This is a genomic window from Streptomyces sp. NBC_01445 (assembly GCF_035918235.1).
In the GTDB taxonomy this organism is placed as follows: Bacteria; Actinomycetota; Actinomycetes; order Streptomycetales; family Streptomycetaceae; genus Streptomyces.
In genome coordinates, this window is sequence record NZ_CP109485.1 from 5,383,783 (window position 1) to 5,498,006 (window position 114,224).

103 protein-coding genes, 5 tRNA genes, 1 other RNA gene and 1 pseudogene (2 of these 110 only partly in view) are annotated in these 114,224 nt (G+C 70.6%); 53 read left to right on the forward strand and 57 right to left on the reverse strand.

Features of this window, described 5'->3' with window-relative positions; translation table 11 throughout:
• The 3 genes in view from OG574_RS24555 to OG574_RS24565 are tightly spaced (at most 9 nt apart) and all read right to left on the reverse strand, a layout consistent with a single transcriptional unit that may run on beyond the window.
• On the reverse strand, positions 1-851 hold the 5' portion of the coding sequence (locus tag OG574_RS24555; RefSeq protein WP_326774970.1) for a cystathionine gamma-lyase. The gene continues 286 nt to the left of window position 1, outside the view; the window shows 851 of its 1,137 coding nt (coding positions 1-851); it begins with the start codon at positions 849-851; its stop codon lies beyond the left edge, outside the window.
• Positions 848-1,339, reverse strand: a complete 492-nt coding sequence (locus OG574_RS24560) for a low molecular weight protein-tyrosine-phosphatase (protein WP_326774971.1) — start codon at positions 1,337-1,339, stop codon at positions 848-850. Before OG574_RS24560 ends, OG574_RS24555 begins: the two co-directional genes overlap by 4 nt.
• A 9-nt stretch (positions 1,340-1,348) precedes the next feature.
• Positions 1,349-1,729: a phage holin family protein gene (locus OG574_RS24565; protein ID WP_100597188.1), complete on the reverse strand. Its 381-nt coding sequence runs from the start codon at positions 1,727-1,729 to the stop codon at positions 1,349-1,351.
• A gap of 81 nt (positions 1,730-1,810) precedes the next feature.
• Between OG574_RS24565 and OG574_RS24570 the strand changes: the two genes are divergently transcribed.
• The 4 genes from OG574_RS24570 to OG574_RS24585 all read left to right on the forward strand — a co-directional run bounded on the left by OG574_RS24570 (position 1,811) and on the right by OG574_RS24585 (position 4,117).
• Entirely contained in the window at positions 1,811-2,128 is a 318-nt protein-coding gene (locus OG574_RS24570; protein WP_326774972.1) for a cupin domain-containing protein, read from the forward strand.
• A 144-nt stretch (positions 2,129-2,272) separates the two neighbouring features.
• Positions 2,273-2,485, forward strand: a complete 213-nt coding sequence (locus OG574_RS24575; RefSeq protein ID WP_100597186.1) for a DUF5326 family protein — start codon at positions 2,273-2,275, stop codon at positions 2,483-2,485.
• Positions 2,486-2,724: 239 nt separating this feature from the next.
• A complete protein-coding gene (locus OG574_RS24580; protein ID WP_326774973.1) occupies positions 2,725-3,555 on the forward strand; it encodes an IclR family transcriptional regulator in 831 nt (276 codons plus the stop codon).
• Between the two features lie 100 nt (positions 3,556-3,655).
• Positions 3,656-4,117: an SsgA family sporulation/cell division regulator gene (locus tag OG574_RS24585; RefSeq protein WP_100597185.1), complete on the forward strand. Its 462-nt coding sequence runs from the start codon at positions 3,656-3,658 to the stop codon at positions 4,115-4,117.
• Between the two features lie 79 nt (positions 4,118-4,196).
• On the opposite strand, the gene OG574_RS24590 is transcribed toward OG574_RS24585, so the two are convergent.
• Complete coding sequence (locus OG574_RS24590) at positions 4,197-5,549, reverse strand: YibE/F family protein (RefSeq protein WP_326774974.1); 1,353 nt, start codon at positions 5,547-5,549, stop codon at positions 4,197-4,199.
• Positions 5,550-5,770: 221 nt separating this feature from the next.
• Here OG574_RS24590 and thiC point away from each other — a divergent pair, with 221 nt between their 5' ends.
• Entirely contained in the window at positions 5,771-7,555 is a 1,785-nt protein-coding gene (thiC, locus tag OG574_RS24595) for a phosphomethylpyrimidine synthase ThiC (RefSeq protein ID WP_326774975.1), read from the forward strand.
• Positions 7,556-7,647: 92 nt separating this feature from the next.
• Here thiC and OG574_RS24600 read toward each other — a convergent pair whose 3' ends face one another.
• From OG574_RS24600 to OG574_RS24610, 3 genes are all read right to left on the reverse strand, one after another.
• Complete coding sequence (locus tag OG574_RS24600) at positions 7,648-8,520, reverse strand: hypothetical protein (RefSeq protein WP_326774976.1); 873 nt, start codon at positions 8,518-8,520, stop codon at positions 7,648-7,650.
• Positions 8,521-8,703: 183 nt separating this feature from the next.
• On the reverse strand, positions 8,704-9,885 hold the full coding sequence (locus OG574_RS24605; protein ID WP_326774977.1) for a metallophosphoesterase family protein: 1,182 nt from the start codon (positions 9,883-9,885) through the stop codon (positions 8,704-8,706).
• Positions 9,886-10,103: 218 nt separating this feature from the next.
• Entirely contained in the window at positions 10,104-11,216 is a 1,113-nt protein-coding gene (locus tag OG574_RS24610) for a LacI family DNA-binding transcriptional regulator (RefSeq protein ID WP_326774978.1), read from the reverse strand.
• 412 nt (positions 11,217-11,628) lie between these two features.
• Here OG574_RS24610 and hisC point away from each other — a divergent pair, with 412 nt between their 5' ends.
• From hisC to OG574_RS24635, 5 genes are all read left to right on the forward strand, one after another.
• Positions 11,629-12,708, forward strand: coding sequence for a histidinol-phosphate transaminase (hisC, locus tag OG574_RS24615; protein WP_100597179.1), 1,080 nt, complete (start codon positions 11,629-11,631; stop codon positions 12,706-12,708).
• 215 nt (positions 12,709-12,923) lie between these two features.
• The gene (locus tag OG574_RS24620; RefSeq protein WP_326778599.1) at positions 12,924-14,456 is read left to right on the forward strand and encodes a cytochrome ubiquinol oxidase subunit I; all 1,533 of its coding nucleotides are present in this window, start codon (positions 12,924-12,926) and stop codon (positions 14,454-14,456) included.
• 20 nt (positions 14,457-14,476) lie between these two features.
• On the forward strand, positions 14,477-15,481 hold the full coding sequence (gene cydB, locus OG574_RS24625; RefSeq protein WP_326774979.1) for a cytochrome d ubiquinol oxidase subunit II: 1,005 nt from the start codon (positions 14,477-14,479) through the stop codon (positions 15,479-15,481).
• Positions 15,482-15,508: 27 nt separating this feature from the next.
• Positions 15,509-19,003, forward strand: coding sequence for a thiol reductant ABC exporter subunit CydD (gene cydD, locus OG574_RS24630; protein WP_326774980.1), 3,495 nt, complete (start codon positions 15,509-15,511; stop codon positions 19,001-19,003).
• A 73-nt stretch (positions 19,004-19,076) separates the two neighbouring features.
• The gene (locus tag OG574_RS24635) at positions 19,077-20,822 is read left to right on the forward strand and encodes a GAF domain-containing sensor histidine kinase (protein ID WP_326774981.1); all 1,746 of its coding nucleotides are present in this window, start codon (positions 19,077-19,079) and stop codon (positions 20,820-20,822) included.
• Positions 20,823-20,963: 141 nt separating this feature from the next.
• Here the strand turns inward: OG574_RS24635 and OG574_RS24640 are convergent, their stop codons facing one another.
• From OG574_RS24640 to OG574_RS24670, 7 genes are all read right to left on the reverse strand, one after another.
• Entirely contained in the window at positions 20,964-21,884 is a 921-nt protein-coding gene (locus OG574_RS24640) for a Cof-type HAD-IIB family hydrolase (protein ID WP_326774982.1), read from the reverse strand.
• An 88-nt stretch (positions 21,885-21,972) separates the two neighbouring features.
• Positions 21,973-22,911: an LLM class flavin-dependent oxidoreductase gene (locus OG574_RS24645; RefSeq protein WP_326774983.1), complete on the reverse strand. Its 939-nt coding sequence runs from the start codon at positions 22,909-22,911 to the stop codon at positions 21,973-21,975.
• An 85-nt stretch (positions 22,912-22,996) separates the two neighbouring features.
• Positions 22,997-23,539 (reverse strand): RNA 2'-phosphotransferase, encoded by a 543-nt coding sequence (locus OG574_RS24650; RefSeq protein ID WP_326774984.1) that lies wholly within the window; start codon positions 23,537-23,539, stop codon positions 22,997-22,999.
• 115 nt (positions 23,540-23,654) lie between these two features.
• Positions 23,655-24,605 carry a MerR family transcriptional regulator gene (locus OG574_RS24655; protein ID WP_326774985.1) on the reverse strand — a complete coding sequence of 317 codons (951 nt, stop codon included), beginning with the start codon at positions 24,603-24,605 and terminating at the stop codon, positions 23,655-23,657.
• A 91-nt stretch (positions 24,606-24,696) separates the two neighbouring features.
• Positions 24,697-25,581 (reverse strand): metal-dependent hydrolase, encoded by an 885-nt coding sequence (locus OG574_RS24660; protein ID WP_326778600.1) that lies wholly within the window; start codon positions 25,579-25,581, stop codon positions 24,697-24,699.
• 65 nt (positions 25,582-25,646) lie between these two features.
• A complete protein-coding gene (locus OG574_RS24665) occupies positions 25,647-27,428 on the reverse strand; it encodes an SDR family oxidoreductase (RefSeq protein WP_326774986.1) in 1,782 nt (593 codons plus the stop codon).
• Entirely contained in the window at positions 27,428-28,270 is an 843-nt protein-coding gene (locus OG574_RS24670) for a M24 family metallopeptidase (protein ID WP_326774987.1), read from the reverse strand. The genes OG574_RS24665 and OG574_RS24670 overlap by 1 nt, the downstream gene beginning before the upstream one ends.
• A 243-nt stretch (positions 28,271-28,513) precedes the next feature.
• Here OG574_RS24670 and OG574_RS24675 point away from each other — a divergent pair, with 243 nt between their 5' ends.
• The 5 genes from OG574_RS24675 (at position 28,514) to OG574_RS24695 (ending at position 32,368) form a co-directional block, all read left to right on the forward strand.
• On the forward strand, positions 28,514-29,479 hold the full coding sequence (locus tag OG574_RS24675) for an ABC transporter ATP-binding protein (protein ID WP_100597170.1): 966 nt from the start codon (positions 28,514-28,516) through the stop codon (positions 29,477-29,479).
• A complete protein-coding gene (locus OG574_RS24680; RefSeq protein ID WP_326774988.1) occupies positions 29,469-30,374 on the forward strand; it encodes an ABC transporter permease in 906 nt (301 codons plus the stop codon). The genes OG574_RS24675 and OG574_RS24680 overlap by 11 nt, the downstream gene beginning before the upstream one ends.
• A complete protein-coding gene (locus OG574_RS24685; protein WP_100597168.1) occupies positions 30,371-31,282 on the forward strand; it encodes an ABC transporter ATP-binding protein in 912 nt (303 codons plus the stop codon). The genes OG574_RS24680 and OG574_RS24685 overlap by 4 nt, the downstream gene beginning before the upstream one ends.
• Before the next feature lie 9 nt (positions 31,283-31,291).
• Positions 31,292-32,011 carry an ABC transporter permease gene (locus tag OG574_RS24690; protein WP_100597167.1) on the forward strand — a complete coding sequence of 240 codons (720 nt, stop codon included), beginning with the start codon at positions 31,292-31,294 and terminating at the stop codon, positions 32,009-32,011.
• Positions 32,012-32,143: 132 nt separating this feature from the next.
• Positions 32,144-32,368, forward strand: a complete 225-nt coding sequence (locus tag OG574_RS24695; RefSeq protein ID WP_100597166.1) for an SGM_3592 family protein — start codon at positions 32,144-32,146, stop codon at positions 32,366-32,368.
• Positions 32,369-32,721: 353 nt separating this feature from the next.
• On the opposite strand, the gene OG574_RS24700 is transcribed toward OG574_RS24695, so the two are convergent.
• The 9 genes from OG574_RS24700 to OG574_RS24740 all read right to left on the reverse strand — a co-directional run bounded on the left by OG574_RS24700 (position 32,722) and on the right by OG574_RS24740 (position 42,855).
• On the reverse strand, positions 32,722-33,546 hold the full coding sequence (locus OG574_RS24700; RefSeq protein WP_100597165.1) for an HAD family hydrolase: 825 nt from the start codon (positions 33,544-33,546) through the stop codon (positions 32,722-32,724).
• Positions 33,543-34,820, reverse strand: a complete 1,278-nt coding sequence (serS, locus tag OG574_RS24705; RefSeq protein ID WP_326774989.1) for a serine--tRNA ligase — start codon at positions 34,818-34,820, stop codon at positions 33,543-33,545. The genes OG574_RS24700 and serS overlap by 4 nt, the downstream gene beginning before the upstream one ends.
• 733 nt (positions 34,821-35,553) lie before the next feature.
• Entirely contained in the window at positions 35,554-36,489 is a 936-nt protein-coding gene (gene pheA / locus OG574_RS24710) for a prephenate dehydratase (protein WP_326774990.1), read from the reverse strand.
• 10 nt (positions 36,490-36,499) lie between these two features.
• Positions 36,500-37,753, reverse strand: a complete 1,254-nt coding sequence (gene efeB / locus OG574_RS24715) for an iron uptake transporter deferrochelatase/peroxidase subunit (protein ID WP_326774991.1) — start codon at positions 37,751-37,753, stop codon at positions 36,500-36,502.
• Between the two features lie 9 nt (positions 37,754-37,762).
• Entirely contained in the window at positions 37,763-39,751 is a 1,989-nt protein-coding gene (locus OG574_RS24720) for a copper resistance CopC/CopD family protein (RefSeq protein WP_326774992.1), read from the reverse strand.
• Between the two features lie 14 nt (positions 39,752-39,765).
• Positions 39,766-40,344 (reverse strand): copper chaperone PCu(A)C, encoded by a 579-nt coding sequence (locus OG574_RS24725; protein WP_326774993.1) that lies wholly within the window; start codon positions 40,342-40,344, stop codon positions 39,766-39,768.
• Complete coding sequence (locus tag OG574_RS24730; protein WP_326774994.1) at positions 40,341-41,039, reverse strand: SCO family protein; 699 nt, start codon at positions 41,037-41,039, stop codon at positions 40,341-40,343. The genes OG574_RS24725 and OG574_RS24730 overlap by 4 nt, the downstream gene beginning before the upstream one ends.
• A gap of 103 nt (positions 41,040-41,142) precedes the next feature.
• Positions 41,143-41,901, reverse strand: coding sequence for a YcnI family copper-binding membrane protein (locus OG574_RS24735; protein WP_326774995.1), 759 nt, complete (start codon positions 41,899-41,901; stop codon positions 41,143-41,145).
• A 147-nt stretch (positions 41,902-42,048) separates the two neighbouring features.
• Positions 42,049-42,855 carry a hypothetical protein gene (locus OG574_RS24740; protein ID WP_326774996.1) on the reverse strand — a complete coding sequence of 269 codons (807 nt, stop codon included), beginning with the start codon at positions 42,853-42,855 and terminating at the stop codon, positions 42,049-42,051.
• A gap of 238 nt (positions 42,856-43,093) precedes the next feature.
• Between OG574_RS24740 and OG574_RS24745 the strand changes: the two genes are divergently transcribed.
• Entirely contained in the window at positions 43,094-43,555 is a 462-nt protein-coding gene (locus OG574_RS24745) for an ATP-binding protein (RefSeq protein WP_326774997.1), read from the forward strand.
• A 128-nt stretch (positions 43,556-43,683) separates the two neighbouring features.
• On the opposite strand, the gene OG574_RS24750 is transcribed toward OG574_RS24745, so the two are convergent.
• Both OG574_RS24750 and OG574_RS24755 read right to left on the reverse strand, forming a co-directional pair.
• Positions 43,684-45,153, reverse strand: coding sequence for an aminopeptidase P family protein (locus tag OG574_RS24750; RefSeq protein ID WP_326774998.1), 1,470 nt, complete (start codon positions 45,151-45,153; stop codon positions 43,684-43,686).
• 152 nt (positions 45,154-45,305) lie between these two features.
• Positions 45,306-46,847 carry a PP2C family protein-serine/threonine phosphatase gene (locus OG574_RS24755; RefSeq protein WP_326774999.1) on the reverse strand — a complete coding sequence of 514 codons (1,542 nt, stop codon included), beginning with the start codon at positions 46,845-46,847 and terminating at the stop codon, positions 45,306-45,308.
• 459 nt (positions 46,848-47,306) lie between these two features.
• Here OG574_RS24755 and OG574_RS24760 point away from each other — a divergent pair, with 459 nt between their 5' ends.
• Together OG574_RS24760 and OG574_RS24765 are read left to right on the forward strand one after the other, a co-directional pair.
• Positions 47,307-48,002 (forward strand): bifunctional DNA primase/polymerase, encoded by a 696-nt coding sequence (locus tag OG574_RS24760; protein WP_326775000.1) that lies wholly within the window; start codon positions 47,307-47,309, stop codon positions 48,000-48,002.
• Between the two features lie 55 nt (positions 48,003-48,057).
• Positions 48,058-48,741 (forward strand): hypothetical protein, encoded by a 684-nt coding sequence (locus OG574_RS24765; protein WP_326775001.1) that lies wholly within the window; start codon positions 48,058-48,060, stop codon positions 48,739-48,741.
• 229 nt (positions 48,742-48,970) lie between these two features.
• On the opposite strand, the gene OG574_RS24770 is transcribed toward OG574_RS24765, so the two are convergent.
• From OG574_RS24770 to OG574_RS24780, 3 genes are all read right to left on the reverse strand, one after another.
• The gene (locus OG574_RS24770) at positions 48,971-49,933 is read right to left on the reverse strand and encodes a DUF5926 family protein (RefSeq protein WP_326775002.1); all 963 of its coding nucleotides are present in this window, start codon (positions 49,931-49,933) and stop codon (positions 48,971-48,973) included.
• Between the two features lie 104 nt (positions 49,934-50,037).
• Positions 50,038-50,589 (reverse strand): ATP-binding protein, encoded by a 552-nt coding sequence (locus OG574_RS24775; RefSeq protein ID WP_442816845.1) that lies wholly within the window; start codon positions 50,587-50,589, stop codon positions 50,038-50,040.
• Between the two features lie 149 nt (positions 50,590-50,738).
• Positions 50,739-51,554, reverse strand: a complete 816-nt coding sequence (locus tag OG574_RS24780) for a glycerophosphodiester phosphodiesterase (protein WP_326775003.1) — start codon at positions 51,552-51,554, stop codon at positions 50,739-50,741.
• Positions 51,555-51,744: 190 nt separating this feature from the next.
• Between OG574_RS24780 and OG574_RS24785 the strand changes: the two genes are divergently transcribed.
• The 3 genes from OG574_RS24785 (at position 51,745) to OG574_RS24795 (ending at position 54,826) form a co-directional block, all read left to right on the forward strand.
• Positions 51,745-53,220, forward strand: a complete 1,476-nt coding sequence (locus tag OG574_RS24785; protein WP_326775004.1) for a S1C family serine protease — start codon at positions 51,745-51,747, stop codon at positions 53,218-53,220.
• A 61-nt stretch (positions 53,221-53,281) separates the two neighbouring features.
• A tRNA-Ser gene (locus tag OG574_RS24790) sits at positions 53,282-53,366 on the forward strand.
• A 461-nt stretch (positions 53,367-53,827) separates the two neighbouring features.
• Positions 53,828-54,826: a helix-turn-helix domain-containing protein gene (locus OG574_RS24795; protein ID WP_326775005.1), complete on the forward strand. Its 999-nt coding sequence runs from the start codon at positions 53,828-53,830 to the stop codon at positions 54,824-54,826.
• An 86-nt stretch (positions 54,827-54,912) separates the two neighbouring features.
• Here OG574_RS24795 and OG574_RS24800 read toward each other — a convergent pair whose 3' ends face one another.
• Complete coding sequence (locus OG574_RS24800) at positions 54,913-58,302, reverse strand: S8 family peptidase (protein ID WP_326775006.1); 3,390 nt, start codon at positions 58,300-58,302, stop codon at positions 54,913-54,915.
• Between the two features lie 555 nt (positions 58,303-58,857).
• A complete protein-coding gene (locus OG574_RS24805) occupies positions 58,858-59,742 on the reverse strand; it encodes a bifunctional DNA primase/polymerase (protein WP_326775007.1) in 885 nt (294 codons plus the stop codon).
• A gap of 331 nt (positions 59,743-60,073) precedes the next feature.
• On the opposite strand from OG574_RS24805, the gene OG574_RS24810 reads away from it, so the two are divergent.
• The 9 genes from OG574_RS24810 to OG574_RS24850 all read left to right on the forward strand — a co-directional run bounded on the left by OG574_RS24810 (position 60,074) and on the right by OG574_RS24850 (position 69,380).
• Positions 60,074-60,385: a hypothetical protein gene (locus tag OG574_RS24810; protein WP_326775008.1), complete on the forward strand. Its 312-nt coding sequence runs from the start codon at positions 60,074-60,076 to the stop codon at positions 60,383-60,385.
• Positions 60,386-60,631: 246 nt separating this feature from the next.
• The gene (locus tag OG574_RS24815; protein ID WP_326775009.1) at positions 60,632-61,870 is read left to right on the forward strand and encodes an acyl-CoA dehydrogenase family protein; all 1,239 of its coding nucleotides are present in this window, start codon (positions 60,632-60,634) and stop codon (positions 61,868-61,870) included.
• A gap of 8 nt (positions 61,871-61,878) precedes the next feature.
• A complete protein-coding gene (locus OG574_RS24820) occupies positions 61,879-62,814 on the forward strand; it encodes a bifunctional MaoC family dehydratase N-terminal/OB-fold nucleic acid binding domain-containing protein (protein WP_326778602.1) in 936 nt (311 codons plus the stop codon).
• 1 nt (position 62,815) lies between these two features.
• Positions 62,816-63,922 carry an acyl-CoA dehydrogenase family protein gene (locus OG574_RS24825; RefSeq protein ID WP_326775010.1) on the forward strand — a complete coding sequence of 369 codons (1,107 nt, stop codon included), beginning with the start codon at positions 62,816-62,818 and terminating at the stop codon, positions 63,920-63,922.
• 44 nt (positions 63,923-63,966) lie between these two features.
• A complete protein-coding gene (locus OG574_RS24830; protein ID WP_442816846.1) occupies positions 63,967-64,473 on the forward strand; it encodes a MaoC family dehydratase in 507 nt (168 codons plus the stop codon).
• A complete protein-coding gene (locus OG574_RS24835; protein WP_326775011.1) occupies positions 64,470-65,636 on the forward strand; it encodes a lipid-transfer protein in 1,167 nt (388 codons plus the stop codon). The genes OG574_RS24830 and OG574_RS24835 overlap by 4 nt, the downstream gene beginning before the upstream one ends.
• Positions 65,637-65,745: 109 nt before the next feature.
• On the forward strand, positions 65,746-66,783 hold the full coding sequence (locus tag OG574_RS24840) for a glycoside hydrolase domain-containing protein (RefSeq protein ID WP_326775012.1): 1,038 nt from the start codon (positions 65,746-65,748) through the stop codon (positions 66,781-66,783).
• A 196-nt stretch (positions 66,784-66,979) separates the two neighbouring features.
• Entirely contained in the window at positions 66,980-67,621 is a 642-nt protein-coding gene (locus tag OG574_RS24845) for a SigE family RNA polymerase sigma factor (RefSeq protein WP_326775013.1), read from the forward strand.
• A 109-nt stretch (positions 67,622-67,730) separates the two neighbouring features.
• The gene (locus tag OG574_RS24850) at positions 67,731-69,380 is read left to right on the forward strand and encodes a long-chain fatty acid--CoA ligase (RefSeq protein WP_326775014.1); all 1,650 of its coding nucleotides are present in this window, start codon (positions 67,731-67,733) and stop codon (positions 69,378-69,380) included.
• Between the two features lie 92 nt (positions 69,381-69,472).
• Here the strand turns inward: OG574_RS24850 and OG574_RS24855 are convergent, their stop codons facing one another.
• Both OG574_RS24855 and OG574_RS24860 read right to left on the reverse strand, forming a co-directional pair.
• Positions 69,473-73,693, reverse strand: coding sequence for a PAS domain-containing hybrid sensor histidine kinase/response regulator (locus OG574_RS24855; protein WP_326775015.1), 4,221 nt, complete (start codon positions 73,691-73,693; stop codon positions 69,473-69,475).
• A 287-nt stretch (positions 73,694-73,980) separates the two neighbouring features.
• Positions 73,981-74,427 (reverse strand): SSI family serine proteinase inhibitor, encoded by a 447-nt coding sequence (locus OG574_RS24860; RefSeq protein ID WP_326778604.1) that lies wholly within the window; start codon positions 74,425-74,427, stop codon positions 73,981-73,983.
• A gap of 242 nt (positions 74,428-74,669) precedes the next feature.
• On the opposite strand from OG574_RS24860, the gene OG574_RS24865 reads away from it, so the two are divergent.
• Positions 74,670-74,760 (forward strand) — tRNA-Ser (locus OG574_RS24865).
• A gap of 186 nt (positions 74,761-74,946) precedes the next feature.
• Positions 74,947-75,019, forward strand: a tRNA-Arg gene (locus OG574_RS24870).
• A 42-nt stretch (positions 75,020-75,061) separates the two neighbouring features.
• Here OG574_RS24870 and OG574_RS24875 read toward each other — a convergent pair.
• Positions 75,062-75,934 carry a GNAT family N-acetyltransferase gene (locus OG574_RS24875; RefSeq protein ID WP_326775016.1) on the reverse strand — a complete coding sequence of 291 codons (873 nt, stop codon included), beginning with the start codon at positions 75,932-75,934 and terminating at the stop codon, positions 75,062-75,064.
• Positions 75,935-76,149: 215 nt separating this feature from the next.
• Between OG574_RS24875 and OG574_RS24880 the strand changes: the two genes are divergently transcribed.
• The 7 genes from OG574_RS24880 to OG574_RS24910 all read left to right on the forward strand — a co-directional run bounded on the left by OG574_RS24880 (position 76,150) and on the right by OG574_RS24910 (position 84,501).
• Positions 76,150-77,127, forward strand: a complete 978-nt coding sequence (locus tag OG574_RS24880; protein ID WP_326775017.1) for a DUF2797 domain-containing protein — start codon at positions 76,150-76,152, stop codon at positions 77,125-77,127.
• A gap of 199 nt (positions 77,128-77,326) precedes the next feature.
• Entirely contained in the window at positions 77,327-77,650 is a 324-nt protein-coding gene (locus OG574_RS24885) for an antibiotic biosynthesis monooxygenase family protein (RefSeq protein WP_324907644.1), read from the forward strand.
• Entirely contained in the window at positions 77,634-78,605 is a 972-nt protein-coding gene (locus tag OG574_RS24890; RefSeq protein ID WP_442816847.1) for an amidohydrolase family protein, read from the forward strand. Before OG574_RS24885 ends, OG574_RS24890 begins: the two co-directional genes overlap by 17 nt.
• Before the next feature lie 100 nt (positions 78,606-78,705).
• Positions 78,706-79,455 carry a response regulator transcription factor gene (locus tag OG574_RS24895; RefSeq protein ID WP_234374846.1) on the forward strand — a complete coding sequence of 250 codons (750 nt, stop codon included), beginning with the start codon at positions 78,706-78,708 and terminating at the stop codon, positions 79,453-79,455.
• Positions 79,452-80,933 (forward strand): sensor histidine kinase, encoded by a 1,482-nt coding sequence (locus tag OG574_RS24900; protein ID WP_326775018.1) that lies wholly within the window; start codon positions 79,452-79,454, stop codon positions 80,931-80,933. The genes OG574_RS24895 and OG574_RS24900 overlap by 4 nt, the downstream gene beginning before the upstream one ends.
• A gap of 26 nt (positions 80,934-80,959) precedes the next feature.
• Positions 80,960-82,297 (forward strand): bifunctional glycosyltransferase family 2/GtrA family protein, encoded by a 1,338-nt coding sequence (locus OG574_RS24905; protein WP_326775019.1) that lies wholly within the window; start codon positions 80,960-80,962, stop codon positions 82,295-82,297.
• Positions 82,294-84,501, forward strand: coding sequence for an ArnT family glycosyltransferase (locus tag OG574_RS24910; protein WP_326775020.1), 2,208 nt, complete (start codon positions 82,294-82,296; stop codon positions 84,499-84,501). The genes OG574_RS24905 and OG574_RS24910 overlap by 4 nt, the downstream gene beginning before the upstream one ends.
• Here OG574_RS24910 and OG574_RS24915 read toward each other — a convergent pair.
• A complete protein-coding gene (locus tag OG574_RS24915) occupies positions 84,498-85,358 on the reverse strand; it encodes an endonuclease/exonuclease/phosphatase family protein (protein WP_326775021.1) in 861 nt (286 codons plus the stop codon). The genes OG574_RS24910 and OG574_RS24915 overlap by 4 nt on opposite strands.
• 137 nt (positions 85,359-85,495) lie before the next feature.
• Between OG574_RS24915 and OG574_RS24920 the strand changes: the two genes are divergently transcribed.
• Both OG574_RS24920 and OG574_RS24925 read left to right on the forward strand, forming a co-directional pair.
• Positions 85,496-87,004, forward strand: coding sequence for an MFS transporter (locus tag OG574_RS24920; protein ID WP_326775022.1), 1,509 nt, complete (start codon positions 85,496-85,498; stop codon positions 87,002-87,004).
• Positions 87,005-87,092: 88 nt separating this feature from the next.
• On the forward strand, positions 87,093-87,878 hold the full coding sequence (locus OG574_RS24925; protein ID WP_326775023.1) for a TetR/AcrR family transcriptional regulator: 786 nt from the start codon (positions 87,093-87,095) through the stop codon (positions 87,876-87,878).
• 4 nt (positions 87,879-87,882) lie between these two features.
• Here OG574_RS24925 and OG574_RS24930 read toward each other — a convergent pair.
• The 5 genes and pseudogenes from OG574_RS24930 to OG574_RS24950 all read right to left on the reverse strand — a co-directional run.
• Positions 87,883-87,981: pseudogene (locus OG574_RS24930) on the reverse strand (PPOX class F420-dependent oxidoreductase); the annotation flags it as partial.
• Positions 87,982-88,055: 74 nt separating this feature from the next.
• Positions 88,056-88,526 carry a PPOX class F420-dependent oxidoreductase gene (locus OG574_RS24935; protein WP_326775024.1) on the reverse strand — a complete coding sequence of 157 codons (471 nt, stop codon included), beginning with the start codon at positions 88,524-88,526 and terminating at the stop codon, positions 88,056-88,058.
• Between the two features lie 37 nt (positions 88,527-88,563).
• Entirely contained in the window at positions 88,564-89,382 is an 819-nt protein-coding gene (locus tag OG574_RS24940; protein ID WP_326775025.1) for a YceI family protein, read from the reverse strand.
• 234 nt (positions 89,383-89,616) lie between these two features.
• Positions 89,617-92,154 carry an MFS transporter gene (locus OG574_RS24945; RefSeq protein WP_326775026.1) on the reverse strand — a complete coding sequence of 846 codons (2,538 nt, stop codon included), beginning with the start codon at positions 92,152-92,154 and terminating at the stop codon, positions 89,617-89,619.
• A gap of 13 nt (positions 92,155-92,167) precedes the next feature.
• Positions 92,168-92,662, reverse strand: coding sequence for a MarR family winged helix-turn-helix transcriptional regulator (locus OG574_RS24950; RefSeq protein WP_326775027.1), 495 nt, complete (start codon positions 92,660-92,662; stop codon positions 92,168-92,170).
• A 174-nt stretch (positions 92,663-92,836) separates the two neighbouring features.
• On the opposite strand from OG574_RS24950, the gene OG574_RS24955 reads away from it, so the two are divergent.
• Positions 92,837-93,046 (forward strand): hypothetical protein, encoded by a 210-nt coding sequence (locus OG574_RS24955; protein WP_100599127.1) that lies wholly within the window; start codon positions 92,837-92,839, stop codon positions 93,044-93,046.
• A gap of 28 nt (positions 93,047-93,074) precedes the next feature.
• On the opposite strand, the gene OG574_RS24960 is transcribed toward OG574_RS24955, so the two are convergent.
• The 9 genes from OG574_RS24960 to OG574_RS25000 all read right to left on the reverse strand — a co-directional run bounded on the left by OG574_RS24960 (position 93,075) and on the right by OG574_RS25000 (position 98,376).
• Positions 93,075-93,866, reverse strand: a complete 792-nt coding sequence (locus tag OG574_RS24960; RefSeq protein WP_326775028.1) for a hypothetical protein — start codon at positions 93,864-93,866, stop codon at positions 93,075-93,077.
• Positions 93,867-93,935: 69 nt separating this feature from the next.
• Positions 93,936-94,796 carry an RNA polymerase sigma factor SigF gene (locus OG574_RS24965; protein ID WP_326775029.1) on the reverse strand — a complete coding sequence of 287 codons (861 nt, stop codon included), beginning with the start codon at positions 94,794-94,796 and terminating at the stop codon, positions 93,936-93,938.
• A gap of 246 nt (positions 94,797-95,042) precedes the next feature.
• Positions 95,043-95,882 (reverse strand): RNA polymerase sigma factor SigF, encoded by an 840-nt coding sequence (locus OG574_RS24970; protein WP_199842119.1) that lies wholly within the window; start codon positions 95,880-95,882, stop codon positions 95,043-95,045.
• Between the two features lie 153 nt (positions 95,883-96,035).
• Complete coding sequence (locus OG574_RS24975; protein WP_100599123.1) at positions 96,036-96,329, reverse strand: Dabb family protein; 294 nt, start codon at positions 96,327-96,329, stop codon at positions 96,036-96,038.
• A 31-nt stretch (positions 96,330-96,360) separates the two neighbouring features.
• On the reverse strand, positions 96,361-96,537 hold the full coding sequence (locus OG574_RS24980; RefSeq protein ID WP_100599122.1) for a hypothetical protein: 177 nt from the start codon (positions 96,535-96,537) through the stop codon (positions 96,361-96,363).
• Positions 96,538-96,748: 211 nt separating this feature from the next.
• Positions 96,749-96,833 (reverse strand) — tRNA-Ser (locus OG574_RS24985).
• Between the two features lie 83 nt (positions 96,834-96,916).
• A complete protein-coding gene (gene tadA, locus OG574_RS24990; protein ID WP_326778606.1) occupies positions 96,917-97,348 on the reverse strand; it encodes a tRNA adenosine(34) deaminase TadA in 432 nt (143 codons plus the stop codon).
• 128 nt (positions 97,349-97,476) lie between these two features.
• On the reverse strand, positions 97,477-98,028 hold the full coding sequence (locus OG574_RS24995; RefSeq protein ID WP_326775030.1) for a tRNA adenosine deaminase-associated protein: 552 nt from the start codon (positions 98,026-98,028) through the stop codon (positions 97,477-97,479).
• A gap of 153 nt (positions 98,029-98,181) precedes the next feature.
• Positions 98,182-98,376, reverse strand: coding sequence for a hypothetical protein (locus tag OG574_RS25000; RefSeq protein ID WP_100599119.1), 195 nt, complete (start codon positions 98,374-98,376; stop codon positions 98,182-98,184).
• 96 nt (positions 98,377-98,472) lie between these two features.
• On the opposite strand from OG574_RS25000, the gene upp reads away from it, so the two are divergent.
• On the forward strand, positions 98,473-99,108 hold the full coding sequence (gene upp, locus OG574_RS25005) for a uracil phosphoribosyltransferase (RefSeq protein ID WP_100599118.1): 636 nt from the start codon (positions 98,473-98,475) through the stop codon (positions 99,106-99,108).
• Between the two features lie 35 nt (positions 99,109-99,143).
• Here the strand turns inward: upp and OG574_RS25010 are convergent, their stop codons facing one another.
• Both OG574_RS25010 and OG574_RS25015 read right to left on the reverse strand, forming a co-directional pair.
• Positions 99,144-99,788: a LytR C-terminal domain-containing protein gene (locus OG574_RS25010; RefSeq protein ID WP_234374845.1), complete on the reverse strand. Its 645-nt coding sequence runs from the start codon at positions 99,786-99,788 to the stop codon at positions 99,144-99,146.
• Between the two features lie 101 nt (positions 99,789-99,889).
• Positions 99,890-100,186, reverse strand: coding sequence for a type II toxin-antitoxin system VapB family antitoxin (locus OG574_RS25015; RefSeq protein WP_003955420.1), 297 nt, complete (start codon positions 100,184-100,186; stop codon positions 99,890-99,892).
• 121 nt (positions 100,187-100,307) lie between these two features.
• Between OG574_RS25015 and OG574_RS25020 the strand changes: the two genes are divergently transcribed.
• The gene (locus OG574_RS25020) at positions 100,308-102,044 is read left to right on the forward strand and encodes a helicase HerA-like domain-containing protein (protein WP_326775031.1); all 1,737 of its coding nucleotides are present in this window, start codon (positions 100,308-100,310) and stop codon (positions 102,042-102,044) included.
• A gap of 62 nt (positions 102,045-102,106) precedes the next feature.
• Here OG574_RS25020 and OG574_RS25025 read toward each other — a convergent pair whose 3' ends face one another.
• The 3 genes from OG574_RS25025 to OG574_RS25035 all read right to left on the reverse strand — a co-directional run bounded on the left by OG574_RS25025 (position 102,107) and on the right by OG574_RS25035 (position 103,404).
• Positions 102,107-102,259, reverse strand: a complete 153-nt coding sequence (locus tag OG574_RS25025) for a hypothetical protein (RefSeq protein WP_326775032.1) — start codon at positions 102,257-102,259, stop codon at positions 102,107-102,109.
• A gap of 69 nt (positions 102,260-102,328) precedes the next feature.
• The gene (locus OG574_RS25030) at positions 102,329-102,685 is read right to left on the reverse strand and encodes a hypothetical protein (protein ID WP_326775033.1); all 357 of its coding nucleotides are present in this window, start codon (positions 102,683-102,685) and stop codon (positions 102,329-102,331) included.
• A 125-nt stretch (positions 102,686-102,810) separates the two neighbouring features.
• The gene (locus tag OG574_RS25035) at positions 102,811-103,404 is read right to left on the reverse strand and encodes an HhH-GPD-type base excision DNA repair protein (protein WP_326775034.1); all 594 of its coding nucleotides are present in this window, start codon (positions 103,402-103,404) and stop codon (positions 102,811-102,813) included.
• 99 nt (positions 103,405-103,503) lie between these two features.
• Here OG574_RS25035 and OG574_RS25040 point away from each other — a divergent pair, with 99 nt between their 5' ends.
• Positions 103,504-106,128 (forward strand): GNAT family N-acetyltransferase, encoded by a 2,625-nt coding sequence (locus OG574_RS25040; RefSeq protein WP_326775035.1) that lies wholly within the window; start codon positions 103,504-103,506, stop codon positions 106,126-106,128.
• 12 nt (positions 106,129-106,140) lie between these two features.
• Here the strand turns inward: OG574_RS25040 and OG574_RS25045 are convergent, their stop codons facing one another.
• The gene (locus OG574_RS25045) at positions 106,141-106,902 is read right to left on the reverse strand and encodes a sulfite exporter TauE/SafE family protein (RefSeq protein ID WP_326778607.1); all 762 of its coding nucleotides are present in this window, start codon (positions 106,900-106,902) and stop codon (positions 106,141-106,143) included.
• Between the two features lie 102 nt (positions 106,903-107,004).
• Between OG574_RS25045 and OG574_RS25050 the strand changes: the two genes are divergently transcribed.
• The 5 genes from OG574_RS25050 to OG574_RS25070 all read left to right on the forward strand — a co-directional run bounded on the left by OG574_RS25050 (position 107,005) and on the right by OG574_RS25070 (position 111,242).
• Positions 107,005-107,901 carry a LysR family transcriptional regulator gene (locus OG574_RS25050; protein WP_326775036.1) on the forward strand — a complete coding sequence of 299 codons (897 nt, stop codon included), beginning with the start codon at positions 107,005-107,007 and terminating at the stop codon, positions 107,899-107,901.
• Positions 107,902-107,989: 88 nt separating this feature from the next.
• Positions 107,990-108,316 carry a cupin gene (locus tag OG574_RS25055; RefSeq protein WP_100599112.1) on the forward strand — a complete coding sequence of 109 codons (327 nt, stop codon included), beginning with the start codon at positions 107,990-107,992 and terminating at the stop codon, positions 108,314-108,316.
• 221 nt (positions 108,317-108,537) lie between these two features.
• Positions 108,538-109,362: an isocitrate lyase/PEP mutase family protein gene (locus OG574_RS25060; protein ID WP_442816935.1), complete on the forward strand. Its 825-nt coding sequence runs from the start codon at positions 108,538-108,540 to the stop codon at positions 109,360-109,362.
• A gap of 33 nt (positions 109,363-109,395) precedes the next feature.
• A complete protein-coding gene (locus tag OG574_RS25065) occupies positions 109,396-110,229 on the forward strand; it encodes a PP2C family protein-serine/threonine phosphatase (protein WP_326775037.1) in 834 nt (277 codons plus the stop codon).
• 62 nt (positions 110,230-110,291) lie between these two features.
• Entirely contained in the window at positions 110,292-111,242 is a 951-nt protein-coding gene (locus OG574_RS25070) for an MASE1 domain-containing protein (protein WP_326775038.1), read from the forward strand.
• 19 nt (positions 111,243-111,261) lie between these two features.
• On the opposite strand, the gene OG574_RS25075 is transcribed toward OG574_RS25070, so the two are convergent.
• Positions 111,262-111,462, reverse strand: coding sequence for a hypothetical protein (locus OG574_RS25075; protein ID WP_326775039.1), 201 nt, complete (start codon positions 111,460-111,462; stop codon positions 111,262-111,264).
• Between the two features lie 196 nt (positions 111,463-111,658).
• Here OG574_RS25075 and OG574_RS25080 point away from each other — a divergent pair, with 196 nt between their 5' ends.
• Positions 111,659-112,132, forward strand: a complete 474-nt coding sequence (locus OG574_RS25080; RefSeq protein WP_326775040.1) for a DUF5994 family protein — start codon at positions 111,659-111,661, stop codon at positions 112,130-112,132.
• A 26-nt stretch (positions 112,133-112,158) separates the two neighbouring features.
• Here OG574_RS25080 and OG574_RS25085 read toward each other — a convergent pair whose 3' ends face one another.
• The gene (locus OG574_RS25085; RefSeq protein WP_326775041.1) at positions 112,159-112,545 is read right to left on the reverse strand and encodes a VOC family protein; all 387 of its coding nucleotides are present in this window, start codon (positions 112,543-112,545) and stop codon (positions 112,159-112,161) included.
• 102 nt (positions 112,546-112,647) lie between these two features.
• Positions 112,648-112,735: transfer RNA gene (locus tag OG574_RS25090), tRNA-Ser, on the reverse strand.
• Positions 112,736-112,845: 110 nt separating this feature from the next.
• Between OG574_RS25090 and ffs the strand changes: the two genes are divergently transcribed.
• An RNA gene (ffs, locus tag OG574_RS25095) (signal recognition particle sRNA small type) lies at positions 112,846-112,940 on the forward strand.
• A gap of 101 nt (positions 112,941-113,041) precedes the next feature.
• Positions 113,042-114,224 carry the 5' portion of a DNA polymerase III subunit gamma and tau gene (locus OG574_RS25100; protein WP_326775042.1) on the forward strand. It continues 1,088 nt past the right edge of the window, so the window shows 1,183 of its 2,271 coding nt (coding positions 1-1,183); its start codon is at positions 113,042-113,044; its stop codon lies beyond the right edge, outside the window.

Genomic DNA, 114,224 nt, shown 5'->3' on the forward strand with positions numbered 1-114,224 from the left:
AGACCCGGGTAACGCAGGCTCTCGATGTCGTCGCGGTCGCGCAGGGCGAGAGCGAGCGCGAGAGCGTTGGCGTTCTGCCGCTCCGCCCTCAACTGGAGCGTGGCGAGGGAGCGATGGGCGAGCCAGGCCTCCATCGGGCCGGGAATCGCGCCGACGATCTTGCGCCAGCCCCGCACCGACGCGGTCAGCTCGGCGTCGCGGCAGGTCACGTAGCCGAGCAGGATGTCGCCATGGCCGGTGAGCTGCTTGGTGCCACTGGCCACGGAGAAGTCGGCGCCGAGCTCCAGGGGGCGCTGGCCGAGCGGCGTGGCGAGCGTGTTGTCGACTGCCACCAGGGCGCCACGCGCGTGTGCCGCCTCGGCGAGCCGCCGCACGTCGCACACGTCGAGGCCGGGGTTCGACGGCGTCTCGATCCACAGCAGCTTCGCGCCGTCCAGGACGTCGAGCTGAGCGTCGCCGCCGGTGGGGGCGGTGCGGACCTCGATGCCGAACGCCGTGAGCTGCTCGCGGACGAGCGGGAACACCTGGTAGCCGTCGCTCGGCAGAACGACCACGTCGCCGGCCTTGAGCTGCGAGAACAGCACCGCCGAGATGGCGGCCATCCCGGACGCGAAGACGAGGGTGTCGACATCCTCTTGGCCGGGCGCCTCGAGCTCGCCGATGGCCCGCTCCAGGTGGGTCCACGTCGGGTTGTCGTCCCGGCCGTACGTATAGGGCCCCGAGACATCGCCCGGCAGGTGGAAGTGTGCGGCGAAGACAGGCCCTGGGAGCGTTGGATCGTTCTTCGAGGCCTCGGGCAGCCCCGCCCGCACTGCCCTTGTGCCGTCCCCGATCTGCGTCGATTGCGTCATGCCGCCCGCCCTTCCAGTGCCGCGCGTACCGCGTCGAGCAGACCGTCGCTCGCCGCCTCCACCATTCTCAGGCACTCCTCGAAGTCGTCGATGCCGCCGTAGTACGGGTCCGGTACATCCAGGTCTGTCCCCGCCGAGGGGTCGTAAGAGCGCAGCAGGCGGACCTTCTCGGCGTCCTGTGGGGTCGGTGCCACCCGGCGCAGGGTGCGCAGATGCCCGGCGTCCAGGGCGATCACCAGGTCGAGCCGGGAGAACCACGAGGCGCTGAACTGCCGGGCCGTATGGCCGCTTTCATAGCCGCCGGCCGCCAGCACGGAGACGGTGCGCCGGTCTGCACCGTCCCCCTCGTGCCAGCCGTCGGTACCCGCGCTGTCCACCTCCACGAGGCCGGCGAGACCGGCCTCGTGGACGCGCGTGCGGAAGACCGACTCGGCCATGGGCGAGCGGCAGATGTTGCCGGTGCAGACGAAGCACACACGGAAGGACATGGGGCGGGGTCAGTCCTTGTCGTCGGGCAGGACGACGTTCAGCGCCCAGGAGACGACCGAAATGATCAGGCCACCGAGGACGGCGGTCCAGAACCCCTCGACATGGAAGCTCTGGTTGAACTGGTCGGCCAGCCACGAGGTCAGCAGCAGCATCAGGGCATTGACCACGAGCGTGATCAGGCCGAGCGTCAGGATGAAGAGCGGGAAGGTGAGGAGCTTCACTATGGGCTTGACCAGGAGATTCACCAGGCCGAACAGCAGCGCCACGATGATCAGCGTGCCGACCTTCTTGCCGGTGCTGTCACCTGTCAGCGTGATCTTGTCGAGCAGCCACACCGCGACAGCAAGGGCCCCCGCGTTGGCGATCGTCTTGACTACGAAATTCTTCATGTGTCTGATCGTGGCAGACGAGACCGGATCATGAGAGTGGCCCTGCGAGGCCGCTCACGGGCAAGAGGGCGGACAAGTGGGATGAAGGCATTCCGGCTGGACGAACTGGAAGCGGAACGTGCCGCGAACGACGGCGCGTATCTGCAGTTCCTGCGGGAGCGGAACATGTCGGTCGGGCTCTACGCCCTCGACGCGGGGGACCACGACCCGCAGCAGCCCCACCAGCAGGACGAGGTGTATCTCGTTGTCAGCGGTCGCGGTTCGATCACCGTCGGTATGGAGACGACCCAGGTGGCGCGCGGCAGCGTCGTGTACGTGCCGGCCGGGGTGGCCCACAAGTTCCATCACATCAGCGAGGACCTGCGGGTTCTGGTGGTGTTCTCTCCGCCTGAGAGCTGACGGCGGATCTCGGGGTTCCCTAGGGGGTCGCTCAGGGGACGACAAGGGGTCCGCGGCCCCCACAGGGCGCCTGGGCATGCCAGCATCGAATGCAGAAGCCGTATCGAAGCGGTACGGCGCGGGAGAGAGGTAAGGACGATGGCAGTGCGAGAGATCTTCGCGGGCATGCCGTGGTGGGTTAAGTGGGTCGCGGTGCCGGTCATCGCACTGGTCGTCTTCGGCGGACTGATAGCCAGCGTCGTGGGCTTCGTGATCGGTCTGCTCTTCAAGGTGCTGGTCTTCGTGGCCCTGGTCGGTGGACTCATCTACGTCGTACGGAAGTTCATAACGGGCTCGTCCTCGCGCAGCGACTGGTAGCTCTGGGCAACGGTTCGCTCGCGCGGGGGAAGTTTCCCCGCGCGGCCCTCTTGAAGTGGTGGCCAGGGCTAGAGTCCACAACTCGACGGCCGCACCCCCGTGATTCCCGAGAAGCGGGGGGACCCCACGCGCTTCGGGAGTGAACCTTGGCCACGGCTGAACCGCTTTCCGCCGCCCCTTTGTCCGCTGACATCACGTCCCCCGACACCATGTCTGCCGACGCCACGTCCCCACACGCGATGCCCCCACCCCTCGGCTGTCGCACGCACAGCTACGACGACGTTCAGGCCGAGGCCCACCCCGAGGGCGGCCCGACCGGCGCCCCGCCCACCCTCATCGGTTCGGTCCAGCGCGCGATGCGCCTCCTCGAGGCCGTCGCGTCGCACGAAGAGGGAGCGCCGGCCAAGCAGCTCGCCCGGGAGGCCGGCCTCGCGCTTCCCACGGCGTACCACCTGCTGCGCACGCTCGCCCACGAGGGCTATCTCCGCAAGGAGAAGGGCGTGTTCGTCCTGGGTGCGGCGGCCGAGCGGCTGGGTGGCAGCGCAACGCAGCAGAATCGTCGCGGCATGATCACCGACGCCCTGCAGCACTGGCGCGACGCCATCGGTGTACCGGTGTACTTCTCGGTCTACCGCGAGGGCGAGATCGAAGTCGTGGCCGTCGCCGACACGCCCGGGAATCCGGCGGTCGTGGAATGGGCCGACTTCCGCGAGACGGGGCACGCGCACGCGATCGGCCAGTGCCTCCTCGCCCAGCTCGACGACGAGAGCCGACGCGACCATCTCGACCGCTATCCCGCGTATTCGATCACCCCGTACACGGTGCGCGACGACCGCTCGCTGCTACGACGCCTCAACGAGCTGGGACGCATGCAACCGGTCGTGGAGCGCCAGGAGTACGCGTTGGGCACGGTCTGCGCGGCGTTTCCCATCACGGTCGGGTCCACCGCGGCCACGATGGCGGTTTCTCTCCCGTCCCATCAGGCCGGTCGTCTGCTGCCCGCGGCACGACAGCTGCAGAACGAAGTCGGAAAACTCGTCAGGACACTCGCCTTCTCTATCAGCATCTGAAAACTCACTCCTTGTGATCCCGCATGTACGTTAAGCAAGATGCGAAGGGTGCCGGGAAGGTTATTCCTGGCCAATCGACGGCAAATTGACGGGGTAGGCGATGCGCGAGTCGGTACAGGCAGTACAAGCAGAGGTCATGATGAGCTTCCTCGTCTCCGAGGAACTCTCGTTCCGCATCCCGGTGGAGCTGCGGTACGCCGCTGCTGATCCCTACGCCGTGCGGCTGACCTTCCACCTCCCTGGGGACGCCCCGGTGACCTGGGCCTTCGGCCGAGAGCTCCTGGTGGACGGGGTGGCCGGTCCCTGCGGCGACGGCGATGTACGCATCGAGCCGGTGGAACTGGCCGGCAGACCGGGCGAGATGCCGGGCGAGGTGCACATCAGGCTCCAAGTGGGCGGTGACCAGGCGCTGTTCCGGGCGGGCGTCGCTCCCCTCGTCGCCTTCCTCGACCGCACCGACAAGCTCGTACCGCTCGGCCAGGAGCGGGCGCTCGCCGACTTCGAGGCGCATCTCGACGAGGCACTCGACCGGATCCTCGCCGAGGAGCAGAGCGCCGGCTGACGGGCTCCAGGAGTCCGCGGATCATCAACTGACGTAACGCTTCAGCAGACCGGTGCCCTCGGGGTGCCCTCGCAGGGGTTCAGCGCTTCCGTCGCCGACCTCTTCCTCCGCGTGCCGGACCGGCCGCGGCAGCGGACGGGGATCCCGGCCGGTCGGCCGAGACCACCAGGGCCGCGAGCGCGGTCGTCACCGGTACCGAGGCGACCAGCCCGATAGAGCCCACCAGAGTCCGCACGATCTCCACGGCCACCAGCTCACTGTTGGCCACGGTGCCCACACTGCTCTGCGCGATCGAGAAGAGCAGCAACAGCGGCAGCGCCGCGCCCGCGTACGCAAGGACGAGCGTGTTGACCACGGACGCGATGTGGTCGCGGCCGATCCGGATGCCCGCGCGGTACAGGCCGCGCCAGCCCATCGTCGGGTCCGCCTGATGCAGCTCCCACACCGCCGACGTCTGCGTGACCGTCACATCGTCGAGCACACCGAGCGAACCGATGATGACGCCGGCGAGCAGCAGACCACTCATGTCGATGGACGGGTAAAGACCGTGGATCAGGCCCGTGTTGTCGTCCGTGTTGCCGGTCAGCGCCGCCCAGCCGATGAACAGCGAGCCGAGCAGACCGATCAGGACCAGCGACACGAGCGTGCCGAGCACCGCGACCGATGTCCGGGCCGTCAGACCGTGACACAGGTAGAGCGCGATCAGCATGATGGCGCTCGCCCCGATCACCGCCACCACCAGCGGATTCGAGCCCTGCAGGATCGCGGGCAGGATGAAGAAGGTCAGCACCATGAAGCTGATCGCCAGCGCGACGAGCGCCATGACACCCCGCAGCCGGCCCACGACGACCACCGCCAGCGCGAAGATCCCGGCGAGCAGCGCCATCGGGAGCCTGCGGTCCACATCGGTGACGGAGTACTGAAGTTCTTTGGGCGCGTCGGGCGCGTAGGCCACGATCACCTTCTGGCCCTCGTGCAACTGCCGTGGTGAGTCCGGCTGCACGATCTCCGTGAACGTACGGCCGGTGTCCTTGCCGGTGTCGACGCGGACCGTGGCCTTCTCGCATGTGCCCTTCGCCTGTTGCTCGGCGGTCTGGCCCTCGGCGGTCGACGTATCGCCGGTGGGGGTGTCGCCGGAGGCGTTGACGGACTTGCAGTCGACCTTGTCGACCTTTGTGACGGTGCCCTGTTGGGTCTGCCGGTCGAAGCCGACGCCGGTACGGGCGTGGGACGGGGCGCCGCCGGGCCAGAGCACCACGAGGCCGACCACGACCGCCACGGAGAACGGGATCAGTACCGCGGCGATGACCTTGCGCAAGTGCTTGGAAACGGGCGCGGCGGGGCCGTGGCTGTGGGAGTGCCCGTGTTCGGCGCTCCCCTGGCCATGGGGCGGATGCGGCGGCGTGGACGGAGGCTGCGGCGTGCTGGTCACCGCCCGATCATCGCAAGAACGGCAGGGGCCCTCTGTTCAGCACGCCAGAAATGACGCTAGCGTGGGGGGCACCTTTGCACACGCGGGAGCTCGGAGCACCGGGCTGAGAGGGCGCTGACCTCCGCTTCGGCGATGTTTCACATGAAACATCGCCCGACGGAAGCCGCTGCGTCGACCGCCGAACCTGTTACCGGGTAATGCCGGCGTAGGGAGTAGGTCTCATGACCACATCGGACGCACGCACGCCTGCCTCCAACCTGTCCGCAGAGACGGGCGAGGCCGGGAAGTCCATCGGCTGGCACAAGGGGTACGTCACGGGCTCACGCCCCGACCTCCAGGTGCCGGTCCGCCAGGTGCACCTCACCAACGGCACGGCGGTCACGCTCTACGACACGTCCGGGCCGTACACCGATCCGAGTGTCGACACCGACGTCCGCAGGGGCCTTGCCCCGCTGCGGGAGAACTGGATCGTCGGCCGCGGTGACACCGAGGAGTACTCGGGCCGCCCGGTCCGCCCCGAGGACGACGGCATCAAGCACACCTCTCCGCGCGGCGGCCTGCGCAACCTCGACGCGGTCTTCCCCGGCCGCCCCCGCCAGCCTCGTCGCGGGCGGGACGGCCGGGCGGTGACCCAACTCGCGTACGCCAGGCGCGGGGAGGTGACGCCCGAGATGGAGTACGTGGCCATCCGGGAGAACGTGGAGCCCGAGGTCGTCCGTGAGGAGATCGCCGCGGGCCGCGCGGTCCTGCCGGCCAACGTCAACCACCCGGAGATCGAGCCGATGATCATCGGCAAGCGGTTCCTGGTGAAGGTCAACGCCAACATCGGCAATTCCGCGGTCACTTCGTCGATCGAGGAGGAGGTGGAGAAGATGACATGGGCGACCCGCTGGGGCGCCGACACCGTCATGGACCTCTCCACCGGCCGCAACATCCACACCACGCGCGAATGGGTCCTGCGCAACTCCCCCGTCCCGATCGGCACGGTGCCGCTCTACCAGGCGCTGGAGAAGGTCGACGGCCGCGCCGAGGAGCTGACCTGGGAGATCTACAAGGACACGGTCATCGAGCAGGCCGAGCAGGGCGTGGACTACATGACGGTCCACGCCGGTGTGCGGCTGCCGTACGTCCCGCTCACCGCGAACCGCAAGACGGGCATCGTCTCGCGCGGCGGTTCGATCATGGCTGCCTGGTGCCTGGCGCACCACAAGGAGAGCTTCCTCTACGAGAACTTCGCGGAGCTCTGCGAGATCCTCGCGGCGTACGACGTCACGTACTCGCTGGGTGACGGCCTGCGGCCCGGCTCGATCGCGGACGCCAACGACGAGGCGCAGTTCGCCGAGCTGAAGACGCTCGGCGAGCTCAACACGATCGCGAAGAGCTTCAACGTCCAGACGATGATCGAGGGCCCCGGGCACGTCCCGATGCACAAGATCAAGGAGAACATCGACCTTCAGCAGGAGGTGTGCGAGGAGGCGCCCTTCTACACACTCGGCCCGCTGACGACCGACATCGCTCCCGCGTACGACCACATCACCTCCGGCATCGGAGCCGCGATGATCGCGTGGTGGGGGACGGCCATGCTCTGCTACGTCACGCCCAAGGAGCACCTGGGCCTGCCGAACAGGGACGACGTCAAGACCGGCGTCATCACCTACAAGATCGCGGCCCACGCTGCGGACCTCGCCAAGGGACACCCGGGCGCCCAGGACTGGGACGACGCGCTCTCCGACGCGCGGTTCGAGTTCCGCTGGGAGGACCAGTTCAATCTGGCCCTCGACCCGGACACGGCACGGGAGTTCCACGACGAGACGCTCCCGGCCGAACCGGCGAAGACGGCCCACTTCTGCTCGATGTGCGGGCCGAAGTTCTGCTCGATGAAGATCTCCCAGGACATCCGCCGGCAGCACGGCGGGACGAAGAGTGAGATCGAGGAGGGCATGGCGGAGAAGTCCAAGGAGTTCGCCGCCGCGGGCAACCGGGTCTATCTGCCGATCGCGGACTGACCTCGCCCACGCCCGTGCGGGCGCCGCGCGCTGTCCACCGGTCGCCTTTCGCGGCCGGTGGACAGGGTGTTCCGGGACCAACGCCTGTCGGCCTAGTCCGGCTTGTGGTCCGGCCCTCCGAAGTCGGGGCTTGTGAAGTCCGGGCTCGAGTACGTCGGGCGCGGGCCCGCAGGGGAGCTGCCGTCGGTGCCCGGGCTGCTGAACCCGGGCCTGTTGTACCCGAGGTGCGGCATGCGGCCCGCTGCTCCGGGGCCGCCCCCGCGATTGGCGGGGGCCGGCGGTGGTTCCGCGAGCGCCTCCCGGAGGAACGGCAGGATGCCGCGCTCCAGGAGCACGAGGCACCAGGTTTCCCTGGCCCGGTCCACCTCCTCGTTCGACTCGGTGTGCGCGCCGGCCTGCAAGGACGTCGAACCGTTGCGCAGAGCGGTGAGCAGCAGGCCCACTGCGGCGACGAGGATGCCCGCCACCGTGAGCGCGCCGAACACCCAGCCGGCCGTCAACAGGGTCTGGGCGAACGCCGGTTCAGGATCGAGCATCTTCAGGATGTAGCCGACGAGCAGGAAGATCGCGGCGGCCGTCCCGGCGAGCACGGGGGCGAGCACCGCGACGACGGCTATGACGCCGGCGCCGGTGGTCTCCGCCACCTCGCCCACGGTGGCGGCCAGGCCGATCGCTCCGCCGCCGGATTCCGCCGCGCTCTCTCCTTCTCGCAGCGGACGCACGGGCCGGGGCGAGGCGCGCAGGTCGGCGCGGACCTTCACGTAGTTCTGGTACTCGGTCGCGGCGGCGGCCGTGATCAGTGCGGTGGCGTTGAGCGCCATGGTGCGCAGTTGTTCGGGGTTGAGCCGCTGACCCACTTCGGCGAGATCAGGGCGGTCCGGTGCGGTACGCAGCGCATCATCGAGGATCCGCTCGAACTCGGGGCGGTCCTCGTTCAGCAGGTGCGGAGCGCTGTTCATGTGCATCCCCCGATGCTCCGTAGGGCTTGGGGGCTCGCATGGGTACGAGCCGTCGGGCAGAACCGGAGGGGAGCCTGCTACGGATAAGCCGATGGTAGAGCGGTGACGGCACGCGGTGACAGGGGGTTTCCCGAATTCGGCCCGGTGGCCGGACTGAGCCCCCGTTCGGTGCGCCTGCCCGGGGAACGCCTAGCTATCCATGGGGAGTTGCTGGACCAGCAGCTTTCCGGCCATGGTCACTCCGCCGTCCATCGCGATCGCGCGCCCGCCCGCGTACACATGCGGGCCCTCGATCTGCGGGCGGCTGTCCTCGGACCCGTCCGCCGCGTCCTCGGTGCCTACCTCGCCGAGGAGGTACGGGATGGGGCTGTGGCCGTGGACGACGCGCGCGCCGCCGTAGGTGTCGAGGAGCTCACGCACGGCTTCGGGTCCGGATTCGTCGCGGAACGCGAAGCGCTTGGTGAATTTGCGGAAGAGGTCCCAGCACTCGTCCGCGTCGTTACGCGTGAGGGTCTCGCGGACCGTGTCGTTGACCGCCTCGATCGAGTCGCCGTAGTCGAGGTACGAGGTCGTGTCGGAGTGCATCAGGAGGTGGTCGTCCTCCAGCTCGATCGCGTCGAGCCGGGACATCCACTGGAGATGGACGTCCTGGAGGCGGTCCATATCCGACTTCTGCCCGCCGTTGAGCAGCCAGGCCGCCTGGAAAGTGGCGGTGCCGGCGCCCGAGTTGACCGGGGTGTCGCCGAAGCGCTTGGCGCCGAGCAGGAGCAGTTCGTGGTTGCCCATGAGGGCCTTGCAGTAGCCGCCGGCGGCCGCGGCCTCCGCGGACAGGCGCATCACGAGGTCGATGACACCGATGCCGTCGGGCCCGCGGTCGGTGAAGTCGCCGAGGAACCAGAGTCGGGCGGTGCCGGCCGACCAGCTGCTCTCGGCGTCGATGAGGCCCTGCTCGTACAGGGCCGCGATCAGCTCGTCGAGGTAGCCGTGCACGTCGCCGACGACGTACAGCGGGCCGAGCCCCTCGGCGGGACGGGGCGCGGGCTCGGTGTCGATCTGCACCTGGACCGTGTCACCGCGGTTGATGACCGGCAGGTCGCGCTGGGTGGGCGTGTACCCGTCGGGCTGGTCGAACGCGGGGTCCTGAGGGGAGGGCTCCGCGTAAGCGGGCTCCGGGTGTGACGCCGATGGGTACGACGGCTCCTGGTGAGCGGGATCCGGCTCCGCCTGCGCGCGCGCGGCAGGGGCGGGCGGAGCGGGGTCGTGGCCGGGCTCCTGGACGTACTCCGGTACGTCATGGACGTACGCCGGAACGCGGAAGTCGCGCAGCGTCGCCGTGCGCACCTCGGGTCCCTGACCGGCCCCCTGAGTCATCGACCCCTCCACCACCATTGCGCCGCCTCTGCACCCGATCGGACTGCCTGGTCGCAGCCGCCCGCGGTGTCGTGCGCCCATCATAGGAATGCGGCTCGCGCTGTGTGATGCACCAGGGGTGGTGAATCGGATCCGGGCGGCTGTTCACCGTGCTTTTCTCCCGAATTGGTACGGGCTTTTCCGGGTGGTCTTCGGGGTGACCACCCGGAAGCCGTCGTTCAGCCGTGTCCCGGGGAGCGGGGCGGGCTGACTGTCGTGCGGGGCGGACGGCGCTGGGACGAGGTCCGGACGATGAGTTCCGTCGGTATCACCTGCTCGACCGGCTGGTCCGATTCAACCCCTTCGATGGCGTCGATCAGTAGTTGGACGACCGCGGTGCCGATGCGCCGGGGCTTGAGCGAGAGGGTCGTGATGGGCGGTTCCGTGGTGGCGTAGACGGTCGATTCGCTGCAGCAGACGAGCAGCAGGTCCTCGGGGACGCGCAGGCCGTACCGGCGGGCGGCGGCGAGCAGGTCCGTGCCGTTGGGGTCGAAGAGTCCGTACACGGCGTCGGGCCGGTCGGGGCGGGCCAGGAGCCGGTCGGCGGCGACGGCCCCCGCGCACGGGTCGTGCGCGGGATAGGACTCGTACACGGGTTCCTGCCCGATCCGCTCGCACCAGTGCAGGTACGCGGAGGTGGACAGATGGGTGTACGTGTCCGTGGTCGTGCCGGTGAGCAGTCCGATGCGGCGGGCCCCCGCGGCGGCGAGGTGGTCGAGGATGCCGAGGACGGCAGCCTCGTGGTCGTTGTCGACCCAGGCGGTGACGGGGAGCGTGCCGGCGGGGCGTCCGTCGGAGACGACGGGCAGGCCCTGGCGAACCAGCTCGGTGACCACCGGGTCGTGGTCGGAGGGGTCGATGACGACGGTGCCGTCGAGAGCGACGTTCGACCAGACGTCATGGCGTGAGGTGGCGGGCAGGATGACTAAGGCGTACCCGCGGGCGAGCGCCGCCGAGGTGGCGGCTCTCGCCATTTCCGCGAAGTACGCGAATTCGGTGAAGGTGAAAGGTTCATCCCCGTAGGTCGTGACGGTCAGGCCGATCAGGCCCGACTTTCCGGTACGGAGCGTTCGGGCCGCCGCGGAGGGGCGATAGCCCAACCGGTCGGCGACCTCGCGGACATGGCGTCGGGTGGCGTCCGGGAGCCGGCCCTTACCGTTGAGCGCATCGGAGACAGTCGTGATGGAGACCCCGGCGGCGGCGGCAACGTCTCTGATGCCCGCCCGCACCTGCCGGGTGCCCCGGCGGGTGGTCTCTGCCCGGCTCACCTGGTGCTTCCCTGCTGCTGTCATGGCGAGCCGATAGTAGGGCTCATGTGGCGGGGCGGCGTGAGTGCATATGCACGCGTTGACAGGCACGTTTCTGCATGGCCAGAGTGGGTCAATGACCTTGGAAATCAAGGGAGTTGAGCGCATCGACGCCAGGACGTCACTTGTCGGCGCGCGTGGGCCTGCCAAGTCGGTGATGTTGCGAGTAGGTCTCAACTCACCTTCACGGGGGATGCGCGCCACGGCGCGAGCTACCGGCGCGCACTGAGAAGGGGAGCGCTCCCCCTCCTCCGTACGCCTCTGGGAGGTCCGCGGCAGTCGTCATGGGTGGTGTCGGACGACCACCCGGCAGGTCGAGGGCCCCGAGCCATTGGGGTCTGCCGCGAATCCTCTTAAGGTGAGCAGTATTGAAATGGTGGTCGCGAGGAGGACTGCGGTGAGCGAGACGAGCCCCAAGCTGCGTGCCGAGCTGGAGGGTATTCCCACCTACAAGCCGGGCAAGGCTGCCGCGGCCGGGGGGCCGGTGGCGTACAAGCTGTCCTCGAACGAGAACCCCTATCCGCCGCTTCCCGGCGTGATGGAGAGTGCCGTCGCGGCGGCCGGTTCCTTCAACCGCTACCCGGACATGGCCTGCACCGGGCTGATGAACGAGCTGGCGGAACGATTCGCGGTGCCGGTCACGCACCTGGCCACGGGCACCGGCTCGGTCGGGGTCGCGCAGCAGCTGCTCCAGGCGACCAGCGGTCCCGGCGACGAGGTCATCTACGCCTGGCGGTCCTTCGAGGCGTACCCGATCATCACGCAGATCAGCGGTGCCAAGGCGGTGGAGGTGCCGCTGACGTCCGGTGAGGTCCACGACCTCGACGCGATGGCCGACGCGATCACCGACCGCACGCGCCTGATCTTCGTGTGCAACCCGAACAACCCGACCGGCACGGTGGTGCGCCGGGCCGAGCTCGAGCGGTTCCTGGACCGGGTCCCGAGCGACGTCCTGGTCGTGCTCGACGAGGCGTACCGCGAGTTCATCCGTGACGCCGAGGTGCCGGACGGCGTCCAGATCTACCGGGACCGTCCGAATGTCGCTGTGCTGCGGACGTTCTCCAAGGCGTACGGGCTCGCGGGCCTGCGGGTCGGCTTCGCCATCGCCCATGAGCCGGTGGCGGCCGCGCTGCGCAAGACGGCGGTGCCGTTCGGCGTGAGCCAGCTCGCGCAGGACGCGGCGGTCGCCTCGCTGCGGGCCGAGGACGAGCTGCTCGGCCGGGTGGGCTCGCTGGTGTGCGAGCGCAATCGCGTGGTCGAGGCGCTGCGGGGGCAGGGCTGGACCGTGCCCGAGACGCACGCGAACTTCGTGTGGCTGCGTCTGGGGGAGCGCACGGCGGACTTCGCCGCGGCGTGCGAGCAGGCCGGTGTGGTCGTGCGGCCGTTCGCCGGCGAGGGGATGCGGGCCACGATCGCGGAGACCGAGGCCAACGACGTCTTCCTGAACACGGCGGCGGCGTTCCGCAAGGAGCTGTAGACCGGGCGGCTGCGGCCGCTCCGTAGCGCGGTGGGGGTTCCCCGGAGTAAGGGGGGACCCCCCTTCTGCTGTCCGGAGCCGGTAGTACATAATGCTTGTGAATGTGAACGCTTTCACAAGCGTGCCCGGTTGATCCGGAGAGCAGTGGGATTAAAGGGGCAAATTTCCACTGGACCACGGCGACTTAAGGAGATGACGCAGTGGACCCGACGTTGATGGCTCTGGCGCCGGAAACTCTGGCGCGATGGCAGTTCGGCATCACGACCGTCTATCACTTCCTTTTTGTCCCCCTGACCATCTCGCTCGCCGCGCTGACGGCGATCCTCGAGACGGCCTGGGTGCGGACGGGCAAGGAGCACTACCTCCGGGCGACCAAGTTCTGGGGAAAGCTCTTCCTGATCAACATCGCCATGGGTGTCGTGACCGGCATCGTGCAGGAATTCCAGTTCGGCATGAACTGGTCGGACTACTCGCGCTTCGTCGGCGACATCTTCGGCGCTCCGCTCGCCTTCGAGGCGCTGATCGCCTTCTTCTTCGAGTCGACCTTCATCGGTCTGTGGATCTTCGGCTGGGACAAGCTCCCGAAGAAGCTGCACTGCGCCACGATCTGGCTGGTGTCCATCGGCACGATCCTGTCGGCGTACTTCATCATGGCCGCCAACTCGTTTATGCAGCATCCGGTCGGCTACCGGATCGTGGAGCGGGACGGCACCAAGCGCGCCGAGCTGACCGACTTCGCCGCCGTGCTCTTCCAGGAGACGGTGCTCGTCAACTTCTGGCATGTGATCAGCGCGTCCATCCTGGTCGGCGGCGCGTTCATGACGGGCATAGCGATCTTCCACCTGCGCAAGAAGCAGCACATCCGCACCATGCGGATGTCGCTGCGCCTCGGCCTGGTGACGGCCATGGTCGGCACGCTCCTCACCGTCGTCAGCGCGGACACGCTCGGCAAGGTGATGTACGAGCAGCAGCCGATGAAGATGTCGGCCGCGGAGGCGCTGTGGGACACGGAGAAGCCGGCGCCGTTCTCGATCTTCGCGTACGGCGATGTCTCCAAGGGCCACAACACGGTCGCCGTCGAAGTCCCGGGCGTGCTGTCCTTCCTGGCCAAGAACGACTTCAACGCCGAGATCCCCGGGATCAACGACATCAACAAGGCGGAGCAGAAGAAGTTCGGGCCCGGTGACTACCGCCCCAACATCCCCACCGCCTACTGGTCGTACCGCTGGATGATCGGCTTCGGCGGGGTCTCGATGGCCCTGTGCGCGGCGGGCCTGTGGCTCACCCGGCGCAGGTTCTGGCTGGCGCCGGAGCACCGCACCGGCGAGGACGAAGTGCCCAAGCTGATGCTCACCAAGAACAAGGAACTGATGCCGAAGCTGGGCATCTGGTGGTGGCGCCTGTCCCAGTGGACGCTGATCTTCCCGATCATCGGCATCTCCTGGGGCTGGATCTTCACCGAGACAGGGCGTCAGCCGTGGGTGGTCTACGGCGTGCTCAGGACCAAGGACGCGGTCTCCCCCGGCGTCTCGCAGGGCGAGGTCCTCACCTCCCTGATCGTGTTCGCGCTGGTCTACGCCGCACTCGCCGTCATCGAGGTGAGGCTGATGGTCAAGTACGTCAAGCAGGGGCCGCCCGAGCTCACCGAGGCCGACCTCAACCCGCCCACCAAGATCGGCGGCCCCGGATCCGGAGCGGATTCCGGCGACGCTTCCGATGCCGACCGGCCCATGGCCTTCTCGTACTGAGACTGAGGAGCTGCTGAGGCATGGAACTTCACGACGTCTGGTTCGTACTCATCGCGGTCCTGTGGATCGGCTACTTCTTCCTGGAGGGATTCGACTTCGGGATCGGGGTCCTGACCAAGGTGCTCGCCCGCGGCCGCACCGAGCGGCGCGTCCTGATCAACACCATCGGACCCGTCTGGGACGGCAACGAGGTGTGGCTGCTCACTGCCGGCGGCGCGACCTTCGCCGCTTTCCCCGAGTGGTACGCGACACTCTTCTCGGGCTTCTATCTGCCGCTCCTGATGATCCTGGTCTGCCTGATCGTGCGCGGTGTCGCCTTCGAGTACCGGGCGAAGCGGCCCGAGGAGAAGTGGCAGACCAACTGGGAGCACGCGATCTTCTGGACCTCTCTGATACCGGCGGTTCTGTGGGGCGTGGCCTTCGGGAACATCGTGCGCGGCGTGAAGATCGACGTGCACAAGGAGTTCGTGGGCAGCTTCTGGGACCTGCTCAACCCGTACGCGCTCCTCGGTGGTCTGGTGACGCTGACGCTGTTCACCTTCCACGGCGCGGTGTTCGCCTCGCTCAAGACGGTGGGCGACATCCGGGTGCGGGCGCGGAAGACGGCGCTGGGGCTCGGTCCCGTCGCCGCGGCCCTCGCGCTCGCCTTCCTGATCTGGACCCAGGCCGACAAGGGCGACGGCTCGTCGCTGATCGCGATGATCGTCACGGTGGTCGCCCTCGTCGGGGCCATCATCGCCATCAGGGCGGGGCGTGAGGGCTGGTCGTTCGCGCTGTCCGGCATCACGATCGCGGCAGCCTTCGCGATGCTCTTCCTGACGCTGTTCCCGAACGTCATGCCGTCGTCGCTCGACCCGGACTGGAGCCTCACGGTCACCAACGCCTCGTCGAGCCCCTACACCCTGAAGATCATGACCTGGTGCGCGGCGGTGGCGACGCCCATCGTGCTGCTCTACCAGTCGTGGACGTACTGGGTGTTCCGCAAGCGGATCGGCACCCAGCACATCGCCGACGCCGCACACTGAGCCCCTGATGACGAGGGTGTGTTTCACGTGAAACCGATCGACCAGCGGCTGCTCCGGTACGCCAGGGCCACTCGCCTCTTCCTGATCGCGGTGGTGGTCCTCGGCGTGGCCGGGGCGGGCCTGGTCATCGCTCAGGCGATGCTCATCGCCGAGGTGGTGGTGGGGACTTTCGAGCACGGTCTTGATGTCTTCGCCCTGCGCACACCGCTCTTGCTGCTTGCGCTGGTGGCGGCCGGACGCGGTCTGGTCTCCTGGCTGACCGAACTGGCCGCTCACCGGGCCAGCGCGGCGGTCAAGTCGGAGCTGCGCGGACGGCTCCTGGAGCGCGCCTCCCAGCTGGGTCCGGGGTGGCTCAGCGGGCAGCGGACCGGATCCCTGGTGGCGCTCGCGACGCGGGGTGTGGACGCGCTCGACGACTACTTCTCGCGATATCTGCCGCAGTTGGGCCTCGCGGTGGTGGTGCCCGTCGCGGTGCTCGCGCGCATCGTCACCGAGGACTGGGTGTCCGCGGCGATCATCGTGTGCACACTGCCTCTGATCCCCGTCTTCATGATCCTCATCGGCTGGGCCACCCAGTCCCACATGGACCGTCAGTGGCGGCTCCTGTCCCGGCTCTCGGGGCACTTCCTGGACGTGGTCGCCGGACTTCCGACGCTGAAGGTGTTCGGCCGGGCCAAGGCGCAGGCCGAGTCGGTCCGCCGGATCACCGGCGAGTACCGGCAGGCGACGATGCGGACCTTGCGCATCGCTTTCCTGTCGTCGTTCGCCCTCGAACTGCTCTCGACACTGTCGGTCGCCCTGGTGGCCGTGACCATCGGCATGCGGCTCGTGCACGGTGACATGGACCTCTACGTGGGACTGGTCATTCTCGTCCTCGCGCCCGAGGCCTATCTGCCACTGCGTCAGGTCGGCGCGCAGTACCACGCGGCGGCCGAGGGGCTCGCCGCCGCGGAGGAGATCTTCGCCGTTCTGGAGACCCCGGTGCCGCCGTCCGGCGCCGGAGCGGTGCCCGCGGCCACCGGTATCGCCTTCGACGGAGTGACCGTCCGCTATCCCGGCCGGTCCACGGACGCCGTCTCGGAGGCCGACTTCGAGGTCGCGCCCGGGGAGACGGTGGCACTCGTCGGCCCGAGCGGCGTGGGCAAGTCGACGCTGCTGAGCGCGGCGCTCGGATTCGTCCGTCCCGACGCGGGGCGGGTCCTCGTCGGGGGCGCCGATCTGGCCGGTCTCGACCAGGAGGCGTGGCACGCGCGCGTGGCCTGGGTGCCGCAGCGACCGCAGCTGTACGCCGGGTCGGTCGCGGACAACGTGAGGCTCGCGCGGCCCGACGCGTCCTCCGCGGAGGTCGAGGAGGCGCTGCGCGAGGCAGGGGCCCAGGACTTCGTCCGTGCGCTGCCCGACGGCGCGGACACTCTGCTCGGCGACGACGGGGCCGGGCTCTCCGCCGGGCAGCGGCAACGCCTCGCCCTGGCACGGGCGTTCCTCGCCGACCGGCCCGTGGTGCTGCTGGACGAGCCGACGGCCGCCCTCGACGGGGAGACAGAGGCGGGGATCGTCGAGGCGGTCCGCAGGCTTGCCGCCGGCCGTACCGTCCTTCTGGTGGTGCACCGTCCCGCGCTGCTGGCCGTCGCCGACCGGGTGGTGCGTCTCGACGTGCCGCGTTCCCCTGCGGTGGCGGGGGAGCCTGCGGTACGACCCGTGCCGTCGGCCGAGGCGGCCGAAGTGCCCGGCTACGTAGAGGACCGTCACGTATCCGATCACTCCGGAGAGAGCCGGGGCAGTGTGCTCGCGCGTGTGCGGGGTGCCGCGCGGGCGCGGCGGGGGCGCCTTGCCCTCGCGCTGCTGCTCGGAGCGCTCGCCCTCGGCAGCGCCGTCGGGCTGATGGCGACCTCCGGGTGGCTCATCTCGCGGGCCTCGCAACAGCCGCCCGTGATGTACCTGATGGTCGCCGTCACGGCGACCCGCGCCTTCGGGATCGGCCGCGCCTGCTTCCGGTACGCCGAGCGGGTCGTGTCGCACGACGCCGTGCTGCGGATGCTGGCCGACACCAGAGTCGCCGTCTACCGGCGCCTTGAGCGGCTCGCCCCCGCGGGCCTGCGCGCGACGCGCCGCGGCGATCTGCTCTCCCGGCTCGTCGCCGATGTGGACGCCCTCCAGGACTACTGGCTGCGCTGGCTGCTGCCCGCGTCGGCCGCCGCGGTGGTCGGTGCCGCCTCCGTCGTGTTCACCGCATGGATGCTGCCCTCCGCCGGTGCCGTGCTCGCCGCCGGCCTGCTGCTCGCGGGGGTCGGTGTGCCGCTGCTCTCCGGAGCCGTCGCCCGTCGCGCCGAGCGCCGGCTGGCCCCCGCGCGCGGGACGCTGGCCACCCGCGTGGCCGAACTCCTCACCGGCACCGCCGAACTGACCGTCTCCGGAGCGCTTTCCGCGCGCACCGCGCAGGCGAAGGCCGCCGACTCCGTGCTGACGCGGATCGCGTCCCGCGCCGCCACCGCCACCGCGCTGGGCGACGGACTGACCGCGCTGATCACCGGCCTCACTGTGGCCGGTGCGGCACTCGCCGGGGTGCAGGGTGTGCGCGAGGGCCGCCTCGACGGGGTCCAGCTCGCGGTCGTCGTCCTGACGCCGCTGGCCGCGTTCGAGGCCGTCATGGGCCTGCCACTCGCCGTGCAGTACCGCCAGCGGGTCAAGAAGAGCGCCGAACGCGTTCACGAGGTCCTGGACGCGACGGTCCCCGTACGCGAGCCGGAGGCGCCCGCGCAGGCGCCCCAGGATCCCTTCCCTCTGGTCGTGCGCGGTCTCGCCGCGCGCCACGACGGGCAGGGCCGGGACGCGCTCCACGGGGTCGACCTCACGCTGGAGCGGGGCCGCAGGGTCGCCGTCGTCGGCTCGTCCGGGTCCGGCAAGACGACGCTCGCGCAGGTCCTGCTGCGGTTCCTGGACGCGGGTGAGGGGTCGTACACCCTGGCCGGGCAGGACGCGTACGGGCTCGAAGGCGATGCGGTGCGGCGGCTCGTCGGGCTGTGCGCGCAGGACGCGCACCTCTTCGACAGCTCGGTGCGCGAGAACCTGCTCCTCGCGAAGAAGGGCGCCACCGACGACGGACTGCGCGAAGTCCTGGCCGCCGCGCGCCTCCTGGAGTGGGCGGATTCGCTGCCCGACGGGCTCGGCACCCTCGTCGGCGAACACGGCGCGCGCCTGTCCGGAGGCCAGCGGCAACGGCTCGCCCTGGCCCGCGCCCTGCTCGCCGACTTCCCCGTCCTCGTGCTCGACGAGCCCGCCGAGCACCTCGACCTGCCGACGGCGGACGCGCTGACGGCGGACCTCCTGTCCGCGACCGAGGGCCGGACAACGTTGCTGATCACGCACCGGATGGCCGGCCTCGACGCCGTGGACGAGGTCATCGTCCTCGACGAGGGAAGTGTCGTGCAGCGCGGCAGGTACGAGGATCTGGTCGCGGTCGAGGGGCCCTTGCGCGCGCTGTGGGAACGCGAGCGGGATGCGGAGCTCCTGGTGGGTGCGTAGTCGTGCGGACCGGGTGGCCGGGCAGGGCTCGTCCCGACTTTCCTCTCCAAATGGGACTAACTAGTCTCAAGGCATGTCAGCTGCTCCGGTGCCCGGCGCCACCCCACCGTCCGACGGCGAGCGGGACTCCTCCGACGCGCTGGAGGCGGCGACGCAGGCGACGCGCGGGCTCCAGGGACTGTCCGCCGAGTTGACCGCGCGGGTGCCGCAGCTGCTCGAAGCGATGCGGTCCGTAGGCACCGGTCCGGAGCTGCACTCCACCCTCGACCGCATCTGCGAGACGGCCGCCGAGCTCGCCGACGCCCGTTACGCGGCGATCGGCGTCGTCTCAGAGGACGGCGAGGCTCTCTCGGACTTCGTCTTCCACGGAGTCGACGGAGAGACGGCGGAGCTCATCGGACGGCTGCCCGACGGCCACTGCGGGCTCCTCGGTGCGCTCATCAACGACCCGGACCCGGTACGCCTCGCGAACCTCGCCGACGACCCCCGCTCCTGCGGCTTTCCGTCCCACCACCCGCCGATGCGGAGCTTTCTGGGCGTCCCCATCCGCGTACAGGGGGAGATCTTCGGCAACCTCTATCTGACGGAGAAGCAGGGCGGGATCGAGTTCAACGACTACGACCTGAACATGGTCCGTGTCCTCGCCACGGAGGCCGGCATCGCCATCGGCAACGCGCGCCTGTACGAGGCCGCCAGGCAGCGCGAGCGGTGGATCGACGGGTCCGTGGCCGTCACGACCGCCCTGCTGTCGGGCAGCGACGCCGAGGATGCCCTCCAGGTCGTCGCCGAACAGGCCAGACACCTGTCGGGCTCGTCGGCAGGCATCGTCCTCCTGCCGGCCGAGGAGGGCGGCATGGAGATCGTCGCCGTCTCGTCGGACGAGCCGTCGCAGGCCCTCGGCGTGATCATCCCGGCCGAGAGCGAGATCGTCGCCGAACTCCTGGTCGGCGCGGCCGTGTTCATCGACGACGCGTCCACCGACCCGCGCATACTGACCGATCTCGCGCACGAATACGGACCGGCGATGATGCTGCCCCTTCAGAGCGACGGTCGCGTCCTCGGCACCCTCGTCACGCCACGCGCGCGTGGCGCCCGGCCCTTCAGCGACGCGGAGCGCACCCTCGCCACCCAGTTCGCGTCGCAGGCCGCACTCGCGCTGATGATGGCGGAGGCGCAGCGCGACCGGGAGCGGCTCGCGGTGTACGAGGACCGCGACCGGATCGCCCGCGATCTCCACGACCTCGTCATCCAGCGCCTGTTCGCCACGGGGATGATGCTGGAGAGCGCTCAGCGCAGGTCCGTCGTGCCCGAGGTACAGGTCGGTGTCGGCAGGGCCGTCGACGAGCTGGACGTCACCATCCAGGAGATCCGCACGGCGATCTTCGCGCTCCAGCAGGGGCCCGCCGAGGCGCCGTCGGGCCTGCGCACACGGGTCCTGCGCGAGATCAACATGGCGGCCGTACCGCTCGGCTTCAAGCCCACGCACCACTTCGCCGGCGCCGTCGACACCGTGGTCGGCGAACTCACCGGCAAGAACCTCATCGCCGCCCTGCGAGAGGCGCTGTCCAACGCGTTCCGGCACGCGGAGGCCGCCCGTATCGACGTGGTCGTCGACGCGAACGTCACGCTCCCCGACGGGCAGCCCGGCGTCCGGCTGACGGTCGCCGACGACGGCGTCGGCATCCCGGAGGGCGGCCGGCGCAGCGGCCTCAAGAACCTCAAACGGCGGGCCGATTCCCTGGGCGGCGACAGCTGGTACGGGCCGGGCATCGGCGAGGACGGGGGCGGCACGACGGTGATCTGGCAGGCGCCTCACTGAAGGCACGACGAAGCGCTGAACCGGGCCTTGCCCGGGATCGCCTCGTGCCATGGCTTGGGCAGCACGGGGTGCCGCTCCAGGGGGCACGAGGGCTGTGCGCGGGGCGGGTCCACGTGCGGGGGACCGTTTCTTCCCGTGCTTCTAGGAGTTGCCCGATGCGCCGTCCCCGCAGGGTCGACGCGCCGCCAGGATCTGCTCGATGACCGCGGCCACGCCGTCCTCGTTGTTGGGCACCGTGTGGCCCGACGCAGCGGCGAGCACCTCCGGGTGCGCGTTGCCCATCGCGAACGAGGTGCCCGCCCACGTGAGCATCTCCACGTCGTTGGGCATGTCCCCGAAGGCGACGACCTCGGCCGCCGTGATGCCGCGCTCGGCGCAGCACAGCGCGAGGGTGCTGGCCTTGGAGACGCCGGGGCCGCTGATCTCCAGGAGCGCGCTGGGGCTGGAGCGGGTGATCGCCGCGCGGTCGCCGACGGCCTCGCGGGCCAGGGCGAGGAACTCGTCGGGGGCGAGGTCCGCGTGGTACGCGAGCAGCTTGAGGACCGGCTGGTCGGCGCAGGGCGAGCCGTCGGCGAGCAGCTTCTCGGCGGCGGCGACGCTCTCCCCCGCCTCCAGGTGCAGCGGCGGGTACGTCGGCTCGTGGTGGAGGCCGCCGGTCCGCTCGACCGCGAAGGCCGTACCGGGCGCGGCGGCGCGCAGGATGTGTACGACGTCGAGGGCGGTCCCGGGCGCGAGGTCCCTGATCTTCACGAACCGGTGGCGGCCGGGGCCGCCGTGCAGGTCCACCACGGCCGCGCCGTTCCCGCAGATCGCCAGGCCGTGGCCGTGCACGTGGTCGCTGACGACGTTCATCCAGCGGGCCGGCCTGCCGGTCACGAAGAAGACCTCGATGCCCGCCTGCTCGGCGGCGGCGAGCGCGGCGACCGTCCGCGGCGAGACGGACTTGTCGTCGCGCAACAGCGTGCCGTCCAGGTCCGTGGCGACGAGCCGGGGCGCGGGGGCGTTGGCGGCCGGGGTCCAGGGCCGAGGAGTCGGTGAGGTCACCGCACTAGTGTCCCGCATATGCGCGCACGGGCGTGCGGTGGGGCGCGCAGATGAGTACGGTCCTCGCGCAGGCGCCCCACCGGTTCCACCGGGTTGCTGCGGGGCTTCAGCCGAGCTGGGCCAGGGCCTCCGTGGCGATGCTTTCGAAGACCTTCTGGTCGGCGGCGAACGCCGAGTCGGGGATGGGCCAGTGGATCACGATCTCGGTGATGCCCAGGGCGGCGTGCTTGCCGGCGAAGTCGACGAAGGCGTCCACGGACTCCAGCGGACGGCCGCGGTCCGGGGTGAACCCGGTGAGGAGGACCTTGTCGAGTTCGGCGGCGTCCCGGCCGATCTCGGCGCAGGCACCGGCGAGCTTGGCCGCCTGTCCGCGAATGGCTTGAATCGACTCCTCGGGGGTGCCCGTCTCGAACAGCTTCGGGTCGCCCGTCGTCACCCACGCCTGCCCGTGCCGGGCGGCCACCTTCAGTCCGCGCGGTCCCGTCGCGGCCACCGCGAAGGGCAGTCGGGGCCGCTGCACGCAACCCGGGATGTTCCGCGCCTCCTGGGCCGAGTAGAACTCGCCGTCGTACGTCACCGAGTCCTCGCTCAGCAGCCGGTCGAGCAGCGGCACGAACTCGGCGAAGTGGTCGGCCCGTTCGCGCGGGGACCACGGCTCCTCGCCGGCCTTCAGGAGCGTCGTCGCGTCGAAGCCGTTGCCGCCCGCGCCGATGCCGAGGGTGATCCGGCCACCGGAGATGTCGTCGAGGGAGATCAGCTCCTTGGCCAGCGTGACCGGGTGCCGGAAGTTCGGCGAGGTGACGAGCGTGCCGAGGCGCATCCGCTCCGTGACGGACGCGGCGGCGGTCAGGGTCGGCACGGCGCCGAACCACGGCCCGTCGCGGAAGGTCCGCCAGGCCAGGTGGTCGTAGGTGTACGCGGTGTGGAAGCCCAGCTCCTCGGCGCGCTGCCACGCGGCTCGGCTGCCCTCGTGCCAGCGGCGGTAGGGCAGGATCACGGTGCTCAGGCGCAGGGCGGGCGTGGGCTGACGGGGCTGATCGCTCATGCCCCAGAGCCTAAGCGGCGCGCGCCGGGCGTGGGCCGGGGGTGACGGCGGTATGGGGGACCGCGTCTCGCGGGTCCGGTCGGTCTCAGCCGCGAAACCGCAGGTAGCGGGGTGGAACGGCCTCCGTGAGCCAGACGCCGTTGGCGCTGACGCGGAACGTGTGGCCGTCCCGGTGCATCGCTCCCGCGTCAACGGACAGCACGACGGGGCGGCCGCGGCGGGCGCCGACGCGGGTGGCGGTCTCTCGGTCGGGTGAGAGGTGGACGTCGTGCCGACTCATGGGCCGCAGCCCCTCGGCGCGGATGGCGTCCAGGGCCGAGGCGACAGTGCCGTGGTAGAGGTACGCGGGCGGGGTCGCCGGGGGCAGTCCGAGGTCGACGTCCACGGTGTGGCCCTGGCTGGCGCGGATCCGGGAGCCCTCGATCGCGAAGCGCCGCTTGTCGTTGGCGGCGACGACGTGGTCGAGCTCGTCCCGCGTGATGCGGAAGCCGTGGGCGGCGGCCGCGGCGAGCAGCGTGCCGATCTCGACCCAGCCGCCCTCGTCGAGGGTCAGTCCGATCCGCTCCGGCTGATGCCGCAGATGCTTCGAGAGGTACTTCGACACCTTGACGGTGCGTCTTTCGTCCATCCCGTCAGAGTGGCGGGCGTCTCACTCCTCGCGCATGTGATTTTTCTGTTCGCAGGTTTGATCCACAGCCAAGTCCGGTTATCCACAGGGGATTTGGCGATTCTGTGGACAACCATCATGCGATTGGCGGCATTTGGTCAATCTGGCGTGAATCGCGGTGGTTTGAGGTGAGAGTGTTCAATGTTCTTGCTTGTACTTCCCGTTCGGTCGCAGCGGCGATGAACTCGGGGACGCGCTCAGCACCAACGAGGCTCTGTACAGCGCGGATCGTGTCACCGGGAAGAGCCACCGAATGGGCTTCCTCCACAGGCGAGGTGACCGGGCCCTCCGACAGGTGCCGGTGGAGGTGCCGAGTGGCGAACAGCTTCATCGCACGCGCCAGTTCGGCGTCGACCGACTGCTGCGCGAGCGGCCGGAGTCTGCGAACGAGCGAGGCCGCCTCGGCCGCCTCGGCGTCCGTCGGGGGCAACGGGCCGAGATAGCGCGCGAAGACATGCTCGGTCGTGAACTCCAGGAAACGCGTGGCGATGTGCTCGATCTGACCCCTCAACTCCCTTAGATGGCCGGAGATCGCGGGCAATGGAACGCCGGCCGCATGCAACTCGGCGGCCACGGCCAGCTCTTGAGGACTCGGGACCAGGAACTCGTCGTCGTGTCCGGGGATCTGTTCCAGGATCCCGAGCGCCACCGCGTCGGCGATGGCCGCCGCGTCCTCGCTGCCCCCGAACCGTGCCGCGAGATCGGCGCGCGAGATCCGGTCGGCCTTCTCGTCGGTCCACGGCCCGTCGACCTCCGCGACCAGGCCGAGCACACCCCCGAGCCCGCGCCCCGCGTCCCACGCCTCGAGGAGCTCCTTGATCGAGGCCAGGGTGTACCCGCGGTCGAGGAGGTCGGCGATCTGCCGCAGCCGGGCCAGATGCGTGTCCCCGTACACATTGGCCCGGCCGCGCCGCTCTGGGCGGGGGAGTAGCCCGCGGTCCTGGTAGGCGCGGATGGTGCGGACCGTGGCGCCGCTGCGGTGCGCCAGGTCCTCGATCCGGTACTCGGCCACAGCCTGCTCCGTCACGTTTCACATCCCTCTGCCGTGCTGTGTGGGAAGGCGGCGCCGCCCCGTGTTCCGGACGTCGACCGCGTGCGGCCGGACCGAACGAAAGGCCCTAGGACAGAGCGGTCCGGCCGATCGCGCCCGCCGCCGTCCTGGCCGCGGGCGACTGCGCCAGATACTCGACGGCCTTGCGCAGCGACCCCTCCTGCGAGGGATGGTACGACCGCCGCAGATAGCGGGGTATCGCCGCACCCAGCTCCCGCCAGCTGGGCAGCAGCCCCTTGCGCACCGCCCTGTTGTGTTCCGCCAGCGAGTAGCGCATCCGTCCGACGAGCTGCGGGTCGTGACGTATGAGATACGCCGCGCCCCAGGCCCACAGATACAGCATCACGGGAACGGTGACGGCCATGCCCGCGAGCCGGCGGGCGTAGCGGGGCAGGCCCTCGCCGCCGCAGTGCTGGTACATGTCGAAGGCGACCGCGCGGTGCTCGACCTCCTCCGCGCCGTGCCAGCGCAGCAGGTCGAGCATGACCTCGTCCGTGTCCGCCGCGTCGAGCCCTTCGGCATGCAGCACCCAGTTCCCCAGGACCGCGGTGAACTGCTCGATCGCAGCGACGACGGAGAGCCGGAAGCGCAGCCACTCCTGGGTGGAGACCGGGGCACCCAGCGGCGGCCGCTCGCCGAGAAGCTTCTCGAAGAGGAAGTCGACGTACTTCGTGAAGTCCGCGGTGTCGAGCCGCTGCGCCGCCAGATGGTCGAGGACGTACGCGTGCTGCACGCTGTGCGTGGCTTCCTGACCCATGAACCCCTTGACGTCCCCGAGCAGTTCGGGATCGTCGACGAGCGGCAGGCCCTCCTTGAACACCTTCACGAACCACCGCTCCCCCGCCGGGAGCAGCAGGTGCAGCACATTGATGACGTGCGTCGCCGTGGGCTCGCCCGGTATCCAGTGCAGCGGCGTCGTCTCCCAGTCGAAGGAGACCCGGCGCGGGGTGATCGCGTAGTGCCCGGTGTCCCCGGTGAGCTCGCTGTGTCCGGTGGGCCCGGCGCTCTCCTCAGTGCTCACAACGGCGGCTCCAATCGTGCGACGGCGCGCAGGGCCTTGGGCGTGAAGCGGGACATGAGGTGGGCGCCGCGGGCCTCGGGCGTGACCGGGACGACCGCCTGATTGCGCACGACGGCGGACAGGATCGCGTCGGCGACCTTCTCCGGCGGATAGTTCCGCAGGCCGTACAGGCGCGAGGACTTCTTCTGGCGGCGCTTCTCCTCTTCGGCGTCGACCCCGGCGAACCGGGCCGTCGCCGTGATGTTCGTGTTCACCAGGCCGGGGCAGATCGCGGAGACGCCGATTCCCTGGCCCGCCAGCTCGGCGCGCAGGCACTCGCTGAGCATGAGGACGGCGGCCTTGGACGTGCTGTAGGCGGGCAGAGCCTTGGAGGGCTGGAACGCCGCGGCGGACGCCGTGTTCACGATGTGGCCGCCCTGTCCTCGCTCGGCCATCTGCTTGCCGAAGAGGCGGCAGCCGTGGATGACACCCCACAGATTGACGTCGAGGACCTTCTTCCAGTCCTCCGGCGTGGTGTCGAAGAAGGACCCGGACAGGCCTATGCCCGCGTTGTTCACCAGCACGTCGACGATGCCGTACTCGGCGGCGACCTTCTCGGCGAGCTTCTCCATGGCCTGCTCGTCGGCGACGTCGACGGTCTCGGCCCACGCCTGGGGGGCGCCTATGAGCTGGGCCATCTCGGCGGTGCGGGCCGCGCTCTCCGTGTCCCGGTCGACGGCCACCACGCGCGCGCCGGCCTCGGCGAACGCGAAGGCCGTGGCCCGCCCGATCCCGCTGCCCGCGCCCGTGACCAGCACCAGCTGGCCGCCGAAGCGCTCGGCGTGCTTGCCCGTCGCCTTCGTGCGCCGTGCGGGCAGGCCCGCCTCCCGCTCCTCGTTCGCCAGGACGAACTCGCTGATCCACGCGGACAGTTGATCCGGCCGGGTGCGCGGCACCCAGTGCTTGGCCGGCAGCGTGCGGCGGACCAACCCCGGTGCCCACAGCTCCAGTTCGTCATAGAGCCGCTCGGACAGGAAGATGTCGCCCAGGGGCAGGACGAGCTGCACCGGCACGTGCGCGTACGCGTCAGCGCGTGGCCTGCTGAGCCGCGCCCGTACGTTGTCCCGGTAGAGCCAGGCGCCGTGGGCCGCGTCCGACGGCAGGGACGGCGTCGGGTAGTCGCCCGCCGGCACCTTCTCCATGCGCTCGAGGATCTTCGGCCAGCGCTTGCCGAGCGGACCGCGCCAGGCGAGCTCGGGCAGCACGGGCGTGTGCAGCATGTAGACGTACCAGGACTTGGCGCCCTGGCCGAGCAGCTGGCCCACCCTGCGGGGCGTCGGCCGCGCCATGCGCTTCTTGATCCAGTGCCCGAAGTGGTCGAGCGACGGGCCCGACATCGAGGTGAAGGACGCGATCCTGCCCTCGGTGCGCTTGACCGTGGCGAACTCCCAGGACTGCACCGAACCCCAGTCGTGGCCGACCAGATGGACCGGCTTGTCCGGGCTGACCGCGTCGGCGACCGCGAGGAAGTCGTCCGTCAGCTTCTCCAGCGTGAACCCGCCGCGCAGCGGCGTCGGCGCCGTCGACCTGCCGTGGCCCCGCACGTCGTACAGGACCACATGGAAGCGGTCCGCGAGCCGCTCGGCGACCTCCGACCACACCTCCTTGGAGTCCGGGTACCCGTGCACGAGCAGCACCGTGGGCCGGTCCGGGTCGCCCAGCTCGGCCACGCACAGCTCGATACCGCCCGTGCTGACCCAGCGCTCCCGCGCTCCGGCCAGCCCCTTGATTCCCGTCATCAGATGCCCTCCGCCCAGCGCCGCACGTGCGGCAGATCGTCGTCCAGCCAGAACGCGCTCTGTTCGGGGTCCTTGGAGTCGGTGACGACCAGGATCTCCTCGAACTTCGCGCCCGTACCCCGGAAGCCGAGGTGCGGCTCCACCGCCCACAGGCCCGGCTGCGGCGGATGGTCGGAGAACTTGTACGGCGACCACAGCGGGGACCAGCCGTCCCGGTGCCCATGGATCGCGTCGCTCGCGAGCCCCTTCAGGGACTGCGTGCCGAAGCCGAACAGCGTCGGGGACATCCGGCGCTCCTTGACGCGGTCCACCTTGTGCGCGATCACGCCGAACGGGTACGCGCGATGCCGGTTCGCGTAGCCCTGGCGGACCATGAGCCGGTCCACGTCCTCGTAGATCTCCCGCAGGGAACGGCGCTCGCGGACCTCGCGGACGATCAGCTCGCGGTGGGCCTCGAGGTCGGCGAGCAGCTTGTCCTGCACGGGATTGAGGCCGAGCGAGCCCGAGTAGCCGATGTCCGCCGTACAGCCCTTGTAGACCGGGGCCATGTCGAGGATGAACGGCATCCCCGCCTCCAGCTTCCGGTTCGTCGGGAAGAACTGGAGCGGGATCCGGAAGCCGGCGAACGCCGTGCGGTCGCCGAACCAGGCGAACGGCAGATGGAACCAGTCGCGCACCCCGCGCTCCCGCAGCCACTCCCGCTGCATCCGGGCGGCCTCGCGCTCCGTCACGCCCGGCTTGAGCTGCGCCGCGACAGCCTCCGCGCACTCGTACGCGAGGGACTGGACTTCTCTGAACCCCCGCAGCTCCGCGGAGAGTTCACGTACCACTGCTGGGGTCATGCCACCGTCCGTCCGTGTCCGGTCCGTTGCCGTACGCGCTCGTAACTTGACACTGATGAATGTGACAATGGTTGGCGGCTGCGTCAAGGGGTGTGCACGGCAGCCTGTGGAAAACTCCGGGAGCTCACGGAGGGCGACTCAGGGAGGAACCCCTAGGGACCCGTAGTACTCGAGTCTGAGACCGGGACAACCCCCTGGTCTGACGACCCGTGTGGTCTGCGCCACTACCTTCGAGGTGTGACTGTGATCGCGACCGAAAGCCTGAGCAAGCGGTTCCCCCGGGTGACCGCGCTTGACCGGCTCTCCATGGACATCGGGCCCGGTGTGACGGGACTCGTCGGAGCCAATGGAGCCGGCAAGTCCACTCTGATCAAGATCCTTCTGGGTCTGTCCCCCGCCACGGAGGGCCGCGCCGCCGTGCTCGGCCTCGACGTGGCCACCGAAGGCGCCGCCATCCGCGAACGCGTCGGCTACATGCCGGAACACGACTGCCTGCCGCCCGACGTCTCGGCCACCGAGTTCGTCGTCCACATGGCGCGCATGTCGGGCCTGCCGCCCACCGCGGCCCGCGAGCGCACCGCCGACACTCTCCGCCACGTCGGCCTCTACGAAGAGCGCTACCGCCCCATCGGCGGCTACTCCACGGGCATGAAGCAGCGCGTGAAGCTCGCGCAGGCTCTTGTCCACGACCCGCAGCTCGTCTTCCTCGACGAACCGACGAACGGCCTCGACCCGGTCGGCCGTGACGACATGCTCGACCTGATCCGTCGCGTCCACACCGACTTCGGCATCTCGGTCCTCGTCACCTCGCACCTCCTGGGCGAGCTGGAGCGCACCTGTGACCACGTCGTAGTGGTCGACGGCGGAAAGCTCCTGCGCTCCAGTTCCACCACGGACTTCACCCAGACCACGACGACTCTGGCGATCGAGGTCACCGACTCCGACGAACACCCGGACGGTACGCGTGCGTTGCGTGAGGCCTTCGCCCTGCGCGGCATCGAGACCGCGACCGGCGGAGAGCTGCCCGGCGCCGGACACACGGTGCTGATCACCACCCAGAGCGACGACACCTACGACCTCGTGCGCGACATCGTCGCCGAGCTCGGCCTCGGGCTGATCCGGATGGAGCAGCGCAGGCACCACATCGCGGAAGTCTTCCGCTCAGAGACGGACAACGAGCGGAAGGAGGCGGTCACCCATGGCGGTTGAGCAGTCCCTCACCCTCGCCGGTGAGCAGACCCGCATCCACAACATCGGCTACCGCCACTACGACGGCCCGCGCCTCGGCCGCGCCTACGCCCGCCGCTCGCTCTTCTCCCAGAGCCTGCGCGGCGCCTACGGCCTCGGCCGCTCGGCCAAGTCCAAAGTGCTGCCGATGCTGCTCTTCGTCGTGATGTGCGTCCCCGCGCTGATCATGGTCGCGGTGGCCGTCACCACCAAGATGAAGGACCTGCCGGTCGACTACACGCGCTACGCGATCCTCCTGCAGGCCGTCATCGGGCTCTATCTCGCCTCCCAGGCACCCCAGTCCGTCTCGCGCGACCTGCGCTTCAAGACGGTCCCCCTGTACTTCTCCCGCCCCATCGAGCGCGGTGACTACGTCCTGGCGAAGTTCGCGGCCATGACCTCCGCCCTCTTCGCGCTCACGGCGGCCCCGCTGATCGTGCTCTACGTAGGCGCGCTGCTCGCCAAGCTCGACTTCGCCGAACAGACCAAGGGATTCGCCCAGGGACTGGTCTCCGTGGCTCTGCTCTCGCTGCTCTTCGCCGGCATCGGCCTCGTCGTCTCGGCGATCACCCCCCGCCGAGGCTTCGGCATCGCCGCCGTCATCGCCGTCATGACCATCTCCTACGGAGCGGTCTCCACCGTCCAGGCCATCGCCGACTCGCAGGACAACGGCGGCGCGATCACGTGGCTCGGCCTCTTCTCGCCGGTCACCCTCATCGACGGCGTGCAGACCGCCTTCCTCGGCGCCACCTCCGCCTTCCCCGGCGGACACGGCCCCTCGACCGGCCAGGGCGTCGTCTATCTGCTCGTCGTGCTCGGACTCATCGCGGGCTGCTACGGCCTCCTGATGCGCCGCTACCGGAAGGTCGGACTGTGACCACGATCAACATCGACCACGTATCGCGCTGGTTCGGCAACGTGGTGGCGGTCAACGACATCACGATGACGATCTCCCCCGGCGTCACCGGCCTCCTCGGCCCGAACGGCGCGGGAAAGTCCACCCTCATCAACATGATGGGCGGCTTCCTCGCCCCGTCGAACGGAACGGTCACCCTCGACGGAGAGCCGATCTGGCGCAACGAACAGGTCTACCGCCACATCGGCATCGTCCCCGAGCGCGAGGCGATGTACGACTTCCTCACCGGCCGCGAATTCGTCGTCGCCAACGCCGAGTTGCAGGGCCTCGGCACGCACGAGGCGCAGAAGGCGCTCGCCACGGTCGAGATGGAGTACGCGCAGGACCGCAAGATCTCGACGTACTCCAAGGGCATGCGCCAGCGCGTGAAGATGGCGTCCGCCCTCGTCCACGAGCCGTCCGTGCTGCTGCTCGACGAGCCGTTCAACGGCATGGACCCGCGCCAGCGCATGCAGCTCATGGACCTCCTGCGCCGCATGGGCGCCGAGGGCCGCACGGTCCTCTTCTCGTCGCACATCCTCGAAGAGGTCGAGCAGCTCGCCTCCCACATCGAGGTGATCGTCGCCGGGCGCCACGCGGCCGGCGGTGACTTCCGCAAGATCCGCCGCCTGATGACCGACCGTCCGCACCGCTACCTCATCCGCTCCAGCGACGACCGCGCCCTCGCGGCCGCGCTGATCGCGGATCCGTCCACCGCGGGCATCGAAGTCGACCTCAAGGAGGGCGCGTTGCGCGTCCAGGCCGTCGACTTCGGCCGGTTCACCACCCTGCTGCCCCAGGTCGCCAAGGCCCACGGCATCAGACTGCTCACGGTCTCGCCGTCCGACGAGTCCCTCGAGTCCGTGTTCTCGTATCTGGTCGCGGCGTAGGAGGCCCTGATGTACGACCCCACTGTCGCCCGGCTCACCTACCGAGCCCTGCTCGGCCGCCGCCGGGCCCTCATCCTGTGTGCCCTGCCCGTCCTGCTCATCGCCATCTCCGCGCTCGTGCGCGGCCTCACCGGGGCGGACGACCAGATCGCCGCCGACGTGCTCGGCGGGTTCGCGCTCGCCACGATGGTGCCGATCATCGGCGTCATCGCGGGCACGGGCGCGATCGGCCCCGAGATCGACGACGGCTCCGTCGTCTACCTCCTGGCGAAGCCGATCAAGCGCCCGACGATCATCTTCACCAAGCTGATCGTCGCCATCGCCGTGACCATGGTGTTCTCCGCGGTCCCCACCCTCATCGCGGGCCTGATCCTGAACGGGAACGGGCAGCAGATCGCCGTCGCCTACACCATCGCGGCTCTCGTCGCCTCCATCGCGTACGCCGCGCTCTTCCTGCTCCTCGGCACGATCACGCGCCACGCGGTGGTCTTCGGCCTCGTCTACGCCCTGGTCTGGGAAGCGCTCTTCGGGTCCCTCGTGGCCGGTGCGCGCACCCTCAGCGTGCAGCAGTGGTCCCTCGCCGTGGCCCACAAGGTGGCGGGCGGCGACCTCATCACCTCGGACGTCGGCCTCCCTCTCGCCACCGTCCTGCTCGCCGGGGTCACCGTGCTCGCCACCTGGTACGCGGGCCAGAAGCTGCGCACGCTGAAGCTCGCCGGCGAGGAGTGACAGCTCTTGACAGCGGCTTCACCCTCCCATCAGGACACTGGTCGGGAGGGTGACGTGTTTTCCGGGAGAGCGCCCCGTTTTCCAGGAAGCTGATCTGTCCCGGAAAGGTGACCCGTTCCAGGAGGAGTGGAGATGACGGCGGAGCCGGAGCGTGAGCGGGACGAGACATGGGAGGGCGTGGCCCTCGACGAGGACTTCATACGGTCCGCCGAGACCACGGAGCCGTCCGCGCGGGCCCGCATGCTCGCCGCACGCTGGCGGAACGAGTCCCCGGAGCCCCAGCCGTGGCGCTCCGACGAGCCGCCCGCGGGCTGGTTCTTCAGCCGCGCCCGCCGCCGCAAGTGGCGCAAGCGCTAGGGCCTCTCGTCTGGGCCGGACAGGCCCAGGCGCGCGCCTGGCCACGTTTTATTCGGTGGCGCCCAACTCCCGGCAGAGGCACAGTAGTTCTGTAACCGCGCCGCGCACGGCGCCCGCCTACTGGGAGAGGAGCGAGACGATGTCGGTCAAGATTCCGTCGAGCTCCCAGCAGGGCAGCCCACGGCAGGCTCCGGAGTAGTTACTCACTCTGTATGAGCCGGCTCACGGGGAGGCTGCCCGGGGCGGCCGCTTCGAGCGTGCACCTTCCCGGTGCGCGGGCCGCCCACCCAGACTTCTCAGTGCCGCGCCCCAAGGGAACGGCACCCGCGGACGGCCGCGGCGACGGCAGGCCGTCAGCCCAGCAGGCGTTCCAGGACCACCGCGATGCCGTCGTCCGCGTTCGACGTCGTGACCTCGTCCGCGACGGCCTTGAGCTCCGCGTGGGCATTGGCCATCGCCACGCCGTGCGCCGCCCAGCCGAACATCGGGATGTCGTTGGGCATGTCGCCGAAAGCGATCGTGTCGGCCGCCTTCGCGCCCAGCCGGCGTGCGGCCAGCGAGAGACCGGTCGCCTTCGAGAGACCGAGCGGCAGCAGCTCGACGATGCCCTCGCCCGCCATCGTGACGCCCACCAGATCACCGGCCACGGCCAGCGCCACGGCGGCCAGCTCGTCGTCGGTCATGCCCGGGTGCTGCACGTACACCTTGTTCAGCGGCGCCGCCCACAGTTCGGTGACATCCGTGAACGGGATGACCGGCAGGGGGCCCTCCTGCACCTGATAGCCGGGCCCCACGACGACCTCGCCATCGAGGCCGTCACGGCTCGCGGCCAGAGCCAGCGGCCCGGCCTCCGCCTCGATCTTGGAGAGCGCGAGACCGGCCAGCTGCCGGTCGAGGGTCACCGATGTCAGTAGCCGGTGCTCGCCGGCGTGATAGACCTGCGCGCCCTGCCCGCACACCGCGAGCCCCTCGTAGCCGAGGTCGTCGAGGATGTGCCGGGTCCAGGGCACGGCCCGCCCGGTCACGATGATGTGGGCGGCGCCCGCCGCGGTGACCGCGGTGAGCGCCTCACGCGTCCGCTCGGAGACCGTGTCGTCGGGCCGCAGAAGCGTCCCGTCGAGATCGGTCGCGACGAGTTTGTACGGGAACGGGTGATCCAGCGGAGCAGGGTGGCTCACTTGTTGATCGGCTCCAGGATCTTTCGGCCCCCCAAGTACGGACGCAGCACCTCGGGCACCCTCACTGAGCCGTCGGCCTGCTGGTGATTCTCCAGGATGGCCACGATGGTGCGCGGCACCGCGCACAGCGTGCCGTTCAGCGTCGCCAGCGGCTGGACCTTCTTGCCGTCGCGCATCCGGATGGACAGACGGCGGGCCTGGAAGCCGTCACAGTTCGACGCCGAGGTCAGCTCGCGGTACTTGCCCTGCGTCGGGATCCACGCCTCGCAGTCGAACTTGCGCGAGGCCGAGGACCCGAGGTCGCCCGTCGCCACGTCGATGACCTGGAAGGGCAGTTCGAGGCCGGTCAGCCACTGCTTCTCCCACTCCAGAAGCCGCGTGTGCTCGGCCTCGGCGTCCTCGGGAGCGACGTACGAGAACATCTCGACCTTGTCGAACTGGTGCACGCGGAAGATGCCCCGGGTGTCCTTGCCGTACGTACCGGCCTCGCGGCGGAAGCAGGGCGAGAAGCCGGCGTAGCGCAGCGGCAGCTTGTCCGCGTCGAGGATCTCGTCCATGTGGTACCCGGCGAGCGCGACCTCGGAAGTGCCGACCAGGTAGTAGTCGTCCTTCTCCAGGTGGTACACGTTCTCCGCGGCCTGGCCGAGGAAGCCCGTGCCCTCCATGGCGCGCGGGCGCACCAGCGCCGGCGTCAGCATCGGGATGAAGCCGGCCTCGGTGGCCTGCGCGATCGCCGCGTTCACCAGGGCGAGTTCGAGGAGCGCGCCGACGCCCGTCAGGTAGTAGAAGCGCGAGCCCGACACCTTGGCGCCGCGCTCGACGTCGATGGCGCCGAGCGCCTCGCCGAGCTCCAGGTGGTCCTTGGGCTCGAAGCCTTCGGCGCCGAAGTCGCGGATCGTGCCGTGCGTCTCGAGGACGACGAAGTCCTCCTCGCCGCCGACCGGGACGTCCGTGTGCACGATGTTGCCCAGCAGGAGGGCGAGGCGCTGGGTCTCCTCGTCGGCCTCGCGCTGCTCGGCCTCGGCGCTCTTGACGGCGGCGGAGAGCTCGCCGGCCTTCTTCAGGAGCTCCTGCTTCTCGTCGGCGGAGGCTTTGGGGATCAGCTTGCCGAGCGACTTCTGCTCGGAACGGAGCTCGTCGAAGCGGAGCCCGGACGACCTGCGCCGCTCGTCGGCGGAGAGCAGGGCGTCGACGAGTGCGACGTCCTCTCCACGGGCGCGCTGGGAGGCGCGAACACGGTCGGGGTCCTCACGAAGCAGGCGAAGGTCAATCACCCCTCAAGGCTACCGGTGCGCGGTTCCACCGCACGAACCGATATCCCGTGCGTTACCTTTTGCCCGATTTGCCGGATGTGAATTCGGCAATGGGCGGTCGACGCGCGGCGAAGCTCGCGGCCGAAATGGATCTTCTCGGGGCCGGTCGGACACTGTGGACGCCGGTCAATGAAAAGGGCTCCATTCCCCGAAATGGGGCAGACGCGGCACGGCCGCTTGACCAAATCCCCTTGTGCGGGGCGGGACTTGGCGGCGGGGTTGTCCACAGGGATGCGGCTCCCCGAAAAGTTATCCACAGGCTGTGCGAAAGATCTGTGGATGCCGGAAGAGATCGTTCCGAAAGCCGCATGAGCGGCGAAGGATTCCCGATCCAAACCCATCTCACACGCACTTTCGAGTGGAAATGGTTCGCTCTATAGAGTTGATCAAAGGAAAAGAGTGGACGAGGGGTGACGTGCGCACCTGTGGACGGAGTTGTGGGCCGTAGGGCGATTTGTCGACCATGTAGCGAGATGGTGTCGACTTGTCCCCAGGTCGAGAAGCACGCCTGTGGATAACTTCTGTGGATGGCGAAAATCTGCAGGTAGGACTGGTTCTGAGGACGTCGAAATCCGGCGCCCGAAGACGCCGGAAACCCGTCAGAACCCGTATGCCCCAAGGCACCGGAACCCGTATGCCCGAATGCGCCGGAACCCGTATGCCCCAAGGCGCCGCCAGCTGGAACGCAAAGGCGTCAGAAACGGCCGTCCTGGCAGCGCGCGAGCCAGTCGGACGCCGCCATGAAGTCGCTGTCGGACGTTCCCGTCCGCGGAGTCCGGACGTCCGCCACGGTGACCCCGGCCCTCGGATACGAGCCCAGGAAGCGCACCTGCGGGCAGACCCGCTTGAGCCCCATCAGCGCCTCGCCCACGCGGCGGTCCGAGATATGGCCCTCCGCGTCGATGGCGAAGCAGTAGTTCCCGATGCCCTCACCGGTCGGCCGGGACTGCAGCAGCATCAGGTTGACCCCGCGCACCGCGAACTCCTGGAGCAGTTCGAGCAGCGCGCCCGGGTGGTCGTCGCGCTGCCAGATGACCACGGAGGTCTTGTCCGCGCCGGTGGGCGCGGCGGGGCGGGCCGGCTTGCCGACGAGGACGAAGCGCGTCTGCGCGTTCTCCGCATCATGGATCTCGGTGACCAGTGGCACCAGGCCGTAGCGCTCCGCGGCGAACTCGCCCGCGAACGCCGCGTCGTAGCGACCCTCCTGGACGAGGCGCGCACCGTCCGCGTTCGACGCCGCGGACTCCCACGTCACGTCCTCGGCGAGATTCGCCTTCATCCAGTTGCGGACCTGCGGCTGAGCCGCGGGGTGGGCCGTCACCGTCTTGATGTCCGACACCTGCGTACCGGGCCTGACCAGCAGCGCGAAGGTGATGGAGAGCAGCACCTCGCGGTAGATCATCAGCGGCTCGCCGGCCACCAGCTCGTCGAGCGTGGTCGTGATGCCGCCCTCGACAGAGTTCTCGATCGGCACGAACGCGGCCTCGGCCTCGCCGTTGCGTACGGCGTCGAGTGCGGCGGGCACGGACACCATCGGAACGAGTTCCCGGGTGGCGGTCTCCGGGAGCGTGCGCAGAGCAACCTCGGTGAAGGTGCCCTGAGGGCCGAGATACGCGTAGCTGGCTGACATATTGGTCACCCTAATGGGCCTCCAGCAACGCCTGCCCCACGTACTCGCCCTTTGCCGCCCCGCCGGGCACCGCGAACAGCCCGCTCGACTCGTGACGGATGAAGTCCGACAGGGCGTCTCCCCGGTCGAGCTTGCGCTGCACCGGCACGAAGCCGCGCAGGGGGTCCGCCTGCCAGCAGATGAAGAGCAGCCCGGCGTCCGGCACCCCGTCGTGGCCGACGCCGTCGTGGTACGAGAACGGGCGGCGGACCATCGCGGCGCCGCCGTTCTGGTCGGGCCGGGTGATGCGCGCGTGGGCGTTGATAGGTATGACGAGCTTGCCGTCGGCGCCGGTCTTCTCCAGGTCCGGCTTCGTGGTCTCCGTGCCGCCGGTCAGGGGCGCGCCGTCGGACTTCTTGCGCCCGATGACGTCCTCCTGTGCCTTGCCCGACAGCTTCTCCCAGTCGTCGAGGAGCATGCGGATGCGCCGTACGACGGCGTACGAGCCGTCGGCCATCCAGGCGGGGTCGCCCGACGCGGGCACGAAGATCCGCTTGTCGAAGTCGGCGTCGGCCGGCTTCGGGTTGTTGGTTCCGTCGATCTGGCCCATGAGATTGCGGGCGGTCATGGGGTGGGAGGTGGCGCCGGGCGAGCGGTTGAAGCCGTTCATCTGCCAGCGCACCCTGGCCGCTTCCCCCGCGTCCCGCTGGACCGCGCGCAGGGCGTGGAAAGCGACCAGCGCGTCGTTCGCGCCGATCTGCACCCACAGGTCGCCGTTGCTCCGGGCCTTGTCGAGGTGGTCGGAGAAGAAGTCGGGCAGCGGGTCGAGGGCCGCCGGGCGCTGCTTCTCCAGCCCCGTACGGGAGAAGAAGCTGTGGCCGAAGCCGAAGGTGAGCGTCAGCGATGAAGGACCGGCGTCGCCGGCAACGTCGGTGTCGGAGTCGTCGAGGGCTTCCCCGGCCATCAGCCGCTGGGCGGTGGCCGACCAGCGCCGCATCAGGGCAGCCGCTTCCTTGCGTCCGGCGCCCGGCGCGAGATCGAAGGCGATCAGGTGCCCGCGGGACTGCGTCGGGGTCGTGATGCCGGGCTGATGTTTCCCGTGAAACATCACGCGGTCCGCGCCGAGGGAGGTCAACGACGCGGCGGCGTCGGGGGAGTTCGACGAAGCGGTCGCGTACCCCGCGGCGCCGCCCACGGTGCCCAGGGCGAGGCCCGTCGCGCCCGCGGTGCCGAGCAGCCGCCGTCGGGAGATGCCGGAGTCGGTCCGGTTCTCGGAGTCAGCCATGGTGGGGGGTCAGCCGATCTTCGCGTTCTTGTTGACGGTCACTTGGTCGATGTCGGATGTGCGCACGGTGATCGCGATCTTCCAGTCGCCCGCCACGGGGATCTGTACGCCGCTCGCGCTCCAGTGTCCGGTGGCGATGTGGTCGGGAACGACCGGCAGGGGGCCGAGCTTCTTCGCGGCGAGGGTGAAGGAGACCTTCACCTCGGGGACGTCGAACGCCTTGCCGTTGGGGCGCTCCACATAGACGTGCATGTCGTTGCTGCCGGTGCGCCCGGGATCCATGTCCAGCAGAAGCGTGCCCTTGCCGTCCTGGCCGCCCGTGTCGAACGGCAGCTTCAGGGAGAGCGGCCCCGACCGCTGGGAGGCCGCTGCGGTGACGGCCTTGGCCTCCTCCTCGGTGCGGCCCGGCTCGGTGGAGGTGAGCACGGTGGTGACGACGAGCAGGACGACGGCGACGCCGGCCTCGGTGAGTACGGAGCGACGCAGTCCGGAGCGGCCCGGGTCGGCGTCCCGTATGCGCTTCTCGCGAGCGGTCGTGAGCGCGGCGCGCTGGCGGGCGAGCTGGGCGGACCTCTTGTCGTCGACGTCGGAGCCGGAACCCGTATCGCTGCCGGCACCGGAACCCGTATTGCCACCGGAACCGGAACCCGCTTCGCCACTACCCCCTTCCGCGGACGACGACGATCCCTTCGAAGCGCCGCCGGTAGGTACCGTCACCGCCTCCTCCGACCGCGTGCGCTCCTCGATCACAGTGGTTGCGGCGGCCTCCGGGGCGAGGCCCTCCGACAGGCGTCCCGTCCACTTCCGCGAGATCCAGGCGACGCCGACCAGGACGGCGACGAGCCCGATCTTGAGCAGCAGCAGTTGCCCGTAACGGGTGCCGGTGAGTGCCGACCAGGAGCCGACCTGGCGCCACGACTGGTAGAGCCCGGTCGCGGCCAGCGTGGAGACCGCGCAGAACGCCACCCGGGAGAACCGCCGGACGGCGGTGGCCTCGATCGAGGGCGCCCGGTACAGGGCGACGAGCAGGGTGGCGAGTCCGCCGAGCCAGGCCGCCACCGCGAGCAGGTGCAGAACGTCGACGGGCATGGCGAGTCCGGCCTGGATGCCGGTGGAGGCGTGCTCGGCCATCGCCCAGGTGGCGGCGAGACCGGCGGCGACGACCGCGCCGCCGATCGCGAGCCCGAAGGTGAGGTCCTTCTTCTCCTTGGGGTCGGTCCGCTTCTCGTACGCGCCGAAGAGCACGGCGATGAAGAGGGCGGCGGCGGCGAGGAGCAGGAGCCGTGACACCAGTGCCGCGCCCGACTTGGTCTGCAGGACCTGCCCGAGGAGGGTCAGGTCGAAGATGTCACCGATCGCGCCGGACCCTGTGTAGGAGCCGCGCATCAGGAGCATGGCGAGGGTCGCGCCGGTGAGGGTGATCCAGCCGCCCACCACGACCCGCTGCACAGGGCGTACGCCCGCTCCGCGCGGCCAGCAGGCGAGGACGAAGGCCGCGCCGCCGACGGTGAGGATGAACCCCCCGTAGGAGAGGTACCGCGCGACGCCGTAGAGCCCGCCGACGACACCGCCGCCCGCGGTCTGGTCGGGCAGTGCCGCGGTGGTCTTGGAGGGGGCGCCGATGGAGAAGGTGAACGCCCCGGAGACGGGGTGGCTGTCGGCCGAGACGACCTGGTAGGCGACGGTGAACGTGCCGTCGGGCAGTCCGGAGTGGAGGGGGACGCCGTAAGTCGTGCCACCGAGGTCGGTCGTCTTGCCGGTGTCGACGCGCTTTCCGGCCGGGTCGAGAACCCGTACGGAGCCGGCGGACATGGCGACCTCCTCGGAGAAGGTCAGGGACACCCGTGTGGGGGCCTGCTCGACCACCGCGCCCTGCTTCGGGTCGCTCCCGGTCAGCGCGGCGTGCGCGGAGACGGGCGCGGCGCCGGCGAGGAGGGCGCCGGTGACGGCGAGGAGCAGCAGCAACAGGTGCCGGAAGCGGGGAGCGATGGTCTTCACGAACGGTCAGCCCCTCAGTGCGACGTGTGCGACGGGTGTGACTTGTGCGATGCCATCGACGACACCGAGGAACTTGATGCCATCGACGACATCGATGAGTGTGCCGACATCGACGAGTGCGCCGACTTGGCCGTCGGGTTGTAGGTGGCGGCCTTCACCGGGAAGGTCACCGTGACGGTGCCGGACTTGGCGAAGTGCAGCTTCACGGACACCTTGTCGCCCTCCTTCGGCGTCTGCTTGAGGTTTTCGAACATGAGGTGGTTGCCACCGCGTTCGAAGTCGAGCTCGCCGTCGGCCGGGACGGGGAAGGCCTTCTGCTCCTTCATCACTCCGCCCTTCGTGGAGTGGAGGGTCACCTGCTGGGCGATGGAGCTGGTCACCGAGGTGAGCGTGTCGGCGCCGCCGCTGTTGTGCACGATGAAGAAGCCGGCCGCCATGTCGCCGCCCGCGGGCGCCGGTATGAACGCCCCGCCGACCTTTACCGCGGGCTTGCCGGAGGACGCCGAGGCCGACGAGTCGCCCGAGCCGCAGGCCGTGAGGGCGAGCCCGGCCGCCAGCGCCGTGGCGCCGAGGACGAGCGGTGTACGCCTCACGGCTGCTCCCCCTTGATGATCTTGGGGAGGTCCTTGGTGTAGTCGTCGACGGTGGCGTCCTCGCCGTACAGGACATACCCGGCGTCGGTCTTCGGCGAGAAGGCGATGACCTGGGTGCCGTGCATCGAGACGAGCTTGCCGTTCTTGTCCTTCTCCGTCGGCTCGATGGAGATGCCGAGGGTGCGGGCGCTGCCCTGGATGGTGGCGAAGTCGCCGGTCAGGCCGATGAAGTCGGGGTCCTGCGCCTTGAGCCACTTGCCGAGGACGGGCGCGGTGTCGCGGTCCGGGTCGGTGGTGACGAAGACGACCTGGAGCTTGTCCTGTTCGGCCTTCGGCAGTGCCTTCTTGGCGACGGCGATGTTGCTCATCGTCAGGGGGCACACGTCGGGGCAGTGGGTGTAGCCGAAGTAGATCAGCGTGGGCTTGCCCTTGGTCTGCTCGCGCAGGTCGAACTTCTTGCCGTGGGTGTCCGTGAGGACGAGGTCCGGCTTCTTGAAGGGCGAGTCGAGGACGGTCGCGGCCTTGTTCGAGCCGGTCTCGGCGGAGACCTCGGCCACGGGCTTGCTGCTGTCGTCGCCACTGCCACAGGCGGAGAGGGCGAGCGAGGCCGCGGCGATGAGCCCGGCGGCGAGCAGCGTCTTCTTGCGGAGGGTCTGGCGAGGACCTGTGTGCGGGGTCTTACGGGGAGAGCGCATAGAAAAATGTCCCAGATGTGAGGCGGGCCGGTGTGCACCGGGGTCGGCCGACGGCCACGGGGGGCGACGTCTGCGCCGGCCCCGGTGCACACCCGCGGCTGGTTCAGCTGTTGGTACGACGGCGTCCCGCGAGCACCCCGAAGGCCACGCCGGCGGCGCCGACGACGATGCCGGCGATGCCGAGGGCGCGTGCGGTGGTGTCGCTGTCGGAGGAGCTGTCGGAGGAGCTGTCCGACGAGGAGGCCGTGGCCGCCTTGTCGTCATCCGACTTGGCGCTGTCGTCGGCCGCGGCGCCGCCGTGGTGGTCCTCGGTCGCGGCCGAGAGCTCCAGAGTGGGCGCCGGGTTCTCCGGCTCCTCCTGGCCCTTGGCCTGCGGCTCGATCCAGCGCACGACTTCCTTGTTGTCGTAGGTCTGGATCGCCTTGAAGACGAGCTCGTCCGTGTCCTCGGGCAGCTGCCCGATGGAGAGCGGGAACTTCTGGAAGAAGCCGGGCTGGATGCCCTTGTCCTTGCCCGAGCCGTCGGCGGTCCAGGTGACCTGGGAGACGGCCTGGTCGATCTTCTCGCCGTGCATCTCCAGCGGCTTGTCGAGCTTGGACTTGGTGACCTTGGCCGTCCAGCCGGGGATGGGCTCGGGCATGACCGAGGCCAGCGGGTGGTCGGTCGGGAAGTTGACCTCGACCTTGGTGGTCGCGGCGTCGTCGCGCTCGTTCGGCACCTTGAAGTTCACGACGGCGTATCCACCCTTGGCGGCGACGCCCTCAGGCTGCACGCTCACGTGTGCGAAGGCGGGGACGGAGAGCACCAGGACGGCGGACGCGGCGGTGGCACCGACTGCGGCGACGCGGGAAATCTTCTTCATGGCAGAAACCACTCCACTCGGGTTCAGCGAGATCAGGCGAACGGTGAGTGCGCGCACCGGGAACGGGGCACGCGCGCGTGCCGCACGACACTCCTCCGCGCTGGGCGGGAACCCGTGCAGGGCCCCGCGTGGAGTACGTGTGTCGTGTCAGGCAGCGAGACGGAACGCGTCGCCCACGGGCGGGCCGCGCCTGATCACCGAGTGCTGAAGTGCCGTCGTGTGCAGAGGCAGTGGCGCGAGGAGCTCGATGGGCACCACATGGGGCGCCGCTTCCGCAGCCCCGGGCAGACCGGCCCTGAGGGCGCGTACGAGCGCGAGAGCGGCGCGCAAGGAACGGACGAGCGCCCCCTGGGCGACTCCATGCGCCGAGTTCGCCGAGAGGCGGACGAGCCGGCCGAGCGCGAGGTCTCCATGGCGCAGCAGCCAGCCCGCGACGACTGCGGCGAGCAGGTGCCCGAGCAGCATCGGCAGGGACGGCAGCAGCGGCATGGAGGTGACCGCTTCGGTGGCGGTGTGGTGGTGCATGCCCGTTCCGGAACCGGGTTCGATGCCGGCGTCCGACAGGATCTTCTGCGCCTGCGCGGGGCTGATCGCCGCCATGCCGGAGCCGCACATGAGCCGGGCCGCGCGCTCCACGACCGAGGGTTCCTGTGCGGTCTGCGTCATCGTCATGGCGCCGTGCTGGCCCACGCCGAAGAGGGTGTGCAGACCGGTCTGGCCGACCGCGAGAGCGGCGGCGATGCCCGGCAGCGAGCGCTCGCGCCCGGCGAGCGGCGCCGCCACGGCGAACACCGCGAGGAACCCGACGCCCAACGTCCACAGCGGGACGGTGGCGCACGAGGCGAGCACATGTCCGGCCGCGGACAACGCGACGCAGACCGCGGTGAACACCGCGGCCCTCAGCAGCCGGACATCCGTTCCGGTGCGCGCCTCGCGCTGGTGGGGGGCAGACATGGCGGGCTCATCATCGCACTGGGCTTACCCGCCTCATACGGCAGGTCCACAAGGTCCGGAATCTTCCGCCCCGCCCCCTTGAAGCCGACTCCGGACACCGCTGAAGCCGGCTCCGTACACCGCCGCCACCGGTCCGCGCGTCCGCCGTATGGGCGGTATCACGTGAAACACGCGATTGCACAGGGGTCGTTGCGGCAATACGTATCGGTATGTCGAGCCGCGGCCTGGAGGCTGGAGCATGAGCATCTGGTGGTCTCTGCACTTGCGCCGCGAGGCCGCGAGCGTTCCGCTCGCCCGACGCCTGCTGATCGACACCATGGACACCGCGGGCGTGGACCCCGACATCTCGTACGACCTGTCCGTCGCCCTCACCGAGGCCTGTGCCAACGCCGTCGAGCACGGCGGTGATCCGGACCCCGACGATCCGGCGGGCGCGTACCGGGTCACGGCCTACCTGGAGGGCGAGACCTGTCGCATCGAGGTCGCCGACTCAGGTCCCGGCTTCCCGGCCCTGCGCGGCCGCGGCACGACGCTGCTCAAGCCCGCCCCCGACCACGCCGAGCACGGCCGCGGACTCTGTCTCATCCAGGAGCTCGCGGACCACGTCCACTTCGTCAACAGACCGGGCAGGGGCGGCGCGGTGGTCAGCTTCGACAAGGTGCTCAAGTGGCGCGAGGACGCGCCCCTGGTCTCGGTCTGACCCCCTCCGGACACGAAAGCCAGACCCGTCCCGGCACGACACCCCGACCCCCTCCGGACACGACAGCGGCCGGGCACCGTCACGCCGTGCCCGGCCACTTCGCAAACGCGTCTCTACGCGCGCGTGGTTCAGCCCTTGAGCTGAGCCATCCACGCCTCGACCTCGTCCGAGCGGCGCGGCAGGCCGGCGGAGAGGTTCCGGTTGCCGTCCTCGGTCACGAGGATGTCGTCCTCGATCCGGACGCCGATGCCGCGGTACTCCTGCGGCACGGTCAGGTCGTCGGCCTGGAAGTACAGACCGGGCTCGACGGTCAGGCACATGCCGGGCTCCAGCGTGCCGTCCACGTACGTCTCGGTGCGCGCGACGGCGCAGTCGTGGACGTCGAGGCCGAGCATGTGGCCGGTGCCGTGCAGCGTCCAGCGGCGCTGGAGGCCGAGCTCGAGGACGCGCTCGACCGGGCCCTCGACGAGGCCCCACTCGACGAGCTTCTCGGCGAGCACACGCTGCGCGGCGTCGTGGAAGTCGCGGTACTTGGCACCGGGCTTGACGGCCGCGATACCGGCCTCCTGGGCCTCGTACACGGCGTCGTAGATCTTCTTCTGGAGCTCGGTGTAGCGGCCGTTGACCGGCAGCGTGCGCGTCACGTCGGCGGTGTAGAGGCTGTGCGTCTCGACGCCCGCGTCCAGGAGGAGCAGGTCGCCGGAGCGGACCGGGCCGTCGTTGCGGACCCAGTGGAGGGTGCAGGCGTGCGGGCCGGAGGCGCAGATCGAGCCGTAGCCGATGTCGTTGCCCTCGACGCGTGCGCGCAGGAAGAACGTGCCCTCGATGTAGCGCTCGCTGGTGGCCTCGGCCTTGTCGAGGATCTTCACGACGTCCTCGAAGCCGCGGACGGTGGAGTCGACGGCCTTCTGCAGCTCGCCGATCTCGAACGCGTCCTTCACGAGGCGGGCCTCGGAGAGGAAGACGCGCAGCTCGTCGTCGTGCTCGCGGGTGACCTTGTCGGTCAGGGCGGCCTCGATGCCGGCGTCGTGTCCGCGCACCACGCGGACCGGGCCGCTCGCCTCGGCCAGGTGGCCGGCGAGCTCGCGCACGTCGGAGGCGGGGATGCCGTAGACCTGCTCGGCCTCGGCGAGGGAGTGGCGGCGGCCGACCCACAGCTCGCCCTGGCCGTCCAGCCAGAACTCGCCGTTCTCGCGGTCGGAGCGCGGCAGCAGGTAGATCGTCGCGTCGTGCCCGGAGACCGTCGGCTCAAGGACGAGGACGCCGTCCTCCGTCTGGTTGCCGGTCAGGTACGCGTACTCGACGGAGGCGCGGAAGGCGTACTCGGTGTCGTTCGAACGGGTCTTGAGGTTGCCCGCGGGGACGACGATGCGCTCACCGGGGAAGCGCGCGGAGAGGGCGGCGCGGCGGGCGGCCGTCTCGGACGCCTGCGCGATCGGCTCGAGGCCGTGCAGCTCCGTGTCGGCCCAGCCGGACTTCATGCTCTCGGCGAGCTCATCGGACACGCCCGGGTACAGGCCGTTCTTGCGCTGCTTGATCGGCTCGTCGCTCTCGGTCTGAGCGATCTCCGGGTTCTCCGGGGTGAGCTCCTCCGACACGTCTTCCTCCTAGATACGGCCCTGGGATCGGCCTGGGTGCGGCCTGGGTACAACGATGGACCCCCTCCATCGTACGGTCGTACGGAAGGGGGCCCAGGGCCGGAAGACCTGTTACATCAAGGGCTACGGGCTGTACCGCCCCGGTCACCGGATCACTTGAAGCGCGCGGCGAGCAGCACGACGTCCTCGTCGCTGTCGGCGGCGTCGAGCCCGTCCGGCAGGACGGTGTGCAGGACGTGGTCGGCGATCGCGCCGGGGTCGTCGCGGATCGTGCGCGGGACGCCGGCCGCCGCCGCGTGCAGACGGGCGAAGGCGCGGTCCATGGGGTCACCGGTGCGGTGCAGCAGTCCGTCCGTGTACAGCAGCACGGTCTCGCCGGGCTCCGGGCTGAACTCGACGCTCGGCGCCTCCCAGCAGGCCAGCATCCCGAGCGGCGCGGACAGCGACGTCTCCACGAACTCGGTGCGTCTCTCGCCGATGACCAGCGGCGGACTGTGCCCGGCCCCGGCCAGGACGATCTTGCGCAGGGCGGGCTCGCAGTACGCGAAGAGGGCGGTGGCGCTGCGCGCGGGCTCGGTCAGCCGGAGCAGCAGCTCCAGATCGGACAGGACGGCGACGGGGTCCTCGCCCTCCATCACCGCGTACGCCCGCAGGCTGGCCCTGAGCCGGCCCATCGCGGCGACGGCGCTGGCCCCGGAGCCGGTGACGGAGCCGACGGCCAGGCCGAGTGCGCCCTCGGGCAGCGGCAGCGCGTCGTACCAGTCGCCGCCGCCGCGCGGGCCCGTGCGGTGCCGGGCGGCGAGCTGGACGTCCGCGACCCGCGGGAGCCGCGGCGGCAGCAACTCCTCCGCGATGGTGCGGGACTTGGTGCGCGCCCGCTCCAGTTCGAGCAGGCGTGCGAGGTGTTCGGTGGCGTAGCGCGTGTACAGACCGACCAGATGGCGCTGGCGTTCGACGGGCTCGGCGGGCTCGTCGTAGAGCCACACCGCGGCGCCGAGCCGGCCCGCCGCCTCGGTCGCGAGGGGCAGCGCGAAGCTCGCGGCGTAGCCGAGCCGGGCGGCGACCTCGCGGTGGCGCGGGTCGAGCCCGTCCTCGGACAGCAGATCCGCGTGCACCTCGGGCTCGCCGGTCGCGTCCGCGCGGTCGAGGATCCTCCCGTACGAGGTCGCGCCGCGCGGCACCGTCTCGATGTGGCCGAGGTCGGCGCGGGCGAGGCCGAGCCCGACGGTGGTGTCGGGGCCCAGGCCGTCGGCCGGTTCCAGGACGACGAGTCCGCGGCGTGCGCCGACGAGGGCAGCGCCGGCGCGGAGCACCTCGTGCAGGGCGTCGTCCATGACGGCCGTCCTGGCCAGGCGCTCGGTGAGTTCGTGCAGCGTGGTGAGGTCGGAGACCCAGCCGGCGAGCCGGTCCTGGATCAGCGCTCCGGGGGCGCCGGGGGGTTCGGGGGCTTCTGGCGCTTCGGGCGCTCCAGCGGAGGAAGGGGGCGCGGGCGAGGGTGACGCGGGCGCGACAGTGTGTGCCGGTGGGGGAACCGTTGAATCGATTCCAGCCACTTTCGGAAAGTGTGGGGCTGTCATGGTGTCCGGCTTTCCGACCGGTGCGTATTGCTCAATAGCATCGCAAACCCCCATGTGATTCTGCGCCGCCAGCAGTGTCTCCACATCTACACGCACCGATGAGGGGATGTCCAGCATTGTCCTGCCGGGATTCCTGGTGTCCAGGAGGCCCGTGCGGCATTAGTGATCTCTGATCAAACTTGGCTGAAAAGTGCCTCGGGTAAGGGCATATTGCGGTCGACTGGCATTGTTCGACAGAGCGTCACAGCGGTCGTGATGGGTACGTACTCGGAGAAGGCCAGGGGCACTTGGGATCGACCCGGAACCTGGCGACGGACCCGGGCGTCCTAACCACCGACGACCGTGCCCCATCCTCCCGTGGCGGAGACGGCGAGTAACACGCGCGACGGCAAACGCCAGGCGCCGCCACCCCACGCCAGGCTTTTCAAGTACGCGGCCGGCGCTCGGACTATAGGGGTTCCCCTGCTCAAGGCTGGGGTGCGGCGCTCCCAGTACGTACGCTCAGTGAAGTGTTCGACACACAGTGCGATGTGGCCCACAGCGTTCTCTTCGGTCTACGGAAAGGAACGAGCGCTCATGCGCGAGATCCTCGGAAGGCGACGCAGGCTCCTGTCCAGGCGAAACAACGGGAAGTCTGATCAGTTCAGCGCGGCCCTGACCTTCGCGACCGCATGGCAGTGGCCCGTGCTCCCGGGCGTGGGGCTCGTGGGGGCGGGGCGCCGTGACGGCGTCAGCTGCGCCTGCCCCGACCCGGAGTGCACGGTGCCCGGCGCGCACCCCTTCGACCCCGGGCTGCTCGCCGCGACCACGGACGAGCGCATGATCCGCTGGTGGTGGACCAACCGTCCGACGGCGCCGATCGTGCTGGCCACGGGGGCCGGTGCGGGCGCGAGCGGCGGCCGCGCACCCTGCGCGGTGAGCCTCCCCTCGGTCGCCGGAGCCCGCGCCCTCAAGGCGCTCGACCGTACGGACATCAGGCTCGGCCCGGTCGTCGCCACCAGGGACCGTTTCTTCATCCTCGTGGCGCCCTACTCCATGGAGCAGCTGGGCGAGCTGCTCTACGCCCAGGACTGGGTGCCGGGGTCCCTGCGCTTTCACGGCGAGGGCGGCTATCTGGCACTGCCTCCGTCCGACACCGGCCTCGGCCAGGTCCGCTGGGAGCGCGCACCGCTGCCCGGCTCCGCGGCGCCCTGGGTGCCCGGTGTGGAGGCCGTGGTGGACGCGGTGGTGGATGCCCTCACTCGTACGGGTGTGAGCGCGCCCGAGTTGTAGGGGAATTGGGCGCGCGGCGAGGGGTGCGAAGGGGCGGCGCCGATATCTTCGGCGCATGCCCTCCCCCTTCCCCAAGCTCTCGACCAGCCTCGAGCAGGGGAGACCCCATTCGCGCCTTCGTCTGCTCGGTCTTCTCGCGGTCGTGGTCCTGACCGTTCTCCTCCCGCTGGCGGGCGCGTCCGCGGGCCCCGTCGGCGACGCGGCCGCGGAGGACAGCCTCAACTCCGGCGAACTGCCCCCGGGTGACGCCGACAGCGCCGACAAGGTCGACGACAAACCGGGTGCGAGCGAGAGCGACATGGCGGACACCGCGGCGACGGATGCGGCGGGCAAAGCGCGCCGGTCCCACGGGCGGCCGCCGGGTACTTCCGTCCTCGCCGGTCTCGGCATCGCCACGACGGCACGGTGCGGACCTGAACTCGCCTCTCCCGACGGCATCGAGGCGCAGACCTGCGTACTGACCCAGGGGCGGGACACGTGGGCGAGGACCTACTACAGGAACGCGACAGGGGGGCCGCTGAGTTCCGTCCTGACGCTGATGGCTCCGGGGGGCCGCACCGTGCAGATGTATTGCGTGGTGGGTGCCCAGGACGAACCGGGGACGTGTGACACGCCTCGGGAGCGCACTTCGGGTGAGGCGAGCGCCTACTCGGCGGTGGCGGAGTTCGCGGGAGCCGGGGACGCCGGGCCGCTGTTGCTCAGGTCGGGAAGCAACGCGCCGACGCCGGCCGGACGCTGAGCGAACGGGACGATTTCCCGGGCGCAGGCCCACGGGGAAGTCCCGGAAAAACAAGGACCCGGTTGCTGGCGACGGGGGATGCACCAGCAACCGGGCTACTCGAACGGTAACAAGAGATCGGCCGTTAGCAAATTCGATCTCGGCTATTCGTATGCGGATTTACCTGCCGCTACGGGGAGTTGTGACCGGAGTCACCCGTTCTGAGGGCTTCCTGTGGCTGACCGGTCGGTCAGCTGAGCGTCACCTGTCGATTGGTGAGGCCGCCACGTGCCCGGCGCTCTTCGACGGTCAGCGGCGCCTCGGAGGCGAGGGCTGCGGCGAGCCGCTCGGCGAACTCGGCGGCCGGCTTCTCGACATCCTCGGCGCTCACCCCGGTGGGCAGGTCCCAGACCGGAACGGTCAGGCCGTGCGCCCGGAACGAGCCGACCAGGCGCGTGCCGTCGCCGAGTGAGGACGTGCCGGCCGCGTGCAGCCGGGCGAGCGCGTCGAGCAGCTGCTCCTCGGGGTGCGGCATGACCCAGCGCAGGTGGTTCTTGTCGGGCGTCTCGCACCAGTACGCGCCTTCGACCCCGGACAGCTTCACGGTCGGGATGGCGGCCGCGTTGGCGCGCTCCAGGGAGGCGGAGACCTCCGGGCTCGCGTTCTCCGAGTCGGGCACCCAGAACTCGAATCCCGTGTGCACGACCGGCTCGAAGGCGGCCTCGGGGTCGAGCAGGTCCTGCAGACGCGGGCCGTCGGCGGGTGCGCGGCGCGCCTGCACCGGCGTACCGGGCTCCGCGGTGAGCGCGCGCTGAAGGGTGTCGGCGAGGTCGCGGCTCAGGTCGCCGGACGAGGTGTCGTTCTGCAGGCCGATCAGGACCGAGCCGTCTTCGCGGCGCAGCGCGGGCCACGCCATCGGAAGCACCGTCGCGAGCGTCACGGAGGGAACGCCGTCCGGCAGGCTCTCCTTGAGGGTGAGCGGCACCGTCGCTGCGGGCACCAGCTCGCGCAGCGCGATCCAGTCACCCTCTCCCACGAGACCGTCGAACGGGCGCTGCACCAGCTCGGTCACCGCGTGCGCGGCGGCGCGGCCGTGGCAGGCCTTGTAGCGGCGGCCGCTCCCGCAGGGGCAGGGCTCACGGGCGCCGACGACCGGGATCTCCCCGCTGCTGACGTGCGACTTGCCCTTGGTCTGGGGGCGCTTCTTGGCCATCTTGGGTGTCTCCCGGTTACGGCTCTCGTACGTACGGGCGCGAGCCTAGCCCCTCGTACGGCCGGGGGCGGGGATCAGGCCGGGTCGTCGGGCCGGAGCGGGATTCAGCCCAAGTCGTCGAAGGCGTCCGCGAAATCGAGGTCGGACATGCTCGCGGGCGCGCGGCTCGCCACGCGCGTAGCGAAAGTGCCCTGCCCCTGTGCTTCGCCTTCGGAGCGCACGTCCTTGTGCACGACCACCCAGACGGTGACTTCACCGGGGGCGTCGTCACGTACGCCCCAGTCGTCGGCGAGCGCCGAGATGATGTTGAGCCCGCGGCCGCCGTGCGCGGTGACCGAGGGCGTGGCCGGAACCGGGCGGGTCGGACCACCACCGTCCGTCACCTCGACGGTGAGACAGCCCCGCGTGTCGACCCTCCAAGCGGCCCGGACGTCGCCGTCCCCGGCCATGTCGTCGCCCAGCGGCCTGCCGTGCCGGCAGGCGTTGCTCAGCAGTTCGGACAGGATCAGTACGGCATCGTCGATGACCGCTTCCGAGACCCCGCCGACGCGCAGCTGATCACGCATCCGGTGTCTTGCTTCGCCCACGCCCGCAGGGCCATGGGGTACGGCCATGCTCGACGACGTGGGCACCTCCTGTGCCACCACCAACGCCACCCCCGAGACCTCCTTTGCCCCACGCCACGGTGTGAATGCCCCAATGGACTGGACCGGAAACCGGCCAATCCACGCTCAGTGACGCACTCGTAACGATCGAATACGGAGCGAACGCGCCGGAGCACTCCCTGTGAGAGAAGTGGCCGGATTTAGCCTCTTCCGAGCTGGCGCAGAACCGCGCGGGGCCGGTTGGTGATGATCGCGTCGACGCCGAGGCCGACACACAGGTCGACATCCTCCGGCTCGTTGACCGTCCACACGTGCACCCGGTGGCCCGCCCGCTTGAGTTTCTCCACGTACCCGGGGTGGCTGCGCACGATCCGGATGCCCGGGCCCGCGATCGATACCCCCTTGGGGAGGCGGCCGTCGCGGTGGCGGGGCGAGACGAACTGCATCAGGTAGACCGTCGGCAGGTGGGGGGCCGCGGCCTGGACGCGGTGCAGGGAGCGGGCCGAGAAGCTCATGACGCGCACCGGGGACGGCGTGTCCGGCGCTCCGGTGGGGGCGTCGAGGCCGAACCGCTTGAGGAGCATCAGCAGGCGTTCCTCGACCTGGCCGGCCCAGCGGGTGGGGTGTTTGGTCTCGATGGCGAGCTCCACGCGGCGGCCCGCGTCGGCGACCAGTTCGAGCAGGCGCTCCAGGGTCAGGACGGAGGTGTCCTCCCAGTCGGGACCCTCCGTGCTGGTGCGGCCGGCCTCGCTGTTCTTCCAGGAGCCGAAGTCGAGGGCGGCGAGATCCGCCAGTTCCAGGGCCGATACCGCACCGCGTCCGTTCGACGTACGGTTGACGCGGCGGTCGTGCACGCAGACGAGATGGCCGTCCGCGGTGAGCCGTACATCGCATTCGAGGGCGTCGGCACCGTCCTGGATGGCCCTTCTGTACGCGGCCAGCGTGTGCTCGGGAGCCTCGTCGGAGGCTCCGCGGTGGGCGACGACCTGGATCTGCTGCTGTCGTGCGAGGGTCACCGCGTCATGGTGCCATCGCGAGGCGCAGGGCCGCCCAGCGGATGCGTCCGTTTCGCCCGGCGTAAAGGATGGCACCGGACACACAGGAACGCCTTATGGTGCCCTGACGTCCCGTGGGAAAAGCTGACCGCATACAAACAGCAATGCCGATGGAATCAGCTGGTACAGCCGTGGATCGAGGAGAAGAGCTGTGAGCACCGAGAACGAGGGCACTTCGGTACCCGCGGCCCCGTCCGCACCTCCCGTGCCGGTGGAATCTCCCGCTACTCCCGCACCCGCCGGTTCCGCACCACCTCCGGAGCCTGCCGACGCGCCCACTGCGGTGATCCCGCCGGTCGAGGGCGCGGCACCGGGGGCGCACGAGGGTCCCGGCGCGGCCTCGGGGGCTGCACCGGGACCCGGCGGGCAGGACGAGGCCGCGCACGCGGCCTCGGGTGGCTGGCCGCCTCCGCCGCCCGCCGTTCCGCCGTACGGGGACGGCGGCGGCGGGGGGCACCACCCCTGGGGCGCCTCCTACCAGGCTCCGGAGCCCACACCGGGCCGTCGGCGCGGCGGTCTGCTGGCCGCGGTGGTCGCGGCGGCCCTGATCGCGGGCGGTGTCGGCGGTGGCATCGGCTACTGGGCGGCCGAGCGCAACGACGACGGTGGCGCGGATTCGACGACGGTCTCCGCCTCGGACAACCCGGCGGGCTTCAAGCGTGACGCGGCCTCGGTCGCCGGCATTGCGGCGAACGCGCTGCCGAGCACCGTCACCATCGAGGCCGAGGGCAGCGACGGCGAAGGCGGCACCGGCAGCGGCTTCGTCTACGACAAGCAGGGCCACATACTCACCAACAACCACGTGGTGGCCTCCGCCGCCGACGGAGGAAAGCTTTCGGCCACGTTCTCGAACGGCAAGAAGTACGACGCCGAGGTGATCGGCCGCGCCCAGGGCTACGACGTCGCGGTCATCAAGCTGAAGAACGCCCCGTCGAACCTGAAGCCGCTGGTGCTCGCCAACTCGGACAAGGTCGCCGTCGGTGACGCGACCATCGCGATCGGCGCCCCCTTCGGTCTGTCGAACACGGTGACCACGGGCATCGTGTCGGCGAAGAACCGCCCGGTGGCGTCCAGTGACAGCTCGGGCAGCAGCAAGGCGTCGTACATGAACGCGCTGCAGACCGATGCCTCGATCAACCCGGGCAACTCGGGCGGCCCGCTGCTCGACGCGCGGGGCGCGGTCATCGGCATCAACTCGGCGATCCAGCCGGCGAGCAGCGGCGGCATCGCGGGCTCCGGCCAGTCGGGCTCCGTCGGCCTCGGCTTCGCCATCCCGATCAACCAGGCGAAGAATGTCGCCAAGCAGCTCATCAAGACCGGACAGCCGGTCTATCCGGTGATCGGCGCCTCGGTCGCGCTGGACGAGCAGGGTGACGGCGCGAAGATCACCGAGCAGGGCGCGGGCGGCTCGTCCGCGGTCACGGCGAACGGTCCGGCGGACAAGGCCGGCCTGAAGCCCGGCGATGTCATCACCAAGCTCGACGACACGGTGATCGACAGCGGTCCGACCCTGATCGGCCAGATCTGGACGCACAAGCCGGGCGACACGGTCAAGATCACGTACAAGCGCGGCGGCGCGGAGCACACGGTCGACGTGGTCCTGGGTGAGCGCAAGGGCGACAGCTGACCGAACTCCCGGCCGAACCCGCTACCCTGGTCCTCGCTCCGCCGGTCGCCGGCGGGGCGAGGGTGGGTTGCCCGAGCGGCCTAAGGGAACGGTCTTGAAAACCGTCGTGGCGCGAGTCACCGTGGGTTCAAATCCCACACCCACCGCGCAAGTTGAAGGCCCCTGACCAGCAATATCGGTCGGGGGCCTTCGTCATGCACAGTGGCTGCCGGTGACCGCGATTCCCCGTGAGCCCTCGGTCCGTCGGGCACGGGAGGGGCGCAGCACATCGCAGATCACGCACGCTACGAAGGGCGCCGAGAGCAACCGCGGCAGTCCACGTGAGATCTCCAGAAGCCCAAGCCCGATCAACAGCCAGATGCCAAAGGCTCGGTGGCGAGTCCGGCGGTCCCGGCGTACCGGAAGATCTTGCGGAGTTGTGGCAGGCGCCCAGTAGTCGCTACGACATCATCCTGCGCTCGGGTGGCGGACAGGCGGCGGTGGGCATCGCCGCCGCCTCCTGACACCCGCGGGGCCCTGTGGGCCGCCGTCGCTGAGGATAGTGAGACCCTGCATTCGGCCGGCGAGCACGGACCCGCACGCGCCGGCCGGTGAGGGAAGGGACAGCATGCTGGAGCCCGTGGGTCTCACGGCCGCCGAGGCCGAGATGTACCGCCTGCTGATCGTCGCCGAGGCGGCCTCCGCCGAGGAGATCGCCGGCCGCTCGAACCTCGGCGTCCCGGCTGCCCGGCGCCTGCTGCTCGCCCTGGAGGACAAGGGGCTGGCGTCCGCGGTGGAGGACAGTCCCGGCTGGTACTCGGCCATTCCCCCGGAGACGGCCCTCGTGCCGCGGCTGCAGCGCCAGTCCGACGCCCTGGAGCAGACCCGGGCGGCCATCCACGATCTGGTGGAGACCTACCGCCGCAGCGCACAGGCATGGAGCGGGTGCGACGCGATCGAGATCATCAGCGGCGCGGCCGCGCTGCGGCAGCACCTGCGCCAACTTCAGGACGGCGCGCGTCACGAGATGCTGTGGTTCGTCAAGGCCCGATACCTGGCCATGCCCCCGGAGAGCAACCAGGAGGAGTACGACGCGCTGAACCGTGGCGTGCTCTACCGGGCCCTGTACGAACAGGAGTACTTCGACGACCCCAGCGCGGTGGACAACGTCGTCGCCGGGGTACGCGTCGGCGAGATCTCCCGCGCGGTGCCGCGGCTGCCGCTGCGCATGGCGATCGCCGACCGGTCGGTGGCCGTCCTGCCGCTGAACTCCGCGGACGCGCCCGGCAGCCCTCGCAGCCTCACGGCGGCGCTGGTGCGGCGGAGCAGCGTGCTGGACGCGCTCGTCGACCTGTTCGAGCACTACTGGGAGGTCGGTGCCCCGCTGCGGGTGACCGAGGAGGGCGGGATCGGCGGTGCCGGTCCCGAGGACGCGGCGTCACCGGCCGGGGAGGACCGGCACCTGCTGTCCCTGATGGTCGCCGGCATGACGGACGAGACGATCGCCGGGCAGCTGCGCGTGAGCAAGCGCACCATCCAGCGTCGCATCCAGGGCCTGATGAACCTCGCGGGCGTCGCCACGCGCATGCAGCTGGGGTGGCACGCGGCGCGCCGCGACTGGCTCTGAGCACCGCGGCCGGGGCCGTACCGCGCACCGGGCACAGCGGAGGGGCCCGCCGGAAGGATCCGGCGGGCCCCTCGGTGCCGTCGGCGCTATTTCAGCAGGTAGGCCTTGATGACGGTCTGCTTGAAGGAGTTGCCCGCCGCGTCCTTGACGTACGTGCGCAGGCTGACCGATCCGCCCGCGGCGCGGCGCGGGCTGTCCACGGTCACGGTGCGGTGCGTGCCGGACCCCTTGACGGCGGTGGACTGCCACGTCCTGCCCTCGTCGTAGGAGACCTCGACGGTGACGGTGCGGATCGGTGACTCGGCGGCGCCGACCGTGCGCTGGATCAGGACCGGGATGTCGAGGGCGCGTCCGGCCCTGGCACGGTTCCACTCGTCCAGTTCCGGCGACATGCGCACCGCGTACAGCGGCAGCGCCTGGCGGGTCGCCGTGGTCTGCGACCGGAACTGCCACTCGGCCCGAAGCTTCGTGGAGATGGAGCTGGGAGCGCGGTCACGGTCCACCGCGAACGTCAGGCGGTAGTCGGCGGGAGTGGCGTCGGCCGGCACCTGGGCCAAGCCCCAGCTGTGGGGGACCAGTTCGCCATTGCGCCGCAGCTGCACCGTGGGCATGCCGGTCGTCGTGTCGCCCACCAGGTCGAGGTCTCCGTTGGCGGCGAACTGGAAGGCGTACCACATGTCGTCGCCCTCACGGAAGGTGTTCATCCCCTCGGGCGAGAAACCCACGGCCTGGACTCCGCCGTTCCAACGCTCCTGGACCTTGGCTCCGGCCTTGTAGCCGTGCAGGGCACTGAGATAGCTCTGCCCCGTCTTGCTCGGATCCAGGAAGCTGTTCTGGTCGAAGGCCGTCTGCCACCGCAGGCCCTCGGCCGACGAGAAGTAGTCGACGCGCCGGTTCGGAACCGGCAGTCCTTCCATCGACTGTCCGCCGAACCGGACGTTGTCGACGTACATCCAGACGATGCGGGTAGCGGTGGTGCCGGGCGCGGTGGCTGCGAACGTGGTGTTCACCGTGGCCAGTTCCGACTTGCGGGGGCGGTACCCGGGATCGGCCGGGATGGCGCCGTGCACCGGCCGGCTCAGGTAGTACACGGACGAGGGGTTCCCGCCGTCGGCGGCGAGCTCGTTCCAGACGGTGCTGACCAGGTAGGTGAACTTGGAGTCCTTGAACCGCGCCGTCGGAGTCGCGTACACGCCCTCGATGTGGTCACTGCCGATCGCGTTCGCCATGGTGACGGAGAGCAGCTGGTCACCCAGGCTGATGGTGCCGACCTCGGCCGACGCGATGCGCGCGGTGCGGCTCGGAGCCGAGACGGTGACGGGCCTGGCCGTCCGGGCGTCGATGGTCTCCTTCTGGTCGGTGGTCATCACGGCCTTCGGCACGCCGACCACGGTGGCCTCGGTGAACGCCCCGTCGAAGAAGAAGCCGGTCACCGAGTAGGTGTCGTTCGGCAGCCGCAGCACGGTGCTGCCCTGGCCGACCAGTTCCTGCTCGTAGGTCCTGCCGTCGGCGGAGTTGACGAGCAGGTCGGCGTAGTCGGGGGCGGCGCCCGAGCGGCCCTTCAGGGTGATGCGGAGATCGTGCGACGGTTGCTCGAGGTCCATGCCGAAGGGAACGCGCACCGAGATCTTGCCGTCCGCGGTGGCCGCGGTCACCACACCGCTGTAGGCCACGTAGGCCGTCGTGGCCTCCGGGGTCACGGTGAACCTGACGTCCGCCGTACCGTGCGCGGGCACGGTGACGGTGTCGGCGCCGAGCTGGAACAACCCCTCGGGGGCGGGCCGGTCCAGCCTGCCGGTGCTCGCGTGCTGCGTCACGTGAAGGGTGAGGGGCTCCGCGCCGGGGTTGCGGTAGGTGATCGTCTTGGTCACCGGCGGCCGCTTGCCGTCGGTCCAGCGGACCAGCCCGAAGTCGAGTCCGGTGGGCTCGGCGGAGACCTCCTGGTCGACCGCCCGGGCGACGTCGACGCGCCCGGCGCCCTGGAAGTAGGCGCCGTGCTCCTTGGCACCGGTCGCCGAGTGCATCAGCTGGCGCTTGACCTGCTCCGGGGTCCAGTCGGGGTGCTGCTGGAACAGGATCGCGGCCGATCCGGCGACGTGCGGCGTGGCCATCGAGGTGCCGCTCATCGCCACGTAGCCGTCGTCGGCGCTGGTGCCGCCCGCCATCGCGCCGACGACGTTCACGCCGGGGGCGATGATGTCGGGCTTGAGACCGGAGTCGCCCGTGCGCGGACCGACCGAGCTGAAATCGGCGCGGTCGTCGTCGGCCTCGGAGGCACCGACGGCCAGCGCCCGGTCGGCGGAGGCGGGCGAGGAGACCTTGCTCCCCGAGCCGTTGTTGCCCGCGGCCGCCACGACCAGGGTGCCGTAGTCGCGGGTGACGGTGTCGACCACGGCCTCGATGGCGTCGGTCTCCGGGGTGTCGATGTCGCCCAGGCTGAGGTTGATCACCTTGGCGCCGTGCTGGGCGGCCCAGGCCAGGCCCTCGACGATGGCGGAGTCGTCGCAGTTGCCGTCCATCGTGCAGACCTTGCCGAACAGGACCTGCGCGCCGGGTGCCACGCCCTTGTACCGGCCGTCGGAGGCCGCGCCGGAACCGGCGATGGTCGAGGTCACATGGGTGCCGTGGCCGTTCAGGTCGTCGGTGTTCGGCTCTCCGGTGAAGTTCTTGGATTCGGCGACCAGGCCCTTGAGGTCCGGGTGATTCGGGTCGAACCCGGTGTCGAGCACCGCGACCTTGACCCCGTCGCCCTTGTAGCCCAGCTCCCAGGCGTGGGGGGCTCCGATGAGCGGCACCGTGCTGTCGAGCTGGACCTTGGCGTGTCCGTCCAGCCAGACCCGGCTCACGCCCGCGCCGAAGGACTTGGCACCCGCCGTGGCGGGGGCGATGCCCGCCCAGAACGCGGGGGCGTCCCTGCGGCTTTCGCTGAGCGCCGCGAAGGAGGTGCCGGATACGGGTCGGACCTCGTCGGCCCCGGCTGCGGTGAGCCGGCTCTTGGCGGAACTCGCGTCACCCGTGTACTGGACGATCAGCGGCAGGCTCGACCGCTCGGCGTACTTGCCCTTGACCAGGGCCGACACATTGAACAGAGCCTTGTCGAGGCGACCCGCGGCGAGCAGCGGCAGGGCGTCGGCGGGTATCACCGTCCAGTCGTGCCCCTGCTGGCGCTTGACGAACATGATGTGCTCGCGGCCCTTGGAGGGCTCGACCGAGACGCTCTGCCGCCCCGAGGCGTCCGTCTCCAGCGTGACCCGGTCGCCCGTGACGAGGGTGACCTGGTGCCGGGAGACCATCGGCGTCCGGGCCGGGGTCGCCCTGCCCGGCGCGCCCGCGCCGCTCCGTCCGGTGTCCGGAGCGAGGTCCCGGGCCGCGGCGGGGGCGACGGTCAGTCCGGCCAGCAATGCCACGAGGGCGGCGGTGGCCGCGGCAGACCGCGACCCGGGACGCCGTACCCACGGGCGCCACCTGCTGTTCATGTCTCTCATGGGGGGACAGACTGGTGCCGAAAAAGGCGCAGGTCAGCACTTTCCTGTGTCCACGAGGTGCCAAGTCACCTTTACGCCAGGGCCAAATATGGGTAAAGCGTCTCAATTACCGAGACTCCGCGGCCATCGGAACGGCCGGCTGCGCATGCGGCGGCGGATGCCGGACCGGTGTCGCGAAGCGGTGTTCGGCAGGACACTTGGGGACGGCCGGCGACCTGGATGATGGCTCTGGGCCGCGACGGCATCCTTGTCGGCCTCTAGCGCGATTTTCTTGGGAGCTCGGCTTGCCATGTCGGAAGACCTCTGTGTGGCCATCCTTTGGCCAGGACGGGCTTTCACGAGTGGAGCCAGTGGGGAAACGCCCTGGTCAACGGTGGTTCAACTGAGCTCTGTGCAACGCTCTTGGAAACCGTCGTGGCGCGATTCGCCGTGGGTTCACATCCCACACCCACCGCTTGCAGGTAGGTGTTTGTAAGGGGCGTTCGCCGTGGCGGGCGCCCCTTACGTGTGTCCTGGGGAAGCGGGTTCGCGTGCGGGCGTCCTGGCCTACGCCTCCGTGTCGTTGCGCCGGGTCATCCGGGCCGCCGAGGCGATCGTGGAGCGGGCCTCGTGTTCCGCGAGGCCCGTGCGGGTCGCGGCCTTCACGAGGGCGTTGGTGAGGCTGTCGCCGAGGTCGCTCTCGTAGGCGCGGCAAGCGGCCCAGAACAGGCGGGTGTTGCGCTGGCCCTCATGTGCCGCGAGCACGAACTGGACCAGGCCCTGGCCGTGTCGGCCCGCATGTGCCGGTGACGGGTGGTGCACGCGTGGCGGGGGTGTGAGCAGCCGCAGGAGCGTCGGCGGGCAGGGCGCGACAGACAGATGGGCGGTTCCTGGGACTGCGCTGTAGACGCCCTGGGCCGTGCGGGAGCCGGGGCCCACGAGATAGCCGCCCGCGCCACGGATGTCGATGCCCGGCGCGAGGCGTCCCGCCGAGTTGGGGACCACGACGTCCGGCGGTCCGGAGAGCCACACATGACGGCCGCCGCTGGGCGTGGCCACGACGACGGTGTCCGGGATCGTGAAGAGGTGGCGCAGCGCCAGTTCGCGCAGTGCTGCCGAGGAGTCCGTACCGGACTTGGTGTCGAGGTCGACGCCGATGAGGTGGTGTGGCGGCAGCCCGCACGCGATGCCGTAGCCGGTGGCGCGGGGCGCCGCCGCGAAGAGCTCACGGATGCGGCCCGGGTCGGTCGTGGCGTCGTACACGCCGTGGCCGGGGCGGCCGCACTCGCCGTGGCACGGGGCCGGGTCGGGTTCGTCGCGGTGCGGGGAGCGCAGGGCGGGGAGCTTCGTGCGGGAGAGCGGGATCACGGCCAGTCCGCGCTCGGCGGCGGAGAGGGCGTGAGCGAGGGCCAGGGTCGCAAAGGGCACTGCATGCCGGTCGGTGGTGGCCATGCCTCCATGTTCGTACGAATGTTCGAGTAACGGAAGAGGGGCTCGCCCGGGTGGAGCTTATTTGCCAAAAATGTGCCGAAACGCTTCAGCCCCTGCGGCGGCTGACCTGTCCTGTGTCGATGAGGCGCAATCCGGGCTGAGCTGGGCCTTTAAGGGCGCGAAGCATGTTTATCGACATGTCCTCACGCTTGCGGGGGAATAGTGCCTTCCGGCCTGGTTCGACGGGGATTCGGTGGGCAATTCTGATCTCGCGACGTCGTGAGCAACGACCGAGGCGGTCGGCCAACTGCCTTGGACCAACCAGCAGTTACTGCTTCTCGGAGGAATTGACATGGCACACATCCGTACCGCCCGCGTCCTCGCCGCCGTCGCCGCCCTGCCCCTCGCGGCAGCCCTCTTCTCGGGGGTGGCGATGGCCGACAACGGGTCCTTCGCGGACAACGGATCGAACGCGGGTGTGGCGACCGTGAGCGGCAGTGGTGTCGGCGGCAACAACCACGGCAACTCGTCCACCAGCCAGCAGCAGGCGGTGGGCTCCGGCGCCTCGAACCAGAACAACACGGCCCAGGTGAACGGCTCCGCGTTCACGGCCATCGACCAGTCGAACGAGAACATCGCGGTGCGCTTCACCAAGCTCTGGTGACCTGCGGGCTCCTGTCGGCGGGGGCCATTCCCAGGGGTGCGTGACATCTGTGCGGCGGTGCTTAGGCATCGCCGCACAGGCGTTTTCGCGCACCGAGCAGCCCTTCACGCGCGCGTGCTGATCCCTTGACACCCGTACCGAACCTGACGGACAGTCGTACCGAATCTGACGGTCAGTCAGAAAGCTTCCATCGGAAGCGGACGGTCAGAGACCCTTGTTCGTACGAGGTCCGGGAGGGCCGCCGCCGTGCACCTCGCCCCCACCGAGCGCCAGCATGAACTCCGCGCCGAACTGCGCGCCTACTTCCGTGAACTGATGCCGGACGGGCCGCCCGCCCACGATGATCGAACGGCCCAGCGGCGCCTGCTGCGCCGCATCGGTGCCGACGGCCTCCTCGGGCTCGGCTGGCCCGTCGAGTACGGCGGCCAAAGCCGGGGCCCCGACGAGCAGTTCGTCTTCTTCGACGAGGCGTACCGCGCGGGCGCGCCGGTCTCCATGGTGACCCTGAACACCGTCGGACCGACCCTGATCAAGTACGGGACCGAGGAGCAGAAGGCGTACTTCCTGCCGCGGATCCTCAAAGGGGAGCTGGTCTTCGCGATCGGGTACAGCGAGCCGTCGGCGGGGACCGATCTCGCCTCGCTGCGGACGCGGGCTGTCCGGGACGGCGACGACTGGATCATCGACGGGCAGAAGGTATTCACGTCGAACGCGCAGAACGCCGACTGGATCTGGCTGGCCTGCCGCACGGACCCCGAAGCCGCCAAGCACCAGGGCATCTCGATCATTCTTGTGCCGACGCACGCCGCCGGCTTCAGCTGGACGCCCATCGAGACCGTCGGCGGGCTGACCACCACCGCCACGTACTACGACGGGATCCGCGTTCCCGCCTCGAATCTCGTCGGGGACGAGAACGGCGGCTGGGGTCTCATCACCAATCAGCTCAACCACGAGCGGGTCGCGCTCGCCGCGATCGGGATGCAGGCGGAGGACTTCTACGCGGCGGTGCTCGAAGCGGTTCGTTCACCCGATCCGGTGACGGGGGAACGCCGGATCGACCTGCCGTGGGTGCGGTCGCGGCTGGCCGAGGTGCATGCCCGTCTGGCGGCAACGCGCCTGCTCAACTGGCGTTTGGTGGGGGACGTCGGGGCGGGGCGGCTCGCGCCGGGCGACGCGAGCGGCGTGAAATTCATGGGAACCGAATCGGCGGTCGAGGTGTACCGAATGTGTCAGGAGATCGCGGGCGACGCGGCGCTGGTTCGAGCCGGGTCGCCCGGGGCGTTCGGGGGCGGGGCCGGTGGTGACGCGGGTGCTGGGTCCGGTGGTGGTGGGTCGGGCGGTGCTGCTCGGGGCGGGACGGCGGAGGGGGAGTTGGAGCGGATGAACAGGGCGGCGCAGATCAACACGTTCGGGGGCGGCGTGAGCGAGGTGCAGCGGGAGATCGTCGCGACGATGCGGCTCGGGATGAGGAGGGGGCGGCGGTGACCGGCGAGATGACGTCCGAGGCGCTGAAGGCCTTCGAAGGGCTGCCTGCGGCCACCTCAGGGGTCGGCAAGGACCTGGTCAACGTGCCGATGATCAGGCACTGGTGCGAGGCGATGGGTGACACCAATCCCGCGTACGAGGGGCCCGACGCCATAGCGCCGCCGACCATGCTCCAGGCCTGGACGATGGGTGGGCTCTCCGGGCATCAGGGGCGCAGCGGCGCCTACGACGAGCTGTTCGCGCTGCTGGACGGCGCGGGGTACACCTCGGTCGTCGCCACCGATTGCGAGCAGGAGTATCTGCGTCCGTTGCGGCCCGGTGAAGCGATCACTTTCGACGCGGTCATCGAGTCGGTGTCCGAGCGCAAGACGACGAAGCTGGGCACGGGGCACTTCGTCACGACGCGCATGGATGTCAGGGCGGACGGCGAGCTCGCCGGGACGCATCGCTTCCGGATTCTCAAGTACGCTCCCGCGGCGCGGGCAGGGCGTGCGGTGAGGGGAGCGCGGGAGCAGCAGGCCCTGCGGCCCCGTCCGGTGGTGAACCGGGACAACGCGGGGTTCTGGGAAGGAGTCCGCGAGCACCGCCTCCTCATCCAGCGCTGCGAGGGGTGCGGGGCATTGCGCTTTCCCTGGCTGCCGGGGTGCGGCGCGTGCGCCTCGCAGGACTGGAGCACGGTCGAGGCGAGCGGCGAGGGGACCGTCTTCTCGTACGTGGTGATGCACCACCCGCCTTTCCCGGCCTTCGACCCGCCGTACGCGGTGGGTCTGGTCGAGCTGGCCGAAGGCGTCCGGATCATCAGCAATGTGGTCGGGGTGCCGTACGACAAGGTCCGAATAGGGATGCCGGTACGGCTCGAATTCCTTCGGGTGGACGAGGAGCTGGAGCTGCCGGTCTTCCGGGCTGGCGACGGTTCGGGTGTCGTTGCGGGAGGGGAGGGCTGACGTGGACTTCACACCTGCGCAGGACCAGGCGGCCGCCGCCGGTCTGGCCGCGCGGATCTTCGGTGACCTGTCGACCCCCGAGCGTCTCGCGGCGGCCGGCACCGGCACGGACCCCGAGCTGTGGAAGGCGCTCGGCTCCGCCGGTCTGCCGGGGGCGGTGGAGGAGACCGGGCTGCTCGGACTCGTGCTGATGCTGGAGGAGCAGGGCCGGACGACGGCGCAGGTGCCGTTCGCCGCCAGTTGCGTGTACGGACTGCTCGCGGTGGCGGGGCATGGCACCTCCGAGCAGCGGGACCGGCTGCTGCCGGGCCTGCGGGACGGGACGGAGGTGGCCACGGGGGCGTTTCCGGCGCAGGCCGGAGTGCGGGTCACCGGCGCGGAGGAACTAGAGGCAGGAGAAGCAGGGACCGGTGGGGGCGCGGGGCGGCTCACGGGGGTGGTGCCCTGGGTTCCCTGGCTTCGGGACGCGTCCTGGGTTCTGGTGGCGACGGCCGACCGGGGTCTGTGGAGAGTGCGTACGGCCGATGCCGGCTGCGATGCGGTCGAGCTCAGCGCACCCTGGTCGGCGGGCCGGCTCGTTCTCGACGGGGCGCCGGCGGAGAGGCTCGGCGGGGCCGGTGCGTACGACGATGTGCTGGCGATGGCGCGGACCGCGTTCGCGGGGCTCCAGGCCGGGGTCTGCGCGGGGTCGCTGGCGCGGGCCGTGGAGTACACGAACGAGCGGGAACAGTTCGGGAGACCACTCGCGGCCAAGCAAGGGGTCCAACTCCGGGCAGCTGACGCCTATATGGATACGGAGGCCATCCGTGTCACCGCGTACGAGGCGGCATGGCGACGGGACGAGGGGGTGCCGTACGCGGGCCATGCGCTGACCGCGGCCTGGTGGGCATCGGAGGCGGGCAGACGGGTCGTGCATGCCGGGCAGCATCTGCACGGCGGCATGGGCGCCGACCTGGAGCATCCCGTGCACCGGCATTTCTTGTGGGGCAGACAGCTCGATGCGTATCTGGGATGCGGGGGTGAACTGCTCGCGGAGCTGGGCGACTTGATCGCCGGAGACGACGGGAACGGTGCGGCGGGGGCGGGGATGACGTGGGTGCGGAAGTGAAGGCGGAGGGGGAGGGAATGGATCGGGAAGAGGGGGAAGCCGCTGTGACGGAGGTAGCTGTGGGGGTCGGCACGGAGCTGGCGCCGCTGGAGATTCCGGTCACCCGGACACTGATCGTCTCCGGAGCCATCGCGTCCCGTGACTACCAGGACGTGCACCATGACGCGGAGCTCGCCAAGGAGAAGGGCTCCCCCGACATCTTCATGAACATCCTGACGACGAACGGACTGGTCGGCCGTTACGTCACCGATCACTTCGGCCCCGCAGCGGTTCTGCGCAAGGTCGCGATACGGCTGGGCGCCCCCAACTACCCAGGAGACACCATGGTGTTGACCGGGACGGTGGCTGAGGTCCAAGAGGGGGACGCCGGCGGGAGCGGGCACGGAAGTGAGCCCGGCGGCGGTGCCACGGTGGTGGTGCGGATCGTCGGGGCCAACGGGCTGGGCAAGCACGTCACCGGGACGGTGACAGTCGCCCTCCCGAACCCCCCGAACCCCCCGAGCCCCACGAGCACGCCGTCCCGTCCCTCGGTGTCGGGGAGGCCGGCATGAGCGTGCGGGCGAAGGACAGTCTTGGCGGGCGGGCGGCGATCGTCGGGATCGGGGCGACCGAGTTCTCCAAGGACTCCGGGCGCAGTGAGCTGAAGCTGGCGGTGGAGGCGGTGGGGGCGGCGCTGGACGACGCCGGGCTCTCCCCCGCCGATGTCGACGGCATGGTCACGTTCACCATGGACACCAGCCCGGAGATCACCGTCGCGCAGGCGGCCGGGATAGGGGATCTCTCCTTCTTCTCTCGTGTCCACTACGGCGGTGGTGCAGCCTGCGCCACAGTGCATCAGGCTGCGCTCGCCGTGGCGACCGGGGTGGCCGAAGTGGTCGTCTGCTACCGGGCGTTCAATGAGCGCTCCGGCAGGAGGTTCGGCTCGGGGGTGCAGCATCGGGAGCCGTCGGCGGAGGGGGCGGCGCTCGGCTGGGCACTGCCGTTCGGGCTGCTCACGCCCGCGTCGTGGGTGGCGATGGCGGCGCAGCGCTATCTCCACGCGTACGGCCTGGGCCCTGAGGCGTTCGGGCATGTCGCCGTCATGGACCGCGCGTATGCGGCCACCAATCCGGCGGCGTACTTCCACGGGAAGCCGATCACGCTGGAGGACCATGCGGCGTCGCGGTGGATCGTGGAGCCGTTGCGGCTGCTCGACTGCTGTCAGGAGACCGACGGCGGGCAGGCGATCGTCGTCACCAGCGTCGAGCGGGCCCGCGACCTGCCGCACCGGCCCGCCGTGATCACGGCGGCGGCCCAGGGGGCCGGGCGCAACCAGGAGCAGATGACGAGTTTCTACCGGGACGACATGACGGGTCTGCCTGAAATGGGTGTGGTGTCACGGCAGTTGTGGCGGTCGGCGGGGCTGGCGCCGGGCGAGATAGACGTCGGGATCCTCTATGACCACTTCACGCCGTTCGTGCTGATGCAGCTGGAGGAGTTCGGCTTCTGCGGGCCGGGTGAGGCGGCGGACTTCGTGGCGGAGCGACGGCTTCCGCTCAACACGCACGGTGGGCAGCTCGGCGAGGCGTACCTGCACGGGATGAACGGCATAGCGGAGGCCGTCAGACAGGTGCGGGGCACGGCGGTGAACCAGATAGCCGGCGCCGCCACGGCGCTGGTGACCGCGGGGACCGGCGTCCCCACATCGGGTCTGATTCTGGGAGCGGACGGCTGAACGAGGGGTGTGTCCCGGGGCCGGTTCCCACCCCGGCCCCTTCACTCGCCCTATGCACCGCACTTACCCTATGCACCGCACTCGCCATAGGCGCCGCCGGAAGCTAGTCGTGGGTCTGGTGCTGGTTCTGATGGCGCTGACCGCCCTCCCCGCGTCGGCGCGGGGCGAACCCGGCCTCCCCCAGCCGTCGCCGACGCACGGCCCCCACCCCGACGCCCACCCCGACCCTCTGGCCGACCTCGCGCCACCGAGTGTCGTCACCTTCCCCGACCCTCTGGCCGACCTCGCGTCGCGGGGCCTCGCCACCTTCCCCGACTCCGCACTCGACGACGACGCCACACTCGACGCCCCGGCACCGGCCCCCGGCCCGGCCCCGGCTCCCGCCGAAGGTCCCTCCACCTCCGAACCCCTCCTGCCCTCGCTCTCCAACCCCCGGACGTTCCGCGGGCTGGCATTCGACACCTGCATGGCGCCGTCGCTCGACACCATGCGGCGGTGGCGGGCGTCGAAGTACGGGGCGGTGGGCGTGTACTACGGGGGCCGTGGGCGAGCCTGTCCTCATCAGCCCCGGCTCGGGCACCGTTGGATGAAGGGGGTGCAGCGGCTGGGGTGGCGGGTGCTGCCGGTGTACGTCGGTTCGCAGTCTCCGTGTGTGGTCGAGCGGCACAAGAAGGTCTACCGCATCGGCCGTCACGCCTGGAGCGAGGGAGTGCGGGAGGGGCGGGACGCCGTACGCAGGGCGTGGGCCGTCGGCATCCGGCCGGGCAGCCCGCTCTATCTCGACATGGAGGCATACAAGTACCGGCAGAAGAAGTGCGCCCGCACGACGCTCGCCTTTGTGCGGGGCTGGGACCGGCAGGTGCGCGCGAAGGGGTACGTGCCGGGGTTCTACAGCAGTGCCGACTCCGGGGTGGCGCACATGCGGGCCGCGGCGCGGGCGGGAGTGCGGGATCTGCCGTCGGTGATCTGGTTCGCGCGCTGGCACACGCGGCCCCGGCTGTCCCGGGAGCCCGTGCTGTGGCGGTCCGCCTGGAGCCGGCAGCGCAGGATCCACCAGTACGCGGGGAACGTGAAGGAGCGGCACGGCGGGCGGACCCTCGTCATCGACCGGAATCTGGTGCACGCGCCGGTGGCCCGCATCCGATGACGCGTCCCGGTCCGCGGGAGTGGCAGAGTGGAACGAAGCCCATGGATTGGCTCTCAGGGATGAACCCTCAGGGGTGCGTACGGCGTCCTCCACCTTCAGGAGGTGGGGATACCACCACTCCTACAACCTGAGGCGGACACCGCTTCGGGACCTGCGGCCGATCCGCGAGGGTAGGGGGCGCTCCTAGCGTGGAGCCATGACCGCAACCATGGCGCCTGTCTGCTCCAGTGCATCGGATGCCGCGACGCGCAGCGCGCCGCGAGCCGCGATGACGCCTCACTCTTCCCACCCGGCGCCGTGCCCGCCGGCCGCCCACTCGACGCCGTACGGGCCGCACAAGTCGTACCCGTCGTTCGCGTCGTACGTACGGGCGCGGCAGCCCGTGCTGCTGCGGACCGCCCGGTCGCTGACGGCGAACCCGTGCGATGCCGAGGACCTGCTCCAGACCGCGCTCACCAAGACGTATGTGGCGTGGGACCGCATCGAGGACCACCGCGCGCTCGACGGTTATGTGCGCCGGGCCCTGCTGAACACGCGTACGTCGCAGTGGCGTAAGCGGAAGGTCGACGAGTTCGCCTGCGACGAGCTGCCCGAGCCGGAGACCGTGGCGGCGGCCGACCCCGCCGAGCACCAGGCCCTGCACGACGCGATGTGGCGCGCAATCATGAAACTGCCGGCCCGTCAGCGCGCGATGGTCGTCCTGCGGTACTACGAGGACCTGAGCGAGGTTCAGACGGCCGAGGTGCTCGGGGTGTCCGTCGGCACGGTCAAGAGCGCGGTCTCACGGGCCCTCGGCAAACTTCGCGAGGACCCGGAACTGCGCCCGGCCCAGAGCTGAGCAGGACGACTCTCTGATCGATCATTCCCGGGGCTAGTGACATACCGACTGGTATGCGGTGAGAATCGGCGGAACATTGCTGCGCCGTAGCGCCCACCGGGAGGACGCCGTGCTGAGCACGATGCAGGACGTACCACTGCTGATCTCGAGGATCCTGACCCATGGGTCGACGATCCACGGCACGTCCCAGGTGACCACCTGGACCGGTGAGAGCGGGCCGCAGCGCCGGAGCTTCGCCGAGATCGGCGACCGCAGCGCCCAGCTGGCGCACGCTCTGCGCGACAACCTCGGCATCGTGGACGACGACCGCGTGGCGACTCTGATGTGGAACAACGCGGAGCACGTCGAGGCCTACTTCGCGATCCCTTCCATGGGCGCCGTACTGCACACCCTGAACCTGCGGCTTCCCGCCGAGCAGTTGGTGTGGATCGTCAACCACGCCGCCGACCGCGTGATCATCGTCAACGGCTCCCTGCTGCCGCTGCTCGCGCCGCTCCTGCTGTCCCTCACGGGCGTGGAGCACATCGTCGTCTCCGGTCCCGGCGATCGTTCGCTCCTCGAGGGAGCGCGCCCCCAGGTCCACGAGTACGAGGAGCTCATCGCCGGAAAGCCGGTCGCGTACGACTGGCCGCAGCTCGACGAGCGCCAGGCCGCCGCGCTCTGCTACACCTCCGGCACCACCGGCGACCCCAAGGGCGTTGTCTACTCGCACCGTTCGATCTACCTGCACTCCATGCAGGTCAACATGACGCAGTCCATGGGCCTGACCGACGAGGACACCTCGCTCGTCGTGGTGCCGCAGTTCCATGTGAACGCGTGGGGCCTGCCGCACGCGACGTTCATGACCGGCGTGCACATGCTGATGCCGGACCGCTTCCTCCAGCCCGCGCCGCTGGCCGAGATGATCGAGAGCGAACGCCCCACGCACGCGGCGGCCGTCCCCACCATCTGGCAGGGCCTGCTCGCGGAGCTCACCGCGAAGCCTCGCGACGTGAGTTCGCTCGGGCAGGTCACCATCGGCGGCTCGGCCTGTCCGCCCTCGCTCATGAAGGCCTTCGACGAGCTCGGCATGCGGGTCTGCCACGCCTGGGGCATGACGGAGACGTCTCCCCTCGGCACGGTCGCCCGGCCGCCGGCCGCGGCGGTCGGCACCGACGAGGAGTTCGCGTACCGCCTCACCCAGGGCCGGTTCCCGGCCGGCGTCGAGGCGCGGCTCTCGGGCCCCGACGGCGAACTGCTGGCCTGGGACGGCGAGTCGGCCGGTGAGCTGGAGGTCCGCGGGCCGTGGATAGCGGGTGCGTACTATTCGGGCCCCGACAGTGAACCGCTGCGTCCCGCCGACAAGTTCAGCGACGACGGCTGGCTCAAGACGGGTGACGTCGGCACGATCAGCCCCGACGGCTTCCTCACCCTTACCGACCGTGCCAAGGACGTCATCAAGTCCGGTGGTGAGTGGATCAGCAGCGTCGACCTCGAGAACGCCCTGATGTCCCACCCGGACATCGCCGAGGCAGCCGTTGTGGCCGTACCCGACGAGAAGTGGGGCGAGCGCCCGCTCGCCACCGTTGTCCTGAAGGACGGCGCGAGCGCCGACTTCGAGATCCTGCGCGCGTTCCTCGGCGAGAAGGTCGCCAAGTGGCAGCTCCCGGAGCGCTGGACGGTGATCACCGCGGTGCCGAAGACGAGCGTCGGCAAGTTCGACAAGAAGGTGCTGCGCAAGCAGTACGCCGAAGGGGAACTGGACATCACGCGGCTCTGAGCCCACAGCTCAGCGACGGTTTCACGTGAAACAGGGGCGGCCCGAACGGGCCGCCCCTGTTTGTCAGTTGTGGGTGTGTCAGTCGCGGATGCTCAGTTGGTGCCGATCTTCGCGAGCAGGTCCACGATCCGGCCCTGTACCTCGTCGCTCGTCGAACGCTCCGCCAGGAACAGGACGGTCTCGCCCGCGGCCAGGCGCGGCAGCTCGGCCTCCTCGACGGCGGCGGTGTAGACGACGAGGGGCGTGCGGTTCAACTGGCCGTTCGCGCGCAGCCAGTCGACGATCCCTGCGCGCCTGCGACGCACCTGGAGCAGGTCCATCACCACCAGGTTCGGCCGCATCTGCGCGGCCAGCGTTACCGCATCCGCGTCGGAACCCGCCCGCGCGACCTGCATCCCGCGCCGCTCAAGCGTCGCGGTGAGCGCGAGCGCGATCTCCTCGCGCTCCTCGATGAGCAGCACACGCGAGGGGTGCTGCTCACTGTCCCGAGGCGCGAGGGCCTTCAGCAGGACGGCGGGATCGGCCCCGTACGCGGCCTCGCGCGTCGCCTGTCCGAGCCCGGCCGTCACCAGGACGGGAACCTCGGCGGCGACGGCGGCCTGGCGCAGCGACTGGAGCGCGGTGCGCGTGATCGGTCCGGTCAGCGGGTCGACGAAGAGCGCGGCGGGGAAGGCCGCGATCTGCGCGTCGACCTCCTCGCGGGAGTGCACCGTCACCGGGCGGTAACCGCGGTCGCTCAGGGCCTGCTGCGTGGTGGCGTCGGGCGCGGGCCAGACCAGGAGCCGGCGCGGGTTGTCGAGCGGCTCCGGGGGCAGCTCGTCGTCCATCGGCTGCGGCTGGGGCCGGATCGCCAGCTCGACGGCGCCGCCGGGCCCGTCCAGCGGCTCGGGCCCCTCATCGGCGTCCTGGTCGGGGGCGCCGATCGCGTACGAACGTCCGCGGCCCTCCGATGACGACGACAGCAGAGACTGCGGCTGACCGGGCTGGGACTGGCCGGACGGCGTCTGGGGCTGAGCCTTCGGCTGCGCCGGCGACGACTGTGACGGGGCCTGCGGGTGCGGGCGGGCCGCGGTCTCCGGCTGGGTGCCGGCGGGATCGGGCCGGGTGGACAGCCTGCGCCGGCGACCGGAGCCGCCGAGCGTGTGCTGCGTCTGCTCCTGCGGGGCCGCCGCGGGCTGCGGGACCTGGGGAGGCAGCGGGACCTGGAGGGACGGGTTGCCGCCGGCCGACTGAACGGGCTGCTGCCCGGACTTCGGGCCGGACGGACCGCCCTGCGCGCCGCCCTGCGTGCCGGACGCCTGCTTCGCCTGCGGACCGGGCTGCTTGCCCGTCGTGGGGCTGGCCGGGTTCGCCTGGCTGGGCTGGTTCGCGCGGTTCGGCTGTGCGGCCGCCGGTGAATTGGGCTGTGGGCTCGGCAGCGGCTGGGCCGTGCCGGGGGCCGCCGACTGGGGCCGCGGCGGGCGCTGCTGCTCGGCGATCTGACGTCCGAAGGGAACGCCCTGCCCCAGCGTTCGTACGCTTATGGCGCGGCCCTGAGTCGAGTTGGGGTCTGCCGACGGGGCCTCGGCGGGGAGGGGCTGCGCGGCGCGGGGCCTGGCACCGTTCTCCGGCGGCAGCGCGGCGCGCGCCGCCGGAACCGTCTGGACAGGGTGCGGCTGCGGCGGAGTGTGGTCGTCGGAGGGGTGACCCTGCGCGGCGTCGTGCCGCTCTCCGCCGGCACCCCTACCGGTGGCCGCAGTCGCGTCGGTGTCGGCGCCCGTAGCGGCATCCGGCTCGGGCGTCGTCCGGTCGGCCTCAGCGGGCGGCAGCGCGAATACGGTGCGCGCGGTGCTGCTCTGCTCGGCTTCCCGCTCCGGGGCGCTGCCGAGAGCGCGGCGTGCGCGACGCCCGGCGGGGACGTTCTGCCCGGCCTGAGACGCGTCGGCAGCCCCGGCCCGACCTGAACCACCGGCAGGCAGCGCGGCCGGCTCCGAGTCGCGCCGGGCCCGCCGGCCCGAGGACGCTCCGACCGGCACACCTTGCGGCGGCACGGTCTCGCCCAGGGCGGGGGCTCCGGCGGCGTGTTCTGCAGCGGTCATCACGGAACCCTCAGCGGCACCGGGACCAGCGGCTCCCTCGGGAACGGCGACCTCGGCCGGATTGGGCCGCCCACGCCGACGCCCCGTGCCGGTCCCGGCCCCCGCGTCACCCGCAGGTGTCCCGCCGGCCGGAGTCTGCGTGGCCTGCGCCGGCAGCTGCCCCTGAGCGCTCCCGGGCGTTCCCGCGGTCGCGCCCTCCTCGGCCCGCCGCCTGCGTCGCCCGGTCGGAGCGGCAGCCTCCGAGCCACCGCCACCCTGCCCGGCCTCGTCGGCGTCCGGCACGGCACCCGCGACACCGCTCTCCAAGAATGAGTCCACCGACGCGCCCGAAGCCCGCCGGGCCCGCCGCCGCCCGCCGCGCGTACCCGACGCCTGCTCGGGCAGCAAGGCTCCGGCCCGCGCCTCCGCACCGGCGGGACCGGCCTGCGACGCGACCTCGACAGCCGTACCGGGAACAGCCGCCCCGACAACACCCGAAGGACCAGCCACCGGAACCGCCCCGGCCCCGCCCCCGATCGGCACCTCGAGCACATACGCGCTGCCGCTCATCCCGGGCACCTCGTGCGTCTGGAGCACGCCGCCGTGCGCCCGCACGATGCCGCGCACGATGGGCTCGTGCACCGGGTCGCCGCCCGTGTAGGGCCCGCGCACCTCGATACGGACGCTCTCGCCGCGCAGCGCCGCCGCCACGACGATCGTCGAGTCCACGTATCCGCCGACGCCGCTGGTCGGTACGACGCCCACGCGTGCGTTGCCGGTGGCGTCGATCCCTGCGACGTCCGCGACGAGGTGGGCGAGCGCGGTGGCCAGGCGCGCCGCGTCGACCTCGGCCTCGATGGGCGGGGCGTGCACGGCGAACTGCGCGCGCCCGGGCCCGATCAGCTCGACCGCCCCGTCGACGCCCGCGGCGACGACCGCGTCGAGCATCACCTTCGTCCGGGTCAGCTGCGCGTCGCCGGAGTCGAGGAGCTGGTAGCCGAGCACGTTGTCGACGAGCGTGGTCATGCGGCTGTAGCCGGCCGCGAGGTGGTGCAGGATCTGGTTGGCCTCGGGCCACAGCTGGCCCGCGTCGTCCGCGGCCAGAGTGGTGAGCTGGCCGCGCAGTTCGTCGAGGGGGCCGCGCAGCGACTGGCCGAGGACGGCGAGGAGCTGCTCGTGCCGGGCCGCGAGTGCCTCGTAACGGTCCTTCTCGCGCTCGGCGAGAGCGGCGATCCGGTCCTTCTCGGCGGAGAGTTCCTCGGTGTGCTGCTCGGTGATCGTGGCGAGTTCGGCGGCGTGCTCCTCTTCGGCACGCGCGGTCTGCGCCTCGTGCTCCTCGACGGTGCGCGCGAGCGTCTCCGCGTGCTCCGTGGCGGCGCGCTCCGTCTCCTTGTCGCGCCGGTCGATCTCCTCCGTGTGCGCCACGACGAGCTCGTCGTAGGGCCGCCGGTCGGTGAACGTCATCACGGCGCCGACCAGTTGGTCACCGTCGCGGACGGGCGCCGTCGTCATGTCGACGGGCACCTGCGCGCCGCTCTTCGACCACAGGACCTGCCCGCGCACCCGGTGCTTGCGCCCGGAGCGCAGGGTGTCGGCGAGCGGGGACTCCTCGTACGGGAACGGCTCGCCGTCGGCGCGGGAGTGGAGGACGAGTGCGTGCAGCTCCTGTCCGCCCATGTCGCTGGCGCGGAACCCGAGGATCTGCGCGGCGGCCGGGTTGACGAGCACGATCCGTCCGTCGGTGTCGGTGCCGACGACGCCCTCGGCGGCGGCGCGCAGGATCATCTCGGTCTGGCGCTGCGAACGCGCGAGCTCGGCCTCGGTGTCGACGGTCCCCGACAAGTCGCGCACGACGAGCATCAGCAGCTCGGCCTCGCCGCCGTAGGACCCGTACGAGCTGTTGCCGTAGCCGTCGACGGCGTCGCGGCCGTCGGCGAGGTTGGCGCTCGTGACCTCGACGGGGAACTCGCTGCCGTCGGTGCGGCGGGCCATCATCCGGGTCGGCTTGGTGCGCCCGCGCTCGTCCGTGGTGTCGGGCCTGCGCATCGATCCGGGGATGAGCCGCGAGTCGAACTCGGGCAGCAGATCGAGCAGTCCGCGCCCCACGAGGGCGGTGCCCGGGGCTTCGAAGGCTTCCAGGGCGATGGTGTTCGCGTTGACGACAGTCCCGTTGGCGTTGACCAGCACCAGCGCGTCCGGGAGCGCGTCGAGTATGGCTGCGAGGCGAGCAGCGCCTCGGGATGGCCTGCTGCTCACGACGACGCTTCCTCCCTGATTACCGCACCTTGCCGACCGCGCGAGCCATCTTCCTACGTGGCTCGCGGCATGTCACGGGAGGGAGTCTACGGGCAGAGGTTGTGCTCGCGGCGCCGGATGAGAGGGAGGTCGCACGCGGAAGATGTGCCCTTGGAATGAAGATGCGTGAGGGCGAGGCCCTCCCCGGCCGTGCGACGGCGGGTCATGCATGGGCATATGCCTGGTCACAGGGTGTCCGGCGCCGCGCCGCACCTTGGCACGCTCCCCACACAATGGACCGCGCTCGTTCACGGACCGGTCGCGGGCAGTACGGGAATGAGCCCCTGCCACCGCGAGATCTCACAGCCGTCGGTCCTCTTGTACGTCGCGTCGACGGGCCGGCCGTGCCACGTTCCGGTGACGCGGGCGGTCGCGGGGCCTCCGTACTGCATCGTGCACTGGGAGTCCGGCGAGCTCGGCGCGAACGGGTCGCGGCCGTTCGCGGACAGCTCGTCGAGCCGCGCGCACGCGTTCGCGGGTTCCGGATGGGTGCCGCCCGAGGGCCCGCACTCCAGCTCGTACGTCCCGTCCCTTCCGTCACCCGTGCCGGTGACGGCGACCCGTAGCTGGTCCTCGACGGCGGGCTTGGCGAACAACTGAGGCAGGTGGAGCGGACCCGTGTCGGCGTGGGCGGCGGGGACCGCGGAGAGTGCGGCGGCGGAGGCGGCGGCGGTGAGTGCGATGCGGCGCAGCAACATGTGGGCTCCACGAATGAGTGAGAAGAGAAGACTGTGGAACCGCACCGTCCCGAGCGGCTCCACCGCGTCTAACGCCGGGCGGCCCGCGATGTTGCGGTGGGCCCCGGGACACGAGGGCGAACAGAAGGGCTTTGCTCTCCGGCCTGGACGCCTAGTACCGTGGGGGCCAATTGGTGACACGGCGCGATGCTGTGTCATCATCTGGACGCACCACTCGCGCTCGCGCGGGGGGTCGTGCTGGAGGCGTCGCCTAGTCCGGTCTATGGCGCCGCACTGCTAATGCGGTTTGGGCCTTAAAGCCCATCGAGGGTTCAAATCCCTCCGCCTCCGCTCCAAGATCCGAAGCCCCGGTCCTGATGGACCGGGGCTTCGGCGTTTCGGACCCGCGAGACGGTGTTTGCCCAGCTCGCAAGGGGTGCGGCAAACGGATTTCACATGACGGCGGCAGTCATGTAATGTTCTTCCTGTCGCCGGGAACGGGCCGAAGGGGCCGGGACCGAGACAAAAACAGAACAAGCACTCGTAGCTTAACGGATAGAGCATCTGACTACGGATCAGAAGGTTGCAGGTTCGAATCCTGCCGAGTGCACACAGGTGAGAGGCCCCCGGAGAGATCCGGGGGCCTCTTGCGTTATGCCCGTACGGCGGCGAAGTCGTACACGGCCCATTCGGTCAGAGGGACGTATCCGATTCGCTGGTAGAGGGCGTTGCTGGTGGCGTTGGCCGGGTTTGCGTACAGGGCGACCTCCTTGGCGCCTGCGGCCAGGGCGGCTCGGGTCACCTCGACCGTCACAGCGCCTGCGTAGCCGCGACCGCGCAGGTGAGCCGGGGTGTAGACGGGGTCCACCCGGACCATGCCGCCGACCAGCGAGGTCATGCCCGCCATGGAGACCGGGGTGCCGTCAGGGGTCTCCCAGAACGTGTAGTGCTTGTCGCCGAAGCGGGTGTCGGCCCAGGTGTCGGCGTCGATGGTGACGTCTTCCCCGACGTCGGCGGCGAACTCGCGGTGCCAGCGGAAGAGTTGCTCGCGGTCCTGCTCGCCCACGCGTCGGCCCCGGCCCGCCGGGACCGGCTCCGGTGGGGTGAGCGTGCCGAGGCGGTACAGACGGATCCGCGTGCTGAGTGTCGGCGTCGCGCCTGTGTGCCGCTGCCAGGCCTCGGCGAAAGCGGTGGAGGTGTCGTGGGCCGCGCTCACGATGGGGAGTACGTGGCCGAGGCCGGCCAGGAGCTCGGCGAGGGCTTCGGCGTCCTCGGGGGCGAGAGGGGTGAGGCTCAGGGGGCCGTGCTGGGTGAAGCGGTAGAAGACGGCACGGACCTCGCCCGCCCGCTCCAAGGTGCCGAAGACGGGGGCATGCGCACGGTATGCCTCTGTGCCGAGTGCCCGCAGTTTCTCGGTCGACGTCAGCGGCGTGGTGTGCAGGGCGGGGCGTGAGCGCAGGAAGTCTCCGGCCCGGGCGAGAAAGTCGTCGATGTCTTCGGTGAGGTGCCAGTCGTACGGTCGCATGCCTCATGGTTTCCGATGTGCTCCCGCTCCGGCTAGAACGTCAGGAGCCAGACGGTGATCCCGATCGGTATGAGTGCGCAGGTCAGGCCGGCGGTCAGGAGTACGGCGGCCAGGGCCCGGCGCTGCCACGGTCCCCACCCCTGATCACGTCCCCGAACAGCAGGAACGCACCGCAGCCCCTGGCGATGTCAGTGCCCGGGAGTAGCGTCCTGAGCATGACGTGGTGGTGCACCGGGGTGCGGTGGCGGGTCGGGGGCGGGCCGGCGCTGGGGTGGTACGGGGAGGGGAAGGGGGAGCGCGAGAGTCCCCTCGCCTTCGGGGACGTGCTGGCTTTCCGGGCCGTGGGCGGGCGCAGATGTCTCGGGGTGTGGCGGGGCGGCCGGCGTACGCCGTGTCCGGCGGCGGCGGTGCTGCCCGGGCGGGGGACGCGCGCGCAGTGTGCCGAGTGCGCCGGGATCGACCGGGCGCGCTCCGTTGCCGCGGACACCATGGCGGACGACCCGAGACCCTACCACGTGTATCTGGCCTGGTTCGGGAGCGGGATGGTGAAGGTGGGGATCACCGGGGTCGGGCGGGGGTCCGCCCGGCTGCTCGAACAAGGGGCCGTCGCGTTCACGTGGTTGGGGCGCGGGCCGCTGATGGCGGCGCGGCGGGCGGAGGAACTGCTGCGCAGCGCGCTCGGCGTTCCGGACCGGATTCCGTACGCGCAGAAGCGGGCCGTACGGGCGGCGCTGCCCCCGGCCGGTGAGCGGGCGGGGGAGCTGGCCAGGGCGCATGCCACGGCCGTCGCGCTCGCGGGGTGGCCCGAGTCGCTGGAGCGGCTGCCGTGCGAGGTGGTCGATCACGCGGAGGTCTTCGGGATCGAGGACGGAGTGGACGGTGCGGCAGGCGGTGGGCGGCTCGGGGGCGTGGGGAGCGTCGTGAGCGAGTTGGTCGAGGGCGGGGTGGTCGTGGGGACGCTGGTCGCCGCCGCGGGGCCGGATCTGCATCTCGTGGAGCGAATGGGGTCTCCCCTGCTCGAGCGAAGCCGAGAGCTTGGGGAAGGGCGGCGGCTCGTGGTCGACACCCGGCTGCTCGGCGGGTGGCGGCTCGAGGCGTTGGGGAAGTCGGAGCGGGAGGCGGCGGACGTGGTGACCTCCGTGCCGGTGAAACCGGTGAAAGAGGTGTCCGCGCTGCAGGGCGGGTTGTTCTAGGACTGTTCTGAGGCTGTTCCAGGAGGAGGCGCGAGGGGGCGCCGGGTTTTGCCGACCGGATGGTCAAGTCTCGCTTCCCGTAGGGCAATGGGGGTGGACACCGTCCGTCGCCGCACCGCATCGTGAGGACATGAGTGATCACGGAGTAGCACCTGTCGGGCCGGAGGGCAGTTCCGGTCCCGCCTGTACCGTCCGGCCCGTGCCCGTCTTCGAACCGCCTTACTACGCCGCCGTGTTCACCTCGGTGCGCACGCCCGGAGACAACGGGTACGGGGCGACCGCCGAGCGGATGTCGGAATTGGTCAGGGAGATACCGGGGTTCCTGGGGGAGGATTCCGCGGTCTCGGAAGGCGGGCTGCGGATCACCGTCGCCTACTTCCGGCACGAGGAAGGGCTCAAGGAGTGGGCCGGGAACGGGGAGCACCGGGAGGCCCAGCGGCGCGGGCGCGCCGAGTGGTACGAGAGCTACTCCCTCCATGTCGCCAAGGTCGAGCGGAGCCACGGATTTGAGCGCGGAGAGTAACGCGGAGCACGGCGCGGAGAGCAGCGCGGCGAACGGCGCGGAGGGCGGTGCGGACACCAGCACGGCCGGCGTCGGCGAGGCTGATCGGGTCGCCCGGTTCCGGGAGCGGCACGGCCTGGCCGGACTCGTCGACGTGCACACGCACTTCATGCCCGAGCGGGTCCTGAAGAAGGTGTGGGAGTACTTCGACGCGGCGGGGCCGCTGACCGGGATGGCCTGGCCCATCGCGTACCGGGAGGAAGAGGCGCAACGGCTCGCGCGGCTGCGGGAGTTCGAGGTCGAGGCCTTCACCTCCATGCTCTATCCGCACAAGGCGGGCATGGCCGAGTGGCTCAACGGATGGGCGGTCGACTTCGCGCGCCGGACGCCCGGCTGTCTGCACACGTCGACGTTCTTCCCCGAGCCGGGCGCCGACCGGTACGTGCGCGAGGCCATTGAGGCGGGCACGCGCGTCTTCAAGGCGCATGTGCAGGTCGGGGCGTACGACCCGAATGACGAACTGCTCGACCCCGTGTGGGGGATGCTCGCCGAGGCCGGTATCCCCGTGGTCATGCACTGCGGCTCCGGGCCCGCCCCCGGCAAGCACACCGGGCCCGAGCCCGTCGCCCGGCTGCTCGCCCGGCATCCGCGGCTGCCGGTGATCGTGGCCCACATGGGGATGCCCGAGTACACGGACTTCCTCGACCTGGCCGAGCGGTACGGGGAGGTGCGCCTCGACACGACGATGGCGTTCACCGACTTCAGTGAGCGTTTTTCCCCGTTCCCGCGCGCAGAGCTCGCCCGGCTCGCCGATCTCGGGGACCGGATCCTGCTGGGCACCGACTTCCCCAACATTCCGTACCCCTATGTCCACCAGCTGGAGGCCCTGGAGCGGCTCGGTCTCGGGGAGGAGTGGCTGCGGGCCGTGTGCCACGGGAACGGGGCACGGCTGTTCGGCCTTGACCCCTTGGTGTAACTCCTTGGACTGACGCTCCTGAGAGACCGCTGTGCGTTTCTCAGGGAATTCACAGGTTGTCGAAAGCCGGTTCTCAGAGCGGGCGCGCAGGGTGTGCAACATGACCGCGACCTCGCCCCAGGGGCGTACCGAACTGCTGAGGCCGGACGGGACCCCCGTCCGGGTCCTCGTCGTGGACGACGAACAGGCGATCACCGAGCTGCTCTCCATGGCCCTGCGTTACGAGGGCTGGCAGATCCGCAGTGCCGGGGACGGGATGGGCGCGGTGCAGACCGCGCGCGAGTTCCGGCCCGACGCCATCGTGCTCGACATGATGCTGCCCGACATGGACGGCCTGTCCGTGCTCGGCCGGCTGCGGCGCGAGCACCAGGACGTGCCGGTGCTGTTCCTGACCGCGAAGGACGCCGTCGAGGACCGGATCGCCGGGCTCACGGCCGGCGGCGACGACTATGTGACCAAGCCGTTCAGCCTGGAGGAGGTCGTCGCCCGGCTGCGCGGCCTCATCCGCCGCTCGGGCGCCGCCGACCGGCGCAGCGAGTCCGTGCTCGTCGTGGGTGACCTGACGCTCGACGAGGACAGCCACGAGGTGTCGCGCGGCGGGGACGGCATCCATCTGACCGCCACCGAGTTCGAGCTGCTCCGCTATCTGATGCGCAACCCGCGCCGGGTCCTCAGCAAGGCGCAGATACTGGACCGCGTCTGGAGCTACGACTTCGGCGGCCAGGCCAACGTCGTGGAGCTGTACATCTCGTACCTGCGCCGGAAGATCGACGCCGGGCGCGAGCCGATGATCCACACGCGGCGCGGCGCCGGATATCTCATCAAGCCCGCAGTGCCTGTCGCGTCATGAGCGGACGGCGGCAGCCGCGCAGCCTGCGCAAGCGGCTCGTCATCACGGCTGTCGCGCTGATCGCCCTGGTGTGCGCGGTCATCGGAACGGTGACCACCATCTCGCTGCACACCTATCTGTACGGCCAGCTCGACAAGCAGGTGCGCGGCGCGGTCGTCCAGTCCACCGGCGGACCCGGTCCGGAGCGGCAGGCGCAGAACCTGAACTTTCTCGCCGGCCCGAGCAGGCCGGGCACCATCGGCGCCCTCGTCGAGTCCGACGGAAGCGTCACCGAGGCCGCGCAGAGCGTCGCCGACCGGGACAACCCGGTCGTTCCGCTGACGCACGCGCAGATCACCGCGCTGGAGAGCGTGCCGCAGGACGGGGGGACGCACAGCGTCAGCGTGCCCGGACTCGGCGACTACCGGATCTCCTCGAAGCCGGGCGGCAACACCATGGTCGGCCTGCCCGAGACCGAGGTGCAGGACACCCTCAGCACCCTCATCGTCGTCGAGGTCAGCGTCACCGCGGCCGGTCTCGTCGCCGCGTCCCTCGCCGGCGCCGCCATGGTCGGCGTAGCCCTGCGGCCCCTGCGCCGCGTCGCGTCCACCGCGACCCGCGTCTCCGAACTCCCCCTGCACAGCGGCGAAGTGGCCCTCCACGAACGGGTCCCCGACACCGAGGCCGACCCGCGCACCGAGGTCGGCCAGGTCGGCGCCGCCCTCAACCGCATGCTCGACCATGTGAACGGAGCGCTGGAGGCGCGCCAGCAGAGCGAGACGCGCGTCCGCCAGTTCGTCGCGGACGCCAGCCATGAGCTGCGTACCCCCCTCGCCTCGATCCGCGGATACGCCGAACTCACCCGGCGCGGCCGCGAGGAGACCGGGCCCGACACCCGGCACGCGCTGGGGCGTATCGAGTCCGAGGCCCACCGCATGACCGGACTCGTCGAGGATCTGCTGCTGCTCGCGCGGCTCGACTCCGGCCGCCCCCTGTCGTACGAGGCGACCGACCTGTCACCGCTGGTCGTGGACGCGCTGAGCGATGCCCGCGCGGCGGGCCAGGACCACGCGTGGCGGCTCGAACTGCCCGACGACCCCGCCCTCGTGCTCGCCGACGGGCAGCGCATCCATCAGGTGCTCGTGAACCTCCTGGCCAACGCCCGTACGCACACGCCGCCGGGCACCACCGTGACCGCGCGCGTGCACCGGCACGGGCCGTGGGTCTGCCTGGACGTGCAGGACAACGGACCGGGCATCCCGCCCGAGCTGCTCCCGCACGTCTTCGAGCGGTTCGCGCGCGGCGACACCTCACGCTCCCGGGCCCACGGCTCGACCGGTCTCGGCCTCGCCATCGTGCAGGCCGTCGCGGCCGCGCACGGCGGCGCGGTGACCGTCGACAGCGTGCCCGGCCGGACCGTTTTCACCGTCCATCTGCCGGCCTGTGGCGAACCCGTCACGCACTCACAGGCGGGCCACAGTCTCACCACACCGGCCTGACAGGGCAGTTGGCGAATGTCGGTGTCATGCGAACCGATTCTTCTCCGGGCACCGACCCCTCCCTGGGGGTGCTGCCGGCACGGGAGCACCTCCCGGCCGGCGTGGGCGATGCACCGGTTCTGGACGTAGTGATCCCGGTCTACAACGAGGAGCGGGACCTCGGTCCCTGCGTGCGCAGGCTGCACCGGCACCTCGTCGGGACCTTCCCCTACCGCTTCCGCATCACGATCGCGGACAACGCGTCCACCGACGCGACCCCGGACGTCGCCGCCTCCCTAGCGGCCGCGCTCCCCGAGGTCCGGCACGCCCGCCTGGAGCAGAAGGGCCGCGGGCGCGCCCTGCGCACCGTCTGGTCCGCGTCCGACGCGCCCGTCCTCGCCTACATGGACGTCGACCTGTCCACCGACCTCAACGCGCTGCTCCCGCTGGTCGCGCCGCTCATCTCGGGCCACTCGGACCTGGCGATCGGCTCGCGCCTCGCGCGCAGTTCACGTGTCGTGCGCGGGCCGAAGCGCGAGTTCATCTCGCGTGCCTACAACCTGATCCTGCGCGGCTCCCTCCAGGCCCGCTTCTCCGACGCCCAGTGCGGCTTCAAGGCGATCCGGCGCGATGTGGCGCGGGTCCTGCTGCCGCTCGTCGAGGACACCGGCTGGTTCTTCGACACCGAGATGCTCGTCCTCGCCGAGCGGGCCGGGCTGCGCATCCACGAGGTGCCGGTCGACTGGGTCGACGACCCGGACTCGACGGTGCACATCGTGAAGACGGCCACGGACGACCTCAAGGGCGTGTGGCGCGTGGGCCGGGCGCTCGCGGTCGGCGCGCTCCCCCTGGACCGGCTCGCCCGCCCCTTCGGCGACGACCCGCGCGACCGCCAGGTCCAGGGCGTGCCCCGGGGACTGGCCCGCCAACTGGTCGGCTTCTGCGTCGTGGGCGCCCTGTCGACCCTCGTCTATCTGCTCCTCTACTCCGGATTCCGTACGTTCACGGGGTCGCAGGTCGCCAACGCGCTGGCCCTGCTCGTCTCGGCCGTCGCCAACACGGCCGCCAACCGGCGCCTCACCTTCGGCGTCCGCGGCCGCGACCGGGCCGTCCGCCACCAGGCGCAGGGCCTCGTCGTGTTCGCGATCGGGCTCGCCCTGACCAGCGGCTCGCTCGCCGCGCTCGGCGCCGCCTCCGCGGACCCGGCGCACTCCACGGAACTCGCGGTGCTCGTCGCCGCCAACCTCGCGGCGACGGTGCTGCGCTTCCTGCTCTTCCGGGCCTGGGTGTTCCCCGAGCCGCCCGCCGCTGCGTCGCTGCCCGTACCCGGTGCGCCGGACGCCTCCCGACCTACGTACGACCACGAACTGAGGACCGGACGATGACCCTGCCCCACCTCCCCGCCGACGCACCCGCGCTGCCACCGCCCACGGCCGCACCGGCCGTTCAGGGCCAGGGACACGGCCGCCCCAAGCAGCCCCCGCTCACCCGGGTCTGGCGCGGCCGGGACGACGACCCGCGCTGGGCGCGCCCCGCGTTCCTCGGTCTGCTGCTCGTCGTGGCGCTCGCCTACCTGTGGAACCTGAGCGCCTCCGGCTACGCCAACTCGTTCTACTCCGCGGCCGTGCAGGCCGGGAGCCAGAGCTGGAAGGCGATGTTCTTCGGCTCGCTCGACTCGGCCAATGCCATCACCGTCGACAAGCCCCCGGCGTCGCTGTGGCCGATGGCGCTCTCGGTGCGGATCTTCGGCCTCAGCTCCTGGGCGATCCTCGTCCCGCAGGTCCTGATGGGCGTGGCGACGGCGGGCGTCCTGTACGCGGCCGTGCGTCGCCGGTTCAGCGCGGCGGCCGGGCTGCTCACCGTGGTGGCGTTCGCGCTGACGCCCGTCGCCGCCCTGATGTTCCGCTTCAACAACCCGGACGCCCTGCTGGCGCTCCTGATGACCGTCACGGTCTACTGCGTCCTGCGCGGCATGGAGAACGGCCGGACGAAGTGGCTGGTGTGGGCGGGCGTCGCCGTCGGCCTCGCGTTCCTCGCGAAGACCCTCCAGGCGTTCCTGATCCTGCCGCCGCTGGCCGTCCTGTACGCGGTGTTCGCGCCGGGCAGGCCGCTCAAGCGGATCGGACAGCTGCTGCTGTCCGGACTCGCGATGGTCGTCGCGGGCGGCTGGTGGGTCGCGGTCGTGGAGCTGTGGCCCGCGTCCTCGCGCCCGTACATCGGCGGCTCCCAGAACAACTCGTTCCTTGAACTGACCTTCGGCTACAACGGGCTCGGCCGGATCAACGGCCAGGAGACCGGCAGCGTCGGCGGCGGTGGCGGAATGGGCGGCGGCGGCAGCCAGTGGGGCGAGACCGGCATCGACCGGATGTTCAACTCCGAGATCGGCAGCCAGATCTCCTGGCTCCTGCCGGCCGCGCTGTTGCTGCTCATCGCCGGTGTCGTCGTCACATGGAAGGCACGGCGGACCGACACGGCACGCGCCGCGTTCCTCGCGTGGGGCGGCTCGCTGGTGATGACCATGGTCGTCTTCAGCTTCATGGCCGGGATCTTCCACCAGTACTACACGGTGGCCCTCGCCCCCTACGCGGCCGCGCTCGTCGGCATGGGCGCGACCGTGCTGTGGGAAGAGCGGGCCAGGTTCACGGCGTCCGCGGCGCTCGGCATCACGGTGGCGGTGACGGCCGTGTGGTCGTACGTCCTGCTGAACCGGACGCCCGACTATCTGCCGTGGCTGCGCTGGGTGATCCTCGTCGGCGGCGTCGCCGCGGGCCTCGGCCTGGCCGTCGCGGGCCGGCTGAACCGGCAACTGGCGCTCGGCGCCGCCGGTGTGGGTCTCGTGGCCGCACTGGCCGGGCCGACCGCGTACACCATCAGCACGCTCGACACCGGGCACAGCGGGTCGATCGTGACGGCCGGTCCCGCCGGGGCGAGCATGATGGGCGGCCGGGGCGGGGGCCCCGGTGGCGGTGACGGCGGGATGCGCGGCGGCGGGATGCAGCCGCCTGGCCAGGGGCAGCAGAACGGCCAGGGCCAGCAGGCCGGCGGCGGGCAGGGCCAGCAGGGTGGCGGCATGGGCCAGCCCCCGGCCGGCGGCATGCCCGGCCAGGGCCAGAACCAGGGCCAGGGCACCGGAAACGGCAAGCAGCAGGGAACAGGCACCGGCACCCTCCCCGGCGGCGCCCGCACGGGCGAGCGCGGTGGCATGGGAGGCGGCGGTGGCATGGGCGGCCTCCTCAACGGCGCCCAGGTCAGCGCCAAGGCCAAGGCCCTCGTCGAGAAGAACGCGGACGACTACACCTGGGCCGCCGCGGCCATCGGCTCGCAGAACGCGGCGAGCTACCAGCTCTCCACCGGGAAGCCCGTCATGGCGATCGGCGGCTTCAACGGCAGTGACCCGTCCCCGACGCTCGCCCAGTTCAAGAGCTACGTCGAGGACGGGAAGATCCACTACTTCATCGGTGGCGGCATGGGCGGGATGGGCGGCGGCAGCGGCTCCGCCTCGAAGATCCAGTCCTGGGTCGAGAAGAACTACACGAAGGTCACCGTGGGCAGCTCGACCTTCTACGACCTGACGAAGCCCAAGAGCTAACGGCTCTTGCGCGTCAGCGCCAGATCGGCGACAACCGGGCGGTGGTCCGAGGCGAGAGTCTCGGCCACCGCCGCGTCGCGTACCCGGACCCCCTCGCCCACGGCGATGTAGTCGATCCGCTTGACCGGATCCGCCGCCGGGAAGGTGTTCGCCCCCGGGTCGGCGGGCATCAGTTCCTTCCACAGCGGTGCGAGTTCGGGCGCGTCCGGCGCCGCGTTGAAGTCGCCGAGCAGGATCTGGCGGTCCCTGGGCGACGTACGTTCCGCGGCCATGATCCTGCGCGTGTCGGCGACCTGTGCGGCCCGTACCGAGGGGTCGGACCGGTAGTCGAGGTGCGTCACGAACACCTGGACCGGCACCCCGCGCACCTTCAGCTCGACCTCCCCGAAGCCGGGCGCGGGCGCAGGGACCGGGTTCGGGTCCTGCGTCGACAGGCGGGTGATCTCGTGGTTGACGGCGCCGCGGACCGGATACCGGGACAGGACCGCGACCCCGTACTCGCGGCGCGGCCCTCCCTCCTCGACCGGGTCGAGGCTGTAGATCGGCGCGAACGACACATGCATCCCGAGCCGGTCCGCCAACTCCTCGGCCAGATCCCGGTTCTGGCTGCGGGCGTCCCAGTGGACGTCGACCTCCTGGAGCCCGATCACATCGGCGTGGAGCGCGCGCAGCGCCGCCTCCTGCCGGTCGAGATCGAAGACGTTGTCCATGCCGGAACCGGCGTGGATGTTGTACGTGGCGATGCGCAGCGGGACGGGTGGCGGTCCCCCGGCGGCCTGCGCGGGCGGCGCGGCGGCGAGTCCCCCCAACAGCCCGGCGGCGAGCAGAACATGCGGTGTGCGGCGGTGCTTGGACATCCGACCCCTCACTCATCAGGTTTCAGCGGGAGAACGCTAGCGGGTGTCGGGCGTCGAAAAGTGACTTGGCCGCCGCGCGGGGACGGCTATACGGTGTACGACGTCACTCGACATACACCGTATAGGGGAATCCGAACATGACGGCGACGACCGCCGAGAACTCAACGGCCGCCACCGGCGGCGGCCACCCGCAGCGCTGGCTGATCCTCGGCGTCATCTGCCTCGCCCAGCTCACCGTGCTGCTCGACAACACCGTCCTGAACGTGGCGATCCCCTCCCTCACCCGGGAGCTGGACGCCTCGACCTCCGACATCCAGTGGATGATCAACGCGTACTCGCTGGTCCAGTCGGGTCTGTTGCTCACCGCGGGCAGCTCCGCCGACCGCTACGGGCGCAAGAAGATGCTCGCGGCCGGGCTCGTCCTGTTCGGCGCCGGATCGCTGGTCGCCGGCCTCGCCCAGTCCACCGGGCAGTTGATCGCCGCGCGCGCCGGCATGGGCATCGGTGGCGCGCTCCTGATGACCACCACGCTCGCCGTCGTCGTGCAGATCTTCGACGACAAGGAGCGGGTCAGGGCGATCGGACTGTGGGCCACCGTGAACTCCCTCGGCTTCGCCGCGGGCCCGCTCATCGGCGGCGTCATGCTCGACCACTTCTGGTGGGGCGCGATCTTCCTCATCAACATCCCGGTCGCGGTGATCGGCCTGATCGCGGTCATCGCGCTTGTCCCCGAGTCGAAGAACCCGCTCGGCGACCGCCCCGACCTGGTCGGCGCGCTCCTGTCCACGGTCGGTATGACGGGCGTGGTCTACGCGATCATCTCGGGCCCGCAGCACGGCTGGACGTCCGCGCACGTCGGTATCTCCGCGCTGGTCGGCCTCGTGGTCCTGGGCGCGTTCGTCGTGTGGGAGCTGCGCATCCCGTATCCGATGCTGGACATGCACTTCTTCCGCAACCAGCAGTTCACCGGCGCCGTCGCCGGCGCGATCCTGGTCGCCTTCGGCATGGGCGGCTCGCTCTTCCTGCTCACCCAGCACCTCCAGTTCGTGCTCGGCTACGGGGCCCTGGAGGCCGGTCTGCGCACGGCGCCGATGGCCCTGACGGTCGTCGTCCTCAACCTCACCGGCGTCGGTGCGCGCATCCTGCCGAAGCTCGGCACCCCCGCGACCATCGCCACCGGCATGTCGTGCCTCGCGGCCGGTCTCGCGGCGATCGCCCTGCTCGGCGGGGACTCGTACGGGGGCATGCTGCTCGGCCTCGTCGTGATGGGCGCGGGCATCTCCATCGCCATGCCCGCCATGGCGAACGCCATCATGAGCGCGATCCCGCCGGAGAAGGCGGGCGTCGGCGCCGGAGTCAACGGCACGCTCGCCGAGTTCGGCAACGGTCTCGGCGTGGCCGTCCTCGGCGCCGTGCTGAACTCCCGGTTCGCCGCGCTCGTATCCGTCTCCGCGGCCTCGCTCCCGGCGGCGCTCGCCGCGGCGAAGTCGGGGGCGGAGCGGGAGCGGATCGCCGACGCGTTCGCTTCGGGTCTGGAGACCAGCCAGCTGGTCGGCGCGGTCGCCGTGCTCGTGGGCGGCCTGCTGGCCGCGGCGTTGCTCAGGAGGGCGGAGCGGGCAGACTCAGCGGTGAAGGCCGCGGCGTAGCTGCACATAGCATCGGTGGCAGCGGACCGGGCCGTTCCGGTCCGCTGCCGGAACCGGGGCCGGTACGAGGACTTTGGGAAGGTGCGCCATGGCGAAGGCAGCCGACCGCGCGGGGCGTCCGGCGCGGACGAGCGTCTGGCTGGAGGGCAAGACGCCGCGTACCCGCAGGAGCGAGGCGCCCAGCACGCTCGACCGGGAGCGGATCACTGCGGCCACGGTGAGACTCCTCGACGCGGAGGGCCTCGCCAAGTTCTCGATGCGGCGCCTCGCGGCCGAGCTCGGCGTGACCGCGATGTCCGTCTACTGGTACGTCGACACCAAGGACGACCTCCTGGAGCTGGCCCTCGACCGCGTCTTCGGCGAGATGGAACTGCCCGAGCCCGCGGCGCCCGACGGCGACTGGCGCACCCCGCTGAGGCAGCTCGCCGGGGTGTACCGCGCGAGCCTGGTCCGCCACCCCTGGACCTCCCCGCTGACGGGTCATTTCCTCAACATCGGCCCGCACTCGCTGGCGTTCTCGCGCCAGGTGCAGCGCATCATCGAGGACACCGGCCTCACCCTGCAGGGCCAGCGGGGCGCGATCGCCGCCGTCTTCCAGTTCGTGTACGGGTACGGGACCATCGAGGGCCACTTCGTGCAGCGCTGCGCGGATGCCGGGATGACCCAGGACGAGTACTACCACCACGCGATGGGCGCCTTCGGCGAACTGGCCCCGGAAATGGCCGAGGACTACGAGAACGCGCGGGTGCTGATGGCGGGCACCGAGGGGCACAAGGTGGAGGACATCCGCGAGGCCGACTTCCAGATCGCGCTCGATCTGCTGGTGGCGGGCATCGACACGATGGTCGCGGCCCAGCGGAATGCCTCCGGCTAGAACCTCACGCGAGATGCGCCGGGAATCCGCCGGTCGCCACGGGTCCCCATCGCTGCGGTGTGATCCGGATGATGGACTTGCCCTGCTTGAGCATCGCGGCGCGGGCCCCTTTTTTTTGCGTCCCTCGCGCTGCTTCGCAGGCTTCGGGACGCTGCGTCGGACTCCGTCCGTCGGCTTTTACTCGCTCGGGGCGAGATGCGCCGGGAATCCGCCGGTCGCCACGGGTCCCCATCGCTGCGGTGTGATCCGGATGATGGACTTGCCCTGCTTGAGCATCGCGGCGCGGTATTCGTCCCAGTCCGGGTGTTCGCCCGAGATGTTGCGGAAGTACTCGACCAGCGGTTCCACCGACTCGGGCGGGTCGATGACCTCCGCGGTGCCGTCGATCTGGACCCACGGTCCGTTCCAGTCGTCACTCAGGATGACCACGCTCACCTGCGGATTCCGCTTGGCGTTACGGGTCTTGGCGCGTTCGGGATAGGTGGAGACGACGATCCGCCCGGAGTCGTCGACCCCGCAGGTCAGGGGGGAGGCCTGCGGGGTTCCGTCGGCGCGGGCGGTCAGCAGGAGCGCGCGGTGGCGCGGGCGGACGAAGTCGAGCAACTCGTCCAGGGAGACACGGGTGTTGGTCGCGATGCTGGGTGCCATGTCCAGCACCCTACGACGTGAACCGCGCTCGAACCGCTCATACCTGCGGCAGCGAGTCCCCCTGCACTGCCTGGATGTCCAGCTCCACCTTCAGCGTCGTGCCGATCGCGGAGATGCCCGCCTGGACGACCTGGTTGTAGTTCATCGCGAAGTCCTCGCGCTTCAGCTCGGTCGTCGCCCGGAACGCCGCCCGGGTGCCGCCCCACGGGTCCGCCCCCGTGCCGAGGTAGCTGAGGTTCAGGTCCACAGGCCGTACGACACCGTGCAGCGTCAGCTCACCGTGCACCGTCCAGCGGTCGGACCCGGCCGGCTCCAGGCCGGTCGAGCGGAACGTGATCTCCGGGAACGTCTCGACGTCCAGGAAGTCGGGCGTCTTCAGGTGCCCGTCCCGCATGCCGTTGCCCGTGTCGATGGAGGACGCCTTGATGACCGCCTCCACCCGCGACTTCTCCACGTCCTGGGCGATCTCGATGCGCCCGCCGAACTCCGTGAACCGGCCGTGCACGCTCGAAATGCCGAGGTGCTGCGCGACCGCGCCCACGGAGGAGTGCACCGGGTCGATCGTCCACGGCCCGGGCGGCGGCAGTTCGGCGCCACCCTGCCGGGCGAGGACCACCGTGCCGACGTCGGCACGGCCGCTCGCCGTCACCATCGCCGTGGACGCCGTCGGCGCGTAACCGACCGCCGTCACGATCACCACGTACGGGCCCGGGGTCAGGGTCACCGCGTCGTGCACGGCCCCCTCGTCGTCGGCCTCGGCCCGCAGCACCTGCGCACCCGTCATGTCGGTCACCGTCACGACGGCGTGCGGCAGAGCCCATCCGTCCCTGGTACGGATCCGCGCGCTCAGTCCCATGCTTCTCCCTTGCGCCGGAAAACCGGCGCCGCTCTCGCGGGCGTGGTCGCCCGCCGCTGGGGTCCTCGAATTGATGGCCGAGGCCCCTTTGGTCGATGGCCCGTAAACGGGCCGGACCCCGGTCCGGTGGCGGCCGGCCGTCCCCTGCCGTAGTGCCGCCACCGGTTCCGGGGTCCTTTTCCCACTACCGGGCCGGGGCGCGTCTCCGCTCGAAGCGCGCCCCGCCCGGGGTCGTCACTCGCCGGGGTGGGCGAGCTCGATGTCGTGGCCCTCGGCGCCGCCGCCGTTGACCGTCAGGCCGGTGGCCACCGGCGGGTAGCCGGTCGCGATGACCGTGTACTCGCCGCTGTCCAGGTCGGTGAAGGCGTACGCGCCGTCGTGACCGGTCGTCGCCGTGGCGACCACGTTGCCCGCCGCGTCGACGAGCGTGACCCGCGCGTCGTTCAGCGCACCGCCCGCGGCCCGGACCACACCGGCGACCTGCGCACCGGAGTGCAGCTCGATCTCGACCCGGGTGACCCCGGTGCCGCCGACCTCGACGGGCAGCGCGAGCGGACGGTGGCCCGCCGCGTTGACCGCAACGGTCACGGCGCCCGGGACCAGCTCGGCGAAGGTGAACTCGCCCTGCTCGCCGGAGAGTCCGGTGGCCAGGACGTCACCGCGGACGTCGGTCACGATGACCATGGCGCCGGGGACCGGCAGCTTGCTGTCCACGGACTTCACGACGCCGCTCAGGCCGCTGGTGCCGCTGAGCAGGATGTCGTACGCGACCGGCTCCTCGCCGACGACGACTGTGGAGGCCTGCGGCTGGTAGCCGTCGGCCGAGGCAATCAGGACGTACGAACCGGCGCCGGGGGCGTCGAGGCCGTAGGCGCCGTCGCCCTGGGAGACCGCGCGGCCCAGCTGGCGTCCGCCGAGCGAGATCAGCGTGACCGCCGCCCGCGGGACCGGGGCGCTCTCGGAGCCGCGGACGAAGCCGCGGACCGGGGTGCCGCCACCGGTGGACGCCGTCGCCGGGACACTGCCCGCCGTCGTGGCGACCGCCTGAAGGCGCTGGGTCGAGCCGTCCGAGGAGGGCGCGGAGACCGCGGCCGCCATGGCCGGAACGAGCTCCTCCGTCTCGGCAGCACCGGCAACCGCGGCCACAGGCGCTTCAGACTCGGACTCGGCGGCCGGAACAGCCTGGGAGTTCGAGGTACGCAGGGGAATCTCCTTGATGAACAGCGTGGCGATGAGCGCGAGCAGCGCGATCGGGGCGGCGATCAGGAACACGTCCGCGATGCCGTGCCCGTACGAGCTCTCCATGATCGTGCGCAGCGGCGCGGGGAGCTTGTCGAGGTCGGGGATGGCGCCGCCGCCGGTGCCGCCGTGGCCCAGGGCAGCGCCCTTGGGGCCGAGGTCGGTGAGGCCGTCCTTGACGTAGTGCGTGATGCGCGTGGCCATGATCGAACCGAGCGCCGAGACGCCCATCGCGCCACCGAGGGAGCGGAAGAAGGTGACCGTGGAGCTGGCCGAACCGATGTCCTCGGGAGCGACCTGGTTCTGGGTGCAGAGCACGAGGTTCTGCATCATCATGCCGATGCCGAGACCCATGAGCGCCATGAAGATCGCGACGTGCCAGTACTGGGTGTCGTAGCGGATCGTGCCGAGCAGTCCGAGGCCCGCCGTGATGAGCACGCCGCCGGAGACCAGCCACGCCTTCCACTTGCCGGTCTTGGTGATGACCTGGCCCGCGACGGTCGACGAGATGAACAGGCCGCCGATCATCGGGATCGTCATGACACCGGACATCGTCGGCGACTTGCCGCGCGCCAGCTGGAAGTACTGCGAGAAGAACACGGTGCCCGTGAACATCGCGACACCCACGAAGAGCGAGGCGATCGAGGCGAGCGTGATGGTGCGGTTGCGGAAGAGCCGCAGCGGGATGATCGGCTCCGCGGCCTTGGTCTCCACGAAGATGAAGATCAGCGCGAGGACGACAGCGCCGCCCACCATCGCGCCGGTCTGCCACGACAGCCAGTCGTACTTGTCGTCGGCGAAGGTCACCCACAGGAGCAGGGTGCAGACCGCGGCGGTGATGAAGAAGGCACCGGCCCAGTCGACCTTGACGTTGTCCCGCTTGACCACGGGGAGCTTGAGCGTCTTCTGCAGAACGATAAGCGCGATGATCGCGAACGGCACACCGACGTAGAAGCACCAGCGCCAGCCGAGCCACGAGGTGTCGGTGATGACGCCGCCGAGCAGCGGGCCGCCGACGGTGGCGACGGCGAAGGTCGCACCGAGGTAGCCGGAGTAACGGCCCCGCTCACGCGGGGAGATCATCGCGGCCATGACGATCTGCGCGAGGGCGGACAGACCGCCGACGCCGATGCCCTGCACCACGCGGCAGGCGATCAGCATGGTCGGGCTCTGCGAGAGGCCGGCCACGACCGAGCCGCCCACGTAGACGATCAGGGCTATCTGTACGAGCGCCTTCTTGCTGAAGATGTCGGCGAGCTTCCCCCACAGGGGCGTCGTCGCGGTCATCGCGAGCAGCGAGGCGGTGACGACCCAGGTGTAGGCGGACTGGCCGCCGCCCAGGTCGCCGACGATCTCGGGAAGCGCGTTGGTGACGATCGTCGACGACAGGATCGCGACGAACATGCCGAGCAGCAGCCCGGACAGCGCCTCCATGATCTGCTTGTGCGTCATCGGAGTGCCGCTGCCGGGGGCGGCTGCGCCTCCATGCTTGGCGTGGCTGCCCCGCACACCTGCTGGTGTGGTTGTTGCCATGGGGTTCCTTTACTTACGCGGGTGTACGGGTGGTCTCTTCGGTGGCATCCGGAAGTGCCTGCGCGAGTCGCGGCGTGTATCGGCAGTCGCCGAAGCTGTCGCGGAGCCGGCTCATCATCGCGATCAGCTGCCCGACCTCGTCGTCGGACCAGTCGCTCAACCGGTAGGCGAGCAGTTCGGTCGAACGCTCGGAGAGCAGCTCGATCTGCTTCACGCCCTGGTCGGTGAGGCTGAGGATGCGGGAGCGCTTGTCGGCGGGGTCGGGCGACCGGTCGATCCAGCCGCGTTCGGCGACGTGCGCCACGTGGCGGCTGGTCACGGACATGTCTACGGCGAGCAGTTCCGCCAGGCGGCTCATCCGCATCTCGCCGTACTGGCCGAGAAGCATGAGGACCGCGGCCGAACCGGCCGGACAGTCGTGCGGCAGGGACCGCGCGAGGTCTCGTTTGACGGCACCGAAGGCACTGAACTGTCGGGCGAGCTGTTCGTACTGACTCTGCTCGGCCACGGCACCTCCTACGTTCGTTGCTTAGGGCAACCATAGAGACAGTTGGTTGCCGCAGGCAAACGAAAAGGGGTGTACAAGCCTAAAAACCCGGTAAAGGGGAGGGGTTGCACATGTAAAGTCGCAGCTCAGCATGGGTGTGGCGTCGCCCGCACGTATTCGCTAGGGTCCTTCCCCATGGCACACAACCCCCAGGGCCCGGCCCCCGAAGGCAACTACGACCCCGCGGGGAGCACCCAGATGTTCCGCGCCTTCGTCGACGAACCTGCCTCGCCGTCGCGCCAGCAGGCCGCCCCGGCGAAGTCGGGACCCGGCGCCGGTCTGATTCTCGGCATCGTGCTCGCCGTCGTCATCGTGGCCGGCGTGGCCTGGCTGGCCCTCAAGTAGGTCATCGCGGCTCTCGCGCGAGAGCCGTTCACTTCCATTTGACGGAGACGTCCCGCGTCTCCACGTGCATGCCGAGCGGCACCCGCCAGGCGTCGACACACACCGTCCAGGTCTTCTTCTTCCGCTTCCCCGCGTCGATCGGCACGGGGAGGTCCTGGGTGGACTCGACGGTGGCCCAGTCGATGCCGAGGGCGCCGATGATGTGCGTCCCGAACGTCACCGTGCCCGAACGCACCGCGGTACCACCGGTGTTGACCATGTCCAGGGTCACGTCCTCGCACCACCGTTTGTCCGCGGCCTTGCGCTCCGGGTCCCCGACCTTCAGGGCGGCGGGCCCGCTCGGGGTGCCGGTGTCCGGGGCGGACGGCGTGGTCGTCGACCCGCCGCCGGGACTGCCGCCGCCGGAGCCGCCCGCGCCGGAGCCGCCGGTGGACGGCGACCCGGACTCGTCGGGCTCCGGCGCCTCGGACGCCCCGGAGCCACCGTCGGTACGTGCTTCGGCTCCGGCGCCCGTATCCCCTGAACTGCCGCTGCCACCGGGGGACTTGCCGCCGCCGCCTTCGGTACTGCCCGTCCCGGCCTCCGGCGGACCCGGCGGATCCGAGTCGGCCCCGTCCAGCGGCACCAGCTCCACATCACCGGTCGGCGCCACCGTGCGCCCCGACGTCCGCTCGGGCGTGGCACCGGCCGCGCCGACCGCCACATAACCGTCACCGCCGCCGGAACTCCCGCACGCCGCAAGGAGACCACCCAGGCAGACCACGGCCGCCGTCGCACCCGTCAGGGCGCCTCGGCGGCCGCGTATCGATGCTCGTCGCATCGCGCCAGTGTGTCTGACGGTCCGTCAATTCGGAACCCTGCCAACGGCACCGGCGGCGCGCACGGTGCGTCAGTCGGCGATCAGGCCTTCCCTGAGCTGCGACAGCGTCCGCGTGAGCAGGCGTGACACGTGCATCTGCGAGATGCCGACCTCCTCGCCGATCTGCGACTGCGTCATGTTCGCGAAGAAGCGCAGCATGATGATGCGGCGCTCGCGCGGCTGGAGCTTGGCGAGCAGCGGCTTGAGCGACTCGCGGTACTCCACGCCCTCCAGGGCCGTGTCCTCGTAGCCGAGGCGGTCCGCGAGCGAGCCCTCGCCGCCGTCGTCCTCGGGCGCCGGGGAGTCGAGGGAGGAGGCGGTGTAGGCGTTGCCCACCGCGAGCCCGTCGACCACGTCGTCCTCGGAGACGCCGAGCACCGCGGCCAGCTCGGGCACGGTCGGCGAGCGGTCCAGCTTCTGGGCCAGCTCGTCGCTCGCCTTGGTCAGCGCGAGACGCAGTTCCTGGAGCCGGCGCGGCACGCGCACCGACCAGGACGTGTCACGGAAGAAGCGCTTGATCTCGCCGACGACGGTCGGCATCGCGAACGTCGGGAATTCCACGCCGCGTTCGCAGTCGAAGCGGTCGATCGCCTTGATCAGGCCGATCGTGCCGACCTGGACGATGTCCTCCATCGGTTCGTTCCGGCTGCGGAAGCGGGCCGCGGCGTACCGGACCAGTGGGAGGTTCAGCTCGATGAGGGTGTCCCGTACGTAGCCACGCTCGGGGCTGTTCTCGTCGAGTGCGGCGAGCCGCAGGAAGAGGGAGCGGGACAGGGTGCGGGTGTCGATGGCTTCAGAAGCCCCGGATACAGGCGGGCTGTGAAGCGCGTCGGGCGCTGACGCGCTCTTGCTGAGCGTGAGCACCTTCGAGCTGCCCTGGACTGCGGACATGCCACCCCCTTGAGGTCGCGGACGGTCGCGGCGGGCGCTCCCGTCTGGAAGGAACGCAGCCTCCACCTGAATACCGGAGGCGGGGCTGCGGCAAACGCGGTTCCCGCAGAATGTCACATGTCGGCAACACGCTGTAGTGACATGTCGACATGGATGGGGTGAATCGGTGCAGGAAAAGGGGGGTGTGGCGGGGAACTGACGTATTTCGGCGGGGAAGTGCCGAGAAAGGCACTCCACTCGTTCCGGTTACGCTTCGATCCTGTTTGCGGATCGGAGCCGCGCGAAGCTTCTGGCCAGCAGTCTTGACACATGCATCTGAGAAACGCCCAATTCCGCGCTGATCTGTGACTGCGTCAGATTGCTGTAATAGCGCAGCAGCAGGATCCGCTGCTCACGCTCGGGCAGCTGAACGAGCAGATGCCGTACGAGATCGCGGTGTTCGACGCCGTCGAGCTCCGGGTCCTCGTAGCCGAGCCGGTCGAGCAGGCCGGGCATCCCGTCGCCCTCCTGGGCCGCCTCCAGCGAGGTCGCGTGGTACGAGCGCCCCGCCTCGATGCAGGCGAGCACCTCGTCCTCGCCGATGCGCAGGCGCTCGGCGATCTCGGCGGTGGTGGGGGTGCGCCCGAACGCCGTGGTGAGGTCCTCGGTCGCGCCGGTCACCTGCACCCACAACTCGTGGAGCCGGCGCGGCACGTGGACCGTGCGGACGTTGTCGCGGAAGTAGCGCTTGATCTCGCCGACGACGGTCGGCATCGCGAACGTCGGGAACTGCACGCCGCGCTCGGGGTCGAAGCGGTCGATCGCGTTGATGAGCCCGATCGTGCCGACCTGGACGACGTCCTCCATCGGCTCGTTGCGGCTGCGGAAGCGGGCCGCCGCGTACCGCACGAGCGGGATGTTGGCCTCGATGAGGGCGGCGCGCACCCTGGTGTGCTCGGGAGTCCCCGGCAGCAGGTCCTTGAGCTGGGCGAAGAGGACCTGGGTCAGCGCACGGGTGTCGGCGCCCCGGCTCTTCGCGGGCGGTGCTTGAGGCGCTGTACTGGCCGGCACGGTCAACGTCACCTCTGTCTCCGTCAGCTCGTCCATCAACTCATCCGTCAAAAGCGGTCATAGCATCACAAGACAGGTGCACTGTGTGCAAGCACCGCATAACTACGTGTTGAAGGGCAAGTTGGGGCATAAAGGCACAGAAAGGCCCTTCACCGTTCCGGTGAAGGGCCGCTTCGTCGTGCGATTTGCTCAGAACTCGTAGTCCGCGATCACCCACGTGGCGAACTCGCGCCACTGCGCGACACCCGCCTGGTGGGCCGGGTGCTCGATGTACCGCTTGAGCGCATCGGTGTCCTCGACCGCCGAGTTGATGGCGAAGTCGTACGCGATGGGGCGGTCGGTGATGTTCCAGTCGCACTCCCAGAACGTCAGCTCCGGGATCTGCTCACCGAGTGCGCGGAAGGCCTTGACGCCCTCGACGACGCGAGGCTCGTCGCGCTGGACGCCCTCATTGAGCTTGAAGAGGACCAGATGGCGGATCACGGGCACTCCTTGCAGACGCTGACGAGGTCGCTCAGTTCCCGCCGCCGTTGACGACCCAGGTCATGAAGTCGCCGATGCTCTGAGCAGCGGACGAGACGCCCTCGAAGCCTATCTGGACGTAGTCCGCGGCCTTGGCCGGGTCGGTGATGATCACGTAGAGGACGAACACGACGACGACGAAGAGACCTATCTTTTTCGTCTGCACCACGCTCTGGCCTCCCCATTGCCTGTATCCCGTGTGGCCCCTGTGCCGGGCGTGAGTGTATCCCGGACGTCTGTTCAGCCGGTTATCCGGTTTTCGACGCCAACGGCCCGGTGGGCGGGGCGTTTTGCCCGATCGGTCTGCGTGCGGCTGGACATGGCGGGACATGCAGAACGCCCCTCTTCTCCGGTGACCCGGGGAAGAGGGGCGTTGTCAGCGGTAGCGGTGGGATTTGAACCCACGGTGACTTGCGCCACACTCGCTTTCGAGGCGAGCTCCTTCGGCCGCTCGGACACGCTACCGAGAGAGATCCTAGCCCAAGTTGGGCCGTGGTCTGAAATCCGTATCCGGGAGGCCCGTACGGAGCGTTTTCCAGGGGCTCCGGCTAGCGGTCCCGGAAGAACGAGGTGAGCTGCTGCGCGCACTCGTCGGCGAGTACGCCCTCGATCACTTCGGGGCGGTGGTTGAGGCGCCGGTCGCGGACGACGTCCCACAGGGACCCGGCCGCCCCGGCCTTCTCGTCGCGCGCCCCGTAGACGACCCGGTCGATCCGGGACTGCACGAGGGCGCCCGCGCACATCGTGCACGGCTCCAGGGTCACGACGAGCGTGCACCCCGTGAGCCGCCACTCCCCGAGCGCCGCGGCCGCCCGCCGGATCGCGAGCACCTCCGCGTGCGCGGTCGGGTCGCCGGTCGCCTCGCGCTCGTTGTGCCCCGAGGCGAGCACGGTCGTGCCGTCCGGGGCGAGCACGACGGCCCCGACGGGCACGTCACCGCCCTCGGCGGCGAGCCGCGCCTCCCGGACGGCGAGGCGCATGGCCTGCCGCCAGGGGTCGCGTACGGGGTCCGGTGCCTGGTCTGCGGTGCTCACGGGCGGAATGTAGCCGACCGCGGCCGGCACCGTCATCGTCGTGGAGAAATGGGCAAATGGTGGACGGGCGGGACCTATCGGACCGTTTCGAGGACCTCCGCCGCTCCCAGGACCTCGGCGATCTCGCTGAGGGCGTCGTTGGTGTCGAGGGCGAGGAGCTCCTTCTCGGAGACTCCGAGGTCGGCGAGGATCAGCCGGTCCCCGATCGGGCCCGGGGGCACGGCCTCGGCGGCGGGATCCGCCGCGTCGTCGTCCCCGGGCTCGTCCTCGTCGGCCGGGTCGGGCTCGCCGTCCTCGGTCCCGTCGAGATCCAGGGCGTCCAGCTCGTCCTGGTCGGGATCCTTTCCGAGCAGTTCGTCGGTGAGCAGGATCTCGCCGTACGAACTCCGGGCGGCCGCGGCCGCGTCGGAGACGTAGATGCGAGGGTCCTCCTCGCCGTCCACACGGACGACGCCGAACCAGGCGTCCTCCTGTTCGATGAAGACGAGCACTGTGTCGTCCTCGGCACCGGCCGAGGCTTCACGGGCCAGGTCGGTCAGATCCGACAGGGCCTCCACGTCGTCGAGCTCTGTATCGCTCGCTTCCCACCCGTCTTCGGTGCGCGCGAGCAGTGCGGCGAAGTACACCGTGACTCTCCCACTGGTCTCAGGTGTGCCGGTTGGGGTTCCCCCCGGCGGACTCGGGAGGCGGGGTGTGCAGTTCCGAGCCCCGCCCAATCGGAATCGTGGCAGAAACCATCGCTTCAGGAGAGGTCTTCCGCCCGCTGTGTTCGCGCGGCGTCACCAGCGGAACGTGCGCATGCGCATCTGCTGCCGCATTCGTGCCGCCCTGGCACGGCGTGGCCGGACCCGGTCGCGCAGCTCGCGCGACTCCGCGAGTTCCCGCAGAAACTGGGCTCGGAGCCGTCTGCGCCCGTCCTCGGCGTCCTCCGGCTCCGGGTCCTGTCGCCGGTCGCGCCGGCCCTGATCCGGCATAGACACACCACCCCCAGTCGGTCCTTCCGACTTTCCCTCCGATGGCGGGTTTGATGCCAGCACGAGGGCGCCCCGGACCCGGTTACTGTTGAGGACATGCGGATCCACGTCGTCGACCACCCGCTGGTGGCGCACAAACTCACCACGCTGCGCGACAAGCGCACCGACTCCCCGACCTTCCGGCGCCTCGCCGACGAGCTGGTCACCCTGCTCGCGTACGAGGCCACCAGGGATGTGCGCACCGAGCTGGTCGACATCGAGACCCCCGTCTCGGGCACGACCGGCGTGAAGCTCTCCTACCCGCGGCCCCTGGTCGTGCCGATCCTGCGGGCCGGTCTCGGCATGCTCGACGGCATGGTGCGGCTGCTGCCGACCGCCGAGGTGGGCTTCCTCGGCATGGTGCGTGACGAGGAGACGCTCCAGGCGTCCACGTACGCGACGCGCATGCCCGACGACCTCTCCGGGCGGCAGGTCTACGTCCTCGACCCGATGCTGGCCACCGGCGGCACGCTCGTCGCGGCGATCCAGGAGCTGATCAAGCGCGGCGCGGACGACGTGACGGCCGTGGTGCTGCTCGCCGCCCCCGAAGGCGTGGAGATCATGGAGCGCGAGCTCGCCGGTACGCCGGTGACGGTCGTGACGGCCTCGGTCGACGAGCGGCTCAACGAGAACGGGTACATCGTCCCGGGCCTCGGCGACGCGGGCGACCGGATGTACGGGGCGGCCGAGTAGCCACCCCGTACGGGATCTCGTTACTTCAGTTCATTTCAGCAGTGCTTCTTCGACGTGGCGGACGTCGGTGAGGTCTTGGCCAGCGCGGCCAGGGCCTTGTCGGCGTCCGCCTTCGTCGTGAGCTGCTTGAACGCGGTGCCGATGATCAGGTCGACCTCGGCCGGCTTGGCGCGGGTGTCGGTCTTCAGCTCGGCGCCGGCGAGCTGCGTGCCGAGGACCGGCAGCGCCGCGTCGGTGGCGGCCCTGGCGCCGAGCAGCAGCCCGGGGCCCTTGACCTTCTTGTCGTACGCCTTCGTCGCGTTGCCCACGTCGCCGATGGCGAAGCCACGTTTCTTCAGCTCGTCCGCCGTCTGCTTGGCGAGGCCGCTGCGGGGCGTGGCGTTGAGGACGTTGACCGTGACCTGGCCGGGCTTCGGCAGGATCTTCGGGCTCGCCGAGGGCGACGCCGAGGTCTTCGTCCGGCAGTCGCCGGTGGCTCCCGCGGCCGAGGCCTTGTCACCGCCGCCGGTGAAGACGTCGATCAGCTGCAGAGTGCCCCAGCCGATCAGGCCGACCGCCACGACGGAGGCAACGACGGCGAGCACGATCCTGCTGCGCCCGCGGCTCCGGCGCATACGCGGGTATTTGTCTCCCGTGATGCGGTACTTGCCGCCCATGCCGGGGGGAGTGAGCATGCTCATGGGCGCAGCGTAGTGCGCCCCGGCGGTGATTCCTACTAAATGATCATTGGCCCACGCCGGGGACTACCCGAAAGGGTCAACGCGGGCGCGCGGCCCGCGGCTCAGCCCAGCTCGAGGACGCGGGCGTGCAGCACCTGGCGCTGCTGGAGCGCGGCGCGCACGGCGCGGTGCAGACCGTCCTCGAGGTACAGGTCGCCCTGCCACTTCACGACGTGCGCGAAGAGGTCGCCGTAGAACGTCGAGTCCTCGGCGAGGAGCGTCTCGAGGTCGAGCTGGCCCTTGGTCGTCACGAGCTGATCGAGGCGGACCGGGCGCGGCGCGACGTCCGCCCACTGCCGGGTGCTTTCCCGGCCGTGGTCGGGGTACGGCCGGCCGTTTCCGATGCGCTTGAAGATCACACGGAAAGCCTACCGGGCCCGGCTCTCCGGGCGCAGCCATGGAGACGGAGTGCGAGTCTGGGAAATGACGTCCTAAACATGGGCAAACCGGGAACACTCAATCCGGGGACAGGGGCCAGAAATGAGTGACAGCGAGCCGATACCGGCCGGGCCGGCGAATGCGAAGCCTTCATCAGGGGTAGACGCGGGCGCCGGGTTGACGCCCGGAACCGCCGCTTCCTCAGCCCCGGGCGGGACAGGTGAAGCTTCCCCCACCGGGACCACCGCCCCCGAGCCCGTCACCACGGCCCCCGCTCTCCCCGCCCCCGCCCTGGAGATCGCCGCCGGGTACGCCTTCGCCGGGCCCGCCCTCGATCTCGGCGCGCTCGTGTGGGACGGCCGGTGCCTGCCGGACGCGCAGATCCGGATTCCGCTGGGGATGCTCAACCGGCACGGCCTCGTCGCGGGCGCCACCGGCACCGGCAAGACCAAGACGCTCCAGCTCATCGCCGAGCAGCTGGCCGCGCAGGGCGTCCCGGTCTTCCTCGCCGACATCAAGGGCGACGTCTCCGGCATCTCGGCCGCGGGCGAGCCGGGCCACAGGGTGTCGCAGCGGTCGGCCGAGGTCGGTCAGGAGTGGCGGGCGACCGGATTTCCGAGCGAGTTCTACGCGCTCGGCGGCATCGGCCCCGGCATCCCCCTGCGGGCCACCATCACCGGCTTCGGCCCGGTCCTGCTCTCCAAGTGCCTCCAGCTCAACCAGACGCAGGAGCAGTCGCTCGGCCTGATCTTCCATTACGCGGACCAGAAGGGCCTCGAACTCGTCGACCTCAAGGACCTGCGCGCGGTCGTCACGTTCCTCACCTCCGACGAGGGCAAGCCGGAGCTGAAGACCATCGGCGGGCTCTCCACCGCCACGGCGGGGGTGATCCTGCGCGCCCTGACCGCGTTCGAGCAGCAGGGCATGGGCGACTTCTTCGGCGAGCCCGAGTTCGACAGCAGCGAGCTGCTGCGCACGGCCCCGGACGGCCGCGGCCTGGTCTCCGTACTCGAACTGCCCGCCGTGCAGGACAAGCCGCATCTCTTCTCGACGTTCCTGATGTGGCTGCTCGCCGATCTCTTCCAGGACCTTCCCGAGGTCGGCGATGTGGAGAAGCCGAAGCTGGTCTTCTTCTTCGACGAGGCGCATCTGCTCTTCAGCGGTGCGTCGAAGGCGTTCCTGGAGGCGATCACGCAGACCGTGCGGTTGATCCGGTCCAAGGGTGTGGGCGTGTTCTTTGTGACTCAAACGCCGAAAGACGTGCCGTCCGATGTCCTCGCCCAGCTCGGCAACCGGGTCCAGCACGCGCTGCGCGCCTTCACGCCCGACGACCAGAAGGCGCTGAAGTCGACCGTCAGGACGTTCCCCCACTCCGCGTACGACCTCGAGGAGCTGGTGACCTCGCTCGGTACGGGTGAGGCCGTGGTCACCGTGCTGAGCGAGAAGGGTGCGCCGACACCGGTCGCCGCGACCCGGCTGCGGGCGCCCGAGTCGCTGATGGGGCCCATCGACGCGGCCGCGCTCGACAAGGCCGTGAAGGAGTCGGTCCTGTACTCGCGCTACGCGAACGCCGTCGACCGTGAGTCCGCGTACGAGAAGCTGACGGCCCAGGAGGCCGAGACGCAGGCGCGCAAGGACGCCGAGGCGCAGGCCGCGGAGGCGGCGAAGGCGGAGAAGGCGGCGGCGCGGGGTTCTGGGGGGCGTGGGAAGCCCAAGGAGGACGCGTCGGTCGTAGAACAGGTGGTGGGCAGCGGGATCTTCAAGTCGCTTGCCCGGTCGGTCGGTACGCAGTTGGGGCGGGAGATCTCGCGGTCGCTGTTCGGGACGCGGCGGAGGTAACGGTCTCAGTGGTGGTCCCGGTCCCGCGGGTGCGGGGCCGGGACCTTTGTTGTGCGGGCGGCTCAGGTGCGGTCCTGCGGGTCCGTGTCCTGTGCCTTGTCGTCGGTCGGGGGCGTGGGCTTCGGGGTCTCGCGTGCGGGGCGTACGGCGCGACCGTCGCGTACCGCTTCGGCGCGCAGGAGGGCGCGCAGGACCGCGTAAGGGTCGATGGGCATGAAGGTGTCGTCCTTGTCGTGCGTGGGGGGTGTGCAGGCTCGGTCCGCCGGGAGGGCGGAGCCGGACTGTCAGCAGCGCAGGACGACGCAGCGCAGGGCGTTCAAGGAGTTGAGGGTGGCGCGGGGCGCACGGGGGCGCGCGGGTGGCGCGGGAGGGCGCGCGGGGAGCACGTGGGTGGCGCGTTGGGCGGGGAGGCGAGTGGCGTGCCCCGTCGGCAGGCGCAGCGCGGTGTCAGGGGCGTCCTGGTGGAGCTCGCCGGGTTCGGTGGAGGAGGACGCGGCGTGCGCGGGCGCCGCCTCGGCGCACGGGACCGTGGACGCGAACGCCGTGCCGAGCAGGGTGAGGAGGACGAGCAACGTCCGGGCCCACGCGGGCCGTCGCGCGGTGCGGCGGCCCGCGCCCGCTGGGGAGGCGCGCGTGCTCATGGACGTAAATGTCCCCCGGTGGCGCCCCGAAGACGATCAACGCGGACGAGATCCGCCCTCATGGGCTACGGGACGCGGCGTGTGCTGACGCGCGGCGGGACCTGCTTCGGGTCCTGCTTCGGGTCCTACTTCCCCGCGGCCTTGGCCGCCTTCGCCGCCGCCTTCATCTCCTGCTTGTGCGCCCGCACCTTCGTGAGCGACTCGGGTCCCGTGATGTCGGCGACCGACCGGAAGGACTTCGCCTCGCCGTACGCACCCGCGGCCTCGCGCCAGCCCTTGGGGCGCACCCCGAGCTGCTTGCCGAGCAGGGCCAGGAAGATCTGGGCCTTCTGCGTGCCGAAGCCGGGCAGGTCGTTGAGGCGCTTGAGCAGTTCCTTGCCGTCCTTGACGCCGTCCCAGACGGCGCTCGCGTCCCCGTCGTAGTGCTCGACGAGGTACTGGCACAGCTGCTGGATCCGCTTGGCCATCGAGCCGGGGTAGCGGTGCACGGCCGGCTTGGTGGACAGCAGCTCGGCAAAGGCCTCGGGGTTGTATGAGGCGATCTCGTGCGCGTCGAGATCGTCGGCGCCCAGGCGCTGGGCGATCGTGTGCGGGCCCGCGAACGCCCACTCCATCGGTACCTGCTGGTCGAGCAGCATGCCGACGAGCGCGGCCAGGGGGCTGCGGCCGAGGAGTGCGTCGGCGTCCGGCTCCTGGGCGAGGTGAAGAGTGGCGTCCATGTGTCGATGATCGCGCGGCGTGGGCCGGGGCGCACCCCTTTCTGGCTTAGGTTAGGCTGCCCTAATCTGTAGGACGGGTGAAGGCGGGGCGGGGAAAGCGTGGGCGTCGAGGTCTACCGGGACGAGTGGGGCATACCCCACCTCCGTGCCGACAGCGCGCGGGAACTGGCCCACGCCCAGGGGCGCAACGCCGCCGCCGACCGGGCCTGGCAGATCGAGGTCGAGCGGCACCGCTCGCAGGGCACCTCCGCCGCCTTCCTCGGGCAGGAGGCCGCCGGCTGGGACCGGTTCGCCCGGCAGGCCCGTATCGACGACACGGCCCGGCGCTGCTACCGCGCGCTCGACGAGGAGACGCGCGGCTGGCTCGACGCGTACGTCGCCGGGGTTGACGCCGGACTGCGAGAACTCGGCGGCGCCGCACCGGAGTTCGCCCGCGCCGGCCTCGAACCGGGCCGCTGGCAGCCCTGGACCCCCCTCGGCATCTGGCTGTCCACGCACATCCTGTTCACCGGCTTGCCCGGCAAGCTCTGGCGCGACGAGGTCGTACGCCGCATCGGGCCCGGAGCCGTCGGCCTCTTCGCCACGGACGGCCCCGGCACCTCGGGCAGCAACGGCTGGCTCGTCACCGGCGACCGCACCGCCACCGGCGGCCCCCTGATCGCCGGCGACCCGCACCGCTACATCGAGGACCCGGGCGTCTACCAGCAGATACGGCTCGCCTGCCCGGATTTCGACGTCGTGGGCCTCGCTGTCCCCGGCGTGCCCGGCATCGGCCACTTCGGCCACACCGGCACCGTCGCCTGGGCGATCACCAACGCGATGGCGGACTACCAGGACCTGTACCGCGAGCGGCTGCGGCGGCTTCCGGACGGCGGCGTGGAGGCGTTCGGCCCGGACGGGTGGCGGCCCGCGTCTCGCAGCGTGGAGACCTTCGAGGTGGCGGGCGAGCGGCCGCAGGAGGTCGAGGTGGTCGAGACCGAACGCGGGACGGTCGTCATCGGCGGGCCCGACGAGGGTGAGGGCATTGCACTGCGCCAGCCACCGCGCGTACGCGAGGACTTGGGCTTCGCCGCCCTGCCCGCCCTGCTCCGCGCCCGCACCGTCGCCGACGTGGACCGGGCCTTCGACCGCTGGGCCGAGCCCGTCAACGTCGTCCAGGCCGCCGACACCGAGGGCGGTCTCCTGCACCGCGTCGCGGGCGCCGTGCCCGAGCGCGACCCCGAGAACCTGCTCCGCGTCGTCCCCGCCCACGAGCCCCGGCACGCCTGGCGCGGTCTGCGCGAGCTGCCCCGCGAGCCGGTCGGCACCGTCGCGGTCATGGCGAACCAGCGGGGCCTGGCCGCGCCCCTCGGCATCGAGTTCGCGCCGCCGCACCGGGCCGACCGCATACGGGAGTTGCTCGACGCGCGGGAGGTGTGGACGGCGCCCGGCATGGCCACCGTCCACACCGACACCCGCCTCGCCTCCGCCCGCCCGCTGCTCGACCTGGTGGCCCGCCTCGACGGCCTCGGCCCCGAAGCGGCGGCACTGAGGAAGCGGCTGCTCGCCTGGGACCGGCACATGGACGCGGACAGCGCGGACGCCGCCGCGTACGCGCGGGTGCGGGCGGCGGTCGTACGGAAGCTGGCCGCGCACCCCGCGTTCGCGCCCCTCACGGGGATGGGGGAGGCGTACCCGGAGGTCTTCCGGCCGTGGCTGGCCCTCGCGCCGCGCATCGCGTACGCGCTGGAGACACTGCTGACGACCAGTCAATTCCCTGATGTCGACCGGGAGACGGTCGTCCGCGAGGCGGTCGAGGAAGCCGCCGGGACCACGGTGACCGGCGAGACCTGGGGCGACCGGCACCGGCTCGCCGCCTGGCGGGCACTCCCTGACGGCGATGAGGTCGGTCCGGGCCTGCCCGGCGACCACGACTGCGTCCTGTCCACGTCGAGCGTCCCCGGCGTCACCGACCTCAGCGCCCGCGGCCCGGCCGCCCGCTACGTGTGGGACGTCGCCGACCGCGCGAACAGCCTGTGGGTGGTTCCGCTCGGCGCCTGCGGGATCCCCGGCTCGCCGCACCGCCGCGACCAGCTCCCCCTGTGGCTGCGGGGCGAACTGGTCCCCGTAGTCACGGACTGGACCCGCCTCACCAGAGAAGACCACCCTCATCAGAAGGAGCACCGCGTGTACGAGCAGACCGTCGAAGGGTTCGGCACCGTCAGCGTCAGCCCGGTCGACCCCGCCGCCGACCTCGACGTGCTCCACGGCTGGGTACGCGAGGAGCGCGCCCGGTTCTGGGGCATGGAGGGCGCGAGCCGCGAGCAGGTGCGCGAGACGTACGAGCACCTCGACTCGCTCACCACGCACCACGCCCACCTCGTCCGCCTCAACGGCGAACCCGTCGCGCTCTTCCAGACGTACGAGCCCGAGGCCGACCGGGTCAGCGAGTGCTACGAGGTCGAGGACGGCGACATCGGCGTGCACTTCCTGATCGCCCCGGCCGGGGACGGCGCCGTCAGCGGCTTCACCGGAGCGCTCATGACCGTCCTCATCGCGTACGCGCTCGAAGGGCACGGCAAGCGGCGGATCGTGGTCGAGCCCGACGCGCGCAACGCGAAGGCGGTCGCGCTCCTGGAGCGCGCGGGCTTCGAACTCGGCCCCGAGATCGTGCTCCCGGAGATCGACCTGCCGGAGGTGTTTCTCCCGGAGAAGCGCGCCCGGATCGCCTTCCTCAAGCGCTGACGGCCCGCGGGCTCAGCCTCGTACGAGCATGATCACCGAGGCGGTGACGCCGACCACGACGATCACCGCGCGAAGGACCGCCGGGGGCAGCCTGCGGCCGAACTTCGCGCCGGTCAGGCCGCCCAGCGTGGAGCCGACGGCGATCACCGCGGCCACCGCCCAGTCGACGTCGGCGACGGCGATGAAGATGACCGCCGCGACCCCGTTCACGAGCGAGGCCAGGACGTTCTTCGCCGCGTTGAGGCGCTGGAGGTCGTCGTGGATGAAGCTGCCGAACATGCCCATGAGCAGCACGCCCTGCGCGGCGCCGAAGTAGCCGCCGTAGACACCCGTCCCGAGCACCCCGAACCACATCGGGACGCCGCCGTCGGCGCGCGTAGCCGTGGCCTGGCGCTTCTTCGACCAGCGGCTGAGCCGGGGCTGGAGCACGACGAGGACGCAGGCGGCCAGGATGAGCACGGGCACCACCGCCGTGAACGCGTCGGCGGGCAGCTTCAGCAGGAGCAGCGCGCCCGTGAGCCCGCCGATCAGCGAGGCCGTGCCGAAGCGGAGCAGCCGCTTCTTCTGCCCCTTCAGCTCGCGCCGGTAGCCGTACGCGGCACTGAGCACGCCCGGCACGAGGCCGATGTTGTTCGACACGTTGGCGAGCACCGGCGGATAGCCGAACGCGAGGAGCGTAGGGAAGGTGATGAGCGTTCCGGAGCCGACCACCGCGTTGATCGCGCCGGCGGCGACACCGGCCGCTCCGACGGCCACTGCTTCAAGTGCATCCACATCCGAGATCGTTTCTGAGGCGGACACCCAAGTCAATCCTCGCCATTTCTTGGGAAGTTCCAAGGTGTGGCTTGGAGGCGACCGAATGGCTACGTTGGCGCCGTGACCCTCGACGATCTCCGTGTCTACGTCGCCGTGTGCGCGGCGGGCAGCCTCAGCGCCGTCGCCCGCGACCTCTCCTGCACGCAGTCGGCGGTGAGCCAGCACATCCGGCGCCTCGAACGGGAGGTGGGCGTCAGCCTCCTCGAACGGCACGCGCGCGGTGTCCTGCCGACCGCCGCGGGGCGCATCCTGCAGACCGCGGCCGCCGAGGGCATCGGCGGCATCGATGTCGCGCTGCGCCGCCTGCGCGACCTGGCCCGCGGCGAGCGCGGCGCGGTGCGCGTCACCACGGGCGCGACGACCGTGCGCCACTTCATGTCCGGAGCCATCGTCGGATTCCGGCGCCGCCACCCCCAGGCGAGCCTGGAATTCCAGACGGTCAGCTCCAGCCACAGTGCCTACGAGGCGCTCGCCGCGCACGACCTCGACCTCGCGTGGGTCACCATCGGCGCGCCGGAACGCGGAGTCGAGCAGCGCCCCGTCGTCGAACTTCCCTGGGTCCTCGCGGTGCGCCCCGACGACCCGCTGGCCGGCCGGACCCGGATCGGCCCCGGTGACCTGGCCGCCGCCCACCTCATCAGGCCGCCCGAACAGTCCACGTCGCGCTCCCATCTCGACCGGCACTTCACCGGGCTCGGGATCGTCAGGCCGGCCGGGTCGGACGCGGGCGTCGCCGACTGGGCCACCGCCGTGCACCTCGCCGAACTGGGCCTCGGCCACGCGCTCGTCCCCGAACTGCCCGGCTGGCGCGACCCCGACCGCGCGGGCGGCCCGGTCCTCGTCCCCGTACCGGACCTGCCGCCACTCGCGGTCGGCTGGGCGGTCCGGCGCTGGTCCACGCTGACCCCACTGGCGAGGGCCTTCGCGGACCTGGTGGCGGAGCACTGCGGGAGGTAGGGGCTTCACTGGTTGTGGCGGGGGTCCGGGACCGGGGAGATGTCTCGTGCCTGTGGCGGGGGCCGGGTCTCCGGGGGACGCTGGAAGCATGACCACGACGTACGACCTGAACGCTCTCGCCGACAAGCACGTCGCCGCCGCCCGGACCTCCCCCCACGGCCGCAGCGCGCACCTCCTGCTCCGCGAGGAGACCCTCCGGCAAAGCGTGATCGCCCTGACAGCGGGCGAAGTTCTGGAGGAGCACAACGCGCCGCCCGCCGCGACGCTCCAGGTGCTGCGGGGCGAGGTCGTACTGACAGCGGCCTCGGGCGACGTGACGCTCCACGAGGGCCGGCTCCACGCGCTCCCGCAGGAACGGCACGGGCTGCGCGCGGTCACGGACGCGGCGGTGCTCCTTACGGCGGTCAACGACTGAGGGGCGCCCGCCGCTCCCGGACGCTTCGGCCGGCGCCGAACGGTTCCGCGCCTAGCGTGCGCTGCATGACACAGCGATACCGGTTCAACCGGTACGAGGACATGCGCCGGGCGCCGGCGGACCCCTGCCTCGTTCCCGCCCCGGTCCCGGCCGTCGAGCCCACGGCGCCCGCCGGAGGCGTGGCCCTCGCGGCCGGCACCCTCGAAGGGACGACCCCCCCGATGAACCAGCCCGCCTGCGCGGCCTTCAAAGCCCTGCACCACGACCCCGGCGGCCCCCTCCTCCTCCCCAACGCCTGGGACCACGCCTCCGCCGCCGCGCTCGCCGGGCAGGGGTTCACCGCGATCGGTACGACGAGCCTTGGCGTGGCCGCCGCGGCCGGGCTGCCCGACGGCGCCGCGGCCACCCGCGAGGAGACCCTGCGCCTGGCCCGCCGCCTGGGCGGGGACGCGTTCCTGCTGTCCGTGGACGCGGAGGGCGGGTTCGGCGACGACCCGGCCGAGGTCGCCGGCCTCGCCCGTGAGCTGGCGCAGGCGGGCGCGGTGGGGATCAATCTGGAGGACGGCAGGGCCGACGGCACCCTCACCCCGGCCCCCGTCCACGCGGCGAAGATCGCCGCGGTCAAGGCCGCCGTACCGGACCTGTTCGTCAACGCCCGCACGGACACGTACTGGCTCCCGGACCCGCGGACCGCGCCGGAGCCGGAGACCCGCCGCCGGCTCGACGCCTACCGGCAGGCGGGCGCCGACGGAGTCTTCGTACCGGGCCTGACCGACCCGGCCACGATCACCGCACTGGTGGCGCACCTGCGCCCGTCCGGCATCCCCCTCAACATCCTCTACTCCCCCACGGGCCCCACCGTCCCCGAGCTCGCCGCCCTGGGCGTCCGCCGCGTCAGCCTCGGCTCGCTCCTGTTCCGCGCGGCCCTGGGCGCCGCGGTCACGGCGGCGCTCGGCGTACGGGCGGGCCGGGACGTGGCCCCCGCGGCACCGACGTACGGCGAGGTCCAGGAGCTGAGCGGCGGTGGAGACGCCACGCAAATATGATGAAGCCGGGGTTTTCCGTAACCGGAGCGGTCCATGACGCAGCGTCGTTCCAGCCAGCCCGAGAGCGCCGACGACCTGCTGACCAGGCTCGGCCGCCTTGCCGCACAGGCACGCGCCGGGGCGGAACTCCAGCACGCCCGGGTCGAACTGGCGGAAGCCCTCCAGCGCGAAATGCTCCCCGTCTCGCTGCCCGCCCTGCCGGGACTGCGGACCGCCGCTTGCTACTCGCCGGCCCGCCACGGCCTGGACATCGGCGGGGACTGGTACGACGGGTTCGCCACCCCTGACGGCGCCCTCGGGTTCTCCATCGGGGACGTCCAGGGCCACGACGTCGAGGCCGCCGCCTTCATGGGGCAGATCCGCATCGCCCTGCGCGCCGTGGCCGCCTTCGCCCCGGACCCGGGCGAGGCGCTCGCCCAGGCCAACGACCTGCTGCTGTCGATGCGCCACGAACTCTTCGCCACCTGCAGCTTCATCCGCTTCGACCCGACGACCTGGGTCCTCGAGTCCGCCCGCGCGGGCCACGTCCCCGCCATCTGGGCCACGGTCGACGGCCGGTACGGCGTCTCGACGGACGAGGGCGGGCTGCCGCTCGGCATGCTGCCCGGGTCCAAGTACCCGGTCACCCGGCACCGCCTCTCGACGGCGGGGGCGTATGTCCTGGTCACCGACGGCGTGGTCGAAGGGCCCTCGTTCCCGATCGAGGCGGGCCTGGAACGCGTGGCCCGGGTCGTCGCGGCCGGGGCGGGCGCCGACGCCGCGGAACTTGCCGCCGCGGTGATGGAGGTCGCCGACTGCACCGGCCACCAGGACGACTCCGCGGTACTCGTCCTGTGCCACGACCCGCCACCCGTCCTGCCCGGGTGACAGCGGGCCCCCGGCAGCGCGTGTCACGCTCCGCCACGGAACGGGAGTGATTATGTGATCCAGTGGTGCGCACCGAGGAACTCCGACGCCTCTCCGAGGCCCTGCTGAGGATTCTCGCCGTCGCCGCCGCCTACTACGCGACCGGACGGCTCGGCCTGTGGCAGCGGATCGCCCTCGAAGGCGCGGTCGTCACCCCGCTCTGGCTCCCGACGGGCGTCGCCGTCACCTGTCTGCTCTGGATGGGCCTGCGGATCTGGCCGGGCATCGCGCTCGGCGCCTTCTTACTCATCGACTCGATCAACCCGTTGCGCCTGTCCGACCTCGCGATCGTCGCCGCGAACACCCTGGCCCCGATGTGCGCCTACGTGCTGCTGCGCAAGGTGGGCTTCCGCATCGAGCTGGACCGGCTGCGGGACGGGGTCGCCCTGGTCTTCCTGGGCGGACTGCTGCCGATACTGCTGAGCGCCACCGTGGGCACGTGCGTGCTGGTGCTCAGCGGCAGTCTGGAGTGGAGCGCGTTCTGGACGGTGTGGGCGGCGTGGTGGGCCGGCGACGCCATGGGCGTACTCGTCGGCACCCCGCTGCTGATCGCGCTGAGCAGGGCCAGGCCCCCCTGGAACACCCGCCGGTGGCCGGAGGCAGCGGCCCTGATGGTGACTGCGGCCGTCATCGCACCCCTGGCCACGAGAAGCCCGCTCGCCCTGCTCTTCCTCGTCTTCCCGCTGCTCACGTGGGCGGCGCTGCGCTTCCAGCTCGCGGGGGCGGCGCCGTGCGTGCTGTTCGTGTCCGTACTGGGGATCTCCGCGGCCACCGACCACGTGGGCCCGTTCGCCCACCACACCCTCTTCGAGGTCATGGTCAACCTCCAGGCACTCAACGGCTCGGCCGCGCTCACCGGCCTCCTGCTCGCGGCGATCGTCACCGAACAGAAGAGCATCCGCCAGAAGATCGAACAGGCGGTGAGAGACCTGACGGAAGTGGTGGGACACCTGGCGCCACGGCGGGACGAATGACGGACGCGCGTCGTCCCTGTCAGCTGCGGTCGACCGGGCCGGACGCGTCTTCGGGGATCCGCCGGTGGTTCTTGCGGCTCCGTCTGCCGACACCCGGCATGGGATCGCTGAAGGTGTGCGAGGCGACGCGTGCGTCGTGCCGGGCGTTGATCCGGTGGATCAGGCGCATTCCCATGAGGGTCACGAGGACGATGGCGCCGATGAGGATGATCGCCTCCATGACCGTCACCTCCCGCTTTCCACTGCTTTAACCGTAACTCCGGCCGCGGCAGGCCGCGGCCCGCCGCGACGAGCGTGGGCGCGGCCCCCGGGGTTACCGTAAAGCTACGACGGCATCGCGCCGGTCGACGCACGCCCCGACATCGGCACGGCGGCTCGGTGGGCGTCGGCCGTACGACCGAGGCGGGCGAACCACCATGGCTGAATCCGACACCCCTCACCAGCCCCCAGTGCTTCTGCCGGACGCCCCCCATCCGGAGGCTGAACCCGGAACGGCCCCGCTGAGGCTGGAGACCACCCAGTCCCGCGAAGGGCTCCTGGACGGCGCGTGGTGGCCCCGATCACATGACATCACGGCCGAACTGCCCGCCCTGGTCGCGGAGCTGACCTCGCACCTCGGCCCCATCACGCGCGTCGGCCTCGACGCCGCCGCCTGGGAAGAGCTGCCGACCCGCCTGATCATCGACGACCAGGTCGTGCATCTCGACGCCCACGAGATCGGCGACGGCACCGCACTCGTCACCCGCGGCGACGAGGACCTCTTCGTCCTCCTGGTCGTGCCTCCCGAATCCGAGCCCGAAGCGGCTCGCGCCGCGATGGCCCGCGCCGTACGCCCCGACAACATCACCGAGGCCGCAGAACGCATCGTCGCCAACCCCGACGAATCCTGAGCCGGGAAACGACGCGCGCGCTCCGGTCAGGGGCGGCGGCCCGCAAGGACGCAGAACTCGTTCCCCTCCGGGTCGGCAAGTGGGACCCAGCTCACATCGCCCTGCCCGACGTCGACGTGCCGGGCACCCAGGTCGAGCAGGCGACGGACCTCTTCGGCCTGCTCCCTGTCGGTCGGGTTGACGTCGATGTGGAGCCTGTTCTTGACGGCCTTGCCCTCGGGCACGCGCGCGAAGGTGAGCGCCGGTGGCACCGGGCCGAGGCGGTCCTTGCCCTCGGGCACCTCGGGGGAGCCGATGGTGACAAGCCCGTCCTCCCGGTCGTGCACCTCGTAGCCGAGGACGGAACACCAGAACCGGGCGAGCGCGTCGGGATCTGCACAGTCGATCGCAAGCTCGGTGAACTTACTGGTCATGTGAGGACCTCCCAGTCGAGTAGCCGACTACGCAACCACAGAACGTCGAAGGGCCCCACCGCAAGCGGTGGGGCCCTTCGACGTATTGCCCGGTGAGAGCAATGGCGGAGGATACGAGATTCGAACTCGTGAGGGGTTGCCCCCAACACGCTTTCCAAGCGTGCGCCCTAGGCCACTAGGCGAATCCTCCGCCGCAAACAATACAAGACGTTGGGGGGTGCTCGCGAACATGATCCGGGGGCGGGGATCGGGCCGGGGACCGGGCTCGTGATTCCGGCCGGGCATCCGCTACTGTGGAGCTCAGCCCCTCACGTGGCGCTATCTGACTGAACTCCCCCAGGGCCGGAAGGCAGCAAGGGTAGGTCGGCTCTGGCGGGTGCGTGAGGGGCGTCTTGCGTTCCGGGGCGGCTCGCCCCCGGCGGCCGCGGTCGTCAGCGGCGGCCCTGGTTGTCGGCGGCGGCCCTGGTTGTCAGTGGGCGCCTATAACCTCGTATACGTGTCGTCTCTCGCGCTCTACCGCCGCTATCGCCCGGAGTCGTTCGCCGAGGTCATCGGGCAAGAACATGTGACCGACCCGCTGCAGCAGGCGCTGCGGAACAACCGGGTCAATCACGCGTACCTGTTCAGTGGCCCGCGCGGCTGCGGCAAGACGACGAGCGCGCGCATCCTCGCGCGGTGTCTGAACTGCGAGCAGGGGCCCACACCGGCGCCGTGCGGCGAGTGCCAGTCCTGCCGCGACCTGGCGAGGAACGGGCCGGGTTCGATCGACGTCATCGAGATCGACGCCGCTTCGCACGGTGGTGTCGACGACGCCCGTGACCTGCGAGAAAAGGCCTTCTTCGGGCCCGCGAGCAGCCGCTACAAGATCTACATCATCGACGAGGCCCACATGGTCACGTCGGCGGGGTTCAACGCCCTTCTGAAGGTCGTCGAAGAGCCCCCGGAGCACCTCAAGTTCATCTTCGCCACCACGGAGCCCGAGAAGGTCATCGGGACCATCCGGTCGCGTACGCACCACTACCCCTTCCGCCTCGTGCCGCCCGGGACTCTCCGGGACTACCTCGGAGAGGTCTGCGGCAAGGAGGACATCCCTGTCGCGGAGGGTGTCCTGCCGCTGGTCGTGCGGGCCGGTGCCGGTTCCGTGCGTGACTCCATGTCTGTCATGGACCAGCTGCTCGCCGCCGCGGCCGAGGACGGTGTGACGTATGCCATGGCGACGTCCCTCCTCGGGTACACGGACGGTTCGCTGCTCGACTCCGTCGTCGAGGCCTTCGCCTCGGGGGACGGCGCCGCCGCCTTCGAGGTCGTGGACCGCGTCATCGAGGGGGGCAACGACCCGCGCCGGTTCGTCGCCGACCTCCTGGAGCGGTTGCGGGACCTGGTGATCCTGGCCGCCGTCCCGGACGCGGCCGAGAAGGGCCTCATCGACGCTCCTGTCGACGTCGTCGAGCGGATGCAGGCCCAGGCCGGAGTCTTCGGCGGCGCCGAGCTCAGCCGCGCCGCCGACCTGGTCAACGAGGGGCTCACCGAGATGCGGGGCGCCACCTCACCCCGCCTCCAGCTCGAGCTGATCTGCGCGCGCGTGCTGCTGCCCGCCGCGTACGACGACGCCCGCTCCGTGATGGCCCGGCTCGACCGCCTGGAGCGCGGCGGCCACTTCGTACCCGCGGGACAGGGCT

Coding starts and splice junctions, on each gene's coding strand:
- OG574_RS25055 (WP_100599112.1), top strand. CDS start 107,990: ATGACCACGACGTACGACCTGAACGCTCTCGCCGACAAGCACGTCGCC.
- OG574_RS24945 (WP_326775026.1), bottom strand. CDS start 92,154: ATGGCAACAACCACACCAGCAGGTGTGCGGGGCAGCCACGCCAAGCAT.
- OG574_RS24650 (WP_326774984.1), bottom strand. CDS start 23,539: ATGGACGAAAGACGCACCGTCAAGGTGTCGAAGTACCTCTCGAAGCAT.
- OG574_RS24760 (WP_326775000.1), top strand. CDS start 47,307: ATGCGCGAGATCCTCGGAAGGCGACGCAGGCTCCTGTCCAGGCGAAAC.
- OG574_RS24925 (WP_326775023.1), top strand. CDS start 87,093: ATGGCGAAGGCAGCCGACCGCGCGGGGCGTCCGGCGCGGACGAGCGTC.
- OG574_RS24895 (WP_234374846.1), top strand. CDS start 78,706: ATGACCGCGACCTCGCCCCAGGGGCGTACCGAACTGCTGAGGCCGGAC.
- OG574_RS24640 (WP_326774982.1), bottom strand. CDS start 21,884: ATGCGGGACACTAGTGCGGTGACCTCACCGACTCCTCGGCCCTGGACC.
- OG574_RS24645 (WP_326774983.1), bottom strand. CDS start 22,911: ATGAGCGATCAGCCCCGTCAGCCCACGCCCGCCCTGCGCCTGAGCACC.
- thiC (WP_326774975.1), top strand. CDS start 5,771: ATGACCACATCGGACGCACGCACGCCTGCCTCCAACCTGTCCGCAGAG.
- OG574_RS24670 (WP_326774987.1), bottom strand. CDS start 28,270: ATGACCCCAGCAGTGGTACGTGAACTCTCCGCGGAGCTGCGGGGGTTC.
- OG574_RS24800 (WP_326775006.1), bottom strand. CDS start 58,302: ATGAACAGCAGGTGGCGCCCGTGGGTACGGCGTCCCGGGTCGCGGTCT.
- OG574_RS25025 (WP_326775032.1), bottom strand. CDS start 102,259: ATGCCCATCGACCCTTACGCGGTCCTGCGCGCCCTCCTGCGCGCCGAA.
- pheA (WP_326774990.1), bottom strand. CDS start 36,489: ATGTCAGCCAGCTACGCGTATCTCGGCCCTCAGGGCACCTTCACCGAG.
- OG574_RS24805 (WP_326775007.1), bottom strand. CDS start 59,742: ATGGCCACCACCGACCGGCATGCAGTGCCCTTTGCGACCCTGGCCCTC.
- upp (WP_100599118.1), top strand. CDS start 98,473: ATGCGGATCCACGTCGTCGACCACCCGCTGGTGGCGCACAAACTCACC.
- OG574_RS24810 (WP_326775008.1), top strand. CDS start 60,074: ATGGCACACATCCGTACCGCCCGCGTCCTCGCCGCCGTCGCCGCCCTG.
- OG574_RS24695 (WP_100597166.1), top strand. CDS start 32,144: ATGACGGCGGAGCCGGAGCGTGAGCGGGACGAGACATGGGAGGGCGTG.
- OG574_RS24910 (WP_326775020.1), top strand. CDS start 82,294: ATGACCCTGCCCCACCTCCCCGCCGACGCACCCGCGCTGCCACCGCCC.
- OG574_RS24740 (WP_326774996.1), bottom strand. CDS start 42,855: ATGTCTGCCCCCCACCAGCGCGAGGCGCGCACCGGAACGGATGTCCGG.
- OG574_RS24745 (WP_326774997.1), top strand. CDS start 43,094: ATGAGCATCTGGTGGTCTCTGCACTTGCGCCGCGAGGCCGCGAGCGTT.
- OG574_RS25065 (WP_326775037.1), top strand. CDS start 109,396: ATGACGCAGCGTCGTTCCAGCCAGCCCGAGAGCGCCGACGACCTGCTG.
- OG574_RS24955 (WP_100599127.1), top strand. CDS start 92,837: ATGGCACACAACCCCCAGGGCCCGGCCCCCGAAGGCAACTACGACCCC.
- OG574_RS24730 (WP_326774994.1), bottom strand. CDS start 41,039: ATGCGCTCTCCCCGTAAGACCCCGCACACAGGTCCTCGCCAGACCCTC.
- OG574_RS24820 (WP_326778602.1), top strand. CDS start 61,879: ATGACGTCCGAGGCGCTGAAGGCCTTCGAAGGGCTGCCTGCGGCCACC.
- OG574_RS24665 (WP_326774986.1), bottom strand. CDS start 27,428: ATGACGGGAATCAAGGGGCTGGCCGGAGCGCGGGAGCGCTGGGTCAGC.
- OG574_RS24935 (WP_326775024.1), bottom strand. CDS start 88,526: ATGGCACCCAGCATCGCGACCAACACCCGTGTCTCCCTGGACGAGTTG.
- OG574_RS24970 (WP_199842119.1), bottom strand. CDS start 95,882: ATGGACGAGCTGACGGAGACAGAGGTGACGTTGACCGTGCCGGCCAGT.
- OG574_RS25030 (WP_326775033.1), bottom strand. CDS start 102,685: ATGAGCACGCGCGCCTCCCCAGCGGGCGCGGGCCGCCGCACCGCGCGA.
- OG574_RS25010 (WP_234374845.1), bottom strand. CDS start 99,788: ATGAGCATGCTCACTCCCCCCGGCATGGGCGGCAAGTACCGCATCACG.
- OG574_RS25075 (WP_326775039.1), bottom strand. CDS start 111,462: ATGGAGGCGATCATCCTCATCGGCGCCATCGTCCTCGTGACCCTCATG.
- OG574_RS24620 (WP_326778599.1), top strand. CDS start 12,924: ATGGCTCTGGCGCCGGAAACTCTGGCGCGATGGCAGTTCGGCATCACG.
- OG574_RS25060 (WP_442816935.1), top strand. CDS start 108,538: ATGAACCAGCCCGCCTGCGCGGCCTTCAAAGCCCTGCACCACGACCCC.
- OG574_RS24915 (WP_326775021.1), bottom strand. CDS start 85,358: ATGTCCAAGCACCGCCGCACACCGCATGTTCTGCTCGCCGCCGGGCTG.
- OG574_RS24560 (WP_326774971.1), bottom strand. CDS start 1,339: ATGTCCTTCCGTGTGTGCTTCGTCTGCACCGGCAACATCTGCCGCTCG.
- cydB (WP_326774979.1), top strand. CDS start 14,477: ATGGAACTTCACGACGTCTGGTTCGTACTCATCGCGGTCCTGTGGATC.
- OG574_RS25080 (WP_326775040.1), top strand. CDS start 111,659: ATGGCTGAATCCGACACCCCTCACCAGCCCCCAGTGCTTCTGCCGGAC.
- OG574_RS24570 (WP_326774972.1), top strand. CDS start 1,811: ATGAAGGCATTCCGGCTGGACGAACTGGAAGCGGAACGTGCCGCGAAC.
- OG574_RS25000 (WP_100599119.1), bottom strand. CDS start 98,376: ATGCCGGATCAGGGCCGGCGCGACCGGCGACAGGACCCGGAGCCGGAG.
- OG574_RS24880 (WP_326775017.1), top strand. CDS start 76,150: ATGACGTGGTGGTGCACCGGGGTGCGGTGGCGGGTCGGGGGCGGGCCG.
- OG574_RS24940 (WP_326775025.1), bottom strand. CDS start 89,382: ATGGGACTGAGCGCGCGGATCCGTACCAGGGACGGATGGGCTCTGCCG.
- OG574_RS24795 (WP_326775005.1), top strand. CDS start 53,828: ATGCTGGAGCCCGTGGGTCTCACGGCCGCCGAGGCCGAGATGTACCGC.
- OG574_RS25035 (WP_326775034.1), bottom strand. CDS start 103,404: ATGGACGCCACTCTTCACCTCGCCCAGGAGCCGGACGCCGACGCACTC.
- efeB (WP_326774991.1), bottom strand. CDS start 37,753: ATGGCTGACTCCGAGAACCGGACCGACTCCGGCATCTCCCGACGGCGG.
- OG574_RS25020 (WP_326775031.1), top strand. CDS start 100,308: ATGAGTGACAGCGAGCCGATACCGGCCGGGCCGGCGAATGCGAAGCCT.
- tadA (WP_326778606.1), bottom strand. CDS start 97,348: ATGCGCCTCGCCGTCCGGGAGGCGCGGCTCGCCGCCGAGGGCGGTGAC.
- OG574_RS24920 (WP_326775022.1), top strand. CDS start 85,496: ATGACGGCGACGACCGCCGAGAACTCAACGGCCGCCACCGGCGGCGGC.
- OG574_RS24960 (WP_326775028.1), bottom strand. CDS start 93,866: ATGCGACGAGCATCGATACGCGGCCGCCGAGGCGCCCTGACGGGTGCG.
- OG574_RS24600 (WP_326774976.1), bottom strand. CDS start 8,520: ATGCACATGAACAGCGCTCCGCACCTGCTGAACGAGGACCGCCCCGAG.
- OG574_RS24635 (WP_326774981.1), top strand. CDS start 19,077: ATGTCAGCTGCTCCGGTGCCCGGCGCCACCCCACCGTCCGACGGCGAG.
- OG574_RS24580 (WP_326774973.1), top strand. CDS start 2,725: ATGCCCCCACCCCTCGGCTGTCGCACGCACAGCTACGACGACGTTCAG.
- OG574_RS24610 (WP_326774978.1), bottom strand. CDS start 11,216: ATGACAGCAGCAGGGAAGCACCAGGTGAGCCGGGCAGAGACCACCCGC.
- OG574_RS24835 (WP_326775011.1), top strand. CDS start 64,470: ATGAGCGTGCGGGCGAAGGACAGTCTTGGCGGGCGGGCGGCGATCGTC.
- OG574_RS24905 (WP_326775019.1), top strand. CDS start 80,960: ATGCGAACCGATTCTTCTCCGGGCACCGACCCCTCCCTGGGGGTGCTG.
- OG574_RS24765 (WP_326775001.1), top strand. CDS start 48,058: ATGCCCTCCCCCTTCCCCAAGCTCTCGACCAGCCTCGAGCAGGGGAGA.
- OG574_RS24965 (WP_326775029.1), bottom strand. CDS start 94,796: ATGTCCGCAGTCCAGGGCAGCTCGAAGGTGCTCACGCTCAGCAAGAGC.
- OG574_RS24770 (WP_326775002.1), bottom strand. CDS start 49,933: ATGGCCAAGAAGCGCCCCCAGACCAAGGGCAAGTCGCACGTCAGCAGC.
- OG574_RS24680 (WP_326774988.1), top strand. CDS start 29,469: ATGGCGGTTGAGCAGTCCCTCACCCTCGCCGGTGAGCAGACCCGCATC.
- OG574_RS25085 (WP_326775041.1), bottom strand. CDS start 112,545: ATGACCAGTAAGTTCACCGAGCTTGCGATCGACTGTGCAGATCCCGAC.
- OG574_RS24900 (WP_326775018.1), top strand. CDS start 79,452: ATGAGCGGACGGCGGCAGCCGCGCAGCCTGCGCAAGCGGCTCGTCATC.
- OG574_RS24845 (WP_326775013.1), top strand. CDS start 66,980: ATGACCGCAACCATGGCGCCTGTCTGCTCCAGTGCATCGGATGCCGCG.
- OG574_RS24875 (WP_326775016.1), bottom strand. CDS start 75,934: ATGCGACCGTACGACTGGCACCTCACCGAAGACATCGACGACTTTCTC.
- OG574_RS24755 (WP_326774999.1), bottom strand. CDS start 46,847: ATGCTGGACATCCCCTCATCGGTGCGTGTAGATGTGGAGACACTGCTG.
- OG574_RS24605 (WP_326774977.1), bottom strand. CDS start 9,885: ATGACTCAGGGGGCCGGTCAGGGACCCGAGGTGCGCACGGCGACGCTG.
- OG574_RS24735 (WP_326774995.1), bottom strand. CDS start 41,901: ATGAAGAAGATTTCCCGCGTCGCCGCAGTCGGTGCCACCGCCGCGTCC.
- OG574_RS24565 (WP_100597188.1), bottom strand. CDS start 1,729: ATGAAGAATTTCGTAGTCAAGACGATCGCCAACGCGGGGGCCCTTGCT.
- OG574_RS24585 (WP_100597185.1), top strand. CDS start 3,656: ATGCGCGAGTCGGTACAGGCAGTACAAGCAGAGGTCATGATGAGCTTC.
- OG574_RS24690 (WP_100597167.1), top strand. CDS start 31,292: ATGTACGACCCCACTGTCGCCCGGCTCACCTACCGAGCCCTGCTCGGC.